Origin of the sequence: Roseibium sp. TrichSKD4, assembly GCF_000148725.1 — a bacterium.
Classification (GTDB): Bacteria; Pseudomonadota; Alphaproteobacteria; order Rhizobiales; family Stappiaceae; genus Roseibium.
The window spans coordinates 453772-565527 of sequence record NZ_GL476319.1; the positions used below are offsets into that span (position 1 = coordinate 453772).

General features: G+C 54.2%; 113 protein-coding genes, 1 tRNA gene and 5 pseudogenes (1 of these 119 only partly in view). 63 read left to right on the plus strand and 56 right to left on the minus strand.

The window, feature by feature from the left end:
- The 9 genes and pseudogenes from TRICHSKD4_RS18410 to TRICHSKD4_RS28380 all read right to left on the minus strand — a co-directional run.
- On the minus strand, positions 1–1625 hold a 1625-nt coding region (locus tag TRICHSKD4_RS18410; RefSeq protein ID WP_040617099.1), incomplete at its 3' end, for a heme lyase CcmF/NrfE family subunit.
- 49 nt (positions 1626–1674) lie between these two features.
- Positions 1675–2115 carry a cytochrome c maturation protein CcmE gene (gene ccmE, locus TRICHSKD4_RS18415; protein WP_040617100.1) on the minus strand — a complete coding sequence of 147 codons (441 nt, stop codon included), beginning with the start codon at positions 2113–2115 and terminating at the stop codon, positions 1675–1677.
- Positions 2116–2172: 57 nt separating this feature from the next.
- Positions 2173–3306 carry a c-type cytochrome biogenesis protein CcmI gene (gene ccmI / locus TRICHSKD4_RS18420; RefSeq protein ID WP_009468419.1) on the minus strand — a complete coding sequence of 378 codons (1134 nt, stop codon included), beginning with the start codon at positions 3304–3306 and terminating at the stop codon, positions 2173–2175.
- Positions 3307–3391: 85 nt separating this feature from the next.
- Positions 3392–4894: a hypothetical protein gene (locus TRICHSKD4_RS18425; protein WP_009468420.1), complete on the minus strand. Its 1503-nt coding sequence runs from the start codon at positions 4892–4894 to the stop codon at positions 3392–3394.
- 151 nt (positions 4895–5045) lie between these two features.
- Positions 5046–5480: an RT0821/Lpp0805 family surface protein gene (locus TRICHSKD4_RS18430; RefSeq protein ID WP_009468421.1), complete on the minus strand. Its 435-nt coding sequence runs from the start codon at positions 5478–5480 to the stop codon at positions 5046–5048.
- A gap of 122 nt (positions 5481–5602) precedes the next feature.
- A complete protein-coding gene (locus TRICHSKD4_RS18435) occupies positions 5603–7045 on the minus strand; it encodes an ATP-binding protein (RefSeq protein ID WP_247642831.1) in 1443 nt (480 codons plus the stop codon).
- Positions 7035–7701, minus strand: a pseudogene (locus TRICHSKD4_RS18440) (response regulator transcription factor). The gene TRICHSKD4_RS18435 and the pseudogene TRICHSKD4_RS18440 overlap by 11 nt, the downstream one beginning before the upstream one ends.
- A gap of 33 nt (positions 7702–7734) precedes the next feature.
- A complete protein-coding gene (locus tag TRICHSKD4_RS18445) occupies positions 7735–7986 on the minus strand; it encodes a PepSY domain-containing protein (RefSeq protein WP_009468425.1) in 252 nt (83 codons plus the stop codon).
- A 222-nt stretch (positions 7987–8208) separates the two neighbouring features.
- The gene (locus TRICHSKD4_RS28380; RefSeq protein ID WP_009468426.1) at positions 8209–8997 is read right to left on the minus strand and encodes a GGDEF domain-containing protein; all 789 of its coding nucleotides are present in this window, start codon (positions 8995–8997) and stop codon (positions 8209–8211) included.
- Positions 8998–9259: 262 nt separating this feature from the next.
- Here TRICHSKD4_RS28380 and TRICHSKD4_RS18455 point away from each other — a divergent pair, with 262 nt between their 5' ends.
- Together TRICHSKD4_RS18455 and TRICHSKD4_RS18460 are read left to right on the plus strand one after the other, a co-directional pair.
- Complete coding sequence (locus TRICHSKD4_RS18455; protein WP_009468427.1) at positions 9260–10303, plus strand: endonuclease/exonuclease/phosphatase family protein; 1044 nt, start codon at positions 9260–9262, stop codon at positions 10301–10303.
- A 165-nt stretch (positions 10304–10468) separates the two neighbouring features.
- Positions 10469–11059, plus strand: coding sequence for a DUF1194 domain-containing protein (locus TRICHSKD4_RS18460; protein WP_208993130.1), 591 nt, complete (start codon positions 10469–10471; stop codon positions 11057–11059).
- 11 nt (positions 11060–11070) lie between these two features.
- Here the strand turns inward: TRICHSKD4_RS18460 and hisC are convergent, their stop codons facing one another.
- A complete protein-coding gene (gene hisC, locus TRICHSKD4_RS18465) occupies positions 11071–12129 on the minus strand; it encodes a histidinol-phosphate transaminase (protein ID WP_009468429.1) in 1059 nt (352 codons plus the stop codon).
- 134 nt (positions 12130–12263) lie between these two features.
- Here hisC and TRICHSKD4_RS18470 point away from each other — a divergent pair, with 134 nt between their 5' ends.
- Positions 12264–12977, plus strand: a complete 714-nt coding sequence (locus tag TRICHSKD4_RS18470; RefSeq protein WP_009468431.1) for a GNAT family N-acetyltransferase — start codon at positions 12264–12266, stop codon at positions 12975–12977.
- A gap of 9 nt (positions 12978–12986) precedes the next feature.
- On the opposite strand, the gene TRICHSKD4_RS18475 is transcribed toward TRICHSKD4_RS18470, so the two are convergent.
- From TRICHSKD4_RS18475 to thrS, 4 genes are all read right to left on the minus strand, one after another.
- Positions 12987–14702: a Na/Pi cotransporter family protein gene (locus TRICHSKD4_RS18475; RefSeq protein WP_009468432.1), complete on the minus strand. Its 1716-nt coding sequence runs from the start codon at positions 14700–14702 to the stop codon at positions 12987–12989.
- A 272-nt stretch (positions 14703–14974) separates the two neighbouring features.
- Entirely contained in the window at positions 14975–15910 is a 936-nt protein-coding gene (locus TRICHSKD4_RS18480; RefSeq protein WP_009468433.1) for a ketopantoate reductase family protein, read from the minus strand.
- A gap of 285 nt (positions 15911–16195) precedes the next feature.
- Positions 16196–17038, minus strand: a complete 843-nt coding sequence (locus TRICHSKD4_RS18485; protein ID WP_009468434.1) for a lysophospholipid acyltransferase family protein — start codon at positions 17036–17038, stop codon at positions 16196–16198.
- A 148-nt stretch (positions 17039–17186) separates the two neighbouring features.
- Positions 17187–19157, minus strand: coding sequence for a threonine--tRNA ligase (gene thrS, locus TRICHSKD4_RS18490; RefSeq protein WP_009468435.1), 1971 nt, complete (start codon positions 19155–19157; stop codon positions 17187–17189).
- Between the two features lie 402 nt (positions 19158–19559).
- Here thrS and TRICHSKD4_RS18495 point away from each other — a divergent pair, with 402 nt between their 5' ends.
- Positions 19560–19883, plus strand: coding sequence for a hypothetical protein (locus tag TRICHSKD4_RS18495; RefSeq protein WP_040617101.1), 324 nt, complete (start codon positions 19560–19562; stop codon positions 19881–19883).
- Between the two features lie 132 nt (positions 19884–20015).
- Here the strand turns inward: TRICHSKD4_RS18495 and yidD are convergent, their stop codons facing one another.
- The 4 genes from yidD to TRICHSKD4_RS18515 all read right to left on the minus strand — a co-directional run bounded on the left by yidD (position 20016) and on the right by TRICHSKD4_RS18515 (position 21780).
- On the minus strand, positions 20016–20363 hold the full coding sequence (gene yidD / locus TRICHSKD4_RS18500) for a membrane protein insertion efficiency factor YidD (protein ID WP_009468437.1): 348 nt from the start codon (positions 20361–20363) through the stop codon (positions 20016–20018).
- 107 nt (positions 20364–20470) lie between these two features.
- Positions 20471–20962: a cytochrome c gene (locus TRICHSKD4_RS18505; RefSeq protein ID WP_040617223.1), complete on the minus strand. Its 492-nt coding sequence runs from the start codon at positions 20960–20962 to the stop codon at positions 20471–20473.
- 82 nt (positions 20963–21044) lie between these two features.
- Complete coding sequence (locus tag TRICHSKD4_RS18510; protein ID WP_009468439.1) at positions 21045–21527, minus strand: DUF411 domain-containing protein; 483 nt, start codon at positions 21525–21527, stop codon at positions 21045–21047.
- Positions 21514–21780 carry a hypothetical protein gene (locus TRICHSKD4_RS18515; RefSeq protein WP_139052201.1) on the minus strand — a complete coding sequence of 89 codons (267 nt, stop codon included), beginning with the start codon at positions 21778–21780 and terminating at the stop codon, positions 21514–21516. The genes TRICHSKD4_RS18510 and TRICHSKD4_RS18515 overlap by 14 nt, the downstream gene beginning before the upstream one ends.
- Positions 21781–21826: 46 nt before the next feature.
- Here TRICHSKD4_RS18515 and TRICHSKD4_RS30340 point away from each other — a divergent pair, with 46 nt between their 5' ends.
- Positions 21827–22012: a hypothetical protein gene (locus tag TRICHSKD4_RS30340; RefSeq protein ID WP_009468441.1), complete on the plus strand. Its 186-nt coding sequence runs from the start codon at positions 21827–21829 to the stop codon at positions 22010–22012.
- Positions 22013–22484: 472 nt separating this feature from the next.
- On the opposite strand, the gene TRICHSKD4_RS28385 is transcribed toward TRICHSKD4_RS30340, so the two are convergent.
- Entirely contained in the window at positions 22485–23111 is a 627-nt protein-coding gene (locus tag TRICHSKD4_RS28385; protein ID WP_050763471.1) for a TetR/AcrR family transcriptional regulator, read from the minus strand.
- Between the two features lie 100 nt (positions 23112–23211).
- Between TRICHSKD4_RS28385 and TRICHSKD4_RS18530 the strand changes: the two genes are divergently transcribed.
- Complete coding sequence (locus TRICHSKD4_RS18530; protein ID WP_009468443.1) at positions 23212–24159, plus strand: alpha/beta fold hydrolase; 948 nt, start codon at positions 23212–23214, stop codon at positions 24157–24159.
- 117 nt (positions 24160–24276) lie between these two features.
- On the opposite strand, the gene TRICHSKD4_RS18535 is transcribed toward TRICHSKD4_RS18530, so the two are convergent.
- The gene (locus TRICHSKD4_RS18535; RefSeq protein WP_009468444.1) at positions 24277–24735 is read right to left on the minus strand and encodes an iron-sulfur cluster assembly scaffold protein; all 459 of its coding nucleotides are present in this window, start codon (positions 24733–24735) and stop codon (positions 24277–24279) included.
- A gap of 283 nt (positions 24736–25018) precedes the next feature.
- Between TRICHSKD4_RS18535 and folE the strand changes: the two genes are divergently transcribed.
- Complete coding sequence (gene folE / locus TRICHSKD4_RS18540; RefSeq protein ID WP_009468445.1) at positions 25019–25654, plus strand: GTP cyclohydrolase I FolE; 636 nt, start codon at positions 25019–25021, stop codon at positions 25652–25654.
- Between the two features lie 27 nt (positions 25655–25681).
- Positions 25682–26137, plus strand: coding sequence for a phosphoribosyl-AMP cyclohydrolase (hisI, locus tag TRICHSKD4_RS18545; RefSeq protein ID WP_009468446.1), 456 nt, complete (start codon positions 25682–25684; stop codon positions 26135–26137).
- 60 nt (positions 26138–26197) lie between these two features.
- Here hisI and TRICHSKD4_RS18550 read toward each other — a convergent pair whose 3' ends face one another.
- Together TRICHSKD4_RS18550 and TRICHSKD4_RS18555 are read right to left on the minus strand one after the other, a co-directional pair.
- The gene (locus tag TRICHSKD4_RS18550; RefSeq protein ID WP_009468447.1) at positions 26198–26629 is read right to left on the minus strand and encodes a CBS domain-containing protein; all 432 of its coding nucleotides are present in this window, start codon (positions 26627–26629) and stop codon (positions 26198–26200) included.
- A gap of 156 nt (positions 26630–26785) precedes the next feature.
- Entirely contained in the window at positions 26786–27541 is a 756-nt protein-coding gene (locus tag TRICHSKD4_RS18555; RefSeq protein WP_009468449.1) for a rhomboid family intramembrane serine protease, read from the minus strand.
- A gap of 503 nt (positions 27542–28044) precedes the next feature.
- Here TRICHSKD4_RS18555 and TRICHSKD4_RS18560 point away from each other — a divergent pair.
- Together TRICHSKD4_RS18560 and TRICHSKD4_RS18565 are read left to right on the plus strand one after the other, a co-directional pair.
- Positions 28045–28692, plus strand: coding sequence for a PAS domain-containing protein (locus TRICHSKD4_RS18560; protein ID WP_009468451.1), 648 nt, complete (start codon positions 28045–28047; stop codon positions 28690–28692).
- Between the two features lie 134 nt (positions 28693–28826).
- Positions 28827–29477: a PilZ domain-containing protein gene (locus TRICHSKD4_RS18565; RefSeq protein ID WP_009468452.1), complete on the plus strand. Its 651-nt coding sequence runs from the start codon at positions 28827–28829 to the stop codon at positions 29475–29477.
- On the opposite strand, the gene TRICHSKD4_RS30885 is transcribed toward TRICHSKD4_RS18565, so the two are convergent.
- Entirely contained in the window at positions 29446–29622 is a 177-nt protein-coding gene (locus tag TRICHSKD4_RS30885) for a hypothetical protein (protein ID WP_009468453.1), read from the minus strand. The genes TRICHSKD4_RS18565 and TRICHSKD4_RS30885 overlap by 32 nt on opposite strands.
- A 290-nt stretch (positions 29623–29912) precedes the next feature.
- Between TRICHSKD4_RS30885 and TRICHSKD4_RS18570 the strand changes: the two genes are divergently transcribed.
- From TRICHSKD4_RS18570 to TRICHSKD4_RS18580, 3 genes are all read left to right on the plus strand, one after another.
- Positions 29913–30527 (plus strand): transglutaminase-like cysteine peptidase, encoded by a 615-nt coding sequence (locus tag TRICHSKD4_RS18570; protein WP_009468454.1) that lies wholly within the window; start codon positions 29913–29915, stop codon positions 30525–30527.
- A 290-nt stretch (positions 30528–30817) separates the two neighbouring features.
- A complete protein-coding gene (locus TRICHSKD4_RS18575) occupies positions 30818–31486 on the plus strand; it encodes an imm11 family protein (RefSeq protein ID WP_009468455.1) in 669 nt (222 codons plus the stop codon).
- 55 nt (positions 31487–31541) lie between these two features.
- Positions 31542–32192 (plus strand): imm11 family protein, encoded by a 651-nt coding sequence (locus tag TRICHSKD4_RS18580; protein ID WP_009468456.1) that lies wholly within the window; start codon positions 31542–31544, stop codon positions 32190–32192.
- Here the strand turns inward: TRICHSKD4_RS18580 and TRICHSKD4_RS18585 are convergent, their stop codons facing one another.
- Positions 32193–32723, minus strand: coding sequence for a gamma carbonic anhydrase family protein (locus TRICHSKD4_RS18585; RefSeq protein ID WP_009468457.1), 531 nt, complete (start codon positions 32721–32723; stop codon positions 32193–32195). It lies immediately after the preceding gene.
- A gap of 37 nt (positions 32724–32760) precedes the next feature.
- Positions 32761–33087, minus strand: coding sequence for a hypothetical protein (locus TRICHSKD4_RS18590; RefSeq protein ID WP_040617104.1), 327 nt, complete (start codon positions 33085–33087; stop codon positions 32761–32763).
- A gap of 225 nt (positions 33088–33312) precedes the next feature.
- Here TRICHSKD4_RS18590 and TRICHSKD4_RS18595 point away from each other — a divergent pair, with 225 nt between their 5' ends.
- Positions 33313–34077, plus strand: coding sequence for a hypothetical protein (locus TRICHSKD4_RS18595; protein ID WP_009468459.1), 765 nt, complete (start codon positions 33313–33315; stop codon positions 34075–34077).
- 46 nt (positions 34078–34123) lie between these two features.
- Here the strand turns inward: TRICHSKD4_RS18595 and TRICHSKD4_RS18600 are convergent, their stop codons facing one another.
- Positions 34124–34342, minus strand: a complete 219-nt coding sequence (locus tag TRICHSKD4_RS18600) for a DUF3126 family protein (protein WP_009468460.1) — start codon at positions 34340–34342, stop codon at positions 34124–34126.
- Between the two features lie 76 nt (positions 34343–34418).
- Complete coding sequence (gene cysE, locus TRICHSKD4_RS18605) at positions 34419–35264, minus strand: serine O-acetyltransferase (RefSeq protein WP_009468461.1); 846 nt, start codon at positions 35262–35264, stop codon at positions 34419–34421.
- Positions 35265–35413: 149 nt separating this feature from the next.
- Here cysE and TRICHSKD4_RS18610 point away from each other — a divergent pair, with 149 nt between their 5' ends.
- Complete coding sequence (locus tag TRICHSKD4_RS18610; RefSeq protein ID WP_009468462.1) at positions 35414–36229, plus strand: enoyl-CoA hydratase; 816 nt, start codon at positions 35414–35416, stop codon at positions 36227–36229.
- A gap of 203 nt (positions 36230–36432) precedes the next feature.
- Here TRICHSKD4_RS18610 and TRICHSKD4_RS18615 read toward each other — a convergent pair whose 3' ends face one another.
- Both TRICHSKD4_RS18615 and TRICHSKD4_RS29550 read right to left on the minus strand, forming a co-directional pair.
- On the minus strand, positions 36433–37266 hold the full coding sequence (locus tag TRICHSKD4_RS18615; RefSeq protein ID WP_009468463.1) for a LysR family transcriptional regulator: 834 nt from the start codon (positions 37264–37266) through the stop codon (positions 36433–36435).
- Positions 37267–37276: 10 nt separating this feature from the next.
- Positions 37277–38337 (minus strand): IS630 family transposase gene (locus TRICHSKD4_RS29550; RefSeq protein ID WP_085979595.1). Its coding sequence is split into 2 segments (ribosomal slippage): positions 37277–37845 and positions 37845–38337, totalling 1062 coding nucleotides; the frame shifts between segments, so codons are not numbered across the junction.
- Between the two features lie 231 nt (positions 38338–38568).
- Here TRICHSKD4_RS29550 and TRICHSKD4_RS18630 point away from each other — a divergent pair.
- A complete protein-coding gene (locus TRICHSKD4_RS18630) occupies positions 38569–39402 on the plus strand; it encodes an alpha/beta fold hydrolase (RefSeq protein ID WP_040617227.1) in 834 nt (277 codons plus the stop codon).
- Positions 39403–39752: 350 nt separating this feature from the next.
- Here the strand turns inward: TRICHSKD4_RS18630 and TRICHSKD4_RS18635 are convergent, their stop codons facing one another.
- Both TRICHSKD4_RS18635 and TRICHSKD4_RS18640 read right to left on the minus strand, forming a co-directional pair.
- Positions 39753–40628 (minus strand): alpha/beta fold hydrolase, encoded by an 876-nt coding sequence (locus tag TRICHSKD4_RS18635; protein ID WP_009468465.1) that lies wholly within the window; start codon positions 40626–40628, stop codon positions 39753–39755.
- Positions 40629–40632: 4 nt separating this feature from the next.
- Positions 40633–41382: an alpha/beta fold hydrolase gene (locus TRICHSKD4_RS18640; protein WP_009468466.1), complete on the minus strand. Its 750-nt coding sequence runs from the start codon at positions 41380–41382 to the stop codon at positions 40633–40635.
- Between the two features lie 229 nt (positions 41383–41611).
- On the opposite strand from TRICHSKD4_RS18640, the gene TRICHSKD4_RS18645 reads away from it, so the two are divergent.
- From TRICHSKD4_RS18645 to TRICHSKD4_RS18665, 5 genes are all read left to right on the plus strand, one after another.
- Positions 41612–41857: a zinc-finger domain-containing protein gene (locus TRICHSKD4_RS18645; RefSeq protein ID WP_040617228.1), complete on the plus strand. Its 246-nt coding sequence runs from the start codon at positions 41612–41614 to the stop codon at positions 41855–41857.
- 15 nt (positions 41858–41872) lie between these two features.
- Positions 41873–43075, plus strand: coding sequence for an FAD-dependent monooxygenase (locus tag TRICHSKD4_RS18650; RefSeq protein ID WP_009468468.1), 1203 nt, complete (start codon positions 41873–41875; stop codon positions 43073–43075).
- Between the two features lie 82 nt (positions 43076–43157).
- The gene (locus TRICHSKD4_RS18655) at positions 43158–43910 is read left to right on the plus strand and encodes a molybdopterin-binding protein (RefSeq protein WP_009468469.1); all 753 of its coding nucleotides are present in this window, start codon (positions 43158–43160) and stop codon (positions 43908–43910) included.
- 12 nt (positions 43911–43922) lie between these two features.
- Positions 43923–44432: a xanthine phosphoribosyltransferase gene (gene gpt / locus TRICHSKD4_RS18660; protein ID WP_009468470.1), complete on the plus strand. Its 510-nt coding sequence runs from the start codon at positions 43923–43925 to the stop codon at positions 44430–44432.
- Between the two features lie 227 nt (positions 44433–44659).
- A complete protein-coding gene (locus TRICHSKD4_RS18665; RefSeq protein WP_009468471.1) occupies positions 44660–45325 on the plus strand; it encodes a L,D-transpeptidase in 666 nt (221 codons plus the stop codon).
- 6 nt (positions 45326–45331) lie between these two features.
- On the opposite strand, the gene sfsA is transcribed toward TRICHSKD4_RS18665, so the two are convergent.
- Together sfsA and TRICHSKD4_RS18675 are read right to left on the minus strand one after the other, a co-directional pair.
- Entirely contained in the window at positions 45332–46036 is a 705-nt protein-coding gene (sfsA, locus tag TRICHSKD4_RS18670) for a DNA/RNA nuclease SfsA (protein ID WP_040617105.1), read from the minus strand.
- Positions 46037–46071: 35 nt separating this feature from the next.
- Positions 46072–47517 (minus strand): TrkH family potassium uptake protein, encoded by a 1446-nt coding sequence (locus TRICHSKD4_RS18675; RefSeq protein WP_009468473.1) that lies wholly within the window; start codon positions 47515–47517, stop codon positions 46072–46074.
- 386 nt (positions 47518–47903) lie between these two features.
- Here TRICHSKD4_RS18675 and TRICHSKD4_RS18680 point away from each other — a divergent pair, with 386 nt between their 5' ends.
- From TRICHSKD4_RS18680 to TRICHSKD4_RS18695, 4 genes are all read left to right on the plus strand, one after another.
- The gene (locus tag TRICHSKD4_RS18680; protein WP_009468474.1) at positions 47904–48899 is read left to right on the plus strand and encodes a YjgN family protein; all 996 of its coding nucleotides are present in this window, start codon (positions 47904–47906) and stop codon (positions 48897–48899) included.
- Positions 48900–48958: 59 nt separating this feature from the next.
- Entirely contained in the window at positions 48959–49951 is a 993-nt protein-coding gene (locus TRICHSKD4_RS18685) for a M48 family metallopeptidase (protein WP_168157049.1), read from the plus strand.
- Between the two features lie 230 nt (positions 49952–50181).
- The gene (locus tag TRICHSKD4_RS18690; RefSeq protein WP_050763474.1) at positions 50182–50640 is read left to right on the plus strand and encodes a hypothetical protein; all 459 of its coding nucleotides are present in this window, start codon (positions 50182–50184) and stop codon (positions 50638–50640) included.
- Positions 50641–50644: 4 nt separating this feature from the next.
- Positions 50645–51928: a relaxase/mobilization nuclease domain-containing protein gene (locus tag TRICHSKD4_RS18695; RefSeq protein ID WP_009468478.1), complete on the plus strand. Its 1284-nt coding sequence runs from the start codon at positions 50645–50647 to the stop codon at positions 51926–51928.
- A 17-nt stretch (positions 51929–51945) separates the two neighbouring features.
- Here the strand turns inward: TRICHSKD4_RS18695 and TRICHSKD4_RS18700 are convergent, their stop codons facing one another.
- Complete coding sequence (locus TRICHSKD4_RS18700) at positions 51946–53052, minus strand: Fic family protein (RefSeq protein WP_009468479.1); 1107 nt, start codon at positions 53050–53052, stop codon at positions 51946–51948.
- Between the two features lie 230 nt (positions 53053–53282).
- Here TRICHSKD4_RS18700 and TRICHSKD4_RS18705 point away from each other — a divergent pair, with 230 nt between their 5' ends.
- Together TRICHSKD4_RS18705 and TRICHSKD4_RS29555 are read left to right on the plus strand one after the other, a co-directional pair.
- On the plus strand, positions 53283–55061 hold the full coding sequence (locus TRICHSKD4_RS18705; protein WP_009468480.1) for a type IV secretory system conjugative DNA transfer family protein: 1779 nt from the start codon (positions 53283–53285) through the stop codon (positions 55059–55061).
- A gap of 53 nt (positions 55062–55114) precedes the next feature.
- Positions 55115–55947 (plus strand): annotated as a pseudogene (locus TRICHSKD4_RS29555) (IS3 family transposase); the annotation flags it as partial.
- Positions 55948–56181: 234 nt separating this feature from the next.
- Here the strand turns inward: TRICHSKD4_RS29555 and TRICHSKD4_RS18720 are convergent.
- Positions 56182–57440, minus strand: a pseudogene (locus tag TRICHSKD4_RS18720) (IS110 family transposase).
- Positions 57441–57578: 138 nt separating this feature from the next.
- Between TRICHSKD4_RS18720 and TRICHSKD4_RS30345 the strand changes: the two are divergent.
- Positions 57579–57872 (plus strand): annotated as a pseudogene (locus TRICHSKD4_RS30345) (transposase); the annotation flags it as partial.
- Positions 57873–57875: 3 nt separating this feature from the next.
- Here the strand turns inward: TRICHSKD4_RS30345 and TRICHSKD4_RS18730 are convergent.
- From TRICHSKD4_RS18730 to TRICHSKD4_RS18750, 6 genes are all read right to left on the minus strand, one after another.
- Complete coding sequence (locus TRICHSKD4_RS18730) at positions 57876–58418, minus strand: hypothetical protein (protein WP_009468484.1); 543 nt, start codon at positions 58416–58418, stop codon at positions 57876–57878.
- Positions 58419–58469: 51 nt separating this feature from the next.
- Positions 58470–60743: a hypothetical protein gene (locus TRICHSKD4_RS18735; protein ID WP_009468485.1), complete on the minus strand. Its 2274-nt coding sequence runs from the start codon at positions 60741–60743 to the stop codon at positions 58470–58472.
- Positions 60744–60826: 83 nt separating this feature from the next.
- A complete protein-coding gene (locus TRICHSKD4_RS18740) occupies positions 60827–61108 on the minus strand; it encodes a hypothetical protein (protein WP_009468486.1) in 282 nt (93 codons plus the stop codon).
- Between the two features lie 13 nt (positions 61109–61121).
- The gene (locus TRICHSKD4_RS31280; RefSeq protein ID WP_009468487.1) at positions 61122–61733 is read right to left on the minus strand and encodes a tyrosine-type recombinase/integrase; all 612 of its coding nucleotides are present in this window, start codon (positions 61731–61733) and stop codon (positions 61122–61124) included.
- Between the two features lie 3 nt (positions 61734–61736).
- A complete protein-coding gene (locus tag TRICHSKD4_RS31285) occupies positions 61737–62600 on the minus strand; it encodes a DUF6538 domain-containing protein (protein WP_009468488.1) in 864 nt (287 codons plus the stop codon).
- 130 nt (positions 62601–62730) lie between these two features.
- Positions 62731–62815: transfer RNA gene (locus TRICHSKD4_RS18750), tRNA-Leu, on the minus strand.
- 206 nt (positions 62816–63021) lie between these two features.
- Between TRICHSKD4_RS18750 and map the strand changes: the two genes are divergently transcribed.
- The 3 genes from map to TRICHSKD4_RS18765 all read left to right on the plus strand — a co-directional run bounded on the left by map (position 63022) and on the right by TRICHSKD4_RS18765 (position 66992).
- Positions 63022–63852 carry a type I methionyl aminopeptidase gene (map, locus tag TRICHSKD4_RS18755; protein ID WP_009468490.1) on the plus strand — a complete coding sequence of 277 codons (831 nt, stop codon included), beginning with the start codon at positions 63022–63024 and terminating at the stop codon, positions 63850–63852.
- Positions 63853–63861: 9 nt separating this feature from the next.
- A complete protein-coding gene (radC, locus tag TRICHSKD4_RS18760) occupies positions 63862–64575 on the plus strand; it encodes a DNA repair protein RadC (protein ID WP_009468491.1) in 714 nt (237 codons plus the stop codon).
- 140 nt (positions 64576–64715) lie between these two features.
- Positions 64716–66992: a bifunctional diguanylate cyclase/phosphodiesterase gene (locus tag TRICHSKD4_RS18765; protein WP_009468492.1), complete on the plus strand. Its 2277-nt coding sequence runs from the start codon at positions 64716–64718 to the stop codon at positions 66990–66992.
- Positions 66993–67009: 17 nt separating this feature from the next.
- On the opposite strand, the gene meaB is transcribed toward TRICHSKD4_RS18765, so the two are convergent.
- Positions 67010–67960 (minus strand): methylmalonyl Co-A mutase-associated GTPase MeaB, encoded by a 951-nt coding sequence (gene meaB / locus TRICHSKD4_RS18770; RefSeq protein WP_009468493.1) that lies wholly within the window; start codon positions 67958–67960, stop codon positions 67010–67012.
- 23 nt (positions 67961–67983) lie between these two features.
- Entirely contained in the window at positions 67984–70653 is a 2670-nt protein-coding gene (ppdK, locus tag TRICHSKD4_RS18775; RefSeq protein WP_009468494.1) for a pyruvate, phosphate dikinase, read from the minus strand.
- A gap of 301 nt (positions 70654–70954) precedes the next feature.
- Here ppdK and TRICHSKD4_RS18780 point away from each other — a divergent pair, with 301 nt between their 5' ends.
- Together TRICHSKD4_RS18780 and TRICHSKD4_RS18785 are read left to right on the plus strand one after the other, a co-directional pair.
- Entirely contained in the window at positions 70955–72757 is a 1803-nt protein-coding gene (locus TRICHSKD4_RS18780; protein ID WP_009468496.1) for a tetratricopeptide repeat protein, read from the plus strand.
- 11 nt (positions 72758–72768) lie between these two features.
- The gene (locus tag TRICHSKD4_RS18785) at positions 72769–73650 is read left to right on the plus strand and encodes a 4-(cytidine 5'-diphospho)-2-C-methyl-D-erythritol kinase (protein ID WP_009468497.1); all 882 of its coding nucleotides are present in this window, start codon (positions 72769–72771) and stop codon (positions 73648–73650) included.
- Here the strand turns inward: TRICHSKD4_RS18785 and TRICHSKD4_RS18790 are convergent.
- Positions 73651–74663: pseudogene (locus TRICHSKD4_RS18790) on the minus strand (polyprenyl synthetase family protein).
- A gap of 149 nt (positions 74664–74812) precedes the next feature.
- Here TRICHSKD4_RS18790 and TRICHSKD4_RS18795 point away from each other — a divergent pair.
- Both TRICHSKD4_RS18795 and TRICHSKD4_RS18800 read left to right on the plus strand, forming a co-directional pair.
- The gene (locus TRICHSKD4_RS18795) at positions 74813–75052 is read left to right on the plus strand and encodes a DUF2007 domain-containing protein (RefSeq protein WP_009468501.1); all 240 of its coding nucleotides are present in this window, start codon (positions 74813–74815) and stop codon (positions 75050–75052) included.
- On the plus strand, positions 75045–75851 hold the full coding sequence (locus TRICHSKD4_RS18800; protein WP_009468502.1) for a tRNA1(Val) (adenine(37)-N6)-methyltransferase: 807 nt from the start codon (positions 75045–75047) through the stop codon (positions 75849–75851). Before TRICHSKD4_RS18795 ends, TRICHSKD4_RS18800 begins: the two co-directional genes overlap by 8 nt.
- A 20-nt stretch (positions 75852–75871) precedes the next feature.
- Here the strand turns inward: TRICHSKD4_RS18800 and TRICHSKD4_RS18805 are convergent, their stop codons facing one another.
- The gene (locus TRICHSKD4_RS18805) at positions 75872–76144 is read right to left on the minus strand and encodes an usg protein (protein WP_009468503.1); all 273 of its coding nucleotides are present in this window, start codon (positions 76142–76144) and stop codon (positions 75872–75874) included.
- A 153-nt stretch (positions 76145–76297) separates the two neighbouring features.
- Positions 76298–76660, minus strand: coding sequence for a cytochrome c (locus tag TRICHSKD4_RS18810; protein WP_009468504.1), 363 nt, complete (start codon positions 76658–76660; stop codon positions 76298–76300).
- A 248-nt stretch (positions 76661–76908) separates the two neighbouring features.
- Here TRICHSKD4_RS18810 and TRICHSKD4_RS18815 point away from each other — a divergent pair, with 248 nt between their 5' ends.
- Both TRICHSKD4_RS18815 and TRICHSKD4_RS18820 read left to right on the plus strand, forming a co-directional pair.
- A complete protein-coding gene (locus TRICHSKD4_RS18815; RefSeq protein WP_009468505.1) occupies positions 76909–77853 on the plus strand; it encodes a MoxR family ATPase in 945 nt (314 codons plus the stop codon).
- Positions 77854–77856: 3 nt separating this feature from the next.
- On the plus strand, positions 77857–79086 hold the full coding sequence (locus TRICHSKD4_RS18820) for a VWA domain-containing protein (RefSeq protein ID WP_009468506.1): 1230 nt from the start codon (positions 77857–77859) through the stop codon (positions 79084–79086).
- Between the two features lie 222 nt (positions 79087–79308).
- Here TRICHSKD4_RS18820 and TRICHSKD4_RS18825 read toward each other — a convergent pair whose 3' ends face one another.
- Positions 79309–79830 carry a L,D-transpeptidase gene (locus TRICHSKD4_RS18825; RefSeq protein WP_009468507.1) on the minus strand — a complete coding sequence of 174 codons (522 nt, stop codon included), beginning with the start codon at positions 79828–79830 and terminating at the stop codon, positions 79309–79311.
- Positions 79831–79916: 86 nt separating this feature from the next.
- Positions 79917–81029, minus strand: a complete 1113-nt coding sequence (locus TRICHSKD4_RS18830) for a branched-chain amino acid ABC transporter substrate-binding protein (protein WP_040617106.1) — start codon at positions 81027–81029, stop codon at positions 79917–79919.
- 126 nt (positions 81030–81155) lie between these two features.
- Here TRICHSKD4_RS18830 and TRICHSKD4_RS18835 point away from each other — a divergent pair, with 126 nt between their 5' ends.
- Both TRICHSKD4_RS18835 and TRICHSKD4_RS18840 read left to right on the plus strand, forming a co-directional pair.
- Positions 81156–81761 (plus strand): flavin reductase, encoded by a 606-nt coding sequence (locus tag TRICHSKD4_RS18835; protein ID WP_208993131.1) that lies wholly within the window; start codon positions 81156–81158, stop codon positions 81759–81761.
- Between the two features lie 17 nt (positions 81762–81778).
- A complete protein-coding gene (locus tag TRICHSKD4_RS18840; protein WP_009468510.1) occupies positions 81779–82780 on the plus strand; it encodes a P1 family peptidase in 1002 nt (333 codons plus the stop codon).
- 47 nt (positions 82781–82827) lie between these two features.
- Here TRICHSKD4_RS18840 and TRICHSKD4_RS18845 read toward each other — a convergent pair whose 3' ends face one another.
- Positions 82828–86346 (minus strand): indolepyruvate ferredoxin oxidoreductase family protein, encoded by a 3519-nt coding sequence (locus TRICHSKD4_RS18845; protein WP_009468511.1) that lies wholly within the window; start codon positions 86344–86346, stop codon positions 82828–82830.
- Between the two features lie 145 nt (positions 86347–86491).
- Between TRICHSKD4_RS18845 and TRICHSKD4_RS18850 the strand changes: the two genes are divergently transcribed.
- Positions 86492–86971: an Lrp/AsnC family transcriptional regulator gene (locus TRICHSKD4_RS18850; RefSeq protein ID WP_009468512.1), complete on the plus strand. Its 480-nt coding sequence runs from the start codon at positions 86492–86494 to the stop codon at positions 86969–86971.
- Here TRICHSKD4_RS18850 and TRICHSKD4_RS18855 read toward each other — a convergent pair.
- The gene (locus tag TRICHSKD4_RS18855; protein WP_009468513.1) at positions 86968–88221 is read right to left on the minus strand and encodes an FAD-binding oxidoreductase; all 1254 of its coding nucleotides are present in this window, start codon (positions 88219–88221) and stop codon (positions 86968–86970) included. The two genes, TRICHSKD4_RS18850 and TRICHSKD4_RS18855, sit on opposite strands and share 4 nt — an antisense overlap.
- A gap of 105 nt (positions 88222–88326) precedes the next feature.
- Here TRICHSKD4_RS18855 and TRICHSKD4_RS18860 point away from each other — a divergent pair, with 105 nt between their 5' ends.
- From TRICHSKD4_RS18860 to rpe, 3 genes are all read left to right on the plus strand, one after another.
- Complete coding sequence (locus TRICHSKD4_RS18860) at positions 88327–89304, plus strand: hypothetical protein (RefSeq protein ID WP_009468514.1); 978 nt, start codon at positions 88327–88329, stop codon at positions 89302–89304.
- A gap of 57 nt (positions 89305–89361) precedes the next feature.
- Positions 89362–90090 carry a DUF2259 domain-containing protein gene (locus TRICHSKD4_RS18865; protein WP_009468515.1) on the plus strand — a complete coding sequence of 243 codons (729 nt, stop codon included), beginning with the start codon at positions 89362–89364 and terminating at the stop codon, positions 90088–90090.
- A 121-nt stretch (positions 90091–90211) separates the two neighbouring features.
- Positions 90212–90883, plus strand: a complete 672-nt coding sequence (gene rpe, locus TRICHSKD4_RS18870; RefSeq protein WP_009468516.1) for a ribulose-phosphate 3-epimerase — start codon at positions 90212–90214, stop codon at positions 90881–90883.
- 197 nt (positions 90884–91080) lie between these two features.
- Here rpe and TRICHSKD4_RS18875 read toward each other — a convergent pair whose 3' ends face one another.
- A complete protein-coding gene (locus TRICHSKD4_RS18875) occupies positions 91081–91416 on the minus strand; it encodes a hypothetical protein (protein ID WP_009468517.1) in 336 nt (111 codons plus the stop codon).
- 209 nt (positions 91417–91625) lie between these two features.
- On the opposite strand from TRICHSKD4_RS18875, the gene TRICHSKD4_RS18880 reads away from it, so the two are divergent.
- From TRICHSKD4_RS18880 to TRICHSKD4_RS28405, 9 genes are all read left to right on the plus strand, one after another.
- Positions 91626–91934, plus strand: coding sequence for a hypothetical protein (locus tag TRICHSKD4_RS18880; protein ID WP_009468518.1), 309 nt, complete (start codon positions 91626–91628; stop codon positions 91932–91934).
- Between the two features lie 234 nt (positions 91935–92168).
- Positions 92169–93275: a hypothetical protein gene (locus tag TRICHSKD4_RS18885; RefSeq protein ID WP_009468520.1), complete on the plus strand. Its 1107-nt coding sequence runs from the start codon at positions 92169–92171 to the stop codon at positions 93273–93275.
- On the plus strand, positions 93268–93720 hold the full coding sequence (locus TRICHSKD4_RS18890; RefSeq protein WP_009468521.1) for a MarR family winged helix-turn-helix transcriptional regulator: 453 nt from the start codon (positions 93268–93270) through the stop codon (positions 93718–93720). The genes TRICHSKD4_RS18885 and TRICHSKD4_RS18890 overlap by 8 nt, the downstream gene beginning before the upstream one ends.
- A 101-nt stretch (positions 93721–93821) precedes the next feature.
- Positions 93822–95150, plus strand: coding sequence for an adenylosuccinate lyase (gene purB / locus TRICHSKD4_RS18895; protein ID WP_009468522.1), 1329 nt, complete (start codon positions 93822–93824; stop codon positions 95148–95150).
- A gap of 12 nt (positions 95151–95162) precedes the next feature.
- The gene (locus TRICHSKD4_RS18900) at positions 95163–95912 is read left to right on the plus strand and encodes a metallophosphoesterase (protein WP_009468523.1); all 750 of its coding nucleotides are present in this window, start codon (positions 95163–95165) and stop codon (positions 95910–95912) included.
- 82 nt (positions 95913–95994) lie between these two features.
- Positions 95995–96549, plus strand: coding sequence for an alpha/beta hydrolase (locus TRICHSKD4_RS18905; RefSeq protein WP_009468524.1), 555 nt, complete (start codon positions 95995–95997; stop codon positions 96547–96549).
- 245 nt (positions 96550–96794) lie between these two features.
- Entirely contained in the window at positions 96795–97241 is a 447-nt protein-coding gene (locus TRICHSKD4_RS18910) for a hypothetical protein (RefSeq protein ID WP_009468525.1), read from the plus strand.
- A 12-nt stretch (positions 97242–97253) separates the two neighbouring features.
- Positions 97254–97847 (plus strand): hypothetical protein, encoded by a 594-nt coding sequence (locus TRICHSKD4_RS18915; RefSeq protein WP_009468526.1) that lies wholly within the window; start codon positions 97254–97256, stop codon positions 97845–97847.
- Positions 97844–98629: an SCO family protein gene (locus TRICHSKD4_RS28405; RefSeq protein WP_009468527.1), complete on the plus strand. Its 786-nt coding sequence runs from the start codon at positions 97844–97846 to the stop codon at positions 98627–98629. The genes TRICHSKD4_RS18915 and TRICHSKD4_RS28405 overlap by 4 nt, the downstream gene beginning before the upstream one ends.
- 37 nt (positions 98630–98666) lie before the next feature.
- On the opposite strand, the gene TRICHSKD4_RS18925 is transcribed toward TRICHSKD4_RS28405, so the two are convergent.
- Complete coding sequence (locus TRICHSKD4_RS18925) at positions 98667–99437, minus strand: HpcH/HpaI aldolase/citrate lyase family protein (RefSeq protein WP_009468528.1); 771 nt, start codon at positions 99435–99437, stop codon at positions 98667–98669.
- Between the two features lie 125 nt (positions 99438–99562).
- Positions 99563–99886, minus strand: coding sequence for a DUF1476 domain-containing protein (locus TRICHSKD4_RS18930; RefSeq protein WP_040617241.1), 324 nt, complete (start codon positions 99884–99886; stop codon positions 99563–99565).
- Positions 99887–100190: 304 nt separating this feature from the next.
- Between TRICHSKD4_RS18930 and purC the strand changes: the two genes are divergently transcribed.
- The 6 genes from purC (at position 100191) to TRICHSKD4_RS18960 (ending at position 103045) form a co-directional block, all read left to right on the plus strand.
- A complete protein-coding gene (purC, locus tag TRICHSKD4_RS18935) occupies positions 100191–100988 on the plus strand; it encodes a phosphoribosylaminoimidazolesuccinocarboxamide synthase (RefSeq protein WP_040617108.1) in 798 nt (265 codons plus the stop codon).
- A 98-nt stretch (positions 100989–101086) separates the two neighbouring features.
- Complete coding sequence (locus tag TRICHSKD4_RS18940) at positions 101087–101623, plus strand: hypothetical protein (protein ID WP_040617109.1); 537 nt, start codon at positions 101087–101089, stop codon at positions 101621–101623.
- A 113-nt stretch (positions 101624–101736) separates the two neighbouring features.
- The gene (gene purS, locus TRICHSKD4_RS18945; RefSeq protein ID WP_009468533.1) at positions 101737–101976 is read left to right on the plus strand and encodes a phosphoribosylformylglycinamidine synthase subunit PurS; all 240 of its coding nucleotides are present in this window, start codon (positions 101737–101739) and stop codon (positions 101974–101976) included.
- An 8-nt stretch (positions 101977–101984) separates the two neighbouring features.
- Positions 101985–102092 (plus strand): phosphoribosylformylglycinamidine synthase-associated small membrane protein, encoded by a 108-nt coding sequence (locus TRICHSKD4_RS31755; protein WP_139052202.1) that lies wholly within the window; start codon positions 101985–101987, stop codon positions 102090–102092.
- Positions 102093–102114: 22 nt separating this feature from the next.
- Positions 102115–102780 (plus strand): phosphoribosylformylglycinamidine synthase subunit PurQ, encoded by a 666-nt coding sequence (gene purQ / locus TRICHSKD4_RS18955; protein WP_009468535.1) that lies wholly within the window; start codon positions 102115–102117, stop codon positions 102778–102780.
- 22 nt (positions 102781–102802) lie between these two features.
- Positions 102803–103045 (plus strand): DUF2164 domain-containing protein, encoded by a 243-nt coding sequence (locus TRICHSKD4_RS18960; RefSeq protein ID WP_009468536.1) that lies wholly within the window; start codon positions 102803–102805, stop codon positions 103043–103045.
- A gap of 29 nt (positions 103046–103074) precedes the next feature.
- Here the strand turns inward: TRICHSKD4_RS18960 and TRICHSKD4_RS18965 are convergent, their stop codons facing one another.
- Positions 103075–103890, minus strand: coding sequence for an AraC family transcriptional regulator (locus TRICHSKD4_RS18965; protein ID WP_009468537.1), 816 nt, complete (start codon positions 103888–103890; stop codon positions 103075–103077).
- A gap of 337 nt (positions 103891–104227) precedes the next feature.
- Here TRICHSKD4_RS18965 and purL point away from each other — a divergent pair, with 337 nt between their 5' ends.
- From purL to TRICHSKD4_RS18985, 4 genes are all read left to right on the plus strand, one after another.
- Positions 104228–106426 carry a phosphoribosylformylglycinamidine synthase subunit PurL gene (purL, locus tag TRICHSKD4_RS18970; RefSeq protein ID WP_009468538.1) on the plus strand — a complete coding sequence of 733 codons (2199 nt, stop codon included), beginning with the start codon at positions 104228–104230 and terminating at the stop codon, positions 106424–106426.
- Positions 106427–106471: 45 nt separating this feature from the next.
- Positions 106472–106705, plus strand: coding sequence for a BolA family protein (locus TRICHSKD4_RS18975; protein ID WP_009468539.1), 234 nt, complete (start codon positions 106472–106474; stop codon positions 106703–106705).
- A 95-nt stretch (positions 106706–106800) separates the two neighbouring features.
- Positions 106801–107133 carry a Grx4 family monothiol glutaredoxin gene (gene grxD, locus TRICHSKD4_RS18980; RefSeq protein WP_009468540.1) on the plus strand — a complete coding sequence of 111 codons (333 nt, stop codon included), beginning with the start codon at positions 106801–106803 and terminating at the stop codon, positions 107131–107133.
- A gap of 213 nt (positions 107134–107346) precedes the next feature.
- Entirely contained in the window at positions 107347–107622 is a 276-nt protein-coding gene (locus tag TRICHSKD4_RS18985) for a hypothetical protein (protein WP_009468541.1), read from the plus strand.
- A 14-nt stretch (positions 107623–107636) separates the two neighbouring features.
- On the opposite strand, the gene TRICHSKD4_RS18990 is transcribed toward TRICHSKD4_RS18985, so the two are convergent.
- Together TRICHSKD4_RS18990 and ttcA are read right to left on the minus strand one after the other, a co-directional pair.
- Entirely contained in the window at positions 107637–109199 is a 1563-nt protein-coding gene (locus tag TRICHSKD4_RS18990) for a DUF427 domain-containing protein (protein WP_009468542.1), read from the minus strand.
- A gap of 45 nt (positions 109200–109244) precedes the next feature.
- Positions 109245–110183 (minus strand): tRNA 2-thiocytidine(32) synthetase TtcA, encoded by a 939-nt coding sequence (ttcA, locus tag TRICHSKD4_RS18995; protein ID WP_009468543.1) that lies wholly within the window; start codon positions 110181–110183, stop codon positions 109245–109247.
- Between the two features lie 509 nt (positions 110184–110692).
- Between ttcA and TRICHSKD4_RS29570 the strand changes: the two genes are divergently transcribed.
- On the plus strand, positions 110693–111756 hold the 5' end (the start) of the coding sequence (locus TRICHSKD4_RS29570; RefSeq protein ID WP_009468545.1) for a M10 family metallopeptidase C-terminal domain-containing protein. The gene runs 1792 nt beyond the window's last position; only the first 1064 of its 2856 coding nucleotides appear in the window; its start codon is at positions 110693–110695; the stop codon falls past the right edge of the window.

A 111756-nucleotide genomic window follows, 5' to 3' on the forward strand; every position in this document is an offset into this window, starting at 1 on the left:
ACACCGTCAAAGGTGATCGCATAACCAGACACGTCAACAGTGTCGCCTGGCGACATGGTCAGGACTTTTTCGTCCTGAAACGCGCTGGACATGACAATACCAAGTGCAGTCACACCAATGCCGAAATGCGCCGTCGCGGTTCCCCATGCAGAACCCGGCAGGCCCTTGAGGCGGCTCAAGCCACGCGTGAAGCCGATTTCAAACAGCTTCACCCTTGTGACAATCTCCGCGATTGATCCAGCCATAACCCATACCGCAAGTCCGACGCCGAGAGGAGCCAGCACACGCTCCATGCCCCAGAGCCAGAAAGTGAACAGGGTCATCAAAATCGCAAGGCCGAAAGCTGCATAAAGCCGCTGCGTCGCTGCAAGCAAGTCACCGCGCTTCCACGCAAGGATCGGACCGAATGGAACGGCCATCAGCAATGGAACCATCAACGGGCCAAAGGTCAGATTGAAAAACGGCGCGCCGACTGAAATCTTCTCGTCAGTTACTGCTTCCAGAGCAAGCGGATAAAGGGTTCCCACCAGAACCGCCGCGCAGGATGCTGTCAGGAACAGGTTGTTGAAGACCAAAGACCCTTCGCGGCTGATCGGCGCAAACAAACCTCCCTGTTTCAAGAGCGGAGCACGCCAAGCATAGAGCGACAGGGAACCACCGATAAAGATGCAGAGCAGAACCAGAATGAACGTGCCGCGTGCAGGGTCGGTCGCGAATGCGTGCACACTCGTCAACACGCCTGAGCGCACAAGGAACGTACCGAGCAAAGACAGGGAGAAGGTGAAGATCGCCAGAAGGACTGTCCAGACCTTCAAGGCCTCCCGCTTTTCCATCACGATGGCTGAATGCAGCAAGGCAGTACCAGCGAGCCAAGGCATGAAAGATGCGTTCTCGACCGGATCCCAGAACCACCAGCCACCCCAGCCAAGCTCATAATAAGCCCAGTAAGACCCCATCGAAATGCCGAGGGTCAGGAAGCACCACGCAAGCAAGGTCCACGGACGGACCCAGCGCGCCCAAGCCGCATCAATCCGGCCAAGAAGCAAGGCAGCAACAGCAAATGAGAAGGTGATGGAGAACCCAACATAGCCGACATAAAGAAGCGGCGGGTGGATCGCCAAACCAATGTCTTGCAAGATGGGATTGAGGTCATTGCCCTCAACAGGCGGATTTACGATGCGGTTGAACGGGTTGGACGTCGCCAGCATGAACAGGAGGAAACCAGCTGTGACCCACCCCTGAGCGCCAAGTGTGGCAGAGCGCAAGGGCGCTGGAAGATTTCCGCCAAAGACAGCCACTAACGCGCCAAAGAACACAAGGATGAGAACCCAAAGAAGAAGCGACCCCTCATGGTTTCCCCAAACGCCGGTAATCTTGTAGATCAGCGGCTTTGCCGAGTGGGAGTTCTCCCACACATTGACGACCGAAAAGTCGGACGTGAGATAGGCGATTGTCAGTGCGACGAAAGAGAGACTGACCAGCAGGAACATGGACACGGAAACTGGACCGGCGACGGCCATCATCCGTTCGTCTTCCTTCAAGGCGCCCCACACCGGGACCACAGACTGAATGAGTGTCAGCACAAAGGCCAGCACCAGCGCATAATGTCCAAGTTCAACGATCATATCGTTTGTTCCGCGTCCGTCCCAGGTTCAACCCTCGTTCTATAGAGGATTACTGTTCTTCGCCCTGCCAATGACCCTTGTCTTTCAGGGCTTCAGCCACCTCTTTGGGCATGTAGTTCTCATCGTGCTTCGCCAGCACGCTATCGGCAACAAATTCGCCGTTCGGTCCGATGACCCCCTCGGTCACAACGCCCTGCCCTTCCCTAAAGAGATCCGGCAGGATGCCCTTGTAGGAAACGGCAATCACGTTCTCGGTGTCTGTCACTCGAAAGCGCACACGGGCGTCGTCAAAGCGTTCCACCGAGCCATCTTCAACAAGACCGCCAAGCCGGATCCGTTGACCCTGAGGGATCTGCTTTTGAGCAATATCTGTGGGGCTTTGGAAGAAGACGATCTGATCATTCAGCGCAAAGAGCACAAGGCCCAGTGCCACTGCCAAAACGGCTCCAGCCGTCCCGATCATCGTCAAACGTCGTTGTTTTCGCGTCATCCGAATTGCGTCCATTTCAGGCTACAGGCCCCTCCGCCTGCGCCGGTCATTTTGTCTCTATTGACCACTCAGGCCAAGTTCTCCAGCCATCGCATCTATCTTGGCCAAATCTGCGGCATTCGATCCAAAAACGTCGCGAGCCTCGTTGAGTATCGCGGTCGCCTTGCTCTCGTCGCCCAATACAATATAGGCACGAATGAGCCGTTGCCATTCCCCGAGCGTGCCACCATCACTAGCAAGGCGGGCAGCAAGGCCATCCACCATGCTTTGGATCATCGCCTGACGGTCTTCAGCACTCATTTCGCTGGCCGCTTCTACTTGCTCGCGGTTTGGCCCCTTCAAGGTCTCGGCCATTGTAGGTGGTGTTCCGCCGAGCTTTTGAAGTTCTTCCCGAGCTGCAGGCAGCCAAAAAGCTGTCGGATCAGCGCCCTCCAGCAAGGCTTCCCAAGCTGAAATGGCATCGTCCTTGCGCCCCTCTTGTCCAAGAGCAAGCGCGAGGAAAAAGCGCGGTTTCACTGCAGTGGGTTCCAGATCAACCGCTTTCTCAAAAGCCTCACGGGCACTCGCTGTCACCAAGCCTTCATTCGCCATGGTCAGAGCCTCACCCATGTTGGTGAAGAATTCTTGTGACGGGCCGAGAAACTCAATCGCCTTTGAATAGGCATTCGCAGACGCTTCCGGATTGTTCAGGCGCATGTAAATGGGAGCCAGAACCGCCCAGCCACGCCCATCTTGCGGGTTTTCCGCCAAATGGCGCTCTGCTCGTGCAACAAGCTCTGAGACCGACTGGTCTTCCGGCGGTGCCGTGAGGCGCGCAGCCAAAGGTCGGTCAGGCATATTGGGCGAACCAAGATAGAGATACAAACCAAGAGCTGCGACCGGCACGATGGCAACGGCGAGCACCTGACTGAGACGGAACCCGGCACTGGATTTTGCGCCTTCATGGGCGTGCTGAACACGATCATTAGCAGCCAGCAAACGCCGCGCAATTTCTGTGCGCGCAGCTTCGGCGGCGGCCTCATCAATCAGGCCCCGTTCCAGGTCCCGATCAACTTCTTCAAGTTGTTGACGATAAACAGCTTCATCCGCGGCAGCGCTCGTGGCCTCGTTCGAACGCGCACGAGCCATCGGAATGAGAACCGAGAGGGACGCAGCCGCAGTCAAGGCTGCAATCAATATCCATAGCATCATGGGCGCACTATAGACATTGCAGAGGCTTGAAAGGCAAGCGCGAATTCCTGCGACCAGCGGTCGCTCTAGAAACTATAATGAACGCCTATCGTCCCGATTTCGCACCTGCACGAACAGGTCCTTTGCGCAGCGACGCGGTTTGCCCTGCAGGACGGTCCTTTACCGGTTTACGCTCTGGCAGACCGAGAGCCGACTGACGGCTTCGGCGGAGCTGGGCAGCATAGTCGCCCCCATAATAGAGCTCGCATAACATGATGGCATTGTCCGCTGCCGCCAATACCGCTCTCTGTTCATTCCCAATCACGCCAGACAGGTCATTGATCAACCAGCGGGTGGTAATTTCCAACATTTGTTCAACGGCTTGGCGAGTTTTGTTCGTCAAGTCGTTGACCGCAAATGTATCAGGCGCATTCCGCACCATGACAAAAACGCGGAAAGACCGGATCGCGTTGGACGTCAGTTCATGATCAATCAGAAGGTTTCCGTCCTGATCAATTTTTGGCACGGCAATCGCACTACGTAACAGCCCCGGAACAGACTCCAGTTCTTTCGCAACAAGATTGGAAACCGACCGCTTGATGGCAGTTAGCTGGTCCCGCCAAGCCCGATGTTGGGACAAGTCAAGCTCAACTTCCAACCCTCGAAGCACTTCGTGGTAATCGGAAAGAGCAACTGAAAACCCGATCGGATCGGGATTAAATTTTCTGTGATCGTGTGCCAGAAGTGCAAGACGCTCAACTTCGGAGATCGCAATCGTCATCAAAGGCGTGAATTCAGAATTGGCGAGATCTGCAAGATTGTTTACGCCTGCAAGGCGGATCCCGAATCCGGGCAACATCGCCGGATGGCTGGTCCGGGAAAGCAAAGCACCGGCAAGGATATCAACGCTGCCCTTATGCTTTTTCAAAAATGCCTGACAGCGCTGCAGAAGATCCGTATCCACCTTGAAACGATTGGGATAGAGCGTGTCCGTGTAGGGCTCAAAAAGATCAATCAGATCGGCTTCCATCTGAAAGACGCGGTAGACTTCCTTCAGCTCCGCCAGGCCGCGTGCGCCACCCATTTCTGCTGATAACCGACGACGGTTCAGTTCTGCTTCGTCCGAACTCTCCAGAGCAACCCGGAAGGCAACAATGGCCTTGTCCTGAAGGCTATCAATCTCAAGCGCGAGCTCGTCATCCGTGCAATCAGGGTCCTCTGCCCGCTCGATCACTGCAGAGATTTCTTCCGTCAGCACATCGCGCTTCAGCCACAACCAGATCTTGTTCAGCATGGAACGAAGAATGCGGCCCGGTTGTTTTTCAGCGAGCATCTCGTCAATCAGGAAGTCATCAAGCGGCTTGAAAAACATCCGCTGAACCTGATTTTTCCGAATCATGGTCGATTGCGTGTCTCGAAACGTCTCTTCAACTGGCTTGCCACTTCGAACCATGTCTAAAGAAGCTCCAAGGATGACACCCAGATTTGGATCATCGGACCCTGCGGCCTGCGATTTCTCAAGCCGCGCAACAAGTGAGCGAACAGCTTTCGGGCTCAACTCGCCCAAATAAGTCTGAATTTTATCCGTAACCAGTTTTGCGTTTTTCATCGGAAACACTTTTTGCCGGAATAAATGGCTGGCTTAGAACTACGTGGAAAACTTAAATAAACATTGAACAAATGGCATAGCCTATTGTGCGGGCTACAGAATTAGCCACGCACCGCCATGAGATTTATTTGCCGTTACGGAATTTTGACTGTCAACTGAGCGTTTGCCAGCCGCCGTTTTCGGTCTTGCAGGCGGTTCCCCGAGATTTAACCGGCGCGCCTTCCAAAACAAGCTCATGAACGAATTCGCGGCAAGTCGTGTCATTGACGTGATAAACGGGACCTGGACGCACAGTTCCACTGCGTCCTGTACGAACATTTTCCCATGCGATTGATGCCCCAACACCATCAGTCCGAAGTGCCTGCTTTTGCGCAGCAATCATCGCACGGTGATCAGAGGCGTCCAGTTTTTTGGCAAAATCATTTGTCAGGAGGTTCGCAATAGCAGAATTAGCGTCCGTGCCCGCAAGAGAACCGGAAGCGCCAAAGGACGAATCATATTGGCCACCGCCTCCGGATGCAGACATCGCTGAACATCCGGCCAATCCGGCCGAAACCACCAATACGGTTACAAATCCTGCACGCATGCATTCCCTCCGTCACACCGACCGCATTCAGATTTTCCCCGCAAGGAAGATTTGTTGCGAATCATTGTGGCCGAACTGAGCCCGACCAACGCGTATGATCAACAAAAGTGTATCATAAATTCCTAAAGGGCGGGCAGAACAAGCCGCACTTTCAAACCACCAAGGTTAGAGCGGTCCAACTCCAACCGACCGCCATAAAGTGCAGCCAGATCAGCTACGATTGAAAGACCCAACCCGGTTCCTGGGACAGTCTCATCAAGACGCCGTCCTCGCTTGACAGCCTCTCGGCGTTCTTCCTCCGACAATCCAAGCCCATCGTCCTCAATCAGGATTTCCAGCATTTCCCGTCCACCACCTTCCAGAAGCGGCACGCATTTGGCACTGACACGGGAGTTCGCCCATTTGCAGGCATTATCGATCAGATTGCCGGTCATCTCCTCCAGATCCTGACTTTCCCCGCGAAACCTCAGGGTTTGCGGGGCTTCCAGATCAAGCAGAAGCTCTCGATCACGATAGATTTTTTCCATCGCACGGACGAGACGGGATAGGGTCGGCTCGACTTCGCAGGACACACCAATAACCCGCCGCTGCGCAGCCATGCGGGCCCTTTCAAGATGGTGCTGGATTTGCGTCGACATGATGCCGGCCTGCTCGCTGACCTTGTCAGCAAAAGCACCCTCATGCGTCCTGGCTTCGTTGGCTATAACGCTCAAGGGTGTTTTCAGACCGTGGGCCAGATTCCCAACATGGGTTCGCGCCCGCTCCACGATTTCGCGATTGGATGTAATCAATGCATTCAGCTCGATAGCAACTGGTGCAATTTCGGTTGGAAGGTTCTCGTCAATCTGATCCGCCTCCCCTTTGCGAACAGCACTCAACGAACCGCGCAAACGCACAAGCGGCCGCAGGCCAACACGCACCTGCAGAAACACAGCTCCAATGAGGCCCAAACCAAACACGATAAGCGTGAACGCCACCTGACGGGCAAACTCCGCAACCTCGGCTCGGAAATCTGCTGTCGCTATGGCAACAGCAACGACCAGCTTATCGCTGCCGATCTCAATTTCACTTTGATAGAAGCGCACTTCCTGTCCGGACGGGTCTTCACCAAACCCGCTAAAAGACGGCACGCCTTCAAGTGCAGGTAACGGAAGCGGATCACCAACCAGAGAAAGCGAGGCAAAGACGATTTCATTGCTTTCAGCGCGCCTCACGGTCCAGTACCAACCTGACAGAGGCAGAGAAAATCGCGGTTCGCCAAGACTGCGCGGTGCGCGAAAGTTCACAGGAGCATCTGCTGTGTCACTTTCCACCACCATGTCAGCCAACAGCGAGCGCACATAGACTTCCAGCTGTGCGTCAAACGCCCGCTCTCCGGCGGAACGGTAAAGGCCAACCAGGAAGAAACCCGCTACTGCCAGCGCAATAACCGACCATACAGCTGCCACAAGAACCAGACGACCGGCAAGAGACCGCTGGCCAACCATTCTTCTGGTTTGTGATTCCCCCGCCCCCGCATCTCCTGCATTGTCAGCATCAGGGGCCGTTTCACGCTCACGCGTCACCGGCTTCCCCCATCCGGTAACCAAGGCCGCGGATTGTCTCAATCATGTCCGAGCCGATTTTCTTGCGCAGCCGCCCGACAAAGACCTCAACCGTGTTCGAATCGCGATCAAAGTCTTGGTCATAGAGATGCTCGATCAGCTCGGTGCGCGAGATCACCTTGCCCTGATGATGCAGCATGTATGACAGGAGCGATACTCGTGAGATGTGAGCTTGATTGGGCCACCATCCACCGTGACACGGCCAGACCGCAAGTCGAGACGAACCTTGCCGCAGGTCAACTCGTTGGATGCATGTCCGGCAGCTCGTCGCACAAGAGCGCGAACCCGGGCCAGAACTCTTCCATGTGAAACGGCTTTGCGACGTAGTCGTCAGCTCCAGCGTCAATCCCGGCGACCTTGTCAGACCATCGGTCACGAGCTGTCAGAATAAGAACCGGCATTGTCCGGCCATCCCGGCGCCAGTTTTCCAAAACGGAAAGTCCATCCAATTTGGGAAGCCCGAGATCAAGAACGACAGCGTCATAAGGTTCCGTGTCGCCAAGGAAATGCCCCTCTTCCCCATCCTGCGCGCTGTCGACGACATAGTCAGCCTCTTCCAGTGCTGTCACAAGTTGGCGATTAAGATCTGCATCATCTTCAACGACGAGAAGGCGCATTGTGTTTATCCGCTATTCAATAAAAAGAGAAAATCAGTTTGCGCTAACAACCTTGGTGGTCACCTTGCCATTGACCAGAACCGAGAGCCGGTAGACATATCCGCCCCCCTCCTGACACAGCTGCGCCTTGACGATTTCCCCACCTGCCTGACTTTGCACGGCTGCAAGGGGTTTAGCCTTGCCCGAAGCAACAACTGACCGCGCCTCACCTTGCGACAGGCACGCAGCACTTGCTGTTCCGGCAAGCAAAAGGAAAACAGAAAAGAACGCAAACAGTCTTATCACGGGAATTCTTCCTAGTTTGCCGGCCAACCCCAACCGGTAGTTGCCGCCGTTATAAGTGTCTCCGGCTGAACATGACCTGAACAGTCGGTTCATGGCAAATAGAAATAGGTTAACCGCATGGGTCAAGCCCTCTGCCCGCACTGAGGCGCCCAAAATGATCATTCATTCTATAGAGATAGCTTATGCTGACGGATCATTGCGAAGGCATTCAAGTCTAAGTTTCTACCCGGCAATGTTACCCGCCACGGCGCTAGAGCCCGTCAACTCGGGCGTATTGTCCTGAAGGCGATTCCTCAAGGCTTTTCGCCAACGGTTCCGGCCATCAGCCTTTGCTTTCAAAGGCGCCTGATCTGCTGCCTGTATCGCGCCATCTATCGTGTTCGCCGCATCGTGTTCGGCCAGACCAATGCTGATCGACACATCAATTTCATGCTCATCTATCTCAAAGCGCAAGCGGGCCACATCGGAACAAAGGTCAGTGGCGAGCTCCTGAGCTTTACGCCAATCAAGTTCAGGCAGAAAGACTAGAAACTCCTCCCAGCCCATCCGCACAACCCAATCACGGTCCCGAACATTTTCCATGAGCGTACCGGCGATCTGAACCAGAACTTCGTCGCCAACAGGATGACCAAAGCGGTCATTGATTGACTTGAAATGATCGACATCCACCATCATTACAACCGCAGGCGCAGCCTGCGTCTCCGCCTGAGCCTCAAAGAAACGGCGCCGGGTCGTTGTACCCGTCAAGGCATCAGTGGCATGGAGGAGTTTGATTGTCTTATGGGCCAGCTGCAGGTGCATGATCTGGCGGCACGCAAATAGCGACATGCACGACGACAAGAAAAGCGCAATCAGGAACATGCTTGGGGCTGCGGCAGCGAACACCTCTAGTGGCAATAAAATCCAGCCAATCAGGCCGGTCGTCGCAAGCGCAATGAGTACCGTGATGGTTGTCCAAAACAGAACATCCCAATTGTTCCGCATCTTCAAGCGTAATGAACCTGTATTCATGACGCAACTTCCCTAAGGTTCAACTCAACCCCTGATAGAGTAACGCAGCCACTCTCCACCCAAAACATAACAAAAATATATGAAACTGATTACACAACCATTAGTATATATTTTTTTAAATTGCAGATATGCTTTTGAGAGCCTCAAAATTCCAAAAAGCCCTTCCAAACATTCATTCCAACGCCAAATAGCCGATCGCCATGCTACGTTCATTTGGCACCGGTATTTGTGCACAACAGCTTTTTGAATAAGGATTTAAAAAATGAGCGACTATTTTCTCGCATTCTGGAATCTAGAAAACCTGTTTGGACCAGAAAACCACCCCCACCGGCTGGACTGGGTCAAAAAGGATATCGCCAGTGATCTCGTCGGATGGACACAGGCGCTTTACGACAAGAAACTGGCACAGCTGGCGAGTATTATTCGTCAGATGAATGATGGCGCAGGCCCTGACATTTTGGGTGTCTGCGAGGCGGAAGATGAACACGTTCTCAAAGACCTCATCAACACGCTCGCTCCCAGCCTACCAAACAGAAACTATTCCGTGATTGCTGAGACCAACGATCTCAGCTATCGCGGCATCGATACCGCCTTTATCTATGACAAGGGCCGGTTTTCCGTCGATGAAGCGCTGGTTTTCAATCACCGCGTCATGCGCCGCACTGGAACACGGGATATCCTGCAAGTCACCTTCAAAACCAATCAGGGCCGGCGAGAACTCGTGGCCATGGCCAATCACTGGCCATCCCGTTACGGAGGCGCAGGCCCAGAGGCGAGCGCGGGATTTCGAGCAACAGCCGGAGAAACTCTCTCCTATTGGCATAGCCGCATCTTTGAAGAAGCGACAAAGAAGGACCGTACACCAGTGATCGCCTTTGGCGACATGAATGACGACCCTTGGGATCGCAGCTTGACAGTCAACGCGCTGGCAACGCGTGAACGCGGCGATGTCGAACGCGCTCGCTCACCAAAATTCTACAATCTCGCATGGGAATACCTCGTCACGCCAGCTATCGACCACAAAGGCAATTCCCGCATGCTGGAGGGCACGCTCTACTACAATTATAACGGCAACATTTTTGACCACCTGTTGGTCAATCGCCCACTTGTCGACGCCAACCCAGATAGCGAATTCAAGTATGTTGACGGCAGTGGCGGCATTATCGCGTTTCCGGAAATGGTATCACACAGAACGGGCGATGGTCCGATCCGCTTTGGCTTGCCAGAAGGAGATGCCGCCTCGAACGTGAATGAGGCCGGTTATTCAGATCATTTCCCCGTTGGGCTGAAGATCCGCGAAGTTTGATCGCTGACGACTTGCCAAGTTGGTGTGGCTGCGTATCGTATCTTTATGGACAGCGCAGCCACACATCAGCTGAATCGCGCCCTTTTGGCGAGTGCCTTTGGTTTAGGTTTGTTGATAGCCTCTTCAACCTCGGTTTCAGCCTGCTCACTTTCGCTGGTGCTGGCCATGGATGTCTCCGCCAGTGTCGATGCGACCGAGCACGACCTTCAATTAAATGGCCTTGCGGATGCCCTGACAGACCCGTCTGTGATGACGGCCATTGGAAATGTTGGCGGCATCTGGCTGACAAGCTTTGAGTGGAGCGGACGGTACAATCAGAAAACGCAGCTGGATTGGCGTTTTTTGGTCAATGAGGCTGACATTAAAGCCGCAGCTGATGTGATCGCCGCACAGCCTCGCTCCCAAACAGAGTTTCCAACCGCGCTTGGATATGCTCTGGGACACGCATCCGTTTTGCTAACGCGTGCGCCCGAAACGTGTGAGCGGAATGTCATCGACATGGCTGGAGACGGCGTCACGAATGATGGCTTCGGCCCCTCAAGCGCCTACAAGGCCTTTCCGCTTGCAGATGTGACCGTGAACGGGCTCGTGATCGGTGAGGATCAAAACGCCATCCGCTACTACCATGATGAAGTTATTCATGGTCCGGGCGCGTTTATCGAAATCACCGACAGTTTCGAAGGCTATAGAGACGCGATGATCCGCAAGCTGCTTCGAGAAATCCGGGGCGATCAGTTTGCACTCAATCTCCCGTAAGTACATTCGACTTATTGCAAGATCTCCTGCAGTGCCCTCACCAGAGCCCTGCATTCATCATCCGTGCAAATTGAAATCCTGAGCCAATTCTCAATTCTCGGTTTTGAGAAATGACGTACCAAAATTCCGCGCGCCCTCAAACCAGCCTGCAGTTCAGCTGCAGGAACTGAACTATGAGACACAAACAGGAAATTTGTAGCGGACGGCAGACTGGAAAAGCCCAGCTCTGCCAACTGACCTGCCAGTTTTTCACGCGATGCGATGACTTTGGACCGCGTTTGCTCAAATCCCTCTGCGTCTTCCCACGCCGCCTTTGCCGCAACCAGAGCCAGACGGTCGAGTGGATAGGAGTTGAAACTGTCCTTGACCCGGTTCAGACCTTCAATCAGGTGCGGCTGCCCAACTGCGAACCCCACCCGCGCACCAGCCAAACTGCGCGACTTGGAGAAGGTTTGAACAACGAGAAGATTTTCATAACGCGGCACAAGACGCACCGCACTTTCCGCACCAAAGTCGACATAAGCCTCGTCGACAATGACAACCACATCCGAGTTCTGCTTCAGCACCTGTTCAATTTTTTCCAGTGGCAAGGCAATGCCTGTCGGCGCGTTGGGATTGGCTATCACCACACCGCCGCAAGGGCCCTGATAATCATCAAGGTCATATTCGAAGGTCTCGTTAAGCGGAAAGGTCGTGTATTCCACGCCAAACAGCTGACAATAGGTCGTGTAGAAGCTGTAGGTGATATCGGCAAAGACGATGCGTGGCTTGCCGGTGAAAAAGGCGTTGAACGCATGGGCCAGCACCTCATCAGAGCCATTGCCTGCAAAGACCTTCTCTCGCGTCAAACCAAAGGATGCAGCGATGCTGTCGCGCAGGCCGCCAGCAACGGGATCAGGATAAAGCCGCAACTCATCCCCTGTCGCCGCCTGAATAGCCTCAAGCACCTTGGCAGAGGGACCATAAGGGTTCTCATTGGTGTTCAGCTTGATAAAGGTCTGCCCCTTGGGCTGCTCTCCCGGAACATAGGGAACGAGTTTTTCAACCAGTGGGCTCCAGAACCGGCTCATAGTCATGCTTCCTGAAAGGTGTGTCCTTGGAAAAGGCAACATAGAGCATTCTGAAACACAGACACCCTTTTCCTTGCAAAAAGATCAGGTACCCAACCACTTATAGCAATGAGCAAAAGGGATCGGGACACGGCATGAGCACTCCCCATCAAAACGCCTTGGGCCAACCGGTCGGAGCGCCGGTTGACGTTACCTTCCCACGGCCCGTTCCGCCTAAAACGCCCATGATCGGTCGGTTTTGCTCGCTCGTACCGGTGGATATCGAGGCCCATTCCAAACCCTTATTTGAGGCCTACAAGCACGATCACGAGGGAAGAAACTGGACCTATCTGCCCTATGGCCCGTTTGACCGGCTAGAGGACTTCCAAATCTGGATGAGATCAACCTGTCTTGGCGAGGATCCGCTTTTTCACAGCATCCTTGATCCCGCCGGCACCCCCATCGGGTTGGCCAGCTTTTTGCGGATCGACCCGGCAAGCGGTGTAATCGAAGTTGGGCACATCCACTTCTCTCCGCTGCTCCAGCGCCATCCGGCAGCGACTGAAGCCATGTTCTTGATGATGCGCCGCGTGTTCGACGAGCTGGGCTACCGCCGCTATGAATGGAAATGTGACGCGCTCAACGCTCCGTCTTGCCGGGCAGCAGAACGTCTTGGCTTTCAGCACGAAGGCACGTTCCGGCAAGCCACCCACTACAAGGGCCGCAATCGCGACACCGCCTGGTTCGCGATTATCGACACGGATTGGCCGCACGTAAGATCCGCGTTTAAGGCATGGCTTGATCCGGAGAATTTTGATGCAGATGGACGGCAGAAAGCGCGGCTTAAAACAATTCCGGACCGTGACTAACCTAACTGTTCAAATGACTTGCAAGCGACTACGCAGGAGTTCTCCGCGCTCTTCCAGGATCGGATAGCCGATGGTGGAGAAAGATGTGTTAATGAGCTTTAGCGTGTTCAGAATATCGAGGTGAAACGCACTGGTCTCGATAGTTTCCGAGTTGCTTGCTCCCAATCTCTCCATATGCCGCCTCTGCAAGTTGTTCAAAAGCTGCCGGGTGCGCTCTTTCTGCTGAACCAAATGCCGTGCCGCTTCGGGGTTTTGTGTCAAGAGCACATCAATTCCTAACTGAATATTATGCAGAACAAGGTCAAAAAACTCATCAAGTTCCACCTGACCTTCATCGGAGAACTGAAGCTTTTGCTCCCTGAGGCGCTGAAACACCCGTAGCAACTTGTTGGACATGAGGTCTGTCGCTGTTTCCAGGCTGATCGCTGTTGTGGTTAGCGCCTGCGCCTTTTGGATCTCCTCGGGCGTGCATTTGCTGGCCTCAATCTTGGCCAGAAAGTATTTCAACTCCTGAAAACGCCCCAACACAACATTCAACATGTGCCGCATTTTCTTGACATCATCGTCAGTCAGTTTGTCCGCCTTCTCCCAAATTTCCCGAACGCAGACTTCCAGCAATTCCGCCAGCCGAAGGGTCTCCCGGATGGAACCATTCAAAGCCCGTTGCGGATGGGCAAGGGTTTCGGGCTTCAGTGCAGTTATGCTGGTGAAAAAGTCCCGGTCCTCAGATTGTCTGTCAGCCGGCAAGAGCATCAACGCAAACCGCGAAACAAGAGAAACCAGCGGAAGACCTATGCACAACAGGGTAAGATTGAAGAGCAGATGAAAATTAATCACCTGCTGTTCCAGTGAGTCGCCAGGAACCGAAGGAAGAACTGCCATTCGTTCCATGGCAAACAACAAGACGGTGGCCCCGCCTCCCCTCAAAATTAGGTTGCCCAGCACCATCTGTCTTGAAGCAGAAGGGGTAGAATAGGTCAGGATGAACGCAATGATCGCGCCGCCGAGGTTTGCCCCCAGCACCATGGCAAAAGCCGCTGGCATTGGCAGGATACCCTGCCCAGCCAATGTCACCCATAGAAGAACGGAAGCAACGCTGGAATGCACTGCCCAAGTGAAGAGCGCAGAAACCAGAAACGCCACGGGTAGGTCCTGCCCGAGATAAACCATAATCAGTCGGGCTGTCTCATTTTGCTGCAGTGGAGCACTGGCGTGAGCAAGCAAATCCAGAGACAGGAAAATCAGCGCCAGCCCGAGGATGATCCGGCCCGCCTGACGAAACCGCTTGCTGCGGCCCTTCAAGTGAAAAACCCCTCCGACCAGCAGCAGAACGGGCGTGGCAATATCGGGCCGAGAAATGAGCAACTGGGTAACAACCGCCGACCCAAGATCAGCCCCGAGAAGAATTGACAATCCCGCGGGTGCAGCCAGCAATCCATTCGCCAGAAAGCCGGATGTTAGCAGGGCAACTGCAGTCGAACTTTGCAAGAGAAGCGCAGAAACGCCGCCAGTCAAAGCCGCCCTCAATCGATTGTTGGTGGATCGGCGAAGCCATTTGCGGAGATTCGCCCCAAGCGATCGCTCAAACCCTGTTCGAACTAGACGCACTGCCCAAATCAAAAGGGCAGCGGCCCCGGCCACCTGAATCGCAAAGCTGAAAAACCCGAACTCGTTCATATTCACCTTGATTGGCACATCAAAAAGCGCACTTTGTACGCTTTTCACCAATTTAGGGTTTTCCCGTACTCGATGCAACTCGTAGATACCAGCAAGACGGACCAAAACAACGAGATAAACAGATTTCTATCAGCCAAAAGCAACATCGAGACCGGCTAGGAAAGCACAGGCCAAAGCGCAACAAACTCCACTTAGCTGGCCGTTAATATCAACAGTCCAACACCATTCCTCTTATTCTGTTGTTCTATCCACGCTGCCCTTCTCTGCCTATGGCAAAAAAATACAGCTGTTTACGAATTCAAACCAATATGTTTGCGGTTTTACATTTTCTTCGGCGAAAAACTTCGCTCAATACCTTTTATGCAAGCAACAAGGGTGGAGTTAACTGGAGTGGAAACTCCCGCCTTGAGTCCTGCTCGAACAACTGCCCCATTTATGAAATCAATTTCTGTGATCATTTGGCGTTCTATGCTTTGCAAAACTGAGGTTTTGAATTCAAACGGCAAACCAGAAGATGCTTTAATCCATGCGTCCTGCGGGTTCTCAATTTCCAGGTCTATTTCCAGAGCCTCCGCAACAGCCATTGCTTCTGCCACAGCAGCGACACCAATTTCCTCAACTTCAGAAAGGTCATATAGATTTCCAAAATTGAGACCGGTAATCCCGGACAATGCTCCTGCAGCAACATTAATCAAGAATTTGTCCCACATTGCCCCCACGATATTGTCCGTTGCAGTTGTCTTTAACCCCGCAGCAGAAAACGTTTTTTCGACCAAAGACACTCGTGAAGTCAGACTACCATCGAGTTCACCGATAATCGTTTCCTTACCCTCAACACCAGACTGTACGTGTCCGGGCGAAACCATCATTCCACCAACAAAGGTCTTTCCGGCTATGACCTTATCGCGACCTACGACTTCGGCAAGCAAGTCTTCTTGCCCCAATCCGTTTTGCAAAGACATTACTACCGATTGATCCCCGACCAAATTGAGCGCGGAAAGCATGGCCTCTTTGGTGTGGAAGCTTTTGACGAGAACTAAGACTAGATCAACAACCCCCAATACACTTGGATTGTCATACGCAGCGACTTTTACAACATCCCTTGAACTGGACGTTTCAACCACGAGTCCATTTGAGTTGACAGTATCTACAAACTGCTTGTCGATATTGATTAGGAAAACATCATTGCCAGCCAAAGCAAGGTGCCCCCCAAACACTGATCCCATTGCACCAGCACCCAGAATTGCAATTTTCATGATAACCTTTCGCTATGAATCAGAAAAATAACGTTAGGTTATGTTCATCAAACGCATTAGCACAAGTACGTATCAGAAAAAAATAGCCAGAGTAAAAACAAATACTTACACGCCGGAAAATCGACTAAGAATAGCACTAGGCGTGATGACTTACCAAAAGCATCCACTTGCCAATAACCGCAAATTGTACATGGCAAGATCCAGATACTTCAAAGCTTTGGCTCACCTGATACATCAATCTGGATCTGCAAAATCGCCGTGCAAGGGAACGGCAAGCTAGCATAACTACCGCTTCAACAACCGCTTGCGTTTGTCGGCGGGGCGCATTTCCATGACCTTGTCGAACAGGAAGTCCATGACTTCCTTCTGGTCCTTAAAGCCTGACAGCGTTTCATAGGGGATCAGTGCCCCCGCGCGTGCCGTAATGGCCTTACCGACAATGCGTCGGAACTCACGCACCAAAAGAGCCAGCCGCAATGTCAAAGAAAACCCACTGACCCAGTGGAACAACCACGAGTTCTGACCCTCAAAATAGATCGGCAAAACTGTCACCTTTGAAGACCGGATCAGCTTGGCGGTGAAGGTTTTCCATGGAAACTCTTCAGCGCGGGCAAACGGTTTTGGTGCTGTCGCCACACCGCCCCCGGGGAACACGATAATCGTTGTACCCTCTGCCAGAAGCTTGAGCGCTTCCTTGCGGGTCGCCATGTTTGTCTTCAGCGCTTCCTTGGTCTCTTCAAAGTCAACGGGAAGCGAATAGGGGCGCACTTCCGGCACCTTCAAAAGCTCATTGTTGATCATGATCTTGAAGGGGTGACCAAGCTGCTCTGCCAAGGACAGGATCGCAAGCCCATCACCAATGCCATAGGGATGGTTGGCAACAATAACCAGCGGGCCTTCCGGCAAGTTTTTCGGTGGCCATTCGCCGCCACTCACCGAGACATCAATCTTGATCAGGCTAAGCAGATCGCTCCAGATGTAATCGGACGTGCCCACCATGGAGTCGCGCCAGATTTCATAAACTGACATGAGCTTGCGGCGACCGGATATCCCCTCAATCGTGCGAATGAGAAGGCGTTTATGCCAAGGATGGTCAGGGTTGGCGTAACTGAATTCAGCTTGATCCAAGGCGCGTCACTCTTGATCGTGCATTTAGCGAATTGAAACCCGATAGCCTCAGGTCATTGCAGTTTTGTGACACCTATCACAACAAAGGGGAAAGTTCACTCAATCGAGATCATCTTTCCCCTCAAGTATTAAATAAGTTCTGACCGAATTACTTCAAGTCTGGCGGAACAGCCTCGGAGCGGAAAGCCTCGATGGCCTCATCAAGGCTCATGGCCGTTTGATGCTTGGAGCCTAGACGGCGAATGTTGACCGACTTTTCTTCCGCTTCGCGCATGCCGCACACCACAATGGCCGGAACCTTGGCCAGCGAGTGCTCGCGGACCTTGTAGTTGATCTTCTCATTGCGGAAATCGGTTTCCACCTTGAGACCAGCAGCCCGCAGCTTTCCAGCAACCTCGCGGCCATAATCATCGGCCTCGGAGGTGATCGTGGCGACCACCACCTGCAGCGGCGCAAGCCACAGCGGGAAGTGACCGGAATAGTTTTCGATCAAGATGCCGAGAAAGCGTTCCATGGAGCCGCAAATCGCGCGGTGGATCATCACCGGCGTCTGCTTCTCGCCATTGTTGTCGACGTAGAACGCGCCGAAGCGTTCCGGAAGGTTGAAGTCGACCTGCGTGGTGCCACACTGCCATTCACGGCCAATGGCATCGCGCAAGGTGTATTCAAACTTCGGACCGTAAAACGCGCCCTCACCCGGCAGGATGTCGGTCTCGACACGGCCACCGGACTGTTCCTTGATCTGCTCCAGAACCTTGCCCATCACCTCTTCGGCGTGATCCCAAAGCTCATCCGAGCCGACCCGCTTTTCCGGGCGGGTGGAAAGCTTCACGACAATCTTTTCAAAACCGAAATGCTCATAGACTGACAGAATCAGGTCGTTGATTTTCAAGCATTCTTCCGCCATCTGCTCATCGGTGCAGAAAACGTGCGCATCGTCCTGCGTGAAGCCGCGCACGCGCATCAAGCCGTGCATTGCGCCGGACGGCTCGTAACGGTGAACCACACCAAACTCGGCCATGCGCAGCGGCAGGTCGCGGTAGCTTTTCAGGCCGTGCTTGAAGATCTGGATATGGCCCGGACAGTTCATCGGCTTTAGGGCAAAGACATGGGTATCCTCGTCTTCCGGGTCTGCGCCCTGAACGGCGAACATGTTCTCCTTGTACCAGGCCCAGTGACCGGAGGTCTCCCACAGCTTGGTGGAGAGAACCTGCGGCGCGTTGACTTCCTGATAATCCCCGGAAAGACGCCGGCGCATGTAGGACACAAGGTTCTGGAAAAGCGTCCAGCCCTTGTCGTGCCAAAACACAACGCCCGGTCCTTCTTCCTGAAAGTGGAACAGGTCCATTTCGCGGCCAAGCTTGCGGTGATCGCGCTTTTCCGCCTCTTCCAGCATGTGGAGATAGGCTTTGAGATCCTTATCGTTCGCAAAGGCGGTGCCATAGATGCGCGACAGCATCGGATTGTTGCTGTCCCCGCGCCAATAGGCTCCGGCCACCTTCATCAGCTTGAAAGCGGTGCCAATTCGGCCCGTTGCATCCATATGCGGACCACGGCACAGGTCAAACCAGTCGCCCTGCTTGTAGATCTTGATGTCCTGATCTTCCGGGATCGCGTCGACCAGCTCCACCTTGTAGTCCTCGCCCATTTCGGCAAAGACCTTTTTGGCCTCCTCGCGGGACCAAAGCTCCTTGGTGAACGGCTGATTGCGCTGGATGATCTCGCGCATCTTCTTCTCGATCACCTCAAGGTCGTCGGTCGCGAACGGCCAGTTTTCCTTGGTGTCGGGATGAACGCGCTTGAAGTCGTAGTAAAAGCCGTTCTCGATCACCGGACCGATGGTGACCTGCGTTCCCGGCCACAGTTCCTGCACCGCCTCGGCCAGAACGTGCGCCGCATCATGGCGGATCAGCTCAACAGCGCGCGGATCATCGCGAGTGACGATCTCAATGGTAGAGTTTTTGGAAATCGTGTCGGACAAATCGGCCAATTCGCCATCAAGGGCAACGGCCACGGCCTTTTTCGCCAAAGACTTGGAAATGCTGGCCGCCACATCGGCGCCGGACACCCCGTCTTCAAACTCACGAACGGAATTGTCAGGAAACGTCAGTTGAATCATGCGTTTTCTCCTGCTCACTCCTGCAGACAAGGCAGGTAAGCGTTTTGTGTTTATTGGGCGCGGGAAGCTTTAGGGGATTTGGGGTCTAAGGGCAACAGGTGCAAGGGAGGGAATGGGGGTCAGGGGCCAACCTCAACAATTGACGCAAATTTGCTTGCCGGATTCTTGCTGACCCGAAGAACTAAGTTTTAACCGAAAGTGATCAAGTTACGCTTGGTCATTTATGAATTCATTGCCCACTGCCAATAAGGGATTATTTTGATGATCGACTACAGCTGGGCCATGAGCATTATTTTTATTAGCTTTGGCCTAATTTGCATGCTCAATTTTGAAGGCAGTATTCCCAATAGGGGACTATTTTTTCTGGCTATTTGCATGCCCATTATTGGATAATGGTCCGGAATGACGGTCGCAAACTTGGCTGCGCATGCGCAGGCCGGCCTTGTGGCAATGGCGTTAGGCTTTTTGTTTTTCACGTTCGTAATTCAAAGTGTAGGCTTAGCCAAATCAGCAATGGTTATCGCACTCTGGTTGCCTACTAACTACATCTTTACCAAGGCTTACATGCTAGTTCTCATTGGCACGGGCATGTTCACTATCGCAGTATTCATAGCAAAAATTAACCCGAACCTGCCTAACCCATTATCCAAACACTTCACAGCGATTTTATTTATATGTGCGGGATTGCTGGTTTCACCCCATCTCACATTAAATGTCGGCTATTGAAGCAATCGATTATCATCGTATTCGCACAGCAAGCAATTTTTGCACCTGAAGTCAAAATTCCTGAAGTATTTATTCTTCGAAAAATACCATTTTTGAAGTTAGTGGATTCGGGAAATACAGCACTTTATTCCCTCACCCCAACCGATCCTTCTCCGCGATATGCTCGCCAGTCCAGCGCCCATAGCGCCAGGGGAGATACCAGCGGGCATCTTGGGGCAGTTGGTCGGGGATCGGATCATAGCCGTCTGCGCCCCACGGGTTACAGCGCAGGATACGGGAAAGGCCCAGCCAGCCTCCGCGCCACAGGCCAAAGCGTTTGAGCGCGTCGGCGGTATATTCCGAACAGCTCGGCGCATAGCGGCAGGTCCGCCCCATGAACAGCGACAAGGAATGCCGGTAGACCCAGATCAGACCAAGCCCAATGCGCGCCGGGATGGACGCGGCAGCAATGTCGGACTTTGATTTTTCAGGTGGGCACACGATCTTGGCTGTTCACTCTTGAAGTTACTGCTCTTGGTCTTCCCTACCCCAGCCCATTCGCCATTCCTAGTCCAACTTGAGCAGATGGCATGAGGGTGTGTTGGTGATCATCGGGACATGCGGTCGTGCATCTCCTGAACATCCTTTGGCCATTGGGCCTTGATGAAGGAGAGAACCGCGAGGATTTCCCCGTCATGTAAGATGCCTTCAAAAGCTGGCATGGACAGCACAGGGTCATCGGACAAAAGAGCAGCGGCGGAGCCATATTTCGTGATGCGAAACAACAGCTCTTCAGAATGGTGCCAAGTGTGGCCGGTCTGATCATGCGGCGGGGCGGGCAATTGTCCGTTTTCATCTGGCGTTTGCCAGTTCGCAGCACCTTGCAGATTGTCCCCGTGGCAGGAAGCGCAGTTGTCCGCATAAACTTGGCTGCCCATCGCAACCACCTCCGGGTTATTCGGCGCAAACAGAAATTCGGACGTCGTGGGGTCAAAACCGATACCAGTTTTTGGATCAGCCATAAGCCACAATCCAGCGCCGACGAGCCCGACAATCCCGAGAACAAAAAAGCTAAGTAAAGTGATGGTTCTTCTGGGCATATCAGCCTTCGCAAGGTCCACAGTCTCGGAAACGCTTGGACGCCCCCCCTCGCCCAAGCGTCGTGTTTTTAAAAGACGTCGCTTAGTTCGCGCCGAATTCCATGAAAGGCTGAGGCTTTGCGCCCGACTTACCCGCCAAGGAGAACACGGTGTAACGCGCATCCGGCCTTTCGCCCATGCCAACAGAGCCAGCAGGCATGCCCGGGACGGCTATTCCGCGAATATCAGGCTGATCGTCAAGCATCTTAGAGATCGCCGCCGGTGGCACATGGCCTTCAACCACGTATTTCTTGCCCATTTCGACAACTGCCGTGTGACAACCCTGCATGTCATCTGGAACACCCGCCTGCTGGCGAATTGGAGTCAGGTCTTCCATGTTGTGCACGACAACACGATAGCCCTCCGCCTCCATCCGCTCCGACCAGGCCGTACAGCATCCACACCAAGGCGTTTTGTAGACGGTCATCCGCCCTTTCGAGCCGTTATCGTCGGCCAGTGAGGCACCGGAGATCAGCAACGCAGCAGCGACGAGACCACTGGCAATGGAACGCTTATTTTTCAGCATGTTGCTTTTCCTCAACCATGGACGCGGGGCACTTCTTGCCCATCAAAACATGCAACAAGCCATGCATGAGGACGCAGGAAAGAAACGTGGACGCCAACCAGAGACTATCGGTCGATGTCCATGCGTCCACTCCACCACTTGCAATGAAATAAATTGCTCCGCCCGCCACCATGGCAAGGCAGCAGATCAACATCACGGCGTATGATGCCGTATGACCGCGCATAGGCGCGCCACTTTGATTATCTAAGTTCATACCGAACCTCATCTTCAGTCATCCGAAACGCGGCTGAAGGCCACGCATGAATTTTCAAAAAGATCAGGCTGATATTGGGGGCGGATCGACAGGGCGCGGATTGGCCGGTCGCGCCACACGCACCAAGGTTGGTTCAAGCGCCGACTTCATGGCGTTTAAAGTGATGCTCGGGGCCTCTGAAAGGGCAAGACAAAAGGCTGGGCAGTCCTTTGCGGAGCCATCAGCCGTGTGACCATCCAATAGCGCCTCACAGCAGAGAGGCATCGCAGACATCTCTTCTGCGGGTTCCTCTTCCCCGGTCACTCCGTGGAGAGAGGCTTTGTGAGGGGCCTCAAGCACTGACGAATTCAAATGCGGTATTGTGCTTCCAATCGCGGCCTGCAAGCCGAAAGAAAACACAACCAACAAAATTGTAAATGCAAACCGCATCCAGACCCTGCACCACATCAAGAAAAGTCCACTATGAACTTTCCAGCAGGCGGAAGGTCAAGCGGTGTCACCAAAGGACGCGTTTGGGTCTGTGAAGCGCTGGCTCAGCAGGCTTCTGCTTTCGTTGTCTCACCCGCCTCGATCTGTTCAAGCGCGTCGACGACCGAAAGCAGCTAAAGCCCGCATACACCTAGTTGATCCAACAGCGCCTCATTCTGTGGGGGCAGCACATTAATAGCTGTGTAATGTGTTAAAATAAAAGCCGCTGGCCTGCGCTATTGACTCAAAATCCTTGTTTCTCCGGTGATCCCGGCCAAACCGTGTTTTAGGTACAGTTCGATCTCTTCTGCTGGCACGTTTTCTTTTTGCATCCTCATTGCGCCAGCATGGAGAGAGTCAATTTGGTGCGCAGCTGTCATTGTCGGAATGTCCTGCCTGAATTCACCTGTTATCTTGCAATTATCTATCCAGGTCGCAAAGCTTTCCAAAAAGTGAGTGCGCAACCAATCCAGGACTTTCATTGTTTCGGGTCCCATTTTGTCTCGTTGCATGCGCATGTTGACAAACAAACAGCTTTTCGGGATGCCCAGAGCGTCTCTGTCTTGCATCAGGAAAGTGATAATATCCATCGACGTATCGGTGAGCGGTTTCTTGCAACGGAGAAGACCGAGAAACGGATCAACGGCTATTTTTTGATAGGTTTGCAGGGCTGCTGCTTTAAGGCCGTCGTCATTGCCAAATTCGCGGTACACACCGGGTTTAGATACCTGAAGTGCCTTACTGATGTCACTTATAGACACTTGGGAAGCTCCTTGCTCCCAGTACTTAATCATCGCAACATTCAAGACTTCGTCCCGGATCAAGGTCTTAGGTCTGCCACGGGATTTTTCGCCTAATTTCATTTTCGTACTTCTAGGTATTTTATTATTGATTTTTGAATTTCGTACCTATAGTTACGAAAATCAAATGACGACTTCCAGCTAAATGTTACGAGACCTCCAAATGCCAAATGATCCTCTTGGTTTCTTTGCCAGAATGAATGCGATTAGCTTGATGCTAATCACTCCGGAGTACTACCGGGTTAGACGATTACGCTCGGCAAAAGCCTCTGAAATTGATTACGAGGATTCGCAGTTCCAAATGCGCACAGAGCGTATGGAGCTTGACGGGCTCAATGTTCGCTTTGCTCAAAGCCGGAAGGAAAATCGCCCGACCGTATTGTTCCTCAGCCCTCTGCCTCAGAGCATTCTTTGCTACAATGCGGTATGGGCGCAGTTGGAAGAAGAGTCAGACCTCATCGCTGTTGATCTTCCGGGGTTTGGCGGCAGCGACGGCAACTCCAACCATATGTTATTCGCAGCACAAAGCGCATTTCTTGAAAAGTTCATCGATGCGTTGGGTCTGTCAAATGTGCATATTGTTGCGCCCGACATCGCCATGCCAATAGCAATGCACTACGCAATTCATCGAGAACACAAAGCAAAAAGCCTGCTAATCGGCGATGGTCCTGGGATATTGCCATCTGCAGACGGAAGTCTGATCAGAAAGATTGTCTACTCTGGTTTTTGGCGCACAATGGTGAGAATAAACGGCGCAAAAACCTTCCTCGCTGGCGCATTACAACTAGGATATTTGCATTACCGGCCGACAAAAAATGAACTTGACGACTATGTGAGCTCATATCTGGGCCGGATCGGCCAGATTACACAACACTTCAAACAATATCCCGAGGGCTGTCAGGATCTGACGGCGAACATAAAAAACCTAAAAGTGCCAGTGCAAGTATTCTGGGCGGATGAAGACGCTTTTTTGAAGGTTGAGAACGCTCATCAATTGCATGATTGTTTATCTAACAGCACCCTGCATGTGTTCCAAAATTGTGGCCATTTTTGCTATCAAGATAAAAGCACTGAGTTTGCAGATTTAGTACGTAAATGGATCGCAGACTAGGAGCGGAAACAATTGCTTGTTGGGCTAGGCCAACTTGGTCCACTCCAGCTGAATAATGTCGAGCCGCTTCTGGAACATTCGGCTTTGGTTGGTGAGTGCGCGCTCAAAGGCGCGGGCTCAGCAGGCTTTTGCTTCTGCGTCAGCTGTTTGCCCCGCCTCGATCTGTTCAAGCGCGTCGACAACGGCATCGAAGGTTAGAAGCGTTGAGGCGTGGCGGGCCTTATAGTCGCGCACCGGCTCCAGAAATTTCAGGTCTTCAAACCGGCCTGTCGGCGGTTCGCCGCCTTCTTTCAGCATGGCCCGCATTTTCTGGCGCACCTCGCGCAACTCGTCCGGGGTCGCACCAATCACATTTTGAGCCATGATGGACGAGGCCGCTTGGCCAAGCGCGCAGGCTTTCACATCATGTGCAAAGTCCTGCACCACTCCGTTAGCCATGGCGAGATCCACCACAACTGTTGAACCACACAGCTTGGAATGAGCCTTCGCAGAAGCCTGCGGATTGTCGAGACGGCCCGTGCGCGGGATGTTTCCGGCAAACTCCAGAATCTTGCTGTTGTAAATATCGTCCAGCATTCTCGCCTCTTTGTGACTTACAGTGAGCAACCAACCAATTGCGGTTCACGCCTTACATCTTATATAGATTGGCATTGGCGGAAAATCCGCAAGTGGAAGTTCGGTCGCAAATATATTACCCAACGTCGCGTTGTTGGCATTATAAAAGGCTCCTTACTCCGAAATTGAGGTGGCATGCAATTGACACGGAAACAATGCCGAAACTATTCCCGCCCATGATGATCCGCACACCTCCGGATGGCGTATGACGAATAAAGATACAAAAGCAGCAGCGAGAATCCCGATGGACGCAGTTCTGAAATCGGTAGGAAAAACTTTCGAGCGCAAATCTCCCGACAAATTGTCTCGCCCCTCGCGCGCCGAGGCCGAAGCCGCCGTGCGCACTCTGCTCGCCTGGACTGGGGATGACCCCGAGCGCGAAGGCCTGCTGGATACGCCCAAACGCGTCGCCAAGGCATTCGAACAGCTCTATGCGGGCTATTTTGAAGATGCATCTGAGCATCTTGAGCGCACGTTTGATGATGTTGGCGGATACCAAGACATCGTTCTGGTGCGCGGCATTCCGTTCCATTCCCATTGTGAACACCACATGCTGCCCTTCATCGGCGAAGCACATATCGCCTATTACCCGGCTGAAGGCGTCGTTGGCCTGTCCAAGCTCGCAAGGGTCGTGGACATCTACGCAAAACGGCTTCAAACGCAGGAAAACTTGACGTCAGAGATTGTATCGGCGATTGACGATGCGCTCGCACCGCGCGGGTTGGCGGTGATGCTTGAGGCAGAGCATCAGTGCATGACCATGCGGGGCGTTCAAAAGCCCGGTGTTTCTACAATCACCACCCAGTTTACAGGCGTATTTCAGGATGATCCGGCCGAACAGGCCAAATTCATGACCCTGTTGCGCGGCGGAGCCAGATAAGCTCCGCTTTTGCGAGGAGCTGACTGCATGTGCTCAACCACTTTTGCAGACCGTGGGTCGAAGGCTGAGATCGAAACCGGCTCAGCCTTCATGCCAAAATTCGATTCCGATGGCCTTATTGTAGCTGTTGTTACCGACGCGGACACCGATCAAGTGCTGATGGTCGGCTACATGAACGCAGAAGCACTCCATCGCACAATTGAAACCGGTGAGGCCTGGTACTGGAGCCGTTCCCGGAAAGGCTTCTGGAAAAAAGGCGAAACCTCAGGCCAGGTGCAAAAGGTTCAAGCCATTCTGACCGACTGCGATCAGGATGCGCTCGTGGTCAAAGTCCGCGTAGAAGGCAACGGCGCGACATGCCACGTCGGCTACAAATCCTGTTTCTTTAGAAAAGTCTCCAAAGCGGACGATGGCAGTGTGTCCCTCGTCCATGACGGTGGAGACCGGGTTTACGATCCGGAAGAGGTCTACGGAAAATCCTAAAATAAAGGCGCGCGGCATCTCTTTAGATGCCGCGGCTAACTTAATGCGCGACTTTTTCTCTCAGGTCATGGAGATGTAGCTGCGCATTTGCTCGGCTTCCATTTCGGCCTGTGCAATCTTGAATTTCACCACATCCCCGATCGAGATAACCCCAGTCACCTTGCCATCATCCGTCACCGGAACGTGGCGGAAGCGCCCGGCGCTCATTTTCGCCATCACAGCGTTTACACTGTCAGCATCGGTGCAGGTGACAACCGATTTGGTCATGACTTCTGACACAGGCTTTTCCAATGCAGTCGGACCGCTGGTACCAATTGCCTTCACAATGTCCCGTTCGGAAATGATGCCCTCAATGTGCCCGGCGTCATCCGCGATCACGATTGCACCGATCTTGTGCTCAGCCAAGGTCGTGCAAATGTCGCTCAGCAACGTCGTGCTTTTTTCGGTAATGACGTCATGGCCCTTCGTGCTCAAGATAGAGGCAACATTCATCGGCTTCATCCTCCCAAATCAGGACGGATCAACTCAACTGATCCATTCCCTGCATCATGACAACAAACGTTGGGTCAACGCAACCAAGCTGTTTCGCCGAATTGCCAAATAAGGTTTGGCCGCAGAAAACCCGTCTTGCGCCTTAGGGTCAGGACCCTAAAACCTGCGCTGAGGCACAGGGTCGAAGAACGGAAACAACAGGAGACCGGCAACAAACCCGCCAATATGCGCCTGCCAGGCAACTGATGCCCCACCAGCCCCTGCCCCGCCAAGACCAAACACCAGATTGAGACCAAACCAGATTGCGATGAAAACAAGAACCTGCTGATTGGAGAGGCTCTGCTTCAGCGAAACAGCGGGCACCATATACGCCCCCGCATCCGCCCGCCGGAACGCACCGAGCGGACCGCCGAGTTCAAAAATGAACCGCAATGCTGCGGCCATATGCCCTGACACAATGGCAGAGGCCCCAATCACCGGGGCAGAACTTCCAAAATTGGTGGCAAGATGAGCTGCAGCCCCTGCCACAGCGTACAAGGCAGAGATCCCCAAAAAGCGCTTAGTTCCGAAACGGCGCGCCAGGGCTCCGCCGAAGATCGCCATCCAGAGCAAATTGAAAACAATATGCATCGTACTGCCGTGAAGCAGCGAATAGGTCACAAAACTCCAGATGTCCGCAGCCAGACCGCCCGGAACTTCCCCAGAGGCAAAAACTTCCGGGACATATCGGACCGGCCAAAAGGCGAAATACAAAAGCACCTGATTGTCAATTGACACAGGTAGCAAGAACGTTCGCACAATATGGATCGCCGCCATAATCCCTGCGAGCCAGACAACCACATCCGGAAGGTTCAACAACGGCGGGCGTTCAGACTTCGGCGGTTCAGGTGGGGTGAAATTGTAAACGTTCATTCCGGCTCCTCGCGCTTACATCTGATGTACGACATTTGGCCAAACAGACAAGCAGCAAGGCGCATGAAATTGCCAAGAAGGTGAACACGGCAACCAGAGCCAAGGTCCAATGCTCGAGCATAACCCGTTGGTCCAAAAGAAAAAGCACCAGATACCCCGTTGGACATCCGGTGCTTTCATAGCCCCCTGTTACGTCGCGTCCCCACTCTACCCAAGAGACATCCAGCCACGAAGACACAAAATTCTTCACAAGCTTCAGGCTTTTTCAACAGCGCCTGAGCCGTAACATTTATTTAACGTGCCAAAACCATTCCCATGTTGCAAGATTTACCTCTTGTTAACCTTAATCGATCCGGAACGGGGCATTATTCGCGCAAATGAGCCAATTGGCACGCCCCCTGCTTAGTAAGGCCTGTAAACCAAGGGCAGTGATGCACTGTCCCAAATTTAGACAAAAGGTGCACCAAATTGGGTAAGGGGCACCAACGAGTGGGGCGAAAGAGATGAAAAACGGCGTAACACAAACACTTTATTCCTATTGGGATGAACTGCGCGGTGTCCGCCCGGCTCCAAACCGCAGTGAAATCGATCCAGGTCAAATCCGTGGCCTGCTCGGTGACACCTTTATTCTGGAGTCCAACTCCCCTCACGAAGCCAGATACCGCCTCGCTGGAACGCGCCTGTGTTCGACACATTGCCGCGAACTAAAGGGCAGAAATTTCCTCCGTGGTTGGAACGAAAAGGATCGCGAAGCGCTGGAAAGCCTGCTCGCAGCCGTTCGTGAAGATGCTGCGGCGGCCGTCATCGGTGTCGCCGGCCATACAGAGCGCAAGCAGCAAATCTCCATGGAAATGCTTCTGCTGCCATTGAACGTACCAGGTGAAGGCCGCGTTCGTATCCTTGGCTGCTGCACGCCGATGGAGCGTCCTTATTGGCTCGGCCTGCATCCCATTTTGAGCCAGTCCATCAACAGCCTTCGCCTTGTTTGGCCGGATGAGCGTCCGTTCTTTGTGGAACAGTCTGACCGGGTTCCAAACCCGATCATGCCGCGTTTCAAGGTGGAAGACATGCCAATCCCGCCTTCATCCCTTCCGCAAGGTGCGGAACGCAAGGTCGGTCACTTGACCGTTTACTCCGGTGGAAAGGCCTAAAACGCGGATAAACTGCCGTTAGGGCGGCGCGCCTTACACTTCATTAACCGTAGTTGTTTAATGATTCTGGATGTTGAGTGATATTAGTTTCATCCTGAACTTAGACAACGCGGTTCGCCGCTCTCATAGGTAGAATGGGCATGGATGCCGAACTGGCAACAGCTACGCAAGCACCCAGAACACTGCAGGCGCTAGACAAGCGTCGGCACCAACGCGTAAAGGTAAACATCCTTGGTCGCTATATGCTGGAAGATCGGCGGGAGTACCCCTGCCAGGTGATCGACATGTCTCCCGGCGGTATGGCTCTGATTGCGCCTGTGTCTGGCCAGGTTGGCGAGCGCATCGTGGCATACCTTGATCAGATGAGCCGGGTTGAGGGAAAAATCACCCGAACATTTGATGGCGGCTTTGCTGTCGAACTTCGCAATTCTGTCCGGAAACGGGACAAGATTGCCAGCATTCTGACTTGGCTGGCCAACAAGGAAGCTCTCGACCTTCCCGAAGATCGTCGTCACGACCGCTTTATTCCAAAGAACACCCTCACGCGCATCAAGCTCCCTGACGGGACCGAGCACACCTGCCGCATTTCAGATTTGTCGCTCTCCGGCGCAGCCATCAGTACGGATTTGGATGTGGAAGCCGGGGATGCCATCGAGATCGGCAAAATGAGTGCCCGCGTTGTACGCCGTATTGAAGGCGGCATCGCTGTTGAATTCGGTGAGGTTCAAAACCGCGACCTGCTGGAGCGGACAATCACGGTCGACCCGAAAGAGCTGAAGTCCTGACCTGATACATCAGCCCATCGGAAGTTTGCAAGCCGCTGCCCCGCAGCGGCTTTTTTGTGTTTTGCACCGCCAGTTCAGCTTTTCTGCGACCAATTGAACGCCCAAACAGGGTGTTGCAAATTTTTTTATCTTTTTTTTCGCGCATTTTCGCCGCGCGTCTCCACCTCACTATTCAGAACCTTACGTCATAATATCAAAATACTTGGCATGCACCGCACGCCTCCATTTCCCTCTTTATCCATATTTTTCAGATGGATACAGAGACTCATTAGAATTTTATACGATATTGCCGCAAGTTTTCTTCAAAAGAAGAATGCAATTTATTCAAAACAATACTCAATTTAATTAAAGTATAAATCAAAGTATAACGCCAGTTTTATCTGAGCAGAAAAAGAAGAATGACATCGTTAGGCCAGCCTTGGGGAGGGCGTTACGATGAAAACTTCAAAACTACTATCTTTCGCTGTTGTTGTAGGTGGTCTTGCTTTTGGATGGACTGCTAGCGCTGAAGCCTCACCAACACGTTTCATGGAAATGAATTCTGCAACCTCGGCACCGATCGGTCACAAGCAATTCTGCTCTGACAACCGGTCAGCCTGTCGCGGCTCCACATCAAATCCGGTGGTCGTGCGCCTTAGCAAAGAGCTGTGGCAGCAACTGATCGACGTGAACAACCGGGTCAATCGGCGAATCCGGCCTATGACGGATGTCGCCTATTTTGGCCGCGAGGAATATTGGACCTATCCGGTCAACGGCATAGGCGATTGCGAAGAGTATGTGCTGGAGAAACAGCGCATCCTGATGGAAGCCGGATGGCCGAAAAGCGCCCTGCTCATCACGGTTGCCAAAGACATCAAGAATGCAGGTCATGCAGTTCTGACGGTCCGAACAGATCAGGGCGACATGATCCTGGACAACCAGATCGAAGCGGTTCTGCCTTGGTATGCCACGCCTTACCGCTACATCAAGCGCCAGTCACCGAAGGCTCCGGCCAAATGGACAGGCATTTCCGACACACGGGCAACCACGGTCAGCAGCCTGACCAACTAAATCGAACGAAACATGGATGGGTAGGGCCTTTCAGGTCCATGGAACGATCCGGTCGCGTCCCCACCCTCCCCATCCCTACCACGACCGGATCCAGGGAGCCGATCTGCCCCCGCATGATTGGCTCCCGCCTCTTTTAAAAACTGCACCTCCAAACACCTTGGGCCACGCTTCTGCTCCTCACTTGGTTGCAGCCAGCGTGGCCTTTTTTTCATATTGTGATTTTAAACGACCCTTAGGGTCAGGACACCAGCGACACCAAACTGCGCAATCAGAATTTGAGAGAGAAGACGATGACACAGGACGTCTGGATCAGCAGTGTTGGCAGTAACCACCAATTGTTCGACAAGCCAGGAATACGTGAGAAGTATTTCGGTCAAGACTGGGCGCACCCGACCTTTATTTTCGGGGCAACAACTGATGAGCAGATGCAGTATTTCTATCGTTATAGAAGGGCAGATAAGTTAAAACGCGAAGAACTTCTAGAAGCGGCCTATGTCTTCGATGAAAAACGCTGGTCTAAGGTCAAAGACCTATTTGCCCTTGAAGGCTTTTACGCAGTCAAAGGCAAATTGGCCGAAATCCTCAAGCAATTCGATCTGGGGGGAACAGACTTGGTCGAGTTTCCGATCTATCAGGCGGACAAGACCACACAGCTGCCCGGCCCATACTATTTCCTGAATTTGGGGTCTCGAAAGGACAGTTTTCTGATCGAGAAGACAAATGGCGCTCGTCTCCTAGGCCGACACGCCCAGACAGGGGAAGAGGTTTGGGGCGGTCCTATGGTTCCCAAGGATGGTGATGTCGCTGTGTCTTCAGCTGCGCTTGAAGGCGCGGACCTTTGGGTTGAACCAAAGTACACCGGCAAAATTTTCATCAGCGGTCCCCTTCATGACGCCATCGAGGCCGCGCGTCTCAAGATCGATTTTCGTTTCACAAAAGCTCGCATTGTTGAGGAGTAAGGTGGCCGAAATTATATCTCCCGCACCGAATTTTTGATGGAGCTGCTTAGATGCCGTGGTTGATAGCCCCCCCCGTGCCGCGTTGTGTATTTTTGCCGATGGTGAAAAGGAAACGGATGCCGTTATCGAGCAACTAAGCACGGCTTTGCAGCGCGAGCAGAAGTTATGGCTCGTCCAAGAGATCTCTCTTCGAACAGGATTTGCATTCCCAGTGCCCGATATGGTGCACAAGCTTTACCTTACGAAAGAATTGAAAGGCGAAGCCGACTTCATCCAAGGTGGTGGAAACTGGACCATATCCGATCGTGTTGTTGAAGCAATCGAAGATCTTGAACCGGGGGTACACCGCTATTGGCCGGTAGATGTCTTTAATAAGGATGGCAGTCTTGCCGGGCGCTGGTGGTTCTTGAACATCTGCAACCGGCTGGACACGCTCGATCTGGAAAAATCAAAGGTCAAGGGAAAGCTGAAAGAGCCATACGGTTTCCTCGTGCCGGATTTCATCTTTTCGCTGAACTATGAACCTCTCCCAAACGGCCCTGAGCTGTTGGTCTGCCGCAGGGACGCTATCAAGAATCATGCAGTTTGGTGCGAATACCGGCTGCAAAACAGCACTTTTATTTCAAACACTCTGAAGGAGCGTCTAGACGCTTTCGACCCGCCCCTGACCGGCATCGGTTTTGAACTGCAAACCGGCCTTTCGTGATCAGGAAACCTCTTCCAGGTCCTCGGCAAAGCGCTTCCAGTTCGCCACATAGCCCGCGGCCGACTTGGTAATGCCCTCTGCTGCCGGCGGTCCCAGCTCTTTCACCACTTTGCCCGGTACGCCGACAACGAGGGAATTGTCGGGAATGACCTTGCCTTCCGCCACAAGCGCATTGGCTCCGATGATGCAGTTGGAGCCGATGACTGCGCCATTGAGAATGGTTGCGCCCATGCCCACCAGCGAATTGTCACCAATGGTGCAGCCATGCAGGATGGCCTGATGGCCAATGGTGCAGTCCGCACCAATGGTCAGCGGATAGCCCATATCCGTGTGGCAGACTGCGCCGTCCTGCACGTTGGAGCGCTCTCCAACATGGATCAGCTCATTATCGCCCCGCAGAACAGCGCCGAACCAGACGCTTGCCTCCCGGTCCAGTTTCACCTTGCCGATGACACTGGCATTGGGGGCGACCCAACATGCGCCCTCACCCGGCGTTTCGGGTGATATGTTGCCAAGCTTGTAAAGAGCCACAGTCCGTCCTTCCCTATCGCAGAAACTCAGGCCAGGGTCAGGCCAAAGAGTGCGCCAGCCCGAGGGCCACCTGCACCACAAGAAGCCCGGAGCACAGGCTCCACATGCCTGCGATGGTTGACGAGGCAACCAACCAGCCGAGGGGGCGATTTTCAATCCTGCGACCGCGAATAGCATTGCGCATGATGATGAACGGACCGGCAAAGAGCACCATAAAAATGCCACTGACGATGCCGGTGAGGCTTTCAATTGAAAAATTAAAACGGGGCGGTTCTTTGGTCAGAAGTTGGTAGAGGCTGCCCAAAACACCGGCAGCGACAAAGCCCGCGCACGCGATATACACCGCTAGTATAAGCTCAAACACAACCCATTAACCCCCTGTTAACCTTTCACAGCCGAAGCTGAAACAGAATTCGTACTGGGTCAACAGCAATTTGCGTGCCGTTTTCTGATCCTGCGTTAACTGGTTGGAATGTCTAAAAATTCGACCGGTCAAAATTACGGATCATCCCGATCTGGGACGGTATGTGCCGGGACAGGACGCCAAAGTGAGACACTTGGCGAAAAGTCCCCGGTTGAAGGCAAATGAATGGACTACTACACGCTGCCAGATGCCACAGGAATAAAGCCAAGGCACTTCCACGCCTTGCTGTGGGGTTTGTGCGGCCTGGCTGTCCTCTATACCAGCCATCTTGCTGTGGAAATTGTTGTCGCTGTCTCAAACAGCCCTGCCCGTCAAGTGGCAGAAGCTCCTGATCAGTATCAGCTGGGTGGGCACACACTGTCGGTTCCCGAGCCTTACCTGAAGACGTCAGACTACAGCTTCTTTGAGCGTTCAGGCACCAGCAGCGCGCGCCAACGACTGGAACTGGCGGTTGTCTGGCCAACAATGACGCCAGCTTCACACACCCGCTCGGCGCAAATGTCACTCGGCAACGGCTCCAACCTTGTTCATCTCGATATCAAGCACGAGAAACTGGTCGAGAGCTTGAGTGAGCAAATTGAGCCCATGTTCCAACGGCTTGCCACAACCCCTGCCATTAAAGGGCCAGCTGGGCTGAATGTCCTGACGCTGTCACCATCAGCGGGAATGGAACAGGACGAAATCATCTATGAAAGCCAATCCTCCGGCCATTATGCAGCCCGCTGCAAAAAGCCCAAGGGGTCGACACAGGCCATTTGCGAACGCTCATTTGAAGTCGGCGGCGAGTTGACAGTTACCTATCAGTTTGAAAAGCCCCTGCTGGCCAATTGGGGCCGTCTGGAGCGCCGCACGCGTGAACTGGTAGAGGCTGCCATCCTGCAAAGCGAAAAGCCGGTCGCTACAATGAAAAAGGCCTCCCCGACCGGATAAGTGTCGGAAAGGCCTTTGGCATTTCAGAAAACCTGAGCGGCCGTTCTTAGCCTTCGTCTTCCAGATCAAATTCCAGAATGGCCATCTGGAAGTTCCAGCTCAAATCATCATCTTCGTCATCCCGGTAGATCACGCCGATGAATTCGTCACCGATATAAACTTCCGCGCTGTCGTCCTTCTTCGGACGCGCACGCACCTGCAAAGCTTGAAGGTCAAACTTCTTTTTGAGGTAAGCTTCAAGTTTCTTGATTTCTTCAGGGTTCACCGGGCGTCTCCTGCTAAATTTCGACTATCTCGGCTGCGGACCCTACACCAATCAGCCCTCTTGCCAAGAGTTGCGTTCAGCTTTCCCCGTGTTCCTTTGCCGCGTCTCCGCACAAAAGCTGGTTCATGCTGCGCGATGGTTCCGGACACCCGGCCTGCCCCACAACCTTGGCCGGCACACCTGCAACAGTGGAGTTGGGCGGCACGTCCTGAAGGACCACGGACCCGGCCGCAATCCGCGAGCAATGGCCGATTTCCAGATTGCCCAGCACATTGGCCCCGGCCCCGATCAACACGCCATGGCGAATTTTCGGGTGGCGGTCCCCATCTTCCTTGCCCGTGCCGCCAAGCGTCACACCTTGCAAGATCGACACATCATCTTCAATCACCGCAGTACCGCCAATGACCAGCCCGGTTCCATGGTCGATAAAGATCCCGCGCCCGACCGGAACCGCCGGATGAATGTCGATCTGGAACACTTCCGAAGCCCGGCTCTGGATATAAAACGCGAAATCCTCACGCCCCTGCCGCCACAGCCAGTTGGCCAGACGGTGGGTCTGCAATGCATGGAAACCTTTGAAGTAAAGCACTGGCTCCAGATAACGGAAGCAGGCCGGATCGCGGTCATAAACGGCGACGATATCAACCCGCAGGATCTCGCTCAGTTCCGGCTCAACCGCCAGAGCTTCCATATAGGTCTGACGGATCAGCGAGGCTGACACGATATCCCGGCCAAGCCGCTGACCCAACCGATGGATCACGGCCTCTTCTAGCGTCTCGTGATTGAGAACCGTCTCATAAACAAAGGAGGACAGCGCAGGCTCTTCCACCACCATGGCCTGAGCCTCTTCCCTCAGCTGGCGCCAGACCGGATCATGCAATGCAATTTTCGCGGCGCTCTGCTGCGGTGTCGTATTCGACATGGCTTGTCTCCTTTTTCAAGCCCTATAACACATCCCCCAAAACATAGGGTGGATTGCGGCTAATTCCAAAGTCAAACTTGCTCTAACGGTCAAGCTTTGCTTTCCATACTCGGAAAAATACGCACATTCTTTTAAGGCAGGCCCAACGCATGACAGACCAAGCAGCGCTCCAAACGGCTCCCCTCGTCTCTATTCGCAAAGAGGTCGACGGGAGCATTGGCTGGCTGATCGTCGACAATGAGCCGAAGAAAAACGCGCTTTCGCTGGCCATGTGGCAGGCGGTGCCAGAGGCAGTCAACCAACTTTCCGGTGATCCCGCCATACGTATGATCGTCTTAAGAGGTGTGGGAAGCGAGAGCTTTGTGGCTGGCGCTGACATTTCCGAATTTGAAGCCACCCGCTCAACTGCGGAAAAAGCAAAGACCTATGACAAAATCAACGTGGCAGCTTGCGAGGCGCTGAAAGCAGCAGAAAAGCCGACACTCGCCATGATCCGTGGGCACTGCCTCGGCGGCGGCCTTGCCCTGGCCCTCGCCTGCGATATGCGGATCTCCGCTGACGGTGCGCAATTCGGCATTCCAGCTGCGCGCCTTGGCCTTGCCTATCCGCTGGGGCTGGTTGCCGATGCCCTGCGGGCTGTTCCCGCCTCGACTGCCAAACGCCTGATCTTCACCGCCGAGCGCCTTGGCAGCGAAGAGGCCCTGCGCCTCGGCCTGATAGACGAGCTGGTGGCCGAAACTGAACTGGAAGCCCGCACACGCGCGCTGGCGAAAACCATCTCTGCCAACGCTCCCCTTACCTTGCGCGCCGCCAAGATCGCCATCAACGCCCTGTCTGAAGGCGCATCTCCGGAAAGTCGGGCCGCCGCTCAATCCGCCGCTGACACCTGCTTCGACAGCGCCGACTTTATCGAAGGCCGCACCGCGTTTTTGGAAAAACGAACGCCGGTATTTGAGGGGAAATAGCCCTCCAACCGTCTCGGCAGACGAGCCGACTGCGAGTGATGATGAAAAACGGATAGACATATCCTCTGCCGTCCCGGCCTACGAGCCGGGACCTCCCAGCCCCCAACAACAAGGCCCCGGATCAGGTCCGGGGCGGCGCAAGTCTGCATAATTCGCCGCTTCGTCATGCCATGGCTTAGACCATGGGCTCCATTGCAGTTTTTTTACGTAACCCGCATTGGAGCACGGTTTTCGACCTCAGAGGTTATTTCTTGGAGCAAGGCACGCACAGCTTCATTTCGACTTTTTGGATTTGAGCGTGCGAAATAGGAAATGGAGGGCGGCTTTGGGAAAACGCCCTCAACAACCTCCAAGTCGGAGGAAATGTGTAGTCCATTCATCAGTGACACACCAAGCCCAGCACGCGTTGCAGCTAAAATGCCAGATACACTTGGGCACTCAAATACAGTTTCGAACTGATGTCCAAACTCGGAGCCATCCGATTCTACCCAATGTTTGTAGAAGCAATTCTCGTCAAAGGCCAGAAACGGCACGCTTAAACGCGGCTTCAACAACAGATCATGCGACTTGATCCAGTGCAGCCGATCCTCAAAGAGCACAACATCATCGGCGCGCACCTCTTTCTTCAGTACCTGCAAAACCGCAATATCAATTTCGCCAGCAGAGAGCCAATGAGACAACGTCAAGCTCTGGCTGATCCGCGTACTGACGTTTGTATCGGGGTGCAAACGGGTAAACCGTCCAAGAATACGCGCGACATCACCGCCCGTTGTATCCTCCGTCATGCCCAATCGGATAGTTCCCGATAGGGGTTTCTTTCCAAGTGCAGCCAGAGCTTCATCGTGCAAATCCAAAATTCGGCGGCCATAGTTCAACAAACGAGTGCCAGCCTCAGTGAACAACGGACCACCTGCTCGGCGGGCTAAGAGTTCGCATTGTAGTACCTTTTCCAAACGCTTTATTTTGTGACTCACAGCAGGTTGCGACAGTGCCAGATGCTCAGCTGCACGTGTCACTCCACCATGGGCTGATACCAACCGTCAAAATTCAGAACCGATGGGCCCAATCTCGCATTCCGATGGACATGATGGTCCATGGTTGTTCAATTAACCTGTTCCATGCGCGGCAACAGATATCGATGATTTGTTCGTAGGATTTGAAGACCCGGTTTGACAGCCAGTTATCCCTGATGAACTGCCATAGGTTCTCGACCGGGTTCAATTCGGGAGACCTCGGTGGCAATGGGAGAAGGGTAATGTTGTTGGGAATGTCGAGTTTGCCAGATGTGTGCCAGCCAGCCTGGTCAAGGATGACAACGGCGTGGGCTCCCGGAGCGACTTGCGACGAGATTTCCTGAAGATGCATTTGCATGGCCATGATGTTGCACTTGGGAAGGACGAGCGCAGCACCGACACCCCGTTCCGGGCAGATGGCCCCAAATATCCATGCTGACTTTGTCCGCTGATCCTTGGGGGCCCGCGGCCTTGTCCCGCGTTTTGCCCATCGCCTTGTGATCTTGGTCTTTTGACCCACACGCGCCTCGTCCTGAAACCAAACCTCTATCGGGGTGCCGCTTTCAAGCTGATTGCCGATTTCCGCCAGTTCGGCTGGGAAGCTTTTTTAAAATCCTCGACGGCAAACTCGTTTTGCGCCGGATGCTGCGGCCGGGCCGTCAGACGCCGATAACCCGCATTCTTCAGCTCCCGCGATACGGTACGCTCGTCAACGACAATGCCAAATTCAGACAGGATCCACGCAGCGAGATCCTTCAAGCGCCAACGTACCACTGCATCCACCGATGGATACGGGCCTCGTTCGACAATCTCGATCAACGCACGACGCTGCTGCTCGTCAAGTTTTGAGGGGCGACCTGACTTGGGCGTATCCTTCAGACCATTGGGACCAGAAGCATTGAAACGCAGCACCCAATCGCGAATGATTTGGAGCGTCACTCCGCCAATATGAGCTGCGTCCGAACGGCTCCCCCCATCATAGATCACCGCCAATGACAAAAGGCGACGGGTCTGTTTGGCGTCCCGGCACACCCTCGCCAACCGGCGAAGGGTACAACCGTCAAAGTCATCTCGAAGCGGTATCGCGGCTCCCATGGCAAACTCCCATCGTTTGCCATCTGGAATCATATTCGCAACAAAACCGGAAGCCCAAATATGAGTCACTTCATCTGACGTTTGGTATGATATCGCCACCAACGCACGTAAACCTTCTATATCTAGTCGCTAAATCATTCAAAATTTCTATCGCCTTATCACAATCATTCATTTGAGTAATTGAATACCTGACCTCTAATGGTTGGAAAAGCGGAAAATGGAGTCTCTTTCGTGACACATCTTGTTAACCAACATGCAATCATCAACGGCACGCGTATCGCGCACGGCATACACGGAGATGGCGCGCCTGCTGTTTTGCTTCACGGTACACCGTCATCCTCCTATATCTGGCGTAATATCTTGCCGGCCCTTGTTGGGACTGGTTACAAGGTTCACGTTTTTGACTTGCTTGGATACGGTCTATCCGAACGACCACAAGATCCCGCAATTGATACCTCCGTAACGGGTCAGGTAACTATTTTGGAGGGCTTATTGGACGTTTGGGGGCTCCATGACGCCCACATCATCGCACACGATATTGGCGGCGGTATTGCACAAAGATTTGGTGTTCAGTCACCGGAACGAATGCGCAGTCTGACCATGATCGATGTCGTTAGTTTCGACAGCTGGCCCTCTAAACGTACGCATGAACAAATGCAGGCCGGACTGGAAAAACTGATCAAAGCAAACGATGTGGAACATCGCGAGCATTTCCGCGAGTGGCTATACTCGACGGTCGAAAACAAAGCAAAACTGGCCGAAACAGCGATAGAGACTTACCTCAACTTTATTTGCGGTCTGGTCGGACAAGGCAGGTTGTTTCAGCACCAAGTAATGCACTACGACCCAAAGCACACAGAAGAGGTTGCTCCTCGTTACGCCGAACTTGGCAAAAAACCAGTACAACTAATTTGGGGCGCCGATGACGCTTGGCAGGTCGTTGATTGGGCGCACAAACTGCATGAAGCAATTCCTGGTTCAGAGTTGCACGTACTCGAAAATTGCGGTCATTTCTCAATGGAAGACCAGCCGGAAAAATTTCAGCCTTATTGGCCGATTTTCTGAACAGGAATGAGTAACTGAGGCATCAAGAGCTGGCTGATGGAAAAAACTGAAGGGCGGCCCGTCAAAAATAGATGAGGCCTGAACTTCACCAAGCCTATTTCGCTCGCCACTCCTTCATCCCATGGCTTCGACCATGGGATCTACTCCGTAATGTTTCCTGACAGTAGTAGTTTGAAGCGGAACGGGATGGATGTCATGATCAAGTCATGGCGAGGCGCATTGAGGCGACTTTAAGCGGAACCAAAATCAAAAAGCACCTGCTTGAATCATAACTTCAAGCAAGTGAATCTGCTTATCAGCATCAGCACATAAACAATTGGCAAAGTTAACCAATCAGCATTTCCACCGAGTCACACATTGGCAAACAGATCGGTCAGAAACGTCTCAACAGCCTCAGCGAAAACGTCATTCTTGTCGCCCGCCACCATGTGGCCGGCATCCTTGATATCGACGAACTTCGCGTGAGGGACGAGCTGCAAAAACTCATCGACATATTCCTGTGAGACCAGTTCTGAATTACGCCCACGCACCAGCAAGACCGGAAGTTTGAGCTTTGCTGCAGCCGCCACCAACTCGTCCTGAACCAGCTGACGATCATCCGGATTAACGCGTTTTGAGCCCTTGATGAATTTCGGGTCCCAATGCCAGCGATATCGCCCATCGTCATGAAGACGCAGGTTCTTGGAGAGGCCAGACAGGTTTTTTGGCCGGGTGCGATTTGGGATGTAGCTGGCAATCGCATCCGCCGCTTCTTCCACAGATCCGAACCCGTCTTCCAACTTCTTGGCCATGAAACCGACGATCTTTTGGACCCCGCCCATATCCATGCGCGGAGTGATGTCGACCAGAACAAGAGCAAAAAGCACGCCGGGCTCAAAAGTCCCTTCCGACAAAATTCCCGCTAGACCGCCAAGTGAGGCACCAACGAGTACAGGCCGCGCACCATTACGCTCCTTGATCTGCCGGGACACCTCGACAAGGTCCTTGCCAAAGTCGTGGAAATTATAATTTCCAGACGGCACCCATTCACTTTCGCCGTGGCCCCGCTGGTCCATGCAATAAACAACATGCCCAAGCGCGGCGATCCGTTCTGCCGCCGCATCCCAGGAGTGCCGGGTTTGCCCGCCGCCATGCAGCAAAAGCACCGGACGGCCGTTTTCTCCCACCTGATCCGCGATCAAGGCGTTGCCCTCAGCCCCTGTGAAGGTCACTGTTGTGCGATTCATGCCTTCACGCCCTGCTCAAGAAATCCAGAACACCCTGCTTGTAGACCTTGTCGCCAACAGCGACCATGTGATCGCGGCCGGGAATATCCAGAACGTCAGCATTCAGCATCAAATCGGCCAATTGTTGGGCAGACCCGGCAATGTCGTCCTTGGTCCCAACCGCCACCAGAGCTGGAACAGCGATCCCGGAAACTTCCTCTTCAGAGATTTTTTGACGAGACGAGCGCATGCAGGCGGCAAGGGCCAAACGATCGGAGCCGGTCTGCTCGGCAAAGGCACGGAACGCACGGCCCGTCCGGTCAGAGATATCCTGAATGCGGTCGGTCTCCAGCGCACCGGCGATCGGTTCCGGATCGCCAATCCCGCTGATCATTCCATAGCCCAGCCCGCCAAAAATCACCCGCCGCACCTTTTCTGGATGCTTGAGGGCCAGAAACGCACTGATCCGCGCGCCCATGGAATAGCCCATGACATCGACCTGATCGAGGCCCAGATGCTTGATCAGCTCATACGCATCTTCGGCCATCATCGGCGCGCCATAGGCGTCAGGGTCATGAAACTTGATGCTCTCGCCATGGCCGCGATTGTCTATGGCGATGACGCGACGACCGCTTTTCACCAGTGTGTCGACCCAACCGGGGTAAACCCAATTCACCTGCTTGTTGGAGGCAAAGCCGTGGATTAAGAGGATCGGCTCCCCTTCGCCTTCATCCAGATAGGCCAGATCGATACCATCATAGCTAAAACGCGGCATACCAAAGATAACCTTTACGTAAACGGAAAACTCAATTCATCCCAGCTTACGCCGTGACGACCTCAGACGCAAAATCTTTCCGTCTTTGCGGCTCAACAGCACAGCTTCGCACGCAGGGGCAATATTACGCAGCAATCCCGGTGTGAAACTTCGCCTGCCCCCTACCCAAGCACTGGCGAAAGAGCTATGTTCCGGCACAAATACCAATCAAGGCAAAGGGGTTCGGCCCATGGCGGATCAGGTTGTCCCGCATTTCCAGAACACGAGCGGGCATGAATCGGTGGCGATTGGCGCGCGTGAATTCATGTGCATTGGCGCACGCCCGCCCTTCGACCATCCGCATGTCTTTTTGGACATGGGCACAGAAAACGAAATTGTGTGCCCCTATTGCTCGACGCTTTTCAAGTACGACAGCACCCTGCAGCCAACAGAATCCTCACCGGCTGATTGCAGCTGGACCCCAGCTGCCGCCTGATAGGCTCAAGATAAAATGCCTGAACGACCAAAACGGGCCTTTCCAGTCGTCATCTCTGGCGCTGGCATTGGAGGCCTGACAGCTGCGCTCGCACTACACGATGTGGGTTATGACGTTTGCCTTTTGGAAAAGGCTCCGGCACTGCTCGAAGCGGGCGCAGGTCTTCAGCTTTCTCCGAACGCCTGCTCCGTGATAGAAAAACTCGGCGTTCTGGATGATCTCGTGGCAAAAGCCGTCCGGCCTTCCAAAATCAATATTCGAAGCGGCAAAACCGGCAAAACTGTGGGCCAAGTTCCCCTTGGCGATAGTATTGTGGAACGCTATGGCCACCCTTATCTGGTCCTTCACCGCGCAGATCTACAGGCAACACTTCTGCAGCATGTGCAAGACCGTCCCGGCATCGAGCTTCGGCTCGGCTGTGAACTCCACGATCTTGAATTTGGCGATACCGACCACGTGACTTGCCTTTACCGCACAGGCAAAGACATTGATGCAGTTGGTACCAAGGCGATTATCGGCGCAGATGGTGTGTGGTCAAAAACACGCTCCTTCATTCCAGAGCACAATCATCCCAAATCGACCGGACAAACCGCCTACCGAACCACCATCCCGATGAAGGGACTTCCCACAGCCTATCATGACCAGACGCACCTCTGGCTGGGGCGCAATGCCCATGTGGTGCACTACCCCGTTTCATCTGGAAATGAATTGAACATCGTGGTTCTGATTGAAGAACACTGGCGTGAAAAAGGCTGGTCTGCCCCAGCTGACGCCAGCATGGTCAACGCTGCGCTTAACGGTTGGTCCCCGGAGCTCCTTAGTCTCGTCGAACGCTCTCCGAAATGGTTGAAATGGGCCCTGTGCGGCGTAGATGCCAATGGCCCTTGGAGCCATCGCAATTTGACCCTCTTGGGCGACGCCGCCCACGGCATGTTGCCTTACGCGGCCCAAGGAGGTGCCATGGCAATTGAAGATGCCTTTGTGCTGGCCCGCACCCTGAAAAAAACGAACGGTGACGCGCATTCTGCCTTCCGCATCTTTGAAGCGACGCGAAAGGAGCGGGTGAAGAAAGTTCAGACCCTCGCCTTCCGGAATGCCTCCATCTATCACATGGGTGGCCTCATGGCCCTCGCCCGCAACACCGTTATGGGCATGATGCCCCCTCAAAAAATGCTTTCCCAGATGGATTGGATCTACAGCTGGAAAGCTGAGGTTTGAGCCCTTCCCCGTAGACTTGACCTCTTGAGCCAAACAGCAAGCTGGGCTAAAGCCTTGCACACTTTACCGCACAGGAGTTGGCATGGCCGAAGAACACCCGAATGGAGAGGTCACAGCAGCGTTTCTCGTCATTGGTGACGAAATCCTGTCAGGGCGCACCAAGGACAAGAATATCGGCTTTTTGGCCGAGTATCTGACGGCTGTCGGGATTGACCTGCGCGAGGTCCGTGTCGTTCCAGACGAACAGGATAAAATCGTCAGTGCCGTCAACGCCTTGCGCAATGAATATACCTATGTCTTTACCTCCGGCGGCATCGGCCCGACCCATGATGACATCACGGCGGACAGCATAGCTGCCGCATTCGGTGTCTCAATCGGTGTCGATCCGCGCGCCCGCGCCATTTTGGAAGATCATTACCCGGAAGGCCAGCTGACCGACGCCCGGCTGAGAATGGCCCACATTCCGGCCGGCGCTGACCTTATCGAAAACAAGGTGTCCAAGGCCCCGGGCTTTCGCATTGGCAATGTGCATGTGATGGCCGGTGTGCCGTCCATCATGCAGGCTATGGTCGACGCGATTGTTCCGACTTTGAAAACCGGACGGAAAATCCTGTCCCGCACTGTCGATGCTGATCTGCCGGAGAGCCGATTGGCACAGCGCCTCGGTGAGATTCAGGCTGACTATCCGGACACGATGATCGGCTCCTATCCCCGCGCCAAGGATGGCCGGTTCACCACACAAATTGTCATTCGCTCCCGTGATGAAACCCCATTGGCCAATGCAACGGCAGCTGTGGAAGCAGCTGTGGTTGAAGCCTCAAATCAGACCGCCTGAAAAGGACCCTCCATGGAAAACCCAGCTCAAGACAAAGCATTTCCCGTATCCTGGGACATGTTCCACCGCGACGCGCGCGCCCTTGCCTGGCGCTTGAAAGATCAAGGTCAGTGGAAGGCGATTGTGTGCATCACCCGCGGCGGTCTTGTTCCCGCCGCCATCGTCGCGCGTGAGCTGGGCATTCGCACCATCGAAACGGTCTGCATTGCCTCCTATCACGACTATGAAAACCAGGGAAAACTGGAAGTCATCAAGCCAGTTGACGGCAACCTGATTGATCTGGAAGGCGGCGAAGGCAACGGCGTTCTGGTGATTGACGATCTGGTCGACACCGGAAAGACAGCAAAAGTCGTTCGCGAAATGCTGCCGAAGGCGCATTTTGCCACCGTTTACGCGAAACCGGTCGGTTGTCCGATGGTCGACACCTTCGTCACCGAAGTGTCTCAAGATACTTGGATCTATTTTCCGTGGGATATGGGCTGGCAGTTTCAGCCGCCGCTCTCCCGCGACACCAAAGGCTAAGTCTCGACCACTCAGTTTAAAAGGCGGCTCTGCGGGGCCGCTTTTTTGTTGCGCGACTGCAACACCGGCAAAGGACTCGCCCCTTATACAGGCTCTTCACCAATTGGTGATGGGTCCGCCCCCTTTCCGGCACATTTCGCGTGTTAGGGGGCATGAAACGTTAACGCTGTCGCCCTATCTCTGATAAGGGCGTCCTCGACCGATACACTGACTTTCTGGGACCCTTGATGCTTACTCGCCGCCTGTTTCTTGTTTCCGGCACCGCAGCTCTTTTGGCTGGCTGTGCCAACTCGCAACGCCAACTTCCAGTCGGCGTTCAGGCGAACCCAAACGCGAAACGCATCGATCCTGAATATTTGACCATGTATCGCGCCATGCCAGAGGAAAAATTTCCGATCCCGGCTGTGGACCTGAAAGATATCGACCCCGTCTATTTCCGTCAGCTTGTTGATTACACCGCTCCAGAGCCGGTGGGCACCATCATCGTTGATACGCCCAACCGCTTCTTGTACCTGACGATGGAAGGCGGCAAAGCCATGCGCTACGGTGTTGGCATTGGCCGTGCAGGTTTTGAGTGGGGCGGAGCTGCCCGCATCGCCTACAAGCGCGAGTGGCCAACCTGGACACCGCCCGCGGAAATGATCGAGCGCCAACCGGAGCTGGAAGAATTCCGCAATGGCATGGCACCTGGCATTGAAAACCCGCTCGGCGCACGCGCGCTTTATATCTTCGAAGGCGGCCGAGACACGCTGTATCGTGTCCACGGAACAGCAGAAACCTGGTCCATCGGGAAGGCTGTCTCCTCGGGCTGCGTGCGGCTTTTGAATCAGGACATTATCGACCTATACAACCGTGTGCCGAACAACACGCGTATCGTCGTTCGTCAAACCTGATCTGGATCAGAACTCAAGTGCGACAGTCCGGTTCACCTCAATGGCCTCGGGTGTGACACTGCACCCAACAGCATAAGCCTCAACACCAGCTGCCTTTGCGGCTGCAAACGCCGCAGCGTAGTTCGGGTCAATATCCGATGCCAGAGACAGCCGGTCGCAATCAGGTCGCTGGACCATAAACACCATGGCCGCGCGGTGCCCTTCTGCAACCATATCCGCCAATTCACCCAGATGTTTGGCCCCACGGGCGGTCACAGAATCTGGAAACTCAGCCAATCCGGCTTGCCGCATCAAATGCACATTTTTCACCTCCACATAGGTGGTGCTGTGCTCGCCGCCTTCTAAAAGCAGATCAATGCGGGAATTCTTGCCGTATTTGACTTCCCGGCGCAGCGTTTCAAAACCGTTCAACTCGGAGATCTTGCCCGCAACAAGCGCCTCCTCCACCAGCTTGTTCGGATAGGCCGTGTTGATGCCGACAAGCGCTCCATCCGCCTCGATGATTTCAAACGAGTACTTTAGCTTGCGCTTCGGTTTGTCCGATTGTGACACCCAGACCTTTGAACCTGGCTCCTTGAGGCCAAGCATAGACCCCGGATTGGCGCAGTGTGCGGTAATCTCCTCCCCGGTTTCATCCAATACAATATCAGCCAGAAAACGTTTGTAACGCTTGACCAAATGGCCAGTTTTTAACGGAGCAGGAAATTTCATCGAAGACCCATAAAGAGGCAAAGACAGCAGAAGGCTCAGCGCGACCAGAAATCCGGATCGAGCAGCACGAGAACGGTGAAAAGCTCAAGACGGCCCATCAGCATCGCAAAGGACAAGAGCCATTTCGCCCCTTCAGGCAAAGGTGCAAAATTGCCGGACGGACCAATGACCGGACCAAGCCCCGGTCCGACATTCCCAACCGATGTGGCGGCAGCAGAAACGGCAGTTACCAGATCCAGCCCGAAGAACGACAGGGCCAGCGTGATGATCCCGACCGTGCCGAGATAAACCACCAGAAAGGCCAAAACGGAGAAAGAAAGCTCGGGTGTCAGGCGCGTGCCGCCATATTCTTCCGACATGACTCGGTGCGGACGCACCATCCGGCGCAGATGGGCCCGCACCGTGCCGAAGAACACCAAAAACCGAAAGATTTTGATCCCGCCTGTGGTTGAGCCCGTGCACCCACCGACGAACATCAAGAGTAGGGCAATGCCGATAACCGGCGGGCCCCATTCCGTAAAATCTCCCAGCGCATAACCCGTACCCGTCACAACCGAAATCACGTTGAATGTCGCCTTGAGCAGCGCCTGATCCAGTGGGAAGTCCATTTCCACACCGAGATAAATCGTCAGCGTAAGTGAGACGATCGCCAGAAACGCAATCAGGACACGGACTTGGGGGTCGTGCCAAAACAGCAAGGGTTGTCCGCGGAGCGCCTGAATAATCAACACAAACGGCAATGCGCCAATGACCATGAATACCACAGCCACCCAACCGGAGGCCGGGTTGGTGAAATAGCCAAAGGAGAGATCGTGCGTGGAATAGCCACCCGTCGCAATGGTCGTCAGGGCATGGTTGAAGGCGTCAAACAGGTCCATGCCGGTTGCGAGATAGGCAACAATGCACAGCACAGTCAAAAACAGATAGGCCAGCCCGATCAGACGGATCAGCTCCACGGAGCGGCTGACAATCTTTTCCGAGCGGTCAGAGCTTTCGCTTTGAAATAGCTGCATCCCACCAATACGCAGGAAAGGCAGCAAAACGATTGCCATAACGATGATGCCGACGCCGCCCATCCACTGCATGATCGACCGCCAGATCAGCAACCCTGGCGGCAGATAATCAAGGCCGGACAAAACCGTTGACCCGGTTGTCGTAAACCCGGAAACCGCCTCAAAAACAGCGTCCGCATAGCCGATTCCAAGCCATAGAAACGGCAGCGCGCCAAAGGCTGGCAAAGTAGCCCACGCAAGCGTCGTCAAGACAAAGGTCTGCCGGGTGTCCAACCCCTTTTCCAGCGATCCACCAACGGAAATCGACAGCAGCATCCCAAGCAGTCCAGTGAAAAGCGACGAAAAAACAAAAGCCTGCCAGTCCGGGTTTTTCAGCGCGACATCCACAATCGCAGGAATGAGCATGGCGGTGGCCAAACCGACATACAAAAAACCGAGAACATTGAGGACGGGTCGAAAAGAGATCAAATCTGTCTCGTCAGGTCACAGCAAGAGTGCAGGCAACCGGGCAACATACTGCCGCACGGTTGAATCGCAGACCTTTCCTACCCTGTTTCAGATTTTTTTCAATGCTGGAAAGCACGATACCCAGATCCGCGTCTTTGCGACCGCTTAACCCGAGAGATCACTTAACTTGCTCAATTCACCGAACATGAAATAGTTGCTCACAGCCATTCATCAACCTAAAATACATTCAACAAAAAAGAACAAGATAACTTTAGGTAATTTGTACATTAATACTATTGACCAATAGAAATACTCCTTTAAGGGGACCGCATTGTCTTTTTATAGGAGAATTTTATGTCTACTCCCTCGAACATTGAACAGTTCGAATTCAAAGGAAACGCGAAGGAATGGTTTGGCATTTGGATTACCAATGTCCTCCTTCCATTGTAACCCTCGGAATATACTCGGCTTGGGCCAAGGTTCGCACTAAGAAGTACTTCTACCAAAACACCTATGTCGCAGGCCGTAACTTTGACTATCACGCCACAGGCAAGCAAATCCTGATTGGCCGGATCATCGTCATTGCAGCGCTACTGGTTTATTCCTTCCTCAACGCAGCAAGCCCGGCCCTCGGTGGGATATTGGCCTTGGTTCTCCTCGCGTTACTTCCTTACCTTCTTGTGCGCAGCGCGAAATTCAATGCCCGCAACAGCAGCTGGTCGAATGTTCGCTTTAATTTTGATCAACCCATGGGCTACGCCTACAAGGTCTACCTGCTTTACCCGATCCTGATGGCGCTGACGCTCTACACCACACAACCTTTCTGGGCGCGCTCCACCAATCGCTTTGGAATCGGCGGTCATCGTCTTGGCAAATCCCGCTTCACTTTCGACAGCGGCATCGGGCCATTCTATGTGGCAGCCATTTCGGCTGTAGTCATTGCCGCCATCGGCTTCGGGTGCTTCTTCCTGCTTGCCTCTGGCCAGACCAGCTTTATCAGTGCGCTTGAAAGCGATGTCCCGAACTTCGAAACTGATCCAAAAGCCATTTTTGCTCTGGTTGTTTTGATCTTCTTCTTCGCTGCAGCTCAGGTCGTCTACCACGCGCTGATCCGCAATCATGTCTTCGGGCACAGCAAGTTGGATAACCACAAATTCCACTCCACAATCTCGGCAGGTAGCCTGCTTGCAATTACCCTCACAAACCTTGTCATGGTTGTGTTCACGCTTGGCCTTCTGCTGCCCTTTGCGCAGATTCGCATGCACCGGTACCTGGCTGAAAACACGTTTGTGGAACCTCATGGCTCTATCGATGCCTTTGCCGGTGAAATCATTGCCGACAGCGGAGCAATTGGCGACGCCTATTCCGACATTGAAGGCGTTGACCTCGGCATCGCCATTTAATGCGGTCCAACGGCAAAACGAAAATCAGGGGTCGGGCCTTCAAGCCCGGCTCCTCTGAAATGTTTGAGGCGGAGCTCGTCTGTTGGATCAACAGCTCTGAAGTGCTTCTTTTGCGCGAAGATGACCGAACGCTTCTCACGCGCTGCCCGGCCAATGCAATTGATCTTGGCCATGTCGTCGGGTCCGGCCCTGTCAACGTAACATTGGCTGATGGCTGGTTGTTCCAGACAGATGATCACGACATCACCATTTTGTTGAACGAGAGCGGCCTCAGTCGCAATCTACGCAGTTGGGAGGCGCTCCGCCCCCGGCTCGTTTCCGTGGTGCTGACAACCATCGTCTGCACATGGCTGTTATGGAAATATGGCCTCGGCATTCTCGTGTCCATTGCCATTGCCCTCACCCCGCCGCCGGTTATCAACGCCATGGACTATTCCGCCATGCAGACGCTGGACCGGTTGCTGGCAGACGAAACAGAACTCAGCGACAAACAGCAGGACAAGGCCCAAGGCATATTTCTGGATTTGGTCCGTGAGCTTCCCGCTGATCAACGGGATGGATTTGAGCTGCATTTCCGCAAGTTCCCGGAGGAATTTGGGCCCAACGCCTTCGCACTACCCGGCGGGACGGTGGTTTTAACAGACGCCTTGGTCAACGAATTTGCTAAGGACGATGATGCCATTGCCGGTGTTTTGGGCCATGAAATCGGGCACAAGGTTGAAGCCCATGGCATGCGCCAGATCTACCGCTCACTATCCGTCTACTTCCTGATTGCGCTGATTGCCGGAGACACCGGCCCCTTGCTGGAAGAGTTTTTGCTGGAAGGCCAACTTCTCCTGCAATTGTCCTTTTCCCGCGATCATGAACGCGCTGCCGACGATTTTGGCCTCACCTTGATGTCAAAGGCCGGCTACGACCCGGAAGGCCTCAAACGCTTCTTCGCAGCCCTGGAAAAATACGACGGCGACAGCGACTGGTACTCCACCCACCCCCTCAGCAAGGACCGCGTGGACTCCATCGAGAATTTTATTGAGTCAGGAGAGTATCGGTGAATTGGGCGGCAATCAGCCCACAATAAGACATAAGCGGCAAGAAAGTTTGGTGCAGATGAGAAGAAGGATTTAGAACGCTTTTCATCGCCCGATCTTCTGGATGAGCTGGTGGATATGACAGCTCAGATCTCTGATGATCCCGTCATTCATGACGCCCTTGCCGCTCTTGATTCTGATGCGCCTCTGCCATCAAAGCGTCAATCACCCTCACCTTTCCAAGGACCGCGCCCATGAGCGGTTCTGTGAAGGTGAAGCCCAAGCGTATGGCTCCGTTTCCACTGCGCTTGACTTTAGGTGAGCGCAAAGAGCTGGAACGCCGTGCCGGTGAGATGGCCTTGGGGGCCTATATCAAAGCCGTCTTGTTTGCTGATGGTGTCAAGCATCGCCGCCGTGGTGCACGGGCTCCGGTCAAGGATCATGTCATTCTCGCCAAAGTGCTGGCCTGTCTTGGATCAAGCGGGCTGGTGGAGAGTCTGGAGCGTTTATCCAAAGCTGCCGAGAGCGGTGTCATCCAATGGGATGCCGATGCGCCCGCAGCGGTGCGCAAGGCCTGTGAAGACATTGTCCTCATGCGCTTGCTCTTGATGCGGGCTCTGGGCTTTCAGGTTGATGAGGACGCACTCTCTTCATCCCTGCGCCAGAGTTTCAATCAGGCGGCTTGTGATCCTGACCGGGGTTTGGAGGAGTGATGCCATGATCCTTAAAGGCTCACAGCGCGGTGGGGCAATCAATCTCGCCGATCATTTGATGAATGACCGCGAGAATGATCATGTCACCTTGGTTGAAGTGCGCGGTTTTGTTGCCCGTGACCTGCATGGCGCATTGGCGGAAGCCTATGCCATCTCCAAGGGCACAAAATGCGAGCAGTTTTTTTTCTCGCTGTCTCTCAATCCTCCCAAAGAGATTGTTGCCTCGGAACAGGATCTGATTGATGCGGCCAATCAGGCCGAAGAGAAGCTCGGCCTGCACAACCAGCCCCGTGCCATTGTGTTTCATGAGAAGGAAGGTCGTCGCCATGCCCATGTGGTGTGGTCTCGCATTGATGGGATCTCCATGAAGGCCATTCCGCTTCCGCATTTCAAAAACAAGCTCATGAGTCTTGCGCGGGATTTGTATCTTGAGCATGGCTGGGAGCTGCCCGAAGGCCTGCGCCGCGATGGTGGCAAGTCCCCCTTGAACTTCACCCTTGCCGAATGGCAACAGGCCAAACGTCTGAAGCTTGATCCGCGGGAGATCAAACAGAGCTTTCGCGATGCCTGGGATCGATCTGACAGTGCCAAGGCGTTTCAGCATGCGCTGGAAGACAAAGGCTATTTCCTTGCCAAGGGTGACAGGCGGAGTTTTGTTGCGCTTGATATTCATGGCGAGGTCTTCTCTGTCCCCCGCATGCTTGGGATCAAAACCAAAGAGGTCAAACACAAGCTGGGTGATCCTGAGAGCCTTGCAAGTGTCGATGACACCAAGAGCGCGATTGCTCGCAAGGTCACCGATCATATCCATGAGTATATTGAACAGGTGGATGCCAAGCATGATCAGGACATGCAGCCGCTCACCGATCAAAAACTATCCATGAGAGCAAACCACCGCAGTGAACGCCAGCACCTCAAAGCCAAACAGCAGGAGCGCGAACAAGCGGAGACGCGCGCCCGCAATGCCCGTATGACCACAGGCCTGCGCGGTCTTTGGGATCGGGTCTCGGGCAATCGCGCCAAGGTGCAAAAGCAAAACGAGCAAGAGGCTTGGCTTGCTGCCAAGCGTGATCTAAAGCAACGGGATGAGCTGGTCAAAGCGCAAATGCTGGAGCGACGCAAGATCCAGCTTGAGCTCGACAAACTCCGGCGTAAACACATCAAGGATCGACAAATCCTCTACCGCGATATCACTCAAGCCATGCGGATGAGTGATCAAGTTGAGCGCATGCAAAGGCAAGACAAAACACGCGATCACAGCCGCGAGTATCGAGGGCCAAGTCTGTAAGACTGGGATGAGTTGAATTACATCACCTCAGTAGAGTTCATAACATTCAGCCAATACCGCGTATAGCGCCTTTCACCGGTCTTGATGAGAGCGCCTTTTTCAACGAGATCGGCCAAATCGCGGGTTGTTGTTGGCCTAGTGGCGCCTGTAATTGCCATGTAATTATCAGCGCTCAGCCCGCCCTTGAACCCTTCAGGGCCTTCACGGAACATCCGTGCGATGGCTTTTTCTTGCCGTTCATTCAAGTGTTTGCGAAGCCTGTCATACAACTTTGTTTTTGCGATTAAAAATTCAATCAGCCGCAATGAATATGACTGCGCTTCCAATATGGTATTGGCGAAGTAAGCAATCCAGTCTTGAAGATGAAGCGTCTTGTTCGAGCGCTCCAAATTCCCGTAGTAAGCCTTTTTCTTGGATTCAATGGCATAGGACAGCGCAAGAAGCGTTGGTTGCCCAAGATTTTGAGATAAGGCTTTTTCAGCAATCGCCCGCCCAATGCGACCGTTTCCGTCTTCGAATGGGTGAATAGATTCAAAGTAAAGATGGGCAATGCTGGCACGCGTGAGCGGTGACATGCTTTTACTGGTGTTAAACCAGTCAATAAAGCGCTCCATTTCCAAAGCGACGCTGGATGATGGCGGGGCTTCAAAATGTATTTTGGGAGCATAATCCGCACCAGAGACGATTTGCATCGGCTCGCTATGGGTTCGATATCGCCCAATATCGTTGAGATCTGTACGTCCTCTTGTCAGCATTCCATGCCAGTCAAAAAGCATTTTATCCGATAGCGGTTCATCATAAGTCTGATAGAGAGCCGTCATCATGAGGGCGATACCTTGCTCTGCAGGAGTTGCACGCTTGGCCGTTGTATCCAGACCAAAGTTGCGCCGAAGAGAGGCTTGAACGGAATCCCGATTGAGGAACTCTCCCTCAATGGCAGAGGTTTTAATCGCCTCTGTGCTGATCAGATCGATGATAAAGTCATCTTTGTCCTTGGAAGTGATATGCCTGAGAGCGCCAACAACCACGCCAGATTGTTTTAAAAAATCAGCTTCCAAATCTGTCAATGCACTCTGATCATAGGTAAAGCTGGGCCAATCAGGGTGCTGCCAGTTCCATTGCATGCGTTATAGGGCTCCTTTCTATAACTCATAATACCATTATTTTGTGATTTATAGAACAGGTTTCTATCAATCATCCGCGTTCGCCATGGGCGCGAGGATTGGGATAACACGACTACTCTTGCCGATTAGGGTGGGCTTACCCCGATTACCCCTGATCTTACGCCTGACCTTCTGACCAAAATGCTCTTCTTGGAACGGGTTGTCACTTCCGTTCATCTAAGGAGAAGAGTATGACGGACAAACCCAAAATCCCTCGTATCAACGGGGGTTCATTTCCACCATCGGCATTCCTCAAGAACAAAACAGAACGGTTTATCACCGGGCTGTTCCTTGGGCTGTTTGGTATGATCATCGCAGCGCAAACAGGCGTACTCGATAGTCTGCTGCATACACGTCTGGGGCATTATGCGCCGGACCTGACAATGTACCGTGTCAGCGTTGTTCTCATATCCGGGGCGATCGGCTTTGTCATTGGCTGGCTGATTGTCCCTGCCAAAGATCCACTGCGCCAAGTGACACTTGGCGTCATGCTGGGTGGACTAATCGCCGTGATTATTCTTGATCACGGCCAACTGGGATGGATGGGCGCGGCCATCGGGAGCGCCATTGCGTTCGCTGTGGGTGTTCACTATTGGACCGGCGGTTTGATGGATAAGATCCGCCAAACACCCAATACATTTGGGACAGCTGCATGGGCGACCATCGCTGAGCTGATGCAGGCCAGTGTCCTCACACTGGAAGGCTTTGTGCTGGGATATGTGCAAGACCCATCATCCCAAACATCCGAGCCACTGTCTTATACAGGCGTGCGTCATCTTTTGACCATTGCCTCGAACAGATCGGGCAAAGGCACAAGCGCCATCATCCCAAACCTACTGCGCTATGCAGGATCGGTTCTGGTCGTTGATCCCAAGGGGGAGAATGCGATGATCACCGCCAAGTGCCGCAAGGCTCTGGGTCAGGCGGTTTATATCATCGATCCTTGGGGCATCACCGGCATGGCAGCGGCCTGCTTTAATCCGCTTGATTGGCTTGTCGCGGGCGATGTCGATATCTCTGATAATGCCATGTTGCTCGCCGATGCCATCATCATGGCCTCAGGGGGTGATGAGCGGTTCTGGGATGAAGAAGCCAAGGCCTTGTTGCTGGGTCTGATCCTCTATGTCGCCTTGAGCAAGGATGAGGATGGGCGTCGTCATTTGGGGCGTGTGAGTGATTTGCTTTTGCCGGATGGCGCAGAGCTCAATGCACTGTTCAAAAACATGCTAGCCTCCCCCAATCATGTGGTCCGCTCCACCGGGGCACGCTGCTTGCAAAAAGAAGAAAAGCTGCTCTCCAACGTCATGGCTTCTGTCCAAGCCCAAACGCATTTTCTGGATAGCCCACGCTTGCGCGAAAGCCTGTCCCGTTCGGATTTCCGGTTTGAGGATCTGAAGACCAAGGCAATGTCGGTCTATCTGGTCTTGCCAGCCGACAAGCTGAACAGCCATGAGCGGTGGCTGCGTTTGTTGATCCAGCAGGCCTTGACGGTCAATGCCCGCAACATCGAACAAACACCGGACAAGCCCGTCTTGTTCCTGCTTGATGAAATGCCCGCCTTGGGCAAGCTCACCATGGTTGAACAGGCCTTTGGCTTGATGGCGGGCTTTGGCATTCAGATCTGGGGGATCTGCCAGGATCTCAGCCAGTTAAAACGGATCTATGGGGATGGCTGGGAGACCTTTGTCTCCAATGCAGGCATGATCCAGTATTTTGGCTCGCGCGATAACATGACGGCGGAGTATTTCTCCAAGCTGTGCGGTGTGACCACGGTCTGGGATGTCAGCACGGCCCTTGCGCGGGCAATTGGTGTCTCAAACGGTCAGCATACGAGCCATTCCAGCACAACCACCGACACGGAGAGCGTGTCGGGCAAGCAGCGCAAACTGGCCTATGCGGATGAGTTGATGCGCCTGCCCGACGACCACCAGCTTGTCTTTATCGAGAATATGAACCCGATCAAGGCGTGATCCTCCCCCTTTGAAGTGGTCCATCGTTATGTTTAGGAAAACGGAGGATCAACATGGCTACGAAACGTCACAAGCCAGAAGAAATTGTCTCGAAGTTGCGGCAGGTTGAAGTCCTTGTCGGCCAAGGCATGCCGCGCATTGATGCCATTCGGCAGGTTCGTATCACCGAACAGACGTATTACCGGTGGCGAAAGCAGTATGGTGGGATGGGAACCGACCAACTGAAAGAACTCAAACGCCTTCAGAAAGAGAACGAGCGGCTGCGCAAGGCAGTGTCTGACCTGACCCTGGACAAGTTGATCTTGTCGGAGGCCGCAAAGGGAAACTTCTGAGCCCCGCCCGTCGTCGAGCCTGCATCAATCACATTCGTCAGCATCTCGGCGTGTCAGAGCGCCGAACCTGTCGTGTTCTGGGTCAGCACCGGTCTACGCAGAGGAAACCTCCAGCAGGGCGTGCTGACGAAGAACGTCTTGTGGCGGATATGATCGCACTCGCCCGTGAGTTTGGCCGTTACGGTTACAGGCGTATTGCAGCTCTGCTCAGAGATGCTGGTTGGCATGTGAATGACAAGCGTGTTGAGCGGCTGTGGCGACGAGAGGGGCTGAAAGTGCCAATGAAACAACCGAAGAGAGGGCGGCTCTGGCTGAACGACGGATCATGTGTCCGGCTGCGGCCAGAGTATCCCAATCATGTCTGGAGCTATGACTTCGTGCACTGCCGAACCAATGAAGGAAAAGCGTTCCGGACACTGAACATCCTGGACGAGTATTCCCGAGAGTGCCTGGCAATCCGGGTGAAGCGAAATCTGAACTCCACCGACGTGATTGATGTGCTAACGGATCTCTTCATCCTGCGAGGTGTTCCAGCCTACATCAGATCAGACAACGTCCTATATTCGGAATGACTGGCTGCTTTGGCATCAGGTCATTGTCGTGCTGAGCATTCTCGGCACGTTTGAATTTGCGTCAGTTTGGCTTTTTGATCAACAACATGTCTCTCCCATAACAAACACAGAGTACGCTTTTGCGGCTCTCACCGTCCTTAAGACGAGATCTCTCTGTCGTTGAGCAGAAGGCCTGAACATTATCTACGAGGTCGAATGTTCGCCTCTACGGCCCTGTCAGAGAAGGGTCCTTCTGCCGTCGATCATCCCTCAAAGAAGGGACGATAGGGTTCGCCGCGTTTGATGATCCCGTGTACGGTGCGGGCCATCTTGGCAGCGATTGCGGTATAGGCCTTTCGGCGCAAATGGGTGTTTTGTCGATCCTTGGCGATGTAACGTTCGAACTTGTCGCGGAAGCTGTTGGTCTTTTGCAGGATGGCAACCTGACCAGCCATCCAGAGAGTACGGCGCAATCTGGCATTGCCATATTTTGAGAGTTTGGTCTGGCCTCGGAAAGTCCCGGACTGGATCGTTGCGAGGTCCATCCCGCAAAACTTCAGAAACTGGCGGTGATGTTGAAAGCGGCGCAGGTCACCGGCTTCTGCCAATATGGTCAGGGCGTTTATCGGACCAATACCAGGAATGGATGTCAGCAGCTGATAGTCCGCATTGTTCTTGAGCAGCTCAACGGCGCGGTCCTCAATCTGATTACGCTGCGCGATCAGACCACCTCCCTCCGCGAGAACCATCCGGAACATCCTTACAGCGTCAGAATCTGGGGTAATTGGTAAGCCGACGGAGGTTTTTGCAGTCTTATAAATGTCTGCAAGCAAACGCTCTTTTGAGACCTTGCGGCCAACGACCTCCCAAGCATCGGCAATGAAGGCCTTTTGTTCCATGGCCGAGATAAAATGCGGCGAAGGATACCGCTCGAGGAAGGCAAAGAACCAATCACTGCGCGAACTGCGATGAAAGCGTTCTGCCTCGGGCCAATACAGCGGCAGGTAATGGGTCAGAACCCGATGCCAAAGCTCGGTCTTCGAGCGCGAGACGATGTCGTGGGTTTTGGAAAGTTCCTGAAGATCGTTCGTGCCGCACAGCATGGGGTCGTGGTAGAACTGCTCGTTCCCGATCTGCATCATGTGCAGGATGACCTGGGCATCCTTTGGATCGTTCTTGTCCCAACTGTTGTTCAAAGCCTCGCGGGTGCGGGCCAAAGCAACGGACGACACCAACTTGACTTCGAACCCTGCGCGCCCGAGCCGGTAAGCTAGGGCGCGATGGTAATTGCCCGTTGCTTCAAAAGCCGCGCGCACAGGACGACCATAGTCCAAGAGCGCCGCGATCAAGCGGTTAAAGTCGTCGAGCTGGTTCAACACAGTCAGACGGCGGCGGCGTTTTTTACCCGGAACAGCAATCAAAACTTCATGGCGAGCTTTTGCGATGTCGATCGCAACCAAAACAGGCTCGGTCTGTGCAATATTGGCATCGGTCATAGTCGGTCTCCCTTGCAGTGTGGTTTGTTGCAAAACCACTGTAGGGACCTGAGACCCGGCTATGATCACCTTCTGCGCTATTTGGTGGCTGCGCAGGCAATCATAGCCTCTGAAGCAGTGTCATTCCGAAGGTGTTATGGGCCGGAGTTCATTGCTCAGGCAGTCAGGGACTGGATCAACGCTGTGGGTGCAAAGACCGCGTACATCGAACCAGGTTCGCCATGGGAGAACGGATACTGCGAGAGCTTCAACGCCCGCCTCCGAGATGAGCTACTCAATGGTGAAATCTTCTACAGCTTAAAGGAAGCACAAATCCTGATTGAACAATGGAGGAAACATTACAATACCAAACGCCCACACAGCGCCTTGGGCTACCTACCACCGGCACCAGAAACCATCGTCCGGATGGACCAAAGCCCAGTCATGCACTAACAATCAAAACGGACCACTCAGGTGGGGCTGATCACGAAAGCCGTTGTTTCTGTTTGTTTGCGCCGCGCCAGATATGACATTCCGCACAAGATTTGAAACGATAGCGATTTCGATGTCCGTTGTTAGGCATTCCAAAAAGAACCGCAAAAGATGCTCGGGATCATCGACGTGTTTTGCGATGCGAACGACGGCAATCCACCCTGAATTTGTCGATCTTTCCAGGAACTTCTCCAAGAGTGGCAGGAAATAGGCAGCCTCTTTAGGCGCTGTATCGATCAACTTATAAATTTTGTTTTCGCCGTAATGGTGATCATTCTCACCTTCGCGGTCATAGCAGACGTCAGGATCATGAATATCGGTTGCCCAAACGCTGCTGTAGTAATGGATCAGTTCCAACGGATCAGTCGGGAGAAGCTCGTCGTAATATGCGCGAAGCCGTTGTTGGTAGTCTTCATCGGCATCGTTTCTATCAAAATAGAGCCAATCATTAACTCCGAGTGCCGCCTTATGCCATCCGGGATAGGCTTCGCGCAGGCGTGCGATCATAGCCTGTAAGTCGTCAAGTAAAACGGCATTGGAGAAAAGGCTTCTCAAATGCTAGCCAATAGTATTTAGCGCCGTTTGATGGTTGGGATCATTGGTATCAATGGCAATTTTCTCAAGGCGTGACAAAGCCGCTCGATAGTAATCAAAAATCTCTCCGTGTATTGTGGGCTGCCAATCCTGCAAAGCTTCTCCGGCTCCGATATGTTCCGAGCCTCCAGACCGAGAAAAATGCCTCGTTTCGAGCATGCGATTAAGCGCATCAACGCAGAGTTTCCGTACCCGTTCATCGGCATCGGCTAGTCCGTCATCCAACACAACGAGCTTTTCCCCAGGCGTAGCTTCTGTTCCCGATAGGTAAAGCTGGAAAAGGCCTGTGAATTGACCAGAGGCATTGTTCGACCAGTCTTCGTTTTCCGCGGCACCGAGCTTCAGCAACAACCTGGCTGCCACATCAAACGTCTGACGGCGAAAAACCAGTTTCTCGAGTGCCCATATCGTATTTCGTCGGCCTGTTTCAAAAGCTACGAGTTCGTCGATAGTCTTTCCGGAGAGCAGCCTATTCAGGTGCTCCATTGTTGCGTCAGGCGCAAGGTGGACAAAACGGTCGAGAAGCTCTGAGCCAAATTCACTGTCAAGAGCCGCCTCATCAGGCAAAGCCTCAGAAAGCAGAGCATGACCGAAATTCGATACCTTATCTGACCAGGACATCCAGCGTAGGCGTCCAACCATCCTCAGCTTCATTTCTTCGCTGAGAGAGCGGAACAAGTCCTCTAAAGTCCCCGCAGGGTTGCTTTCGAGCCACTGATTTGACAAGCGCATCGCTAGCGGAAGCGGCTGCACCTCGCCATAATCTCCCTGACGAAAAAGGACGCCGCGCTCGGCAAAGCGCTGCAATTCGTTGAACAATTGTCGTGCAGCCTTGCCGCAAAAAGCTGCTATCTCCTCGAGTTCATCTGCGGCATCGTTTTCCATGCCAACGATTGTAAAGAGACTCAGAAGCTGCAAGCTTTCAAAGGCTGACTGATCTACTTCATGCTCACCCCACACGATCCGCGAAATCAGGGTCTCGACCGAGCTCAGTTCTTCGTCTCCACCTTCCAAAGCACGGGATGCGAATACCGCCATCCTTGGGAAACCTTGCGACAAGTCGCGGATCAGGGAAGCATTCCGTTCGCTGACCTGTTTGTTGGTTGCCTCGGCAATATGGCCGATCAATTCATTTGACGCGGCATTGAGCTCAACAATCAGGTTGCGGCGCATGCCTTGCGCCTTAGTCTCAACGCCTATCGTTATGAGATGGCAGCGGGAGCCGTCCCGATGGACGGTTTCACTCAGCTTCGTATGGACTTGATCCGGACAATCATCGACAACCAACAGTGTGCGAGATCCGGTATCGGTAATTTCGCGCGCTATATTCGGAAGCCGATCTTTAACGTCCTCGTAGAGACAATAGATAATCTGGCTCTCGCTCAAGACATCTTGCGGCAAAGCAGTTTGGCTTGCGATGAGTTGGTGGACGAGGCGCGTTTTTCCAAATCCTGATGGTCCGATTATGCGAACGGCATTTCCTCGTGTCGCGAGGAAAGTGGATATGACTTCCTGGATTTCATCAAAGGATTTTTCCTCTGCAACCGCGGCATCGTCGTTTTGCCAGGTTTGAATTTCCGCCCCTTTGGCAGTAAACCGTGTGTCGCCGTTTTGCTGAAATTCAATTTCAGAGATTTCAGGTGTGCGACTCCAATCCTCGAAGGTTTGAAACCCACCGAGATGAACGTCACGCAGCAACGCGTTGAGCCAGAGCGCCACCGACGGATGCGTATTCGTCCATGCAGCTAGTCTGTTGCAATCATAAATTTGGATCGAGGATAGCAGGGAAGGATCGTTACCGGTGTCTATTATCCCTTCTTGAATAGCTTTAACACGACGGTCGACGATTGTGCCGACAACCGGAGTTGGCGTTACGATGACATAACCACCACTCTGCGAAATGGCTTCCTCTAGAGCTTCGCTAAGTTTTGGCTCGTCGGAACCTTGCGAGGGCTTCGTCTGCGTTTCCGCTTTCAGACCAGCTGGAGAGGTTACTCCCTTTTTACATTGAAAAATCGTGAAACCGCTTGGCAACCAATCGGTCTCATTCGGTCCACCTGACCATGAAACACGAGCATCATCACCACCGTCAGCGATAGTTATCTGCGCTGGGGCTGTACCGGATCGTAAAGGAATAGAATTTTTGTTGAGTTCAGCACTGATGAGACGACGAAGGAGGTCGACGACCTGATGTTCATCCAGCCGTTTAACTTGATCGGAATTAACCACAAAAATCATCTTAAAATACCTAGAGCTGAGAATATAGAACACCTCAAAATTGAAGAATCAGCCATTGCAAGCAAGCGAGTGTAGACATCGATTCACAGAATACTCTTACCGATGAAACCGCGCCCCGGTAATCGGCGGATTGGACACGTCCGGCACGTCGCAAATGTCGGTCTTGCCCAAAACTGCATCATCCCGACCACCGCATTAGCCGCGTCATGCGCCTCCAGTTCGCCCCGCTTTGTACGCTCATGCCAAGCGCGCTTGCGGGTTTCGACAAAACGCCGGGCAGCGACCATGGCTTCGCAGTAAAGCTTCGGATCACGTTTAAAGACTTCCGCCGCAAACGCCTGAGGGGCGACATTTTCCCGTTGCATTCTCTTTCCCCTTTTATCGCTTCACCTTTCGCCGCCTTCGCCGCACGTCCGGCCCGCTTAAACTGTCAAACAGCCCGGCATCAAACGGCAATTCGATTTTTTGAAGTTCCTTGTGCCGGTAGGCCAGCGACCCACCGTCGCCATAGTCAGGCCGTTTAAGCGCATGGCCCATCAAAAGACAGCGCAGCTCATAATCAAGATGCGCTTCCTTCATCCGGCTTTCAAAGGAATGGCGAAGCGAATAGACCCGGTGACTGGCAGACGGCAAAAGATCCATGCGCCGCAAATGCTTCATCGCCGTTGCCGAGAAATTGGTTTCCTTGTCCCGGTAACGCGCAAAGCCGTCCGGCGCGCGTTTGAACGCTTCCAGCGCCACGCCTATCAGCGGAATTTGCCGAATGCTGGATTCCGTCTTGATTGCCCTGTCTTCCCGAAACCGGATTTCAATGAAGGGGATTTCGGCGTCCAGATAGATCTGGTCGCCCGTGATGTTGCAAAGCTCGGACGGGCGGCACCCGGTCTCAATCAGACAGAGGAAAAGAAGCGCCGCTTCCCGGTTTAAACCGTCAAAGGCAACCGGCACCAAGAACCTCTCGCAAATCCAGCTCACGGCAAATGGCGGCACGTCCTACTTCAGCGCTTTCGGATCGCGGAAGGAAAGGTTCCTAAACGGGTTTTCCCGCGTATCTTCGCCAAGGCGGCGATAATATTCGCCGTAGATCCGGCGCATGTTGCCAATGTCCCGGTTGGCGGAATTGCCGGAAAGCCGTTTCTGACCTCGTTTACCCTTGGGACCGCCGGTTACCCGCTTCTTCCACCAATCGTAAAAGGCCAGCGCATCTTCGCGGGTAATCGCGGCTAAATCCTTATCTCCCACAACCTTGATGAAATTCGCCGCCGCCCGGCGTTTGACCTTCCTGTAATTCTCTTTCTGGGTTTCGCTCTTGCCCGTCAGCTCGTCCGGCGCGATTTCATCCAGAAAGATCTCCAGCGCCTTGGACACTTTCACCGATGGCTTGGGAGCCGTGCCCAGCAAGGCTTCGGCATCCGATTGCAGCGCCAGCTCCGCCCGCGCTTTCCCTGCCCCCTGCGCCGAACGTCTTTCCAGCGCTTCCAGCCGTTCCAGAACATCGTCCAGCGGCGCTTGGGTCAAAAGGTCATGGGAAGACTTCCAGACAAATCCGAGCGCCAGCGCCCGCTTTTGGGCCGATACATACCGCGCCGTTGCCGGATCAATCGCCGCTCCAACGCCAGCGCCACCCGCACCGCCCACAACACGCGACGACGCAACGCCCATGAGCGAAGCCCAATAAAGCGAATCCGCTTCCTCCATCGCATCCCGCCGCACCCGCGCAACGTCCAGCGATTTTGTCTTGAGAGAGATTTCCAGAGATGACCGATTGACCAGAGACCGAACGTCCACCGGCACTTGCCGCCGGTAATACCAGGTGCCGGAACGATGGCACTTCAGGAACCGATCCTTGTCACGCACCCCGTTTTCCTACACGCAATTGGGGTAAAAACTGGGGTAAATATTGGGGTAAAATCCGCCAAAACGTCAACGAAAAATTCGTGACATTCCAGATTAACTAATGATTTCAAATGGATACAATATGGGTAAATGGTGCGGACGACGGGACTCGAACCCGTATGACCGAAGTCGAGGGATTTTAAGTCCCTTGCGTCTACCAGTTTCGCCACGTCCGCTTCGCGCTCTTGCCTAGCTTCTGAAACGACGTTTCGCAAGTTCCTTTGCTTGGTCCAAGTCACTTTCCCGCATCTTTTGCCAAAAGCACTGGAAATCTGAAACCGGGCTTTGTATCTGATAGGGTAAGAAACAACGGCACCCATGTAAGCGGCTTGTCATTTTGGCAGGCTGTGCCCCATCCAGAACCAAAGCGCAAAGACAAATCATGGTCTCCTATATTGATGCTGCCGAGGCACCCTTGAAAAACACCGGTCAGGTGCGCCTGTACGGTCCGGAAGATTTTGAGGCCATGGAACGCGCCTGTCAGTTGACGGCAAAGTGTCTGGATCTGGTCTCAAACATGGTCGAGCCGGGCGTAACAACCAAGGCGATTGATGATTTCGTCTTTGAATACGGCATGGACCATGGCGCGGTGCCGGCGACGCTGAACTATCGCGGTTATACCAAATCGTCCTGCACCTCGATCAACCACGTTGTCTGCCATGGCATTCCGAACGAAAAGCCCCTGCGTGAGGGCGATATCATCAATGTGGATGTAACGTTGATTCTAGACGGCTGGCACGGCGATTCCAGCCGGATGTACCCGGTCGGGCAAATCAAGCGCGCAGCTGAACGGCTGATTGATGTCACTTACGAATCTCTCATGCGCGGAATTGCTGCGGCAAAACCTGGCAACACAACAGGCGACATTGGCGCGGCTATTCAAGCCTATGTGGAAGCTGAACGCTGCTCGGTTGTCCGGGATTTTTGCGGACACGGTCTCGGGCTTTTGTTCCACGACACGCCCAACATTCTGCACTATGGCCGCCCCGGGGAAGGCGTTGAGCTAAAGCCCGGCATGATTTTCACCATCGAACCGATGGTCAATTTAGGTCGCCCACATGTGAAGGTCCTGAATGACGGCTGGACCGCTGTGACCCGAGATCGTTCATTGTCAGCGCAATTTGAACATTCCATCGGCATCACGCCGGATGGCTGTCAGATATTCACCACCTCGCCGGGTGGCCTTCATAAACCCGGCTTCGACAACGTCTAACGGAGTTCCATGACAGGCCAGCTTCCCGGTTTTCAAGAAAGCACAGTAAAACCCAACGACCTGGCCGGTCACAGAGAACGATTGCGAGAACGGTTTAGATTGGGGGGCGAACCTGCCTTGCCCGACTATGAGCTGCTTGAACTGCTGCTGTTTTCCGCCCTGCCCCGCCGCGACACCAAAAAAGTTGCCAAAGCCCTATTGGCGAAGTTTGGCTCATTTTCGGCTGTTTTGAGCGCGCCAAGAGCCCGACTGAAAGAAGTCAGCGGCATTGGCGACGTCGCCGTCGATACACTTCACGCCATTCATGCTGCGGTCATTCGCGCCAATCGGGAAGACATACGGGATCGCCCACTGCTCGACAGTTGGTCAAAGGTGATTGCGCATGTTCAAAACGCCATGGGGCATTTGACGATCGAGCAATTTCGCATCCTGTTTCTGGACAAGAAAAACGGCCTGATTGCCGATGAAGTTCAGCAGGAAGGCACGGTTGATCACACACCGGTGTATCCACGGGAAGTGATCCGCCGCGCACTGGAGCTCCAATCCACAGCGCTGGTGCTGATCCATAATCACCCCTCTGGCGACCCGACCCCCTCGCGCGCAGACATTCAAATGACCCGACAACTGGTAGAAATTGCCAAACCATTGGGAATTGAGATCCACGACCACATCATCGTGGCGCGCGGTGCTCATGTCAGTTTTCGGGGTATGCAACTTATGTGATATTATTTCAATGTATAAAATTTATAAGAGAATAACTCATTGCTAAACCTGAGAAAATCAAATCATTAACCAACCTTATCCGGCTTTCTTTAATACGTTTATGTGACCCTTTCTTCGATTGAATTGAGGGTTTGGTTAGTATGAAAACACAAGCGGGGCGCGCGGGAGGCCAAATAGCCAACGCGATCATCGTGCCCATGTTTGCTGTCATTATTGTTTCGCTGTTCAGCGTTTTCGGCTTGCTGGCTTGGTCGTCCAGCCTGTCCGATAAGGCTGCCGAGCAGAGCGAACGCCAACTCCTGATCGGCGCGACGGAACTGAAGCTTGAACAAATGGGCAAGCAACAGATCGGCACCGTCATCTGGGACAAAGCCTATTATAAAACCGCAGGCCCTTTCCTTGATGAAGCCTGGATTGTTGACAACCTGGCCAAATGGCAATTGCAGAACCACGGCTTCACCAAGATGGCGCTGATTGGACGAAACAGGGAAACCACTTTCTCCTATTCGTCCGATAACAAGAACCTATGGCTAACCGACGACGTTGAAAGCCAAGTCCACGGGCTCATAGCGAAGGTTCGCGCCCGGTTCATCAACGCTTTTGAGCGCACGGACACCGGGCTATTTCGTTTCAAACCAGATTATCGGATCAATGAGCGTTCGATTTTTGAAAATGGCCTCGCGGTCATTGATGACCAGCTATATATGATCAGCGCTTCGGCCATTGCGCCAGAAACACAGATTATTTCTGTTGCAAAGCGCGCACCGGTCGTCCTTGTGAACGCCCGCCCCGTAAATAAGGGCGTTCTGGAAATCTTCACCAAAATCTCTGGTCTGACAGGGCTCAAAATATCAACCGAGGAAAACGCATACACACGCAGTCCGGCTCATATCGACCTGAAAGCTCCAAATGGAAAGAAAATCGCCGAACTGCACTGGCAGGTAAATACACCCGGGACGTCAATGCTGAACCGTGTTTTGCCAATTTTTGCGATCCTCGCGATTGCAGTTTTGGGGCTAACACTTGGCATCATCGACTTCACCCGCCACGCCACGAAACGTATGGCAAAGAGTGAGGCAAATGCTGTTCATGCAGCTTCCCACGACGCCCTCTCGGGTCTCCCGAACCGGGAGAACTTCCGAAATCGATTAACCTGTGCACTGGTTGAAAAACGTGCCCGTAACATCAGCACGGCTGTTGTTTATATAGATTTGGACCGGTTCAAGGATATCAATGACACCTTGGGCCATGCTGCCGGCGATGAGGTCATTCGAACCGTATCTACACGCGTCCAGCCGATCATCGCGGACAAAGGGATGATGGCCCGCATCAGCGGCGACGAGTTCGCATTGCTATTGCCAGAGGCGCATGGGCGTGAATGGATCGAACACGTTCTCAAACAAGTTCAAGACTGCCTCGCACGCCCAGTGAAAATCGGGTCAACAGAGCTGCACATTGGCCTATCTATGGGGATTGCTGTGGCTCCGCAAGACGGCACAATCGCCGGTGATCTATTGCGAAAAGCCGATATTGCCCTCTATGAAGCCAAAAACGAGGGCCGTGGTCGGTGGGCATTTTTCCATGCAGCCATGGAAGAGGATGTTCGCACCCGCGATCAGATGTCGCGTGATCTTCGCAAAGCGCTAGAGAATGACGAACTCCAAATCGCCTATCAGCCGCAATGTTGCGCAATCGATCGTGAGATTGTCGCTGTGGAATCTCTCGTGCGTTGGCTGCCAATTAATGGCAAACCGGTCCCCCCGTCAGTCTTTATTCCCGTTGCCGAGGAAACAGGTCTGATCAACGACATTGGCCTGTGGGTACTAAACAGGGCTTGTAAGGACGCCGCAAAATGGCCAGATCTGATTGTCTCGGTCAACGTCTCACCAACCCAGTTCAAACATCCACGCTTTGCCGAAAAACTGGTCCAAACGCTGGAAAAGAATAATTTCCCGCCAAGCCGACTGGAAATTGAAGTCACGGAATCAGTGTTCCTTGGAAGCGACAAGGTCAATCTGGAAACCCTTCAGCGCTTGAAGGAACTGGGGGTCAAGATTGCCCTGGACGACTTTGGCTCAGGCTATTCCAGCCTCAGTTACCTGCGCCGGTTTCCGTTCGACACGCTCAAGATTGATCGGGATTTCACCAGTTCCATCAATGATGGCAAAGAGGCACGCGATATCCTCGCAATCATGATCCAGCTCGGTTACGCGCTTGGCATGTCTATAGTGGCAGAGGGGATTGAAGACGAAGGGCAATTCCAGTTTCTTCAAGGGCTTGGCTGTCATCGCATGCAAGGCTACCACTTGGCAAAGCCTTTGGCAGCAGATGATCTCAGCGAGTTTCTGGACGATTACGAAATGCAACGTGTTATGGAAGCACCTGAACCGGATCAGCCTCCGCGCCAATTCGCATGAGGTTCGCACCCCTCGCCTCAGTTTCTCATAAGACGGCCTGTCAGCTCATCGGAAACAATATTAAAGGTCTTAAAAGGCTCAGTTCTGGGGCTATTTACGTCAGCTGACAGCCCCTCAAGAACTTTGAGACCCATCTGGCCAAAACCAACGCGCACCATGTCCTCAAGCCAACTTTCATGCTGCGAAAGACGTTGTTCAGTCAGTCGGTTACCTGAATTGAGAAACTCCTGATGCTCGGTAACGTGACCCAAGAGATCGTCGATTCTTTCACCATCGCGCGCGGACAATTCGCACACAGGAACACGCCAACTGTCCGTCCTGCCGCGAAACAGGCTCAACGCACCGGCAACATCGGATGCAGCCCGGCGAGCCACCTGCCCCATGTCAGACTTGGTGACAGCTACCAGATCCGGAAGCTCCATAACGCCGGCCTTCATGAACTGAAGACTGTCCCCGGAGCCCGGCTGAATGCATAGCACGACGGTATCCACCGCCTGCGCAAGATCGCTCTCCGATTGCCCGATCCCGACCGACTCCACAATCACGCGATCACTGACCGCCCTCAGAACCGCTATTGCCGCCATCGCGTGATCTGAAAGCCCGCCAAGCCGGTCTCTCGCGGCCATGGAGCGAACAAAGACGCCCATATCATCCGGGTTGGTTTGAAAACGGGTTCGATCACCCAGCAATGCTCCGCCGGTGAAACGCGAAGACGGGTCAATCGCGAGAACGCAAACCCGCTCCCCCTTGCTGCGATAAGAGCGGATCAAGGCATCAATCAGCGTAGACTTGCCAACACCCGGTGGTCCAGTCAGTCCAAGAACATGTGCCTGAGCATGACCTGCCGCATGATCGAGAAAAGTTGCAAGGTCTGCGGTTCCCCACTCAGTTTCAATCCGAGTCAGGATGCGCGAAAGCGCCCGTTTGCCGCCTGATCGAATGTCCTCAAGGCTCGGAAACGCTGTCACAAGCTTCCCTTCCCGCTCAGAACTCAGCCGCGTGATTTGCGAAGCGTCGCCTGTGCTGCTGCCAAGCGGGCAATCGGCACACGGAAAGGCGAACAAGACACGTAGTCCAGATCGACACTTTCACAGAAGTGGATAGATGACGGGTCGCCGCCATGCTCCCCGCAAATGCCGAGCTTGATATCAGGCCGTGTGGACCGTCCGCGTTCAGCCCCGATCTTGACCAACTCACCTACGCCGTCCTGATCAAGAGAGACAAACGGATCTTGTTCGATCAAACCTTTGGCTTGATAGGTCCCGAGGAAAGAGGCCGCATCATCGCGCGAGATGCCAAAGGTTGTTTGCGTAAGATCATTGGTTCCAAAAGAGAAAAACTCTGCTGACTTGGCGATTTCCGCACCTTGCAGGGCTGCACGCGGCAGCTCGACCATTGTGCCAACCTGATATTCGATCGTGGTGCCGGTTTCTGTTGCAACAGCTTCGGCCATGGCTTCAATCCGGGAGCGAACCAGATCCAGCTCGCCTTTGAGACCAACCAAAGGCACCATGATTTCAGGAACAACAGGCGCGCCAGTGATCTTGGCCGCCTCCACTGCAGCTTCAAAGATCGCCCTCGCCTGCATTTCCGCGATTTCCGGATAGGAAACGAGAAGTCGGCACCCGCGATGGCCCAGCATGGGGTTGAATTCCTCAAGCTCCAACGACCGTTCACAGAGCTTTTGCGCATCCACGCCCATGGCTTTCGCGACATCAGCCAGTTCTTCATCCGTTTTCGGCAAGAACTCATGGAGCGGCGGGTCCAAAAGACGGATTGTGACCGGCAAACCCTTCATGATTTCAAAGATTTCAGTGAAATCCTTCCGTTGCATTGGAAGAAGTTTCGAAAGGGCTGCGCGGCGGCCATTCTCCGTTTCGGCAAGGATCATTTCACGGACAGCAACAATCCGCTCGCCTTCAAAGAACATATGTTCGGTCCGACATAGACCGATGCCTTCCGCACCAAACTCACGAGCAACACGCGCATCGGCAGGTGTTTCCGCATTGGTGCGAACCTTCATGCGGCGGACCCTGTCAGCCCAACCCATCAAGGTGCCAAAATCACCAGATAGTGTTGGCTGCAACATGGCGACCTGACCGGAAAGGACCTGCCCAGTTGCGCCGTCTATCGTGATGATATCGCCCTTTTTCAAGGTGCGACCAGCAGCAGAAACAGTCCCGTTTCGATAGTCAATGCGAAGCATACCGGCACCCGACACGCACGGTTTACCCATGCCGCGCGCCACCACTGCAGCATGGGAAGTCATGCCGCCGCGGCTCGTCAAAATGCCTTCCGCCGCATGCATTCCATGAATGTCTTCCGGACTGGTTTCAACGCGCACCAGAATAACAGGACGTCCAGAAGCCTTCGCCTCTTCAGCCTCATCAGACGTAAAGACGATTGCGCCGGAAGCAGCCCCTGGAGACGCGGGCAGACCAGTTGCAACAATGTCGCGTTCGGCTTTCGGGTCGATGGTCGGGTGAAGCAACTGGTCCAAAGCACCTGGCTCAACACGCCCCACAGCTTCATCTTCGTTGATCAAACCTTCCGCAGCCATATCAACGGCAATCTTAAGTGCCGCTTTTGCGGTCCGCTTTCCAGAGCGCGTTTGCAACATCCAAAGTTTGCCCTGCTCGATGGTGAACTCCAGATCCTGCATGTCGCGGTAGTGCTCTTCCAGCTTGTCGCAATAGGTCTGGAACTCCGCAAACGCTTCCGGCATCAGCGCTTCAAGAGAGGCCTTGCTGGACCCTGCTTCCTTTCGTGCTTTTTCGGTAATGTCCTGCGGCGTGCGGATACCGGCCACAACATCCTCGCCCTGGGCATTTACGAGGAACTCGCCATAAAGAGCCTTTTCTCCAGTCGATGGATTTCGGGTAAAGGCAACGCCGGTGGCTGACGTTTCACCCATGTTGCCAAAGACCATGGCCTGAACGTTGACCGCAGTGCCCCAGTCGCCCGGAATTTCATGGAGGCGGCGGTAGGTCTTCGCGCGCGGGGTCTCCCAAGACCCGAAGACAGCGCCAATTGCGCCCCAAAGCTGCTCGTGCGGATCCTGCGGGAACGGACGTTCAAGCGAGCGCTCGACGATTGCCTTGAATTCCTCGATGATCTTGATCCAGTCATCAGCGGTGATTTCCGTATCAAGCGACAGTTCGTTCTTGTCCTTGTGATCCTCAAGAACCTCTTCAAACTCGTGATGGCCCACGCCGAGAACAACATCGGCATACATCTGAATGAACCGGCGGTAACTGTCATAGGCAAAGCGCATGTCGCCGGAAGAGGCGCCAATGGCCTTGACCGTTTCGTCGTTCAAGCCGAGGTTCAAAACCGTATCCATCATGCCCGGCATAGACACGCGTGCACCGGAGCGAACGGAAACCAGCAAAGGCTTATCACCGTCGCCAAACTTGCGGCCGGTTGCCTGACCAACGGTCTCAAGCGCAGCATTCACCTGCGCTTTCAGCTCATCGGGATAGGTTTCTCCGTTTGCGTAATACCATGTGCAGACTTCGGTGGTGATGGTGAAACCGGGCGGTACAGGCAGGCCGAGACTACTCATCTCGGCAAGGTTGGCCCCTTTGCCTCCCAGAAAGTTCTTCATGTCTGCAGCACCTTCTGCAGACCCATTACCGAAATTCAAGACCCACTTGGTCATTCCTACTCCCCCTGTCGTGCTCGTGAACTGGCAGCGAGCCGAAATATTGCACTGCACATTCCTGCTATGGGAGACGAGGAGCCGCAAGGCCTTTTTTCGTCGAATACCGGTTTCGTGACAAATATGCGACAAGGTGCCCATTCTGCATATGCACGCCCTGCAAGAAGATTCGGCCAGATTGTTTTGATTTTTAACTGAAAACTCAGCCAGTTCTCGCTGGAGAACTTGCCCGACCGCCTTATTGAAGCCATTGTCCGTAAGACATAGTGATAAAAAGCCCCGTTCCTTCCTGAGAGGTGTCATGACCAACAGTTCCAACACGTTCCGCCGCACCGGTGCCCTTTGCGGAAAATGGAGACAAGCCGCTTTGGCCAGTGTTGCAGTGTTGGCCCTGAGCACGTCCGCCCTTGCTGAGGCGAAGCCCGGAGATTTGCTTTTAAGTGAGGAATATCTGGGCACACCGCCAGACCTGCCGATCACCCTGTCCGGCAGCTATCTGTCTGGATGGATCGCGGGCTTTAACAACGACTTCGGTGCAGCCGCGGCCTTTTTTCAGGAAGCCTTAAACGCTGACAACACCAATGACGGGCTTTTGGAGCGCACATTCCGGTTGAAGCTTGCCAATGGCGAAATGATTGAGGCCACTCACTATGCGCAGGTTCTGGAAGACCGGGATAAAGGGAACTTCCTGAGCACGCTGGTTCTTGGAAGTGACGCTATCCTGAAGGGAGACTACCAGCAAGGTGCGACCATTTTCGGTGAGCCGGTTTCCGGCCCCCTTGCACAGCTGTCAACCGGGATAGCCAATGCCTGGGCGCTTTATGGGGCGGGACAGCTGGATGGCGCATTTGAACAAATTGATCGCTTGAGCGGACCAGAGTGGTTCATAGCTTTCAAGGAATATCACATGGGCATGATTGCCTTTGCCGCGGGGCAAAAGGAACGTGCTCTTGATCACATCGAAAACGCGTTTCAGGCCGACAGCGGCGCCATCCGCATTGTGAACGCCTATGCCCGAACTCTTGCTGCAAATGGTGACAAGGACAAGGCACTGGACGTTCTGGATGAATACAATGCTTTGATGAACGGGCATCCGCTGCTTCTCGATACCCGTGCCACTGTGGCTGGTAACGCCCCGATCCCGCCAATGATCGTGGATCCGGCAGTCGGTATCGCAGAGATCCTGTTTGGCATTGGCTCGGCAATCGGGCGGGATGGCGGGGAAGAACTGTCCATGTCCTATTTGCGCCTCGCGCTCCATCTTGACCCCAAAGCAGAATTTGCAGCCGTTGCCCTTGGCGGCATCTATGAGCGCTTGTCCCAGCCCGCACAGGCCATCGCCGTTTTGGAAAAAATTCCGACAGGCAGCGTCCTTAAGCGCAATGCGGAAATTCAAGTGGGTCTGAATTATAACGCGCTGGAACAACTCGATCAGGCGCGTGATCACCTGAGCGCCTTGATCGAAGATGACCCCAAAGATGTTGAAGCGATCCTGACCCTTGGCAACATTCTGCGATCTCACGAGAAATTTGGAGAAGCAGAGGCCATCTACACCAAGGCAATCGACAGCCTTGACGAAATCACCTCTGAGAACTGGTTGGCCTTCTATTTCCGCGGCATTTGCCGAGAGCGCCTGAAGAAGTGGGACGCAGCCGAAATCGATCTTCGCAAGGCGTTGGAACTCAACCCGGATCAACCGCTAGTCTTGAACTACCTTGGGTATTCGCTCGTTGATCAAGGCCTGAAGCTAGATGAAGCGCTGGGCATGATCGAAAAGGCAGTCGAACTGCGTCCGAATGATGGGTATATCGTCGATAGTCTCGGCTGGGTCTATTACCGGCTTGGACGTTATGAAGAAGCTGTGAAAGAACTGGAGCGCGCTGTCGAGTTGCGTCCGGCCGATCCGGTTATCAACGATCACCTTGGTGATGCTTACTGGAAAGTCGGTCGCCGTCTGGAAGCTCGCTTCCAGTGGAATCATGCCCGCGATCTGGAGCCGACAGAGGAAGAGCTACCGAAGATCCTCGACAAGATCGCAAATGGAATGTCGGAAGAAACCGGCAAAGACGCTGCCAAGGCCGAGGGCGGCGAAACCGACGACTGACCCTTTAGGCAATGTTGAAAACAAAGATCACCCCGATGGCAGGCGAACTTGCGCGGGCCAAGGTCAATCTCGCACTGCATGTGACCGGCCAGCGCTCTGATGGATATCATCTGCTGGACTCGCTGGTGGCGTTTCCGTCCGTTGCCGATCGCGTCACGCTGATAAGGGGCGGCACCGATGGGCTTAACATCACCGGACGATTTTCAGATAGTTTAACGTCAGACAGTGGCAACAACCTGATTTTAGCCGCCCGCCGCGCCCTTGAACAAATGGTCGGACGCCAATTCGGTCCCCTTCACTTTGAATTGGAGAAAAACCTTCCCATTGCCTCAGGCATCGGAGGTGGGTCCGCTGATGCTGCGGCAGCACTGAGGCAAATGAATGCGCAACTGGAGCTGGGCTTATCCGAGAGCGAGTTGGCCGTGATCGGCTTGCAGCTCGGCGCGGACATTCCGGTGTGTATTGGGTCACGAGTTGCGCTGATGCGCGGGATTGGTGAAGAGCTGGAAACCGTCCCACAGCTGCCTGACTGCAGCATGATCCTCATCAATCCGGGAGTTTCTGTCTCCACCATCCCTGTCTTCAAAGCACTGGCTCAAAAAGACAATCCGCCACTTCCTCCCCTACCGGATAGATGGGGCACCCTCGATACTCTGGTGGCATGGCTCCATCAAACTCGGAATGATTTGGAGCCGGCAGCGATAACCGTCTGCCCGGAAATTGCGGATGTGCTTGCAAGTCTTGATTCCGTGCCAGCTGTGAAACTGGCACGCATGTCCGGATCGGGAGCAACTTGCTTCGGCATATGTGAAAAAGGCCTCGAAACCGAGGCCCTTGAAACACTCAAAGCAGCCCACCCGGATTGGTGGGTGGCCGCTGGAAGTTTGAACTAGTCAGCAGACACGAGCGATGCAGAACGCGACTGCGTCGGCCAAGGCATCCCGATGCGGTCCTTCAGGCAACTGATCCAGCGCAGACATGGCGCTGGCACCATAATCCCGAGCACGCTGAACCGTGTCGGAAATCGCGTCGTATTTGGTCATCAAGGCAATTGCCTGATCAAGATCGCCATCGCGAATGTCATTGTCTTCAAGGCACCGCTTCCAGAAAGCCCGATCTTCGTCGGTTCCGCGTTTGACCGCCAGAACCACCGGAAGCGTTATTTTGCCTTCGCGGAAATCATCACCAACGTCCTTGCCGAGATCAGCGCTGGTTCCGCCATAGTCAAGCGCATCATCAACCATCTGAAAGGCAAAGCCGAGTTCCAGACCATAGGTCCGGGCAGCGGCTTTCATGGATGCATCCTGATCAGCGATCACGGGCCGACTTCCGCCGCCGCAGCAAACAGCGCTGCGGTTTCGCCTCAATTACCTTCAGATACTGCTCTTCAGTCGTTGCGATATTTGGCCGCGCCCAACTGCATGACCTCGCCTTCAGCGATGATTGCCGAGGCTTCCGACAAGATACGCAGAGCTTCAAGGGAGCCAACATCAACCATCATCTTGAAGGCTTGTCCAAGAAGATAGTCACCGACAAGAACGCTCGCCTGATTGCCCCAAAGCTTGCGCGCAGCCAGTTTGCCGCGCCGCATGTCGCTTTCGTCAACCACATCATCGTGCAGGAGCGTGGCCGTGTGCATGAACTCGACAGATGCTGCCAGCACCACATGCCCGTCACCGCGATAGCCAAACATGTCAGCGCAGGCGAGTGTCAGCATGGGACGCAGCCGCTTGCCACCCGACGAAATCAAGTGCCGGGCAATTTCCGGAATCAGATCGACGTTTGATCCAGCCTTGGACAGGATCAGCTGATTGACCTCCTCCATGCCGCCGGAAACCAGGTCCAGAAGCGGCTCAATGCTCGGCTGAGGTGTCTTCGGTTCATTCCTAGATGCGACTACCGCCACGAATGGCACTCCTTGTATTCGAATTGGGCGGACAATATGGCGGTCAAGGCGCTTCGGCAAGGGAGCAATTGCTTGACAATCCGTTCATTAAACGACGCAGCACTTGCTCGGCAATTGCAAAATCAGTGGCAGTGTGGTTTCGAAGATGTATGGAAGAACTCGTCCGAACAAACGACCCCGTCCTGATTTCCTTTCTGGAATCCCTTCTGGGAGAAGCAGGAATCGAACATTTCATTGCAGATGGAAACATGAGCATTCTCGAAGGTTCCATCGGCATGATCCCCCGGCGCGTGCTTGTGGATTCTGACCAGATCCACAAGGCGCGACTGATTGTCACCGAGGCAGGATTGGCTCACGAACTCTGGCCGGAACGTCCCAGACATGACTGAAACGGCCAGCCCTGAACCGGTTGTGGAAACAACACGCGATGCCTTTCTGGGAGGCAGGGTGCATGTATACCAGCCCGCAAAGGGACGCCACAGGGCCGGACTGGATGCCGTTTACTTGGCAGCTGCACTGCCCGACGATACGACCGGCCATGTGGTTGACCTTGGAGCGGGTGTTGGCACCGCCGGATATTGCGCAGCCTCACGGCTTGAAAACATTTCTGTGAGCTTGGTCGATATCGACCCCGTCGTCCTGAATTTGGCACGCCACGGTTTATCAGATCCGGAAAATGCCAGCTTTGCGGGTCGGATTAAAATTCTTGAAGCCGATATCACCGCCAAGGGGAATATCCGCCACAGCAGTGGACTGACACCGAACCTTGCGGATCACGTGATCATGAACCCGCCCTATTATGAGGCAGATCGCTTTCGTGCCTCGCCGAAAACGGACAAGGTTGGCGCGCATATGCTCGATGAACGGGGGTTGGACCCATGGGCCAAAACCGCAACCGATATTGTTCGGGACGGCGGCAGCCTGACCATGATCTTTCGCGCCGACGGTCTTCAGGACGTGCTGCAGGTCTTGTCGAAGAGATTCGGCGCAATCGATATCTTGCCCATGCATCCGCGCCCTGGCGCGCCGGCAACCCGCATTCTGCTCCGGGCCATTCGCGCCAGCAAAGCCCCTCTTCAACTGCTTCCCGGCCTCGTTCTCCACACAAGTGAAGGGTCCGAATTCAAAGAGGACGCCCGCGCCGTCATGCGCGACGGCGCTGGATTGGGTCTCAAGTCCCGCCGCTAATGGGCGTTACAAATTTCAGGTCAATGAACCTGAATTTCCCCGTTTGCGTAGCGGTAATCCATCGGCTCCAAAAGGTTTTGATGCGCGACGCGGACCGCGTGAATGCGGCCGTCGATCTCCCGGTCCCAAAACTCAAGAAACTTGTTGAGCTCCGGAAAATGCGGGGCAAGATCCTCGGTTTGCCACAAAAAGCTTTGGAGCAATTTGGGGTGATCCGGCATCCGGTACAGGATTTCGGCTGTCAGCAAGCCATAACCCAGGATGCGCTTGCGAAAATCGGAACTGGTTTCCATGATCCTCTCACTCTCCTTCAGGTTAAAGGAAAAGTGTCAGCGGGATCTGGTTAATCAAAGCTTAAAATTGCTAGTTTTAGTCAATCATTACATATATTTAGCAGCACTTTAACCAGAGTGCTACCAACACTGATTATACAAAAGCAACGCGATTTACTGAGTTTGAATGGAAATCAGATAGCCCAAAAAGGCATCGATTTCCTCAGGCGAAAATTCAATCTCTGGCATCTGGTCATGGCCCGCCACGATGCCTTCTGCAAGGCTTTCTTCAAGATACTCAACCGGATAGAGCTTCGAGATATCGCGGAAGGCGGGTGCATCCGCCATCGGGCTCGGATCGGACGTTCCGGTGGCATGACATAGCCCGCACATGATTTCCGCCATTTCCTGCCCTTCAGCGAGAGTGGCGGCATCTGTTGGATAAGGCGCGGCAACAGGCATGTCCGGTTCCTGCATCCAGAAATAGATGCCGACTGCAACACCGACAGTCACCAGCCCAAGAACAGCATATCTCATGTCACCACTCCCCTTTGGCCACCTACATAAATCATGGTGTTTAAGAGACTACGAATAATAGGAAGCTTTTATACATCACACCAGCGACCATCCCATGCACGCGCAAATGAACATGTCCAAAGGTCGAGTGGCCAAATGGATGTAAAATCGTGCATGGTTTCTGGAAATCTGCCGATCCCTTTCCTCTCGAACGCTCTCCCTATATGGATAGGTGAAACAAGACCGGCGCATGTTTTCCAGGAGCTCCCATGACCGTACAGACCCTTCCCGGTTCGATTGATGAAACACTGGCTCTTCTGGACAGCGCTGGCTATGTCGCAGATCGTGCGCTGGCGACCGTGCTTCATCTCGCCCTGAAAATGAAAAGGCCGCTGTTTCTGGAAGGGGAAGCAGGTGTCGGGAAAACGGAAATTGCCAAGGTTCTCTCCCAGACGCTGAACCGGGACCTCATACGCTTGCAGTGCTATGAAGGCCTTGATGTCAGCTCAGCTGTTTATGAATGGAACTACCCGGCCCAGATGGTGGAAATCCGGGTGTCCGAAGCTGCTGGGGAAACGGACCGCGCTGACCTTTCCAGTTCCATTTTCGATGAACGGTTTTTGATCAAGCGCCCGGTGTTGCAAGCGCTGGAACCCTCGTCCAAAGGGCCGCCCATCTTCCTGATCGATGAATTGGACCGGGCAGATGAAGCCTTTGAAGCATTTCTGCTGGAAGTTCTGGCCGATAGTCAGGTGACCATTCCCGAACTTGGAACAATCACGGCTGAAGAACCGCCAATTGTCATCATCACGACCAACCGGACGCGAGAAATCCATGACGCGCTGAAGCGCCGCTGCCTTTATCATTGGGTGGATTATCCGGATGCCGAACGCGAGCTTGAGATTGTCCGCAAGAAAGTCCCCGGCGCGCCAGAGCGGCTGGCAGCGGAAGTCGTCGCGTTTGTTCAGGCGCTGCGCAGCGATGAAGACCTCTTCAAGCAACCAGGTGTTGCCGAAACGCTGGATTGGGCCACAGCTCTCAGCGAACTCAGTGAAATCGCCCTTGATCCGGACATGGCGTCTGACACACTCGGTGTCTTGTTGAAATATCAGGACGATATTGAGCGCGTTCGCGGCTCCAAGGTCCGGCAGTTGGTTGAGGACATCCGCAAGGACACGACCCGCGCCCAGACCACCTTGACCTCCACAGGCTAGACCATGACCGAGATCGCGGAGCTTCGCGGCTCATCGGACAGCCGGATTGTTGATAATATCGTCTACTTTGCGCGGACCTTGCGCAAGGCCGGACTGCCTGCAGGGCCGTCTACGGTTGTCGATGCTGTTCGTGCTGTCGAGGTTGCGGGCCTCAAGAACCGCGATGATCTTTACTGGACGCTTCATTCGGTCTTCGTCCGCAAGCGCGAGCACCGGGTGCTCTTTGACGAAGCCTTCCGGATTTATTGGCAAAGCCGCGGACTCGTTGAAAAAATGCTCGCAATCCTGTCACCGGCGGCCCCTCCGCGCGGTGAACCGGAAAAACCCAAAGCTGGACAAACGCGGGTCTCCCAAGCCTTTCAGGCCGCTCAGGAGCGCCACAGTGAGGCGACCAAGCCGCAAGTCGAAGTAGACGCGAAGTTCACTGTGTCCGGCAAGGAGCTTTTGCAGGCCAAAGACTTTGCTCAGATGACAGCGGAAGAAGTCCAAGAGGCAAAGGCCGCTTTGCGAGCGCTGACTTTGCCCATGGACAAGATCCGCCAACGTCGCCTTGCCCCATCGCATAAAGGACGCATTGATCCGCGCCGGACTTTGCGGGCGTCCATGCGCGCGGGCGGGGATATCATTGACCTGAAATTTCGCAAACCCATCGAAAAACGACCACCGATCGTCGCGCTCTGCGACATATCCGGTTCCATGAGCCAATACACCCGCCTGCTTCTGCATTTCATGCATGGCATCATGGCCGAGCGGCGCGATGTTCACACCTTCCTGTTTGGCACACGGCTTACCAACGTCACCCGCCAGCTTCGGATGAAAGACCCGGATGAAGCCCTGATGGCCTGCAGTGACGGCGTGGAGGACTGGTCCGGCGGCACCCGGATCGCGACCGCGCTGCACGAATTCAATCGCGTGTGGTCACGCCGCGTCTTATCGGGCAACCCAACGGTTCTCTTAATCACCGATGGTCTGGAACGGGATACGGATGAAGACCTTGAGCGGGAAATGGATCGCCTCAATCGATCCTGCCGTCGTCTCATCTGGCTGAACCCGCTTTTGCGCTTTGATGGGTTTGAAGCAAAAGCCAAAGGCATTCGCGCCATGCTGCCCCATGTTGATGAGTTCCGTGCGGCCCATTCGCTGGATGCAATTGAAGATCTTGTTGCAGCGCTCGGAGCCGATCAAAAGGCAGCGATTGCTACAGACCCGAGGATTTGGTTGTCAGGAACATGAGAAGTCCACCTGCCCCTGACGCTTTGGGGGCGCGTCAGGGCACAGGCAATGAGGTGTGATGTAAGGAGGAGCATCACATAGACACCGAAGAGAAAGACGTGTTCATGTCATCAACTTCGAAGCTGCGATGAGCCTACTTTCGGGATGCCGAAAGTAAATGCGACATCCAGTCCCTGCGACAGGTGCGCCGCGCGTCGTTCGACCGCGGAAAAACGACTTGCATCACGGCAGAGCGATGACAGGCGTTCGCACACCAACCCGTTGAAACAAATCCGCAATATCGTGATTGGCCATGCGAATGCAGCCATAGGACACAGCCCGTCCGATAGAACCGGGGCGGTTTGTACCGTGGATGGCGTAATTGCCGTTGGACAGCGTCATAGCCGCAATGCCCATCGGATTATTCGGCGCACCGCCGCGGATCAGCCGTGGCAAATGGGGGAAATCGCGGCGCACTTCTGGCGACGGTGACCAGTCTGGACGCACATGTTTTCCGATGATCTGCGCCTGTCCGGTCCAGGCTTTGGCAGGTCGACCGACAGCCACCTTGTAGCGGATCGCCCTTTGCCCCCGCAGGACAAGATAAAGACGACGTTCTGAATTTCGGATCACGATGGTTCCGGGCCGAAAACGATGGTCCTGAAAGCCAACAACTTCAGCAGCCTGAGACGGCTCTGCCGTTCCAAACAATCCTGCAATGACGCAACAAAGCGCTATAATTAACGATAAGGCATTGATACGCATGACCTTTCTCCACCCTGTTTTGGGCAGAAACTTACATCATGCGACGCTGTGTCAGAAGGCATTCGACCAATTTTCTTAAGACTTGGTTAAGGTTTGGGCCCGACCGGCGCATATCGTCCGCCTGACCAGAGATGGAGAACATAGCCGGGCTGGCTCCTGTCCCCTTTCTCGTCAAAGGAAACAGCACCCAATAGTGTCTCAAATTGCCCGTCTGCCAACGCAGCACCAACAGCCTCAAAATCCAATGTCCCGGCCTGCTCCACAGCCTTGGCCCACAACTCGATAGCGGCATAAGTCGCCACATCATAGCCACGTGCGACAACATCAGCTTCTGCTAGTCGTTCTGCGAAGCCTTTGGCGCTGGCAAGGTCCGCCAGATTGGGTGGCAGGGCAAACAAAGTGCCCTCGCCAGCCTCACCACTCAGGAGCCAGAATTCATCAGTGCCTAGCGCATCACCCCCAATCATCTGAATGGTCAAGCCACGCCGGGCAAACTCGCGTTGAAGGCTCGCCGCTTCCGGGTGATAACCACCGAAAACAAGGACTTCCACATTATCCAACTGCAAAATCGACCCGAGGGTCTGATACTCAGGCGCGCCCGGATCAATCGCCTCGTAAATCGTTTCGCGGATGCCTCTTTCATTCAGTTGCGCGCGAACAGCGTCAGCCAGCGCTTTTCCGTAAGCGGACTTATCGTGCACGATAGCTATGCGCGCGTCAGAAAGGTCCTTCGCGAGACCCTCAACAATCGCGGCAGCCTGCTCATCATCACGTGGGGCCAGACGAAACAGTCCCGGTCCTGCGCGGTCGTCTGTCAATTGTGGCAATGTAGTTCCGAGCGTGATTTGCAAGATGGAACGCTCCGCCAAGATTGGAGCAGATGCCAGCGTGGCACTGAAACAAAAGTTGCCAACAACAAGCGATACGCCACTGCCGACCATCTGATTGGCCACCGCTTTTGCTTCTTCTGCATCACACTTGTCGTCACTTGTGACCAGCGTGACCGGCTCCCCCAAAATCCCGCCGCGCGCATTGATATCAGCCGCCGCGACGCGGGCACCTATGACCATTTGTTCACCGAAGGGAGCAAACTCTCCGGTCAATGGCCCGGCAACACCAATTTGAATCTCGGCCCGCGAGGGCAAGGCCGAAAGCGCCAGCACCCAGAAAAGGCAGAAGATTTTCGACGCTGTTTTCATCACTCAATCCGCAATCCAGTCAATCGAGCGGACCATAGGCAGAACCTGGCCCGGAGAAAAGCCCGTTTAAACAAACTTTGCACCCCTGCACCTCGCCAAGTTCAAATTCAGGCTATATGTTGGCAGATGAAGAGCAATCAAAGATCCGTTTCCAATCTCAAGATCGTGAAAGGACGTCCGGCCTTGGTTTCCGGCTCACCCGATCAAAATACATCCGCACCAAATGACGCGCAGCCCGCTTCAAACGAACTGACCTCGCAGGTCTTTCGTGAAGCGATGAGCTGCGTGCCTGCAGCTGTCCATGTTGTCACCACAGATGGCGTGGCTGGGCGGTGCGGCGCCACTGTCTCCGCCTTTTGTTCCGTCTCTGATGATCCGCCCAGTGTGCTCATCTGCCTGAACCGGTCGACACGGATGCACAGCACAGTCCTGCAAAACCGCGTGTTTTGCGTGAACACCCTGTGTGATGGCCATGAAAACGTGTCGGATGTGTTTGCGGGACGCGGTGACATGGCGATGGAGGACCGCTTCTCGCAACTTGCATGGACACCGCTGGCAACTACCTGCCCAGCCCTTGATGAGGCTAGTCTGAATATTGATTGCGAGATTTTCAGCCTGACAGAAATGGGCACTCACTCGGTGATCATTGGCAAGGTGCTAGATATCCGCATGCGCGAGCCCGGCGATTCCCTGCTTTACTTCAAGCGCGGATACACCAGCGTTTCCACCTGAAAGACGACGACACAAAGATGCCCGGCTCAAGAAACCTGATCACAGATGTTCCCGGCATTCGCGTCGGCAATGCGCAGAGCAGCACAATCAAGTCGGGTGTTTCTGTTATTTGGCCGGATGAGCCGTGTGTAGCCTCGGTCGCCATTCACGGCGGCGCGCCGGGCACCCGCGAGGTCGCGCTTCTGGAACCGGAACAAACGGTTGAAGCCGTTGACGCCATTGTCCTGTCCGGCGGGTCTGCCTTTGGCCTTGATGCAGCCGCAGGCGTGCAGGCCCGCCTTCGCGAACTGGGCCACGGATTTGCGGTTGGCGATGTACGCGTTCCCATAGTGCCCAGCGCGATCCTGTTCGATCTTTTAAACGGCGGTGACAAAGACTGGGGATCAGCAGCCCCTTACAGGGATTTGGGGCGCACCGCCCTGAATGCCGCCGGTACTGATTTTGAGCTTGGCTCGGTCGGGGCCGGATATGGCGCGACGACTGCCAATTTGAAAGGTGGCCTTGGGTCTGCCTCCATCACCTTGGCAAATGGTGTTACCGTTGGTGCACTGGTGGCCGTCAACGCGCTCGGCCGAGCCACCATTGGCGACAGCAAGCACTTCTGGGCAGCCCCACATGAAATCGGAAAGGAGTTTGGCGGGTTTGGTCTCCCTTCCCCCCTTCCTGATGGTGCGACGGACGTTAAAACCAAGCTGGACGCTTTGACGGCTGGAGCAAACACAACAATTGCCGCCGTAGCGACAGACGCAATTCTGACAAAAGCTGAAGCAAAGCGCCTTGCCGTGATGGCCCATGATGGCATGTCCCGCGCCTTGTGGCCTGCACACACCCCGTTGGACGGCGATCTGATCTTTGCCCTCTCAACCGCAAAACAACCGTTGAAAGACGGACTGTCCGACATGGTGCAGCTAGGGGCCGCCGCGGCCTCCTGCCTTGCTCGGGCCATTGCCCGCGGCATTTACCATGCAAGCCCTGCCGACAATGATCCCGTTCCAACCTGGACACAAAAACACGGCTGACGAAGATCGCCAGCCGTGCCTGATTATCCATCATGAGGAGCTTATAATTACTCGGCCGCTTCCATGAACGAGCCGGATCCATCCCGGTCGTCATTGCCGTTTTTCTCTAGCTGCTCAAGCAGTTGCGAACGCTTCGCAGCAGCCTTTTCCATGTTGGCTTCTTTCACCGGACCGAATCCACGAATTTGATCCGGAACACGAGCCAGTTCCACGACAAGTCCGTAGTTGGACGGTGTGATGTCCTTCACAATGCGCTTCAGATCAGCCTTGTATTGCTCGATCAAGGCACGCTCAGCCTTGCGTTCAGCGGTCTTGCCAAACGGATCGAGCCAGCTGCCACGCAGATGCTTGAACTTGGTCATCAAACCAAAGGCCGTGAAGATCCAAGGACCGAACGCTATCTTCTTCGGTCGGCCTGTCCGCGCATCGATCTGTTGTGCCAGAAGCGGTGGAGCGAGATGAACCTTCAGCTTCTTTGGATCAGCAAAACGCGCAGCAACCTTCTTCTTGAAGGCCGGGTCGGAGTAAAGCCGTGCGACTTCATACTCATCCTTATAGGCCATGACCTTGTAGAGCATATCTGCCACTGTCGACGTCAGACGCTCCGTTCCTGGACCATGTTCACGGTCCGCCTTTTGAACCATGCCAACCAGATCGCGATAAACCCCGGCATAAGCCGTGTCCTGATAGGCAGTCAGCTCTTTGGCAAGCTGCTCGATCTTTTCATCAAGACTCAGCTCAGGCTGCTTTTCCTCACGCGGCAGCTTGTCCAAAATGAGATTGGCATCAGCCACCAAAACACGCCCTGCGCGGAACGCCTGAATGTTTGGCTTTACCGCAGCACCGTTCAGCTCCAGCGCGCTTTCAATCGCCTTGGCAGAAACCGGAATGCTGCCGGACTGATAGGCCATGCCAACAAGCAGCATGTTTGCGAAGATGGCATCGCCCAGAAGCTTTTCTGCAATTCCAGCTGCATCCATCGCCAGATAAGTCGCTGACCCGTCATTCAGAGCCCGGTCCATGCGAATTTCGTCAAAGGACAGCGTTTGTTTGAGAACAAACTCAGCCGTTGGCGCAACGCGCGTATTGGCCACTGTGGTTGTCGCCTTACGGTTCGCCATTGCCAGCTGCTCGGCATTGGTCGCAACCACCATGTCACTGGCCAAAAGCAGATCAAGGCTTGCCGTTGGAACACGCGGACCCTCGATGCTGCGATCAGCAGCTGCAAAGCGAACATGAGAGGTCACAGGACCACCTTTTTGGGCAAGACCCGTCATGTCGAGTGTTGAGGCTTGTTTGCCATCGATATGCGCAGCCATTGCCAAAACGGCACTGATGGTGGTGACGCCCATACCGCCGATCCCGGCAACCAGCATGTTGTGCGTGCGCTCAAGCGACGGCAATTCTGGCTTGTCGATGGAGGCAACCAGCGCATCGATATCAACTTCTGCCTTTTCCGGCTTCTTGAGCGCTGCACCCTCGATCTCGACAAAAGACGGGCAGAAACCCTTCACACAGGTGAAGTCCTTGTTACAGCTGGACTGGTTGATCTGACGCTTTTCGCCAAATGGTGTTTGAAGAGGCTCGACTGACAAGCAGTTAGACTGAACCGAACAATCTCCGCAGCCTTCACAGACCCGGTCATTGATGAACATCCGCTTGTCCGGATCGGGAAAGAGGCCCCGTTTGCGGCGGCGACGCTTTTCAGCAGCACAGGTCTGATCGTAAACAATCGCCGTCACGCCTTCAGTTTTTTGAAGCTCTTTTTGAACATCCATCAGGTGGTCGCGGTGATGAATGTCGGTGCCCGGCGCAAGATTGCTCCAAGAGCCGTAAACCTCAGGCGTTTCACTAAGGAGAACGACCTTCTTGACACCTTCCGCAGACAACTGGCGGGTAATTTGCGGTACGGTCAACGTACCCTCAACATCCTGACCACCGGTCATGGCTACAGCATCGTTGTAGAGGATCTTGTAGGTGATGTTTTCTTTTGAGGCCAAAGACTGACGAATGGCAAGAATGCCCGAGTGGAAATAGGTTCCATCACCCAGATTGGCGAAAACATGCTTGTCGTTGGAAAACGCGCTTTGCCCCATCCAGATCACGCCTTCACCGCCCATGGCGATCTGACCATCGGTCACACGGCCAGCAACCTCAGCCATCGCGTGGCAACCGATTCCTGGCAGGGCACGGGAGCCTTCCGGTACAACGGTGGATGTGGAGTGCGGACAGCCGGAACAGAAATAAGGAATGCGGGCTGCCCGTTCTGCATGGCCTTGTGCCCACATCACCTGACGGTTCATGCGCTCTGAAACCTCACGCATTTCCGGCGTGATGGCCTCTTCGGGAAGCCATTTCAAAAGCGCTTCGATGATTTCGGCAACAGACAGCTCAAGCACATCCGACAGGAATGGCGCGCCATTCGGCTGGGTCTTGCCCCAGATTTGCGGACGTTTTTCAGCGTTCCAGTGGTACGAAATTTCCTTGATCTGCGTTTCAAGGAAGGCACGCTTGTGCTCAACAACGAGCATTTTCTCAACACCGCTGGCAAAGCGGGTGATCCCTTCCGGCTCCAGCGGCCACGGCATTGCGACCTTGTAAATCGCCAGACCAAATTTTCGAGCGCGTTCTTGCGTAAATCCAATTAGATCAAGCGCCTGACGCAAGTCGCGATAGGCCTTGCCGGTGGCAACGAGACCAAGTTTCACACGGCGGTCCGCGCCAAAGGCCACCCGATCCAAGCCGTTTGCCCGCACATAGGCCTGCGCAGCCGGCAGACGCAATTCGCGGATCAGGCGTTCGGTTTCAAGGCGGTTCCCAAGGAAGAGGTCACGGTTCTGGCGATAATCCTCGCGCGGGTCCTGCTCGCTAGGGCGCAGAAACTGCAGCCGGTCATCATTGACGTTGATGGTCGCCGACGCATCCATCGTGTCTGCCAGACAGATGATGGCCGTCCACAAACTGGAGAAACGGGACATTTTCAGTCCGTGCAGGCCGTAGTCCAACACATCCTGAATATCGGAGGGGTTCAGGATTGGCGTTTCGGCGTGCTGGAAGAAAAATTCGCTCTGCGCCGGAAGGATGGAGGATTTTGCAAGATGGTCATCCCCGGCAAGCGCCAAAACACCGCCATGACGATCTGTGCCGGACGCACAGCCTTGCTTGAGGGCATCACCTGCCCGGTCAACGCCGGGAGCCTTGCCGTACCAGATACCAAACACGCCGTCATAGTCAGAGCCCTGTCCATGCAAGCGAGCCTTCTGTGATCCCATAACGGCTGACGCACCAAGTTCCTCGTTGATGCCTGGTTTGAACACAACATCATGACTGGAGAGATGGCGCTTTGCCCGCATCAGCTCGGTGTCATATCCACCCAGAGGGGAGCCGCGATAGCCGGAGACAAATCCCCCGGTTTTCAATCCATTTGCGCGGTCCAGACGCACGCGGTCTAGCGTAAGCCGCACCAGCGCCTGGATTCCGGTCAGATAAACCTGACCGCTTGTTGCCACATACTTGTCTTCAAGGGTGATCCCTTGACGGATATCGTGGGGCACGTGAACATTCATCCGATCTCCCTCCTTGCCGGATTTTATTGGGCCCGTCGTCCTGGCCTCGTATCATCAGACTAATATCGTTTTTTTCTCGGGCAATTTCTGTGCTATCGTCCCGCCTACAACCAAAAACAACGCGTAAAAATTCCTCTCCAGAGCCATGAACGAAAAAAATCTACTCGACCCGTCGGATATTCGCGTTTTGCGTGTTCTTCAACGCGACGCATCAATGTCAATCGCAGATATCGCAAGGGAGGCAGGCATGAGCCAAACCCCTTGCTGGCGCCGTATAAAGAAACTCAAGGAACAAGGGATTATCAAGCAAATCACCGCAGTTATCGACCGAGAATCGGTCGGACTCGGGTTTATTGCCTACTCCTTTGTTAAACTGGCCGTACCAAGCCGGGAAAACATGGAGACTTTCGACAAGCTGGTGCATCACTGGCCGGAAGTTGTGATCTGCGAGCGCATCACGGGGGCTGTCGATTATCTCATCAAGGTCGTTGCCGATGACATAAAGGCCTATGACGACTTTCTCAGGCTGAAACTGCTGGACAACACGCTTGTGTCCGACGTTCAGTCGCGCATCGTGGTGAACACGGTCAAGGACACCTGTGTTCTACCGCTTCGAGAGAATTAAGTCTGCGGTCCAAATCGGGCTGGAGAAAACGGCTCAACGTCAACAGCTGGCGTCTGCCCAAGGATGAGTTCGCTCATCAGGCGGCCGCTCAGCGGGCCGAGCGTAAAGCCTGAATGACCGTGGCCGAAATTGTACCAGAGATTGGCCACTTTCTGGGACTTGCCAAGAACGGGCAGAGAATCCGGCAAACATGGGCGGCTGCCACACCAGGGTTCGGCGTCCACCGCCTCTCCAAGCGGAAATATCTCGCGCGCCCGACGCTCTGCAAGCGCCATCTGCGCCACGTTTGGCGCAGCGTCCCGATGCGAAAAATCAACGCCGGTCGTCAAACGGATTCCCTTTTCCATAGGAGTGAGCACGAAGCCATTCGACATATCGACAACAGGGCGTGACAAAGACGCCCCAGACCTTGGCCGGAAATGCAGGTGATGCCCACGTTTGACGGCCAGCGGAAAGGGGTCACCAAATTGCTTGCAGAACTCCCCTGACCACGGCCCGAGCGCAACGACCACATGCCGCCCCACCAATTCGCCGCGATCACAGGGCAGCATCCACTGGCCGCGAACCCGTTTTAACGGCGTCGCATCGGCTGAGAAAAACTTGCCGCCCTCACGCACAAAAGCCCGCCAAATTGCCTCCGTCACCGCACCGGGACTGGAGACCGATTCTGTCTGCGGCCAGAACAATCCGCTATAGCCCGTCGTGGTCAAATCACGTTCAAGACCCGCGATACCTTCTTCATCAAGCTCGTGGTAATCCACCCCGAACACCCGCGCAAAATACCGCTCTGTATCTCCGGCGGAAAAGCCGGGGCCGGACTTGAACAAGTGAAGCCAGCCGCTTTTTCGGTAGAATCGTTGGGAATTGGCCAGCTCAGAAAGCTTGGCATGTTCCTCCAGCACCATCTCGCGCATGCGCCCCATAATCCGCGCATAGTCTTGCACATGCCGTTGAGAGCCATAACGCTTATACGCGGCCAGCCAAGGCAACAGTTGCGGCAAGGCCTTCAGATCCAGTGAAACCGCCGAGGATTGGCCAAACAGGATCTGCAACAAAGTGATTGGATTGGACGGAAACGGATGCGGCGCAAAGCCGTTGCGCTCAACAACACCGGCATTGCCAAACGACGTTTCCTCGCCCGGATAGCGCCGATCCACGAGGATAACATCCAGCCCGCGCTGGCGTAGATGCATCGCGGTGGAAACCCCGATGATCCCTGCGCCCAGAACAATAACATCAGCCTGATGCAAGACACCCTCTTGGAAAAAAAGACAATTTATGTCTTACCCTAGTTTTTCCAGCAGACAAAAAGCACAAGGGCAATCCGCGTTATTTAACGGTTGAAAGGTCTGATTTTGGGCAAATATCTGATCACGCTCCCGTTTTCCGCCCTTGGCTGGATCGGACAACGTGGTGCCGCGGCCGTCGCGATTTCAGTCGTGATCGGCATGTTACTGCCGGCCTTTTCCAGCTACGCCCGCCCTTATCTGAGCGAGGCGGTGTTTGTCCTGCTTGTATTGGCTTTCATGCGGGTGGACACGGCGGCAATCCTTCTTCGTTTGAAACGTCCGACGCTTCTTCTCGCCTCAACTCTCTGGATGCTTCTGGCCCTGCCCCTTCTGGCGGTCGTACTGGTACATGCCACTGGTCTCATTGCATTGCGTCCCGAGGTGATGTTGGCCGTCTTCATTGCAACAGCCGCACCGTCCGTCATGTCCGCACCCGCTTTCATTTACCTGATGGGGCTGGACGGTGCCCTCAGCCTGACGGTGTTGGTCATCGGGATCATGGCGACGCCGTTAACAGCCCCGCTGATCGGCGTGCTAATGCTTGGACCAGACCTGCCGCTGAGCAGTTTGGATCTCGGCCTGCATCTCGCGCTCCTGCTCGGCGGCTCTTATGGAACTGCGTGGATCATTCGAAAGCTGGCTGGCGAGGCAAGGATCAGCACCGCGCGATATCAGATCGACGGGCTTAACGTCATGGTGCTTTTTTTCTTTGCCATTGCGGCAATGGATGGGGTGGCTGCCAGCTTTCTGGAGCGCCCTGTCTTCACAACCGTTATAGCCGCGCTCACCTTTGTGTTGGCTTTCACGCAAATCGTGTTGACGCTATTGGTGTTTTCAAAGTCTTCGCGCGCTGATGCATTCGTGATTGCCCATTCCAGCGGAGCGCGGAACATGGGCCTTCTGGTCGCTGCCCTTGGAGGCACATTGCCGGATGCCGCCTGGCTCTGGTTCGCCCTTGCCCAACTCCCAATCTACACCCTGCCCTATATCTTGCGTCCCTTTGGCAGACGGTACTGCGGGTTGGTTCAAGCACCTTCGACTTGAGGCAGACACAATTCCGGCGTTAGCTGTGACGACTTCAATTTCAAGTGAATTGATTTGATGAGACGGCTCCTGCTTGCATTCTCCGCCTTCTTTCTTGTTCCACTGGCCTCGTTTGCTGGCGATCAAGCCAGTTTGCAGATCCTTGGGTTTTCAAAGGATGGCAATCACTTTGCCTTTGAGCAATATGGCATTCAGGATGGATCGGGCTTTCCCTATTCCGAGATTTACGTCTTGGACGTGAAAGGCGACAAATGGGTGAAGCCCTCCCCTTTCCGCCGAACCGACGAAGTGGACGAAACCCAAGGTTACGATCCGGATCGACTGCTCACAGAAACCCGCAGCGAAAACCGTTTGGCCGCGCAGGAGTTGCTGAGTGGGTCCGGCATTGCCGGAAAAGGCGAGATCGTTGGTCACAACCCAATCACTGAACTCAACGCCAACCCTTTTGAAATGCGGGTCAATCCGCGCTTCGCGATTCCAGCGATTAATGGGGAGCTGACCGTATCGCTCTCTCAGTTTGACCTACCCGACGAAACCTGCAGCGGCTATGGAGCAGAAACCAAGGGGTTCCGGCTTAGTGTATCCCACGCCGGTCAAACCCGGACGCTCCATCACGACAAGATCCTGCCCAAAAGCCGGGGCTGTGCCTTGTCGTATCGCATCGACCGCGTGGTGACATACTTCCCGCAAGACCGGCTGCCGGTGATGGCCATCTTCGTCCATGTCAGCACGCTGGGTTTTGAAGGGCCAGATGGTCGCTTCATTGCCATCACCGCACCTTTTTGATCAAGAACTTCACCCCATCCTGGCTTAAACCGATTGAGTGGCCCTGCTCTGGCTTGCCCTGTCCGTATCCACGTGTTAGCGGGCTTGCACAATCCTGACATTTGGCAAGCGGAGCCTTTTCATGTCCAAAGACGTTCTCATCGCCCCATCCATTCTGGCATCGGATTTTTCCAAGCTTGGACAGGAAGTCCGCAATGTGGTGGAAGCGGGAGCCGACTGGATCCATCTGGACGTGATGGATGGTCACTTTGTCCCAAACATTACCTTTGGCCCGGACGTCATTGCCAAGCTCCGCCCGCACACGGACAAGGTCTTTGACACACACCTGATGATCGCGCCTTGCGATCCTTATCTGGAAGCCTTTGCTAAAGCAGGCTCGGACATCATCACCGTTCATGCAGAAGCCGGCCCGCATCTCGACCGTTCGCTTCAGGCAATTCGCAATCTGGGCAAGAAAGCGGGAGTTTCGCTGAACCCGTCAACACCGGAAAACGTCATTGAATATGTTCTGGACCGGCTCGACCTCGTCCTTCTGATGACAGTGAACCCCGGTTTTGGTGGCCAGAAGTTCATTCACCCGGTTGTTGAGAAGGTCAAGCGCATCAAGGACATGATCGGCGACCGCCGGATTGACATTGAGATCGACGGCGGCGTGACGCCGGAAACCGCCCCGTTGGTTGCGGCGGCTGGCGCAAATGTGCTGGTCGCAGGCTCTGCTGTCTTCAAGGGCGACAGCGTTGAGAGCTACCGCACCAATATCGACGCAATTCGATCTGCGGCCGCAAACGCGTGATCATATCAGTCGTTCATCGTGCCAATAAGCATAGTGAAATCTGATTGATTTGCATGACAGCATTCATTTAGCTTCAGACTGTGAACCCAAACGCAGGCATGAGCGATACTCCGCCAATGGCGGCCATGTCACTTGAGATACCGTTTGGGTTCACGCCAAGAATTGAAAACTAAACTTTTAATTTCTAACCATCTACATCACGGCAGATAAGTCAGACTTTCAAGAACCGCCTTCTTGTCCCAAAACTGAAACTTCGCAACGACACTCTTGTCGTACATCTGCTCGTCTTCCTTGTCGTAGTACTGGCAGGCGAAATAGAGGTGGTCCTTGTTTTCTGACCCGGTTGCCTCGTCATAGGCATAACCGTGCCAAATCTCCGTATCGCAGGTGCCAAGACCTGTGAGAGCAGCCGCAACGCCGGAGACGCCGGAGGCCGTGGTCAGGAAGCGACCGAAATCGACGTCTTGCGCGGCAAGAGGCGCAACCGCAAGAACGGACAGGCCAAGGGCGAGACCAATTGAACGAAAATTCATGCAAAAACTCCAAAATCCTGAATTGCAAAAACAGGTAGACACAATCAAAGATCAAGATAAACCCGTTCCAACTTCGCTTCTTCTCCATGCGAAGGCTTTTTCAATCAATTGTTGGTTACAACAATAGTGCCATGGCAAATGGCCCAACAGATGATTGCGCTCCCGCGTGCTTCTCTTCACTCCATCTCTGCCGATGGAGACGCTCTGCCGTGTTTGCACTTGTCTGGAGCCTTATGATCACGGCACTTGCGGCCTTCCAGCTCACTCAGGCCAGTCGCTCTCTGGAAGATGGAAGACTGGACACGTTGGGCTTCCTTGCTGTTGGCAGCTTCGTTGGCGCGATTTTCGCGCTTGTCTTCGACGCTCTTGTCCGCCATTTCCGACCCCAGCCCAGCGCCCGATTTGCCGCACTGTTTGTCGGCCTGACAACCGGAACAGTCGGCTTCTCCGCCTTCCTGCATTTTCTGGACTGCAGGTCCTATTATGCGTCATGGCACAGTTCGACGTTCAAGTACTGAGTGGGCGAACAGATCGTGACCGGTTCCGGATCACTCTATATTTTCCTCGTCCACGTCACGTCCCCGCTGATGCCCTGGGGTGTTGTGCTGCTGTTGAGTGCATGTGCATTCGAAGCCCGACGCTCTAAAAACAGCCGCTAACATTTTGCGATTAAACGATGTCCGGGAGCTCGATCAGGTCCATGGAAAGTTCACCCTTGCATTTAGTACGATATCGTACCAATGAAGTTTCAGATGTCCCTTTCCAGACGCAAGATGTTGTTTGTTCTCGGTGGTGGAGGCATTTTGGCAGCCGGTACAGGCATTGGATCCTTTGCAGCCACCCGAACGCCCAAGACTGCTCTTGCACCGTGGGATCAGGCCGGAGCCGAAACAGAGCCGCGACGCAAAGCCCTGTCCCACGCGATCCTCGCCCCCAACCCGCATAACCGCCAGCCCTGGCTGGTGGATCTGGACACACCAGACACAGTGATCCTTTACCGCGACACGACCCGTGACCTGCCGCATACCGATCCCTATCACCGCCAGCTGACCATCGGCCTTGGTTGTTTTCTAGAACTCATGATCATTGCAGCCGCTCAGGACGGTTACAGGGTTGATCTGGACCTTTACCCCCAAGGGGAAACGGGACCGGTGGCGATCGCCAAATTCTCGAAAGGAGCAGAAGCCGATCCGCTCTTTGCCCAGATCATGCATCGCCGGACCTGCAAGGAGCCTTTTGCGTCAACACCGGTTCCTGCCGACAAGATTGCGGCCCTGAGCTCCCTTGCGAGGGTCATAACCGAGCAACAGCAGGTATCCGCTGTTAAAAAGCTGGCTTGGGCCGCTCACAAGGTCGAAATGCAGACCCCGCACACCCTCAAGGAGAGCGTGGATCTGATGCGCATGGGAAGGGCGGAAATCGATGCCAATCCCGACGGAATCGATCTTGGCGGCCCTTTCCTGGAAAGCCTGATGTTGGTTGGCATACTGACGCGGGAAGCGGAGATGGACACAACATCCAGCGCCTTTCAGGAAGGCATGCGCATCTATCACGAGATTCACGAAAACACACCCGCCTATGCCGTGGTCACCACAAAAGGAAATACGCGGCAAGACCAAATCGAGGCAGGTCGTCGCTGGATCCGGCTGAACCTGACGACAACCGAGCTGGGTCTTGCCCTTCACCCGGTGAGCCAAGCCTTGCAGGAATATCCCGAAATGGCCGACCATTACAAAGCCGTGCATGAACTGCTTACCGAACCCGGCCACACGGTGCAAATGCTCGGGCGGCTGGGCTATGGTCCGCAAAGGGCACCCTCCCCGCGTTGGCCATTGGAAACCCGGATTGTGAATGCATAACGAGACGCTTGCTGCCTATTTCGGCTTTTTCAACGAAATCGGCATCATAGAGCAATTGAGTCGCACGCTGCTGGAAGCCCGTTTGCCGGACGGGCTGACAGCTGCTCATTTCGGCGTGCTCAATCACCTGATCCGGGTAAAGGACGGGCAAACGCCAGTTGCCCTCGCACAGGCCTTTCAGGTTCCCAAGACAACCATGACCCACACGCTTGGCGGTCTTGAACGGCGCAAACTGGTAACGCTCTCACCAAACCCGGAGGACGGACGCAGCAAATGCGTCTGGCTGACCGAGGACGGCAGGCAGTTGCGCGATGCCGCGATATTGGCCCTTGCCCCGGACATTGCCGAACTGCAGCAGCAAATCCCGCTGGAAAGCATCATCGACCTCCTGCCGAAGCTCGCCGAAATCCGATCCTATCTGGATGCAAACCGCGATAATCGCTGAGATAAGCCATCAGACGACCAATTCACTAGGCCTGGCATGTTGAGGTCCGGCACATCGTCTGCTATTCCGCACCCACCTTCTCCCGAGCTAGAGGATAGCTGATGATCCCGCGCTATTCGCGGCCTGACATGGTCGCTATTTGGTCCCCTGAATCCAAGTTCCGCATCTGGTTTGAAATCGAGGCGCATGCCTGTGACGCGCTCGCAGACCTCGGCGTCATTCCAAAGGACGCGGCAAAGACCATTTGGGAAAAGGGCGGCGCGGCCACCTTTGACATCGACCGCATCGACGAGATCGAGCGCGAGACCAAGCACGACGTCATCGCCTTCCTGACACATCTGGCGGAAATCGTTGGCCCTGATGCCCGTTTCGTCCACCAGGGCATGACTTCGTCCGACGTGCTGGACACGTGCTTCAACGTGCAGCTGGTCAAGGCAACCGACCTTCTTTTGAAGGACATGGACGACCTTCTGGCCGCCATCAAGCGCCGCGCCTTTGAACACAAGGACACGGTCACCATCGGCCGCTCCCACGGCATCCATGCCGAACCGGTGACATTCGGCCTGAAGATGGCACAGGCCTATGCGGAGTTTGACCGCTGCCGCACCCGCCTCGTCAATGCCCGCGAGGAAATCGCCACCTGTGCCATTTCCGGCGCCGTTGGCACCTTCGCAAACATTGATCCGCGCGTTGAAGAGCATGTCGCCAAGGCGATGGGCCTGCAGGCCGAGCCGGTCTCCACGCAGGTCATCCCGCGTGACCGCCATGCCATGTATTTCGCAACGCTCGGCGTCATCGCTTCGTCCATCGAGCGTCTGGCAACGGAAATCCGTCACCTACAGCGCACCGAAGTTCTGGAAGCCGAGGAATTCTTCTCCAAGGGCCAGAAGGGCTCGTCGGCAATGCCGCACAAGCGCAACCCGGTGCTGACGGAAAATCTGACCGGTCTGGCACGTCTGGTGCGCATGTCGAGCGTTCCGGCCATGGAAAACGTCGCCCTGTGGCACGAGCGGGACATCTCCCACTCCTCCGTTGAGCGCATGATCGGTCCGGACACGACCGTCACCCTCGACTTCGCCCTCGCCCGTCTGACCAATGTTATCGACAAGCTGATGGTCTATCCGGAGCGCATGGTCGGCAACATGGATCGCCTCGGCGGTCTCGTTCATTCCCAGCGCATCCTGCTGGCGCTCACTCAGGCTGGCTCGTCCCGTGAAGACGCCTACCGCCTCGTGCAGCGCAACGCCATGAAGGTCTGGGACAGCTATCAGGTCTCCGGCGACGCCAAGGTCGACTTCCTGACCGAGCTGCTGGCGGATGAGGACGTGCGCAAGTATCTTTCCGAAGAGGAAATCCGCGACCGGTTCGACCTTGGCTACCACACCAAGAATGTCGACACGATCTTCAAGCGGGTGTTCGGGGAAGGCTAAGGACCTGCACTCATGAAAATCGCCGTCGTCTCTGACATTCATGGCAACTTACCAGCTCTTGAGGCTGTGCTTGCCGATTTGAAGTCGGAGGCGACGGATGTTGTCGTCAATCTTGGCGATTGCGTATCTGGTCCGCTATGGCCGGAGGAGACTGCGCAACTGCTCATGGAGCAAGAGTGGCCGACTGTTCGAGGCAACCATGACAGGCAGGTTCTGAACGCACTAAGTTCGCCTGAAACCACCACCGACGGTTTCTCCATTCGGCGGCTTTCAGAAACAAGCAAACAATGGCTCGCATCCCTGCAACCGACTATCCGGTTTTCCGAAGAGATTTTCCTCTGTCATGGCACACCAACTCATGACAACAAATACCTGACAGAACAGGTCGAAGGCTCCAAAGCCTTTTTGGCGGATGAAGCAACAATTGCAGCCGCGCTTGAAGGCGAACGCTCACCCCTCATCTGCTGCGGCCATACCCACATTCCCCGGGTCATTCGGCTGACCTGCACCGGCCAGACAATCGTCAATCCGGGAAGCATCGGTTTGCCTGCTTATGACGATGACCAGCCTCTTTGGCACAAGATGGAGATCGGCAGCCCGCATGCACGATATGCGATCGTGCAGAAAACGGGCATCGGCTGGTTCTTTTACGAAAAGGTCGTGACCTATGATTGGCAAAAGGCAGCGCAACAAGCCGAGCAAAATGGTCGACCAACTTGGGCTCATTCGCTCAGGCATGGTTTTTTTGGTCCCCTTTCGTAGTCGCCTCTTGGCCTTGTAAACACTTGAATTTCTGAAGCTGTCGCCTCACATAGCTGACTTTGAAAACAATGAAAGCTGGTCGATGAAAATCGCAGACACGGACATTCTTCTCGTTCCCGGCTACGGCGAAACGCCGCCTGATCACTGGATGCAGCGATGGCAGGCGAAGATGGCCAATGCCTGGATCGTGGAGCAGAAAAACTGGCATCAACCTGTTCGTAAAGACTGGGAAGATGCCCTGCTCAAGCGACTGGAAAAGACCACCCGGCCAGTTGTTCTGGTCGGGCATTCGCTTGGCTGTATTTTAATCTCGCATATGGGCCATCAGCTGAAAGACAATGTGAAGGCTGCCTATCTGGTGGCGCCATCTGATTGGGACCGCGAAGGGCTGGTGAAGGAATTTGACGGCGGAGCCTTCAAACCGATCTCACTGGACCCGATTCCTTTCCGAACCCATGTGGTTGCCAGCCGCAACGATCCCTATTGCGAGTTTGCAAGAGCCGAGCTTTTCGCAAAATCCTGGGGCTCCACCTTTCAGGACGCAGGCATGGTCGGGCACATCAACATGGAGTCTGGTCACGGCCCGTGGCCAGAGGGTCTTATGTCCTTTGCCGGTTTCATGAAGAAACTCGGCTAACTCCCCTAAGTACCGAACAAATCTGACAAACGCGGTATCAGTTCATCCTGCATGAACCGAGCCGCGTTTTTTGTTTCAGCAAGCGCATTGTTATTACCTATTTAAACAATAGGCAGAAATACACTCCAAAACCGCCGCAGAGTTCGTTGACATGCTTGTGATTGCTATTGTTGGCCTTGCGGGTTCCCCAACGCGAATTCCTCGGCAATAGTCTCAATATTCTAAAGACTTGCGGAGGCGAGAACGTGTTCAAATCCCTATTGCTGGCAGGAGCGGCGATCGCAGCAGCGCTTCCGGCCGCAGCAGCATCCGGAGACCGGGTGCAAATCACCGGCGAAGTGATTGACAGCTGGTGCTATTATTCCGGCGTTATGGGTGGCCCGGACGCGGTCACCGGCACCGCGCACCACACATGTGCGCTTTGGTGTGCAGCCGGCGGCATTCCGGTCGGCATCCTGACCGAAGAAGGCAAGATCTACATGGTCCTGAAATGGAAAGACCATGACAAGGTCGGAGACGGCAAAACCATCCTGTCTGTTCAAAGCCACCAACTCGTCGCCGATGGCTTGCACTATGAGCGCGATGGCATCGACTACATTCTGGTTGAAGACATTGTCGCCGACAATGGCATTCCGCTTCGCAATCACGAAGATTACGGCTTTGTGCCGCCCTTCGCAGAACCAAAACAATAAAGGAGCATTCCCATGAAGAAACTTGCAATGCTCCTCATGATGAGCGCGATCGCCTCGCCTGCACTTTCTGAAGACGGCGAAGGTCCTTATTCCGCGAACAGTCAGGCAAAAAGCTGGAGCCTGTTTGGCGAAGAAAAGGCACGTTTTGAAGCACGTGTTACCGACGCCCTTTGCGAACTCACAGGCGATTGCCCGGACGACTGCGGTGGCGGAGAGCGCCCGATGGTCGTCATGCGCAAAGACGACAACAAGATGTTGATCGTAAACAAGGGCGGCGCGCCAAACTTCACCGGCGCAAACTACCGTCTATCCGAATATTGCGGTCAGGACGTTGAAGTTGACGGTCTACTGGTCGGTGACCCTGATCTGACACCAGGCATCGGTGCCAAGGTCTATCAGGTTCAGTTGATCCGCGCGACCGGGTCGGACGAGTGGGTCAAGACAAACCTCTACACCAAACAGTGGGCCAAGAAATATCCAGAAGCCAAGGGCAAGGGCCCGTGGTTCAAGCGCGATCCGAACGTGAAGGCAGAGATCGCCAAAACCGGATATTTCGGGATTGGCCTTGAAGCTGACAAAAAATGGCTCGAGGAAAACGCGGAATGATACGCTCACTGGTGATTGCAGGCCTCATGGTCGGTGTCGCCTCCGGCGCCGGCTGGGTTCTTGCAACCATTCAGTCCGAACCTGAAATCGATGGCCCGGTTGCGGCCATCGCACACCTTCTGGCGCTGGACACGTGCGAAATCCATCAGTCTCGAGAACGGACCGCGATGACCCGCGCAGCCATTGAAGCAGAGATGGAAGACCGCCGCGCCAAACTTGCCGATATTGCACCAAGCTTTGTGTCCGAAGACGCAGCACCCTCCGGACCCAAGACGCCGTTTCCGATTGATTTGCAAGCCGAGTTCGATCTGATCGACCACAACGGAAACCGGCGAACAGCAGAGGACTTTCACGGCAAGACCTACGCCCTCTTTTTCGGCTATGCCAGTTGTGAGGCCATCTGCTCGGCAGTCCTTCCCGACATTGCAAATGCGATGGAAGTTCTCGATGAAGAAGGCAGTCCGGTAGAAACCGTCATGATCAGCATTGATCCGGACCGAGATACCCCGGACGCCATGCGTCAAAACCTTGCAAAGTGGCACCCCGATCTGATCGGGTTAACCGGACCAAAAGACGAGCTGGCCAAAGCGCGGGAGCTATTTCAGGTCAACCGAACCGAAGTTGCCCGTGATGAGAACGGCGAGCCAATTTATGCCCATGGCAGTTTGGTTTATCTGATAGGTCCCGACGGCAGGCTTCAGACGATCTTGCCACCGGTCTTTAGTCCAGAGCATCTGGCCAAGGTTATTCGCGGTTACGTGACCTCCGCAAAGGCCAGCTAGCCTAATACTTCAGGAGAAAGCTCCTGCGAATGTGTGTCTACACATTGCAGGCCTTTCTCGCCTGTGCAGCTGCCTCGCGGATCAAGAGAAGATCAATTCCGTAAGCAACCAATTGATAGCCCATGTCCCGCACTTCATGGACACGTTCTGGCGTCACACAAAGGGTTGAAGCAATCTTGCCCGCTTTGCGGCACTTGCTAACAACCTCCAATAGATGGGCCGTCACCGTCTCGCTGTTGGGATCGAGTTCTTCTCCCTTGGAAACCGTCAGAGACAAGTCAGCAGGGCCAACAAACACGCCATCAATGCCATCAACGGCCAGTATGTCATCAAGCGCGTTCAGGGCTTCAGGCGTTTCTACCATCGCCAATGCAAGCGTGCCTCTGTCCGCCGATTGGCGATAGTCCATCGGGGCCATTCCCGACAACATAGCCGTTCTGTGAGGCCCCCAACTCCGAGCGCCCAATGGTGGATACTTCATTGCATCGGCAAAGCGCTGCGCTTCAGCTGCCGAATTGATCATGGGGGCAATGACAGCTTCCGCACCGAGGTCCAACAGGCGACTGGCGGTCGCAAACTCTCCAACGGGGATACGGGCGATACGGTGGCTGCCCGCAAGAGCAGCTGCTCCAAACCCGTCACGAACACTCTCTATGCCGTGCATTCCATGCTGCATATCCAAGGTCACGGCTTCATAACCACTTCGCCCGAGCAACTCTGCAAAAATGGGCACGGCCAACGAAGACCAAGCGGTTACGACAAACTGTCCATCTCTCAACTTGGCAGCCAAGGTTTGCATTTCAGACATAAGTTCCTCCAGTGAATTGCATGGATCAAACGTCGCCTGAAGGTGGGGTGCAAGAGCAAATGACAATAAAAAAGGCCCCTGCGTGTCCAGAGGCCTTGATTAATTTCAGGTACTGAGACTGAAAATCAGCCTTCGTTTTGCAGCTGATCAACAGCCTTGTGCATCAGCTCATCCATGGTCCGGCGAATCTGGTGGTCAGATTGCTCAACCTTGGCCGCGTCAAAATCAGCACGGATTTTGCGGAACACATCCTCATCACCCGGCTCTTCAAAGTCAGACCGGACCACTTCCTTGGCATACTCTTCAGCGTCAGCGCCGGATTTGCCGAGGAATTCGGCAGCCCACAGGCCCAAAAGCTTGTTGCGTCGTGCGGTTGCCTTGAACCGCAGCTCCTCGTCATGCGCGAACTTGCTCTCAAAACCTTCTTCGCGCTTGTCGAATGTGCTCATTCCGATGTCTCCCGATTTCTGGAACGCCTCGTTGCCTTCCATATAGGAACGATTTGGCCTTTTGCATATCGGCAGAAGGTCATCAAATCAACGCAGGAAGAACCCTTAAATGCAAAAGGATAAGGGATAATTGCATCTCACCATTCGAATGATTGTACTTTGCCGCCGGTTCGGGTAAGTTCCGCGCCGCTGATACGGGGCCGAAACTCAGTGTTTCCCCCAATTGCGCGACCAGCTCCGCGTGATGCGGCCCCGCGCAAACTGGGGAGGGCAAACAACTGACTAGGAAAGAGCCCTTAACTATATGGATTTCCTCAAACACACACGGTACGTACCCATGAATCGCCGTCGGCGCATATATGAAGGCAAGGCCAAAATCCTTTACGAAGGTCCGGAACCGGGAACGCTGATTCAGCATTTCAAGGACGATGCCACTGCCTTTAACAACAAGAAACACGAGATTGTTGATGGCAAGGGCGTCCTGAACAATCGCATCTCGGAATATATCTTCAACAATCTGAATACGATCGGTATTCCGACTCATTTCATTCGCCGCATGAACATGCGCGAGCAATTGATCCGCGAAGTGGAAATCATTCCGCTCGAGATTATCGTTCGCAATGTGGCCGCCGGTTCGATTGCCAAGCGACTGGGTCTGGAAGAAGGCACGCAGTTGCCGCGTTCCATCATCGAGTTCTGCTACAAAAACGATGAACTGGACGATCCGATGGTGGCTGAAGAGCACATCACGGCGTTTGGCTGGGCAACACCGCAGGAACTTGATGACATGATGGCGCTGGCCATCCGCGTCAACGACTTCCTCACCGGCCTGTTCCTTGGCGTTGGCATCCGCCTGGTCGACTTCAAGATCGAGTGTGGCCGCCTGTTTGAAGGCGACATGATGCGCATTGTCGTTGCTGACGAAATCTCACCGGACAGCTGCCGTCTGTGGGATATCAACACCAATGACAAGCTGGACAAAGACCGGTTTCGCCGTGAAATGGGCGGCATGCTGGAAGCCTATCAGGAAGTCGCAAAGCGTCTCGGTATCCTCATGGAAAACGAGCGCCCGACCGTGACCGGCCCGACACTGGTGCAATAACGCACCTCTATTTTCGCTGAGGTCATGCCAAGCATGATCCTTGAGAAAATTGACCAAACCCTCTATGGCTCCAATGTGGACAACCATAGGGGGTTTTGTTGTTTAAGCATCTAAATTCATTCACCAAATTTCTTATCCTAACGTCACTTTGCCTTTTTCTAGCGGCCTGCCAGACAACCGGACTGAAACCGGGCAGCATTCAAACGAACTTCCCTCCCCAAGGATGGCAAACCGTCACAAAAGGTAGTGATACACTGTACCTTTGCAGAACCTGTAAGACAAAGCAGGCTGTTGTCATCACACCCGCAGAGGTTTCAGGAAATGTCGAAGGGGCTATTCGTGCCAATATCATAAGTGCTGGTCTGATTTCAGAAATTGGTAAGTCAGCATCCCGCGCAAGCGGTGGCGCACTGAAACAAATTTCGAGCCGACGCATAACAAACGCGAACTACAGTGGAATTGAATGGGTTTTCCGGGTGCAGGCTCGTGGTGAGAAGCCACTTTACGTCGCAGCCCGAGCGATCGTTCAGAATGATCGGGGCATCACAGTCGCCTCGTTTGCGTATTCTTCGAGCATCGCGAAATCGAACCTGCGGCGCTATCTGGCCAATACGACAATCCGCCGTCTGCCGTAAAATCCCGGCTTTTCTGAAGATCAGGTCTTTTGTTGATGGGGCTCCTCGTGTATGGGAGCCCCATTCCTGTTTGTCCGGCCTAACGGCCGCTTGAAAGCCTTGGAGAACCCATCATGAAGGCACGCGTGATCGTCACGTTGAAAAACGGAGTGCTCGATCCTCAGGGAAAAGCCATTGAAGGTGCCCTTGGCGGCCTCGGCTTTGATGGCATCGGCTCTGTGCGTCAAGGTAAGGTGTTCGATGTTGAGCTGGATGGCTCTGACGCATCTGCGGCGAAAGCCAAATTGGAGCAGATGTGTGAAAAGCTGCTCGCCAACACGGTGATTGAAAACTACGCCATCGAGATCGAGTGAGACACTTCATGGATGAAGACAGCGCCCGCGCCATAAAGTTCATGGCCCTCAAGGCAGCCGTCTTCATACTGGTTCCGGCCCTATGCGCCGCCCTCGCCGTTTTCTTCCTTCTTTGACCAGACACCGGGACTTTCTGACATGAAAACCGCTGTTATCGTTTTCCCCGGCTCCAATCGTGATCGCGACATGTTCAGCGCGCTGGAGCTCATCACAGGATCCCGGCCACAGTCCGTCTGGCATGGCGAAGCAACACTTCCCGATGTGGACTTGGTGGTTGTTCCCGGTGGCTTCTCTTATGGCGACTACTTGCGCTCCGGGGCCATTGCTGCCCGCTCACCAATCCTCAAAGATCTGGTGTCCAAGGCTGATGCCGGCGTCACGGTTCTTGGCGTGTGCAACGGCTTCCAGATCTTGACCGAAGCAGGCCTTCTGCCCGGCGCCTTGATGCGCAATGCGGGACTGAACTTCGTTTGCAAGGAAGTTCTTCTGGAAACCGTAACAGATGCAACCCGCTTTTCCGGAAAGTTCGAAAAAGGTCAGGTCTGGCGCTGCCCGGTTGCCCACCATGACGGCAACTACTTCGCGGATGCAGAAACCCTCAAGGCGATCGAAGACAGTGGCCAGGTGGTTTTCCGCTACGCCGATGGCACGAACCCAAACGGGTCTGTCAACGACATTGCAGGCGTTATGAACGCACAGGGCAACGTCCTTGGAATGATGCCTCATCCGGAAAATCTGGTCGAAGATCTGCATGGCGGGCTTGATGGTCGGCTGATCTTTGAAAGCCTTCTGAACGCCGCCTGACCCAATTTGAACGGACCCTCTCATGAAGCCGGATACACTCAATCGCGAAGAGCGCAGTTATCTGGCTTCGGAGCTTCGAGCCTACCTCGATGCCGAGCTTGACGTTGAGATCGGCAACATGGATGCCGAAGCCTTGATTGACATGATCGGGGAAAAGCTGGGCGCCACCTATTACAATCGTGGCCTCAAAGACGCGGAAGCGCTGATGTCCAGAAAGCTGGACGATATCAGCGATGAACTGCGCACATTGGAAAAAGACAGCTAACCCACCGGTCTGATCATCTCAAACACGACTTACGCACCCACGGATTCGCGTGCATATTTCGGTGCGTGACCAAAGCGGCGACTAAAGGCGCGCGAGAACGAGGCAGTGCTCGAAAACCCGCAAATTTTTGCGACTGACTTAATGGCAGCTCCGCTTGCGAGTTCCGCCCGGGCAACTTCAAGACGCCAATTGGACAGATAAGCGCCGGGCGTCATCCCAACCACATCCTTGAAGGTGACAGCGAACTGGGTACGGGACATCCCAGCAACGTCAGCAAGATCTTCTAGACCCCACTGCCTGTCAGGCGCTTCATGTATGGAAACCAGAGCAACAGACAGACGGGGATGTGCAAGCCCGGCGAGCAAGCCGACCGTAGTGCCTTGTGTCTGGACCACACAGCGCAGCAATCGGATCATGAAAACTTCAAACAGCCTGTGAAGGACCGCCCACCCTCCACAGCGAGGGGTGCGGACTTCATCCACAATCGGTGTCACAACAACCGCAAGCTCGGGCGCTTCATCCAGAGGCACCATAATTTCTTCAGGCATAGCCGTCAGAACGTGTTGCCCTGCCCCCGACACCTCAATATGGGCAGCCATGAGAACTGTGCCTGAAATGTGCTTTGTACAAACTGACTTGAAACCGGGCGTATTGACTACCTGAGGGCAAAAGATAACCCGAAGACGGCCGTTTTCATCTTCAAAAACAAAGAAATTCGTTGGTTCAATATAGATTTTGTCCGGTTTAACAGCAGCAACTTGGACCCGGAAACGCGATATCAAACAGGACAGACGGTCAAGTCCACCGTCTGCTTTTCTTGGCAAAGTGATTGGTTTTAACTGCATGGGAACACCCGCCCGCAAAAAATAACCTAGGGTAAATAAACTGTTTAGAATTTAAATGGAACCGTAAGTATTAATGTATTTACTATTGGAGTTAACAGCCCTCATTTTTATTGCTAGCGGAAACATTCACTAGTAGCAAATCAAGATCAGTATTCAATTACTACATACCAATAAATTTGAGGAGCAACAAACATAAAGATCTGGGCACAAACTGGCACAAGCCTGATGAGAATGTCGGATTCTTTCAGGCAAGAGTCTCCCCTTCGTCCCAACAATCTGCTAAACGGCGGCATCCCTGCCTGCCAGACAGGCCGACCGACAAGTTAAGCGGACCGACATGATCCCGAACAGCATCCAGATCACGCCCGAACTCATCGAATCGCACGGCCTAAAGCCTGATGAATATGACCGGATTCTTCAACTGATTGGCCGCGAGCCGACCTTTACAGAGCTTGGCATCTTTTCCGCCATGTGGAACGAGCACTGTTCCTACAAATCCTCGAAGAAATGGCTGAAAACTCTGCCGACCGAAGGCCCACGCGTTTTGCAGGGACCGGGCGAAAACGCGGGTGTGGTGGATATTGGAGACGGTGAAGCGGTCGTCTTCAAGATGGAAAGCCATAACCACCCCTCTTATATCGAGCCCTATCAGGGCGCGGCCACCGGTGTTGGCGGCATATTGCGCGATGTGTTCACCATGGGTGCACGTCCTGTTGCCGCCATGAACGCGCTCCGCTTCGGTGAGCCCGATCATCCGCGCACACGCCACCTTGTCTCCGGTGTTGTGGCCGGCGTTGGCGGGTACGGCAACTCCTTTGGCGTTCCAACTGTTGGCGGCGAAGTTGAGTTCCACGCCCGTTACAATGGCAACTGCCTCGTCAACGCATTTGCCGCTGGCCTTGCAAAGTCCGACAGCATCTTCCTCTCAAAGGCCGAAGGTGTTGGCCTTCCGGTGGTTTATCTTGGTGCCAAAACAGGCCGCGACGGTGTCGGCGGTGCAACGATGGCGTCCGCCGAATTTGACGAGACCATCGAGGAAAAGCGCCCAACCGTTCAGGTCGGCGACCCCTTCACTGAAAAATGTCTTTTGGAAGCCTGCCTTGAGCTGATGGAAACCGGCGCGGTTATTGCCATTCAGGACATGGGCGCAGCCGGCCTCACTTGCTCTGCTGTCGAAATGGGTGCCAAAGGCGACCTCGGCATCGAACTGGACCTCGATAGTGTCCCTGTTCGCGAAGAGAACATGAGCGCTTACGAGATGATGCTCTCGGAAAGCCAAGAGCGGATGCTCATGGTTCTGCGTCCGGAGCTGGAAGGGCAAGCCAAGGCAATCTTCAAGAAGTGGGGTCTCGACTTTGCCATTGTCGGCACGACCACCGATACACTCCGCTTTGTCGTCAACCACCAGGGCGAAACCGTTGCTGACCTGCCGATCAAGGAACTGGGCGACGAGGCTCCGGAATATGATCGTCCTTGGGTGGAGCCGACCAAACAGCCGGTTCTTGCTGCTGTCGACATTGCAGAGCCTCAAGACTATGCAGAAGCCCTGACAAAACTCGTCGGCAGCGCCAATGGCGCGTCCCGCCGCTGGGTCTATGAGCAATATGACACGCTGATCCAGGGCAATTCCGCGGAAACACCGGGGGGCGACGCAGGGGTTATCCGCGTGAATGGCGGCCGCAAGGGGCTGGCCTTCACCGTCGATGTGACCCCCCGCTACTGCGAAGCCGATCCGTTTGAAGGCGGCAAACAGGCCGTTGCCGAAGTGTGGCGGAACCTGACGGCTGTCGGTGCGGAGCCGTTGGCGGCCACCGACAACCTCAATTTCGGCAATCCGGAAAAGCCGGACATCATGGGGCAGTTCGTTGGCTGCATCAAAGGTATTGGCGAAGCCTGCCGTGAGCTCGCTTTCCCGATCGTCTCCGGCAACGTCTCGCTCTACAACGAAACCCATGGTCAGGCTATTTTGCCGACCCCAGCCATTGGCGGTGTGGGCCTCCTACCTGATGTCACCATTCGCGCGACAGCCGCATTTGAAAAAGACGGCGATGCAATCATCGTGATTGGCGGCAAGGGAACACATCTCGGCGCATCTCAATATCTTTCTGACGTGCTCGGCCGCGAAGAAGGTGCGCCCCCTCCGGTTGATCTGGCGAAGGAAAAACAGACAGGTCAGCTGGTCCGCCAGTTTATCGGCGCTGGCCGAGTGACCTCCGTTCATGACATTTCGTCTGGTGGCCTTGGCGTTGCCCTTACTGAAATGGCAATGGTCAGCAGCATTGGCGCATCTGTTAAAGTGGACGGTCCTGCCCATGCAGCGCTCTTCGGAGAAGATCAGGCGCGCTATGTGGTGACCGTTTCGGAAGACAAAGTCGCCACTCTGCTTCAGGATGCGTCTGACGCTGGCATTGAGGCTGAAAAAATCGGCTCAACCGGCGGCAAGGATTTGACTGTTGAGGGCATCCTCACCATATCGGTTGAAACTTTGCAAAAAGCGCACGAAACTTGGTTCCCGAATTACATGGCCGCGTCCTGATCGGGCAAAACCAGACAAGATCTTTGAGGGAAGGACACACACAACATGCCAATGGCAGCCAACCAAATTGAAGAGCTCATCAAGGCAGCCCTGCCCGATGCGCAGGTTGAAATTCGCGATCTTGCCGGCGACGGCGATCACTATGCTGCAAATGTTGTGTCTGAGGCCTTCCGTGGCAAAAGCCGCGTTCAGCAACACCAGCTGGTCTACGAGGCTCTGAAAGGCAACATGGGCGGCGAATTGCACGCCCTCGCCCTTCAGACCAAAGCCCCGGATTAAACGCTTCGGGACGCTTCCCGGATCGCGATCCCTCAGATCAACTGACCCAATTTCCAACTCCGGACTTTGACCCCGGTAGAAAAAGGACAAAACAAATGAGCATCCAGGATTGGATCAAGAACGAAGTTGAGACCAACGACGTTGTCGTGTTCATGAAGGGCACACCGAATTTCCCGCAATGCGGGTTTTCCGGACAGGTCGTTCAGATCCTCGACTATCTCGGTGCACCCTATAAAGGCATCAATGTTCTAGAAGACGATGACCTGCGCCAAGGCATCAAGGACTTCACCAATTGGCCAACCATCCCGCAACTCTATGTAAAAGGCGAGTTTGTTGGCGGCTGCGATATCATCCGGGAAATGTTCCAGAACCAGGAGCTGCAGCAGACTTTCAATGACAAGGGCATTGAAACCAAGCAAAGCGCTTAAGCGAACAAGCCACCGGCTTTGAAGAAAGATGTAGAAATTGAAGGCAATCGCTCCGGCGGTTGCCTTTATTCTTTGCCATCTCCAAAAAAATCTGCGAATCATCTATCCTGAACACAGGATGAATGCCCGTTTCAGGGTGAGTACAGTTGCGTACGGTCATTCTCCGCCTCAAGACTAGGGGCAGAAAGCCCGCTTGGCAGAGGGTTAGGGGAAATGAAACTCTTCACGATTGCAGCACTTGCATTAGCGACCGGCATGGCAGGCTTTGCGCTTGCCCTGAGCGTCGATAAGCCATCCGGCGAGCTGCGCCGTGTCGACTGTACAAAGATCACCATCTTCGCACCGCAAGATGGCAAGTCAGCAGAAGACCTATGTAAGGGTTATGGCGGTCTGGCTGTGCAGGACGCAGAACCAACAGACGAAGGTCTTGTGATCCTCGTCCGCAATCAACCTGTCGGCGGCTTTATCGGGCCGGCATCTGCGCGCTGAAGAGTAACTTTTTCTCAGATGTTGTCTTCAACGGGCAAGGCAAAGGCCTCAACCGGCCGCGTCACGTTGCGAAGTTCCAATGACCCAAGAAATTTTGGATTAAGATCCGGGTCGTCGCAAACCCCGCTGGCGACAACAATCGACTGACCAACTGTTTTACCATAGTCACTCAAACGTGCTGCCAGATTGGCCGCGCTGCCAATCACAGTGAAATCCAGCCGCTCTTTTGAACCTACATTGCCATAGGTCACATCGCCAAAAGCCACGCCAATGCCACACTCTATCGGTGGAAACTCACCCTCGTCCGGATTGACAAGCTGTTTGACGATCTCCAGCGAGCTCCTGACCGCCTGATGGCAGGCCTCGCTGTGACCTTTTGAGACCGGGAAGATCGCCATCACCGCGTCTCCAATAAACTTCAGAACCTCGCCATTATGTGCGTTGACGATATCTGTCGTTGTCTCAAAGAAATGATTGAGCAGATCGAGATAGGTATCCCGCCCAAGCTCTGTCTCAAGACGCGTGGAGGATCGAAGATCACAGAACAGGATCGCGGCATCGATCACATCCCCGTCCCCGCGCCGAAATTCCCCTCCGAGAACCCGTGCACCGGTCCGTGCACCAAGATAAGTTTCCAGCAGGACTTGTGCATTGCCTTTCAAGGCAAACACCTCATAAAGGCGGCTCAAAATAGACGAGCACTCGAAAATCAAGCCCAGATTTGCAGTGGTGAACCCCTTGGGATGGTCGCTGGCAAGGGTCAGGATGTTGATCTGCCCGCCAGAGAAGGGCATTGGCATCGCGACATAATCAGTCGCCCCCTTCTCTCGCAATTCGCCCATGATGGAGAATTGAAACTCTTCCGGATTCGCATCCAGCTTTTGCCGCACACCGCCGCGCCCCTGAGACACATGATAAAACGGGCTGGTTTTGTAAGCCTCGCTCGTCCGTATCCCTTCATGCAAGGCTTCAAACGACTCGATCTTGTTGTCGTCCCGGGTCCAGACATAGCGCCGTCCGGCAATCATTGGGTGGAGAGACCAGATCAAGACGCTGAGGCGCGATACAGCAACACCTTCCTTGACCAGCCGCCTTGCGAAAGCCGCCGTCAGTTCTTCAGGCGTTTTGATGGATGGTGCTTCCCTCAGCAACCAGTCAACAAGTGGGCCGGAAATACTCCGATCGGGAGAGTTTCGAAGCGGAGCCCCTCCCGTGTCGATCTCATCAGCGATCCCGGGCATGAATGCCACATAACCTTCAAGAGCCGCACTCTCAGGCAAAGGATGCGGATAGCACCAAATCGCACGTTCCAGCCATTCCCCGTCACACTCCAATTCAAAGTAGGATGCCGTTCCCTTGAAAGGGCAAAATGTCTGAAAATTCGCAGCTGGCCGCATAGGCGCCAGAACATCTTCCATCGGAAAATAAACGACCGGCGACAACCGCGTTTCATACATCACAAGGGCGCGGGAGGTCCGCGCTAAAACGGTGCTGCCCCGCCGAGCCTCAATAAGGCCGGAAATAGGCTCTACCAAAATCTGGTAGTCATTGGATGTCGTCTGGGCTGCAATGGTCATGCCCCAGAGATAAACACCAACACGCCGCTTTTCCAGAGGCGCAGACTATTCTGCTGCAAACAGTTTTTCAGTCATGGCGAGGCTGGCACCGCAGGGCTCTTCAGCTTCGCCATCGGGGTTGGCGGCACTGCCGGGACGAAGCGACATGAAATCATAAAGTGACCGATCCATCAGGTGAGACGGGCGCGTGTGGGCCAAGGCGCGTGCCATGACGCCCAAACGGCCCGGCGCTTCTTTCTCCCAGCCCTGCAGCATCTTTTTCACTTCCTCACGCTGCAAACCGTGCTGAGAACCACAGAGGTTACACGGGATGATCGGGAACTCCATGCCGCTTGCGAATTTGGCAATATCGCTTTCAGCTGAATAGGCCAGTGGGCGCAGTACCAGAAGATCCCCTTCATCATTGACCAGCTTCGGCGGCATCGACGCCAGCCGTCCGCCATGAAACAGGTTCATGAAAAAGGTTTCCAGAATGTCTTCCCGGTGATGGCCGAGCACAACAGTCTCGCAGCCATTTTCCCGCGCAACACGATACAGAATCCCGCGACGCAAACGAGAACAAAGCGAACAATAGGTCCGGTGAGCGGGGATCTTGTCCGTGACGATGGAATAGGTGTCTTCGCGAATGATCAGATGTTCAACGCCGTTGTCTTCGAAGAACTTCGGCAGCACATCTGCCGGGAACCCCGGCTGGGCCTGATCGAGATTGCAGGCCAGAATGTCGACAGGCAGAAGCCCGCGCCATTTCAGCTCTGTCAAAACGGCGAGCAGCGCATAACTGTCCTTGCCGCCAGACAGGCAAACCAACCACTTGACCGGCTTCTCACGGGCGCGTTCCGGCACCATGGCGAAGTCGTCAATTGCCTGCCGTGTCAGGCGGAGCAACCGCTTCCGCAGTTTCTTGAATTCAACGCTGGAGGGCGCATTGCGCAAAAGCAGCGGAACATCTTCCGCCTCAGATCCCAGATTTGCCAGATCACTCATATCATCGCGCCCAATCCTTCACCGCCCTTGAAACAAAGGCACCTCATTCGTGCGCCGGTTTATCGGATTGGAGGAAGGGGAGCAAGGTGGAGAGCTCACGACGCCTTGGTTCGATCCTGATTTCAGTGTCAGTACGAACTAAATGCGCCCGCTCCTCACCAGATTGCATGGCGACATCGAAACACTCAAAAAAGTCAATGAGCAATCAAACTACCAGTTTTCCAGATGCTCGAGTTCCGAATACAAACGCACTTCCAAATTTAAAGAGCGTGCTCATAAGCTTACATAACATGCAGACAAGTAAAGTAAAATTCTAACAACAAACAGATTCACGCGAAGATAGAAAAACACAAACAAAACACTCAAAACCGAAACAGACGATTAATACTAGAGAAACTTAATTGATGAACATTTGTTGCGATACATCGACAAGGTGAAAAGATAAGCCATCAAATTACCGACAGTACATCGGCATTTATTACAATCACAACTACTTCAGGAGAGACGTAGTGTGCACCATCTGTTCCAGCTTCTCAGAAACGAGACTCGTTCCCAACAACGACAGCACAGTTACAACCTCGGTTGATGCGTCAACGTTCTCAGCAGTCGCGGTTAATGCAGCAGAAGGTGCAGATGTCGCCGCTGATGTAACGACCACCGCCGAGATGGCCGTCGGCGGAACCTTCTCCGGTTCACTCAGCGGACGGGGTGACAGGGACTGGGTGGCTATCAATCTGGAAGAAGGCCAATCCTACAACATCAGCCTTGCGGGAACCGGCTTAGGTGGCGTTCGCGATACTTACCTCCGGATTTATGATGCAGACGGCAACCTAGTTGCCAGCAACGACGATGGCGGACCCGGTCTCTCCTCTTTCCTATCCAATTTCACGGTAGGAAACGCCGGAACCTACTACATTAGCGCCGGCTCCTACGGCGATTGGGGAACTGGAAACTATCAGATCGGTGTCACCGGCCGAGCCACGCCGGTCCGCGTCAATGAAGCAGCCGATGCAGCGGCAAACACCTCAACCAGTTATTCCATGTCAGTTGGCGACATCTTCGAGGGTAACTTGAGCGGCCGCGGAGACCGTGATTGGGTCGCTATCGAGCTGGATATTGGGCAAGTTTACGACATCAGCCTGACGGGTGGTGGGCGCGGAAATGTCCGTGACACCTATCTTCGGATCTATGATGGCGATGGCAATCTGGTTGCTCGCAATGACGATGGCGGACCCGGGCTTTCATCACTCCTTTCAAATTTCACCGTTGGTAGCTCGGGGACATATTACATCAGCGCTGGTTCCTATCGGGATCGCGGACGCGGCGACTACGAAATTGAAGTCACTGGCGAAACAATTGAAATCGGCCTGACCGAAACCGTCGACGCGACAGCTGACAGCTCAACCCTCTACTCAATGGAAGTAGGCGACACCTTCAACGGAACCTTGAATAGTCGTGGTGATCGCGACTGGATCGCGATTGAGCTTGAACCTGGCCAAATTTTTGACATCAGCCTCACGGGTGGCGGGAGAGGAAATGTTCGCGACACGTATCTCCGTCTCTATGACACGGA

What these genes read in the sequence shown, in the direction of transcription:
- ccmE (WP_040617100.1), bottom strand. Translation starts at nt 2,115, where the DNA reads ATGACGCGAAAACAACGACGTTTGACGATGATCGGGACGGCTGGAGCC.
- ccmI (WP_009468419.1), bottom strand. Translation starts at nt 3,306, where the DNA reads ATGATGCTATGGATATTGATTGCAGCCTTGACTGCGGCTGCGTCCCTC.
- TRICHSKD4_RS18425 (WP_009468420.1), bottom strand. Translation starts at nt 4,894, where the DNA reads ATGAAAAACGCAAAACTGGTTACGGATAAAATTCAGACTTATTTGGGC.
- TRICHSKD4_RS18430 (WP_009468421.1), bottom strand. Translation starts at nt 5,480, where the DNA reads ATGCGTGCAGGATTTGTAACCGTATTGGTGGTTTCGGCCGGATTGGCC.
- TRICHSKD4_RS28380 (WP_009468426.1), bottom strand. Translation starts at nt 8,997, where the DNA reads ATGAATACAGGTTCATTACGCTTGAAGATGCGGAACAATTGGGATGTT.
- TRICHSKD4_RS18455 (WP_009468427.1), top strand. Translation starts at nt 9,260, where the DNA reads ATGAGCGACTATTTTCTCGCATTCTGGAATCTAGAAAACCTGTTTGGA.
- TRICHSKD4_RS18460 (WP_208993130.1), top strand. Translation starts at nt 10,469, where the DNA reads ATGGATGTCTCCGCCAGTGTCGATGCGACCGAGCACGACCTTCAATTA.
- hisC (WP_009468429.1), bottom strand. Translation starts at nt 12,129, where the DNA reads ATGAGCCGGTTCTGGAGCCCACTGGTTGAAAAACTCGTTCCCTATGTT.
- TRICHSKD4_RS18470 (WP_009468431.1), top strand. Translation starts at nt 12,264, where the DNA reads ATGAGCACTCCCCATCAAAACGCCTTGGGCCAACCGGTCGGAGCGCCG.
- TRICHSKD4_RS18480 (WP_009468433.1), bottom strand. Translation starts at nt 15,910, where the DNA reads ATGAAAATTGCAATTCTGGGTGCTGGTGCAATGGGATCAGTGTTTGGG.
- thrS (WP_009468435.1), bottom strand. Translation starts at nt 19,157, where the DNA reads ATGATTCAACTGACGTTTCCTGACAATTCCGTTCGTGAGTTTGAAGAC.
- TRICHSKD4_RS18495 (WP_040617101.1), top strand. Translation starts at nt 19,560, where the DNA reads ATGACGGTCGCAAACTTGGCTGCGCATGCGCAGGCCGGCCTTGTGGCA.
- TRICHSKD4_RS18505 (WP_040617223.1), bottom strand. Translation starts at nt 20,962, where the DNA reads ATGCCCAGAAGAACCATCACTTTACTTAGCTTTTTTGTTCTCGGGATT.
- TRICHSKD4_RS18510 (WP_009468439.1), bottom strand. Translation starts at nt 21,527, where the DNA reads ATGCTGAAAAATAAGCGTTCCATTGCCAGTGGTCTCGTCGCTGCTGCG.
- TRICHSKD4_RS18515 (WP_139052201.1), bottom strand. Translation starts at nt 21,780, where the DNA reads ATGAACTTAGATAATCAAAGTGGCGCGCCTATGCGCGGTCATACGGCA.
- TRICHSKD4_RS30340 (WP_009468441.1), top strand. Translation starts at nt 21,827, where the DNA reads ATGAATTTTCAAAAAGATCAGGCTGATATTGGGGGCGGATCGACAGGG.
- TRICHSKD4_RS28385 (WP_050763471.1), bottom strand. Translation starts at nt 23,111, where the DNA reads ATGAAATTAGGCGAAAAATCCCGTGGCAGACCTAAGACCTTGATCCGG.
- TRICHSKD4_RS18530 (WP_009468443.1), top strand. Translation starts at nt 23,212, where the DNA reads ATGCCAAATGATCCTCTTGGTTTCTTTGCCAGAATGAATGCGATTAGC.
- TRICHSKD4_RS18535 (WP_009468444.1), bottom strand. Translation starts at nt 24,735, where the DNA reads ATGCTGGACGATATTTACAACAGCAAGATTCTGGAGTTTGCCGGAAAC.
- folE (WP_009468445.1), top strand. Translation starts at nt 25,019, where the DNA reads ATGGACGCAGTTCTGAAATCGGTAGGAAAAACTTTCGAGCGCAAATCT.
- hisI (WP_009468446.1), top strand. Translation starts at nt 25,682, where the DNA reads ATGTGCTCAACCACTTTTGCAGACCGTGGGTCGAAGGCTGAGATCGAA.
- TRICHSKD4_RS18550 (WP_009468447.1), bottom strand. Translation starts at nt 26,629, where the DNA reads ATGAATGTTGCCTCTATCTTGAGCACGAAGGGCCATGACGTCATTACC.
- TRICHSKD4_RS18555 (WP_009468449.1), bottom strand. Translation starts at nt 27,541, where the DNA reads ATGAACGTTTACAATTTCACCCCACCTGAACCGCCGAAGTCTGAACGC.
- TRICHSKD4_RS18560 (WP_009468451.1), top strand. Translation starts at nt 28,045, where the DNA reads ATGAAAAACGGCGTAACACAAACACTTTATTCCTATTGGGATGAACTG.
- TRICHSKD4_RS18565 (WP_009468452.1), top strand. Translation starts at nt 28,827, where the DNA reads ATGGGCATGGATGCCGAACTGGCAACAGCTACGCAAGCACCCAGAACA.
- TRICHSKD4_RS30885 (WP_009468453.1), bottom strand. Translation starts at nt 29,622, where the DNA reads ATGCGCGAAAAAAAAGATAAAAAAATTTGCAACACCCTGTTTGGGCGT.
- TRICHSKD4_RS18570 (WP_009468454.1), top strand. Translation starts at nt 29,913, where the DNA reads ATGAAAACTTCAAAACTACTATCTTTCGCTGTTGTTGTAGGTGGTCTT.
- TRICHSKD4_RS18575 (WP_009468455.1), top strand. Translation starts at nt 30,818, where the DNA reads ATGACACAGGACGTCTGGATCAGCAGTGTTGGCAGTAACCACCAATTG.
- TRICHSKD4_RS18595 (WP_009468459.1), top strand. Translation starts at nt 33,313, where the DNA reads ATGGACTACTACACGCTGCCAGATGCCACAGGAATAAAGCCAAGGCAC.
- cysE (WP_009468461.1), bottom strand. Translation starts at nt 35,264, where the DNA reads ATGTCGAATACGACACCGCAGCAGAGCGCCGCGAAAATTGCATTGCAT.
- TRICHSKD4_RS18610 (WP_009468462.1), top strand. Translation starts at nt 35,414, where the DNA reads ATGACAGACCAAGCAGCGCTCCAAACGGCTCCCCTCGTCTCTATTCGC.
- TRICHSKD4_RS18635 (WP_009468465.1), bottom strand. Translation starts at nt 40,628, where the DNA reads ATGAATCGCACAACAGTGACCTTCACAGGGGCTGAGGGCAACGCCTTG.
- TRICHSKD4_RS18640 (WP_009468466.1), bottom strand. Translation starts at nt 41,382, where the DNA reads ATGCCGCGTTTTAGCTATGATGGTATCGATCTGGCCTATCTGGATGAA.
- TRICHSKD4_RS18645 (WP_040617228.1), top strand. Translation starts at nt 41,612, where the DNA reads ATGGCGGATCAGGTTGTCCCGCATTTCCAGAACACGAGCGGGCATGAA.
- TRICHSKD4_RS18650 (WP_009468468.1), top strand. Translation starts at nt 41,873, where the DNA reads ATGCCTGAACGACCAAAACGGGCCTTTCCAGTCGTCATCTCTGGCGCT.
- TRICHSKD4_RS18655 (WP_009468469.1), top strand. Translation starts at nt 43,158, where the DNA reads ATGGCCGAAGAACACCCGAATGGAGAGGTCACAGCAGCGTTTCTCGTC.
- gpt (WP_009468470.1), top strand. Translation starts at nt 43,923, where the DNA reads ATGGAAAACCCAGCTCAAGACAAAGCATTTCCCGTATCCTGGGACATG.
- TRICHSKD4_RS18665 (WP_009468471.1), top strand. Translation starts at nt 44,660, where the DNA reads ATGCTTACTCGCCGCCTGTTTCTTGTTTCCGGCACCGCAGCTCTTTTG.
- sfsA (WP_040617105.1), bottom strand. Translation starts at nt 46,036, where the DNA reads ATGAAATTTCCTGCTCCGTTAAAAACTGGCCATTTGGTCAAGCGTTAC.
- TRICHSKD4_RS18680 (WP_009468474.1), top strand. Translation starts at nt 47,904, where the DNA reads ATGGTTTGGCATTTGGATTACCAATGTCCTCCTTCCATTGTAACCCTC.
- TRICHSKD4_RS18685 (WP_168157049.1), top strand. Translation starts at nt 48,959, where the DNA reads ATGTTTGAGGCGGAGCTCGTCTGTTGGATCAACAGCTCTGAAGTGCTT.
- TRICHSKD4_RS18690 (WP_050763474.1), top strand. Translation starts at nt 50,182, where the DNA reads ATGAGCGGTTCTGTGAAGGTGAAGCCCAAGCGTATGGCTCCGTTTCCA.
- TRICHSKD4_RS18695 (WP_009468478.1), top strand. Translation starts at nt 50,645, where the DNA reads ATGATCCTTAAAGGCTCACAGCGCGGTGGGGCAATCAATCTCGCCGAT.
- TRICHSKD4_RS18700 (WP_009468479.1), bottom strand. Translation starts at nt 53,052, where the DNA reads ATGCAATGGAACTGGCAGCACCCTGATTGGCCCAGCTTTACCTATGAT.
- TRICHSKD4_RS18705 (WP_009468480.1), top strand. Translation starts at nt 53,283, where the DNA reads ATGACGGACAAACCCAAAATCCCTCGTATCAACGGGGGTTCATTTCCA.
- TRICHSKD4_RS18730 (WP_009468484.1), bottom strand. Translation starts at nt 58,418, where the DNA reads ATGATCGCACGCCTGCGCGAAGCCTATCCCGGATGGCATAAGGCGGCA.
- TRICHSKD4_RS18735 (WP_009468485.1), bottom strand. Translation starts at nt 60,743, where the DNA reads ATGATTTTTGTGGTTAATTCCGATCAAGTTAAACGGCTGGATGAACAT.
- TRICHSKD4_RS18740 (WP_009468486.1), bottom strand. Translation starts at nt 61,108, where the DNA reads ATGCAACGGGAAAATGTCGCCCCTCAGGCGTTTGCGGCGGAAGTCTTT.
- map (WP_009468490.1), top strand. Translation starts at nt 63,022, where the DNA reads ATGGTCTCCTATATTGATGCTGCCGAGGCACCCTTGAAAAACACCGGT.
- radC (WP_009468491.1), top strand. Translation starts at nt 63,862, where the DNA reads ATGACAGGCCAGCTTCCCGGTTTTCAAGAAAGCACAGTAAAACCCAAC.
- TRICHSKD4_RS18765 (WP_009468492.1), top strand. Translation starts at nt 64,716, where the DNA reads ATGAAAACACAAGCGGGGCGCGCGGGAGGCCAAATAGCCAACGCGATC.
- ppdK (WP_009468494.1), bottom strand. Translation starts at nt 70,653, where the DNA reads ATGACCAAGTGGGTCTTGAATTTCGGTAATGGGTCTGCAGAAGGTGCT.
- TRICHSKD4_RS18780 (WP_009468496.1), top strand. Translation starts at nt 70,955, where the DNA reads ATGACCAACAGTTCCAACACGTTCCGCCGCACCGGTGCCCTTTGCGGA.
- TRICHSKD4_RS18785 (WP_009468497.1), top strand. Translation starts at nt 72,769, where the DNA reads ATGTTGAAAACAAAGATCACCCCGATGGCAGGCGAACTTGCGCGGGCC.
- TRICHSKD4_RS18795 (WP_009468501.1), top strand. Translation starts at nt 74,813, where the DNA reads ATGGAAGAACTCGTCCGAACAAACGACCCCGTCCTGATTTCCTTTCTG.
- TRICHSKD4_RS18800 (WP_009468502.1), top strand. Translation starts at nt 75,045, where the DNA reads ATGACTGAAACGGCCAGCCCTGAACCGGTTGTGGAAACAACACGCGAT.
- TRICHSKD4_RS18805 (WP_009468503.1), bottom strand. Translation starts at nt 76,144, where the DNA reads ATGGAAACCAGTTCCGATTTTCGCAAGCGCATCCTGGGTTATGGCTTG.
- TRICHSKD4_RS18810 (WP_009468504.1), bottom strand. Translation starts at nt 76,660, where the DNA reads ATGAGATATGCTGTTCTTGGGCTGGTGACTGTCGGTGTTGCAGTCGGC.
- TRICHSKD4_RS18815 (WP_009468505.1), top strand. Translation starts at nt 76,909, where the DNA reads ATGACCGTACAGACCCTTCCCGGTTCGATTGATGAAACACTGGCTCTT.
- TRICHSKD4_RS18820 (WP_009468506.1), top strand. Translation starts at nt 77,857, where the DNA reads ATGACCGAGATCGCGGAGCTTCGCGGCTCATCGGACAGCCGGATTGTT.
- TRICHSKD4_RS18825 (WP_009468507.1), bottom strand. Translation starts at nt 79,830, where the DNA reads ATGCGTATCAATGCCTTATCGTTAATTATAGCGCTTTGTTGCGTCATT.
- TRICHSKD4_RS18830 (WP_040617106.1), bottom strand. Translation starts at nt 81,029, where the DNA reads ATGAAAACAGCGTCGAAAATCTTCTGCCTTTTCTGGGTGCTGGCGCTT.
- TRICHSKD4_RS18835 (WP_208993131.1), top strand. Translation starts at nt 81,156, where the DNA reads ATGAAGAGCAATCAAAGATCCGTTTCCAATCTCAAGATCGTGAAAGGA.
- TRICHSKD4_RS18840 (WP_009468510.1), top strand. Translation starts at nt 81,779, where the DNA reads ATGCCCGGCTCAAGAAACCTGATCACAGATGTTCCCGGCATTCGCGTC.
- TRICHSKD4_RS18845 (WP_009468511.1), bottom strand. Translation starts at nt 86,346, where the DNA reads ATGAATGTTCACGTGCCCCACGATATCCGTCAAGGGATCACCCTTGAA.
- TRICHSKD4_RS18850 (WP_009468512.1), top strand. Translation starts at nt 86,492, where the DNA reads ATGAACGAAAAAAATCTACTCGACCCGTCGGATATTCGCGTTTTGCGT.
- TRICHSKD4_RS18865 (WP_009468515.1), top strand. Translation starts at nt 89,362, where the DNA reads ATGAGACGGCTCCTGCTTGCATTCTCCGCCTTCTTTCTTGTTCCACTG.
- rpe (WP_009468516.1), top strand. Translation starts at nt 90,212, where the DNA reads ATGTCCAAAGACGTTCTCATCGCCCCATCCATTCTGGCATCGGATTTT.
- TRICHSKD4_RS18875 (WP_009468517.1), bottom strand. Translation starts at nt 91,416, where the DNA reads ATGAATTTTCGTTCAATTGGTCTCGCCCTTGGCCTGTCCGTTCTTGCG.
- TRICHSKD4_RS18885 (WP_009468520.1), top strand. Translation starts at nt 92,169, where the DNA reads ATGTCCCTTTCCAGACGCAAGATGTTGTTTGTTCTCGGTGGTGGAGGC.
- TRICHSKD4_RS18890 (WP_009468521.1), top strand. Translation starts at nt 93,268, where the DNA reads ATGCATAACGAGACGCTTGCTGCCTATTTCGGCTTTTTCAACGAAATC.
- purB (WP_009468522.1), top strand. Translation starts at nt 93,822, where the DNA reads ATGATCCCGCGCTATTCGCGGCCTGACATGGTCGCTATTTGGTCCCCT.
- TRICHSKD4_RS18900 (WP_009468523.1), top strand. Translation starts at nt 95,163, where the DNA reads ATGAAAATCGCCGTCGTCTCTGACATTCATGGCAACTTACCAGCTCTT.
- TRICHSKD4_RS18905 (WP_009468524.1), top strand. Translation starts at nt 95,995, where the DNA reads ATGAAAATCGCAGACACGGACATTCTTCTCGTTCCCGGCTACGGCGAA.
- TRICHSKD4_RS18915 (WP_009468526.1), top strand. Translation starts at nt 97,254, where the DNA reads ATGAAGAAACTTGCAATGCTCCTCATGATGAGCGCGATCGCCTCGCCT.
- TRICHSKD4_RS28405 (WP_009468527.1), top strand. Translation starts at nt 97,844, where the DNA reads ATGATACGCTCACTGGTGATTGCAGGCCTCATGGTCGGTGTCGCCTCC.
- TRICHSKD4_RS18925 (WP_009468528.1), bottom strand. Translation starts at nt 99,437, where the DNA reads ATGTCTGAAATGCAAACCTTGGCTGCCAAGTTGAGAGATGGACAGTTT.
- TRICHSKD4_RS18930 (WP_040617241.1), bottom strand. Translation starts at nt 99,886, where the DNA reads ATGAGCACATTCGACAAGCGCGAAGAAGGTTTTGAGAGCAAGTTCGCG.
- purC (WP_040617108.1), top strand. Translation starts at nt 100,191, where the DNA reads ATGGATTTCCTCAAACACACACGGTACGTACCCATGAATCGCCGTCGG.
- purS (WP_009468533.1), top strand. Translation starts at nt 101,737, where the DNA reads ATGAAGGCACGCGTGATCGTCACGTTGAAAAACGGAGTGCTCGATCCT.
- TRICHSKD4_RS31755 (WP_139052202.1), top strand. Translation starts at nt 101,985, where the DNA reads ATGGATGAAGACAGCGCCCGCGCCATAAAGTTCATGGCCCTCAAGGCA.
- purQ (WP_009468535.1), top strand. Translation starts at nt 102,115, where the DNA reads ATGAAAACCGCTGTTATCGTTTTCCCCGGCTCCAATCGTGATCGCGAC.
- TRICHSKD4_RS18960 (WP_009468536.1), top strand. Translation starts at nt 102,803, where the DNA reads ATGAAGCCGGATACACTCAATCGCGAAGAGCGCAGTTATCTGGCTTCG.
- TRICHSKD4_RS18965 (WP_009468537.1), bottom strand. Translation starts at nt 103,890, where the DNA reads ATGCAGTTAAAACCAATCACTTTGCCAAGAAAAGCAGACGGTGGACTT.
- purL (WP_009468538.1), top strand. Translation starts at nt 104,228, where the DNA reads ATGATCCCGAACAGCATCCAGATCACGCCCGAACTCATCGAATCGCAC.
- TRICHSKD4_RS18975 (WP_009468539.1), top strand. Translation starts at nt 106,472, where the DNA reads ATGCCAATGGCAGCCAACCAAATTGAAGAGCTCATCAAGGCAGCCCTG.
- grxD (WP_009468540.1), top strand. Translation starts at nt 106,801, where the DNA reads ATGAGCATCCAGGATTGGATCAAGAACGAAGTTGAGACCAACGACGTT.
- TRICHSKD4_RS18985 (WP_009468541.1), top strand. Translation starts at nt 107,347, where the DNA reads ATGAAACTCTTCACGATTGCAGCACTTGCATTAGCGACCGGCATGGCA.
- TRICHSKD4_RS18990 (WP_009468542.1), bottom strand. Translation starts at nt 109,199, where the DNA reads ATGACCATTGCAGCCCAGACGACATCCAATGACTACCAGATTTTGGTA.
- ttcA (WP_009468543.1), bottom strand. Translation starts at nt 110,183, where the DNA reads ATGAGTGATCTGGCAAATCTGGGATCTGAGGCGGAAGATGTTCCGCTG.